The organism is Culturomica massiliensis (genome assembly GCF_900091655.1).
In the GTDB taxonomy this organism is placed as follows: Bacteria; Bacteroidota; Bacteroidia; order Bacteroidales; family Marinifilaceae; genus Culturomica; species Culturomica massiliensis.
In genome coordinates this window covers 634,388-749,730 of the sequence record NZ_LT594621.1, presented here as the reverse complement: position 1 = coordinate 749,730, position 115,343 = coordinate 634,388, and the positions used below count along the sequence as shown (strand labels likewise).

Below are 115,343 nucleotides of genomic sequence, written 5' to 3'. Positions count from 1 at the left end.
CCTGTTTATTTTTCCATCTTTCAGGTCTTGTACATCATTCTTTGGGTCAGCAAATTTGAACTTTTGTGTAACATTACCATCACCATCCACAATACGCCCTGTACGCCCGAAAAATGTATTATGAAACCAATTATCTTTTGTTGTTCTTAAATAATTTCCATTTTCATCAAATTCCGAATGGCTTAACCCTGTGGGGTCTACGTATCTTATCGGATTATTCCCACAATACACATACGGACTCAAACCGTAATACTTTTCAGACAAAGGGTCCGTCGTAAACCACCGCCCTAAGGACTGGTCGTACAGGCGGGCGCCGTAGTCCAGATAACCCAGGCCGCCGACCGTCTGTAATTCCTTGCCGTTGTATTTAAAGCGGTTTGCGGAAGACTGCGCGTGTTCGCTGCGGGGATGCCGGTGACCGAACGCATAATAATCGTTCTCTTCCAGTAAACGGCCGCTGCCGTCGACAATTGCGCGGATACTGCCCAGATGATCTTTCAGATGATAACAGATACCGCTGCCACTCACCACCCCCTCACCGAAAAGACCGCTTTCAAAAACAAAAGAACGACCCGTAACCCGGTAAACCAGGTTTCCCACATAAGCATAACCGGTGCCGTCACTGTCCCATACCTTTAGCTTAATTCCGCCGTAACTATATTCATAACCAGCCATAATTATACACTACCTTCCCTGACATTGTGTAACAAATTTAAAAGATTGTATTCAACAATTCAAATTTATTTGAAAAGACCCCCAAAATATATAGATTAAAAAATCCCGGCAGAAATTCTGCCGGGAATAGATTAAAAATGACCTATTGCTTATCATGCAATATCCCTTTACGAAGAGGAACTATATGTATCCATTCCCCATCTGCATTTGGACGACCCAGAAAATTAATATTCAAATCGGGAGAAGGTTCCAATTTACGAACGTAACGTTCATTTATAACAAAATAAAAATGACTGTTACGAAAAAGCGTTTCCATAAAATTAGGAATCGTAGAGTAATTGCCCCTGTTATAGAGATACTCCAGCCAATCGTTTCCATACATAAACTGACGCGTTTCAAAACTATGGGGAGGAATATTTAAAATACGATGAGCTTCCATTTCAAGCGTATCACCCTGATATATACCATAAGCTCCGTTCAAGCGGGAAGGATGCCTGCTAGGAATGTTAGGATCTTCCGGATATTCACGCATAAAAATACGCACAACACTATCACTATGATTCTCTATGGTGATATCCAAAAAAAGAAATCCCATAAAACTCTCTCCCAATGGATAATATTTATCCGGATATTGATTCGAATAGACTCGATCTATACGGATATTGATCTTATCAACCAAAGACTCCGGCTTACGACATCCGTGGAAACCAAAAAGCATTCCAAAAATTATAAAAAAAAGAAATCTGTTCATTTATACCAATATTTTAAAATAAAAGGACGCATCTGACGATAACGTTCCGGGTTCTCCTTTTTTACTATACCATAATATCTAGACAACATTCCTCCACGAAACAGAGGGGTACAATGTTTCCACGAAGCGTGTTTGAATTGCAATTCATAAGCCATATAATGAGTTTTTTTCTTTTCACTGAATCTCCTTATTCCATGTCCGGTATATTCGTGTACACCCAAAACATTTTCAATATGCTCGACTGTATTTAAATCACGTTGTACTCCGTCATTCATCTGGTCTACAGATATGCGAAAATTTTTATTCCCGACTATATATGTCGTTATAGCATATTCAACACTAGAAGAAGGATCATTATATGTGTCATCCCCATTTTTTACGGCAACCTCGCCGCCATCCAACAGTGATACATCATAGCCCAATTGTTTCAATATATCCGTATATATACGGGAATAGGATTTAGCCGAAAGAGAAACCTTTTCCAAAGGCTTACTATTCTGAGGACTAAGTCGTTCCTTACTCTTAGAAGCGGCTGTTCGGCCTGTGACAATACGTACTGTTCCACGAAATCCTTCCTCATCTGTCCCTAAAAAAAATCCATCACTATCATAATACGGACTTGCCGCTCTCCCATCCGGATCAACATATCTCAACGGATTATTCCCACAATATACATACGGACTCAAACCGTAATACTTTTCAGACAAGGGGTCCGTCGTAAACCACCGGCCTAAGGACTGGTCGTACATACGGGCGCCGTAGTCCAGATAGCCCAGGCCGCCGACCGTCTGTAATTCCTTGCCGTTGTATTTAAAACGGTTTGCGGAAGACTGTGCCTGTTCGCTGCGGGGATACCGGTGACCGAAGGCATAATAATCGTTTTCTTCCAGTAAACGACCGTTGCCGTCTACAATCGCACGGATGCTGCCCAGATGATCTTTCAGATGATAACAGATACTGCTGCCGCTCACCACTCCCTCACTGAAAAGACCGCATTCAAAAACAAAAGAACTACCCGTAAACCAGACTTCCCCACATAAGCATAACCGTTGCCGTCACTGCCCCATACCTTTAACTTAACTCCGCCGTAACTGTATTCATAACCAGCTATAATCGTACCACCTTCCCTGACATTGTGTAACAAATGTAGAAGATTATATTCAAAATTCAAATTTATTTGAAAAGACCCCCAAAATATATAGATTAAAAAATCCCGGCAGAAATTCTGCCGGGAATAGATTAAAAATGACCTATTGTTTATCATGCAATATCCCTTTACGACGAGGAGCTATATGTATCCATTCCCCATCTTCATTTGGACGACCCAGAAAATCAATATTCAAATCGGGAGAAGGTTCCAATTTACGAACGTAACGTTCATTTATAACAAAATAAAAATGACTGTTACGAAAAAGCGTTTCCATAAAATTAGGAATCGTAGAGTAATTGCCCCTGTTATAGAGATACTCCAGCCAATCGTTTCCATACATAAACTGACGCGTTTCAAAACTATGGGGAGGAATATTTAAAATACGATGAGCTTCCATTTCAAGCGTATCACCCTGATATATACCATAAGCTCCGTTCAAGCGGGAAGGATGCCTGCTAGGAATGTTAGGATCTTCCGGATATTCACGCATAAAAATACGCACAACACTATCACTATGATTCTCTATGGTGATATCCAAAAAAAGAAATCCCATAAAACTCTCTCCCAATGGATAATATTTATCCGGATATTGATTCGAATAGACTCGATCTATACGGATATTGATCTTATCAACCAAAGACTCCGGCTTACGACATCCGTGGAAACCAAAAAGCATTCCAAAAATTATAAAAAAAAGAAATCTGTTCATTTATACCAATATTTTAAAATAAAAGGACGCATCTGACGATAACGGTCCGGGTTCTCCTTATTTACTATACCATAATATCTAGACAGCATTTCTCTCCGAAACAAAAGTGTACAATGTTTCCACGAAGCATGTTTGAATTGCAATTCATAAGCCATATAATGAGTTCTTTTCGTTTCACTGAATCTCCTTATTCCATGTCCGGTATATTCGTGTACACCCAAAACATTTTCAATATGCTCGACTGTATTTAAATCACGTTGTACTCCGTCATTCATCTGGTCTACAGATATGCGAAAATTTTTATTCCCGACTATATATGTCGTTATTGCATATTCAACACTAGAAAAAGGATCATTATATGTGTCATCCCCATTTTTTACGGCAACCTCGCCGCCATCCAACAGTGATACATCATAGCCCAATTGTTTCAATATATCCGTATATATACGGGAATAGGATTTAGCCGAAAGAGAAACCTTTTCCAAAGGCTTACTATTCTGAGGACTAAGTCGTTCCTTACTCTTAGAAGCGGCTGTTCGGCCTGTGACAATACGTACTGTTCCACTAAATCCTTCCTCATCTGTCCCTAAAAAAAATCCATCACTATCATAATACGGACTTGCCGCTCTCCCATCCGGGTCAATCATATTTAACGGATTATTCCCACAATACACATACGGACTCAAACCGTAATACTTTTCAGACAAGGGGTCCGTCGTAAACCACCGCCCTAAGGATTGGTCGTACATGCGGGCGCCGTAGTCCAGATAACCCAGGCCACCGACCGTCTGTAATTCCTTGCCGTTGTATTTAAAACGGTTTGCGGAAGACTGTGCGTGTTCGCTGCGGGGATGCCGGTGACCGAAGGCATAATAATCGTTCTCTTCCAGTAAACGGCCGCTGCCGTCGACAATTGCGCGGATACTGCCCAGATGATCTTTCAGATGATAACAGATACTGCTGCCGCTCACCACTCCCTCACCGAAAAGACCGCTTTCAAAAACAAAAGAACTACCCGTAACCCGGTAAACCAGGTTTCCCACATAAGCATAACCGTTGCAGTCACTACTCCATACCTTTAACTTACCCCCTCGGTAACCGTATTTATAACCAGCTATAGTCGTACTACCTTTCCTGACATTGTGTAACAAATTTAAAAGATTGTATTCAACAATTCAAATTTTTTCGACTGTCTTTTGACAGGTTACCATAAATGTCGTAGTCATAGCTGCCGCCGGATACATTCTTACGCTCGTAAATATCGCCCGAAGCGACCACGGCCGATTCCGTCAGACCGGACAAGCTGTTACCGTTGTAGCTATAGACCAGATTGTCTACCAGAACACCGTTGCTGTAACGCTTCAATGATAATATATTGCCGTTTTTATCATAACCGATCCCCTGCTCCACATATTTATTTACCAAAACACCGTTTTCGTAATGGTTACCTCCGGTAAATCGGCCGGCTCCGTCATAAGAAAACGTATACAACTGTTCCGCTTTGCTACCGTAACGGCAACTCCATTCCGAAATATCTCCCCCATAAAGTCCCGGCCCTTTCTGTGCATTCTCATACCGCAATCCCAAACGGAAAAAAGAAGAACCCTGTTCCGTCAAACGCCCGCGTATATCGTATGACAGGGTTTCCGTCGCCGCATTCTCCCCGTAACGGCGGACAGACAATCGACCCAATGCGTCGTATTCATAATCCACCTTGCCTTTATATACTCCGTTCAGGTATACCTTGCAACAAAGCAAACGACTTACATGGTCATAGTTATTGACTTTCTCCAAATTTGTGGTAACACCTCCGACGGTATGAGTTTCACATTCCGAGGTCACATTACCCACAAAATCATAGGCATAATGATAACGGCTCACTCCGCCCAAATGGTTTTTCTCAACACGCTGTATCAAACGTCCTTTACTATCGTAATAAAAACAACGCTCGATATAACGTCCCGAAAGCCCCGGTTCCGAGACACTGTTACCGGCCAGTATCCGCTCTTTCTCATATGTCTGTAAACCCACCACACGACTGTCATAAGCCGAAGCATAGCCTGTAGCAGCCACAAACCCCAATCCATTCACCGGGGGATAACTGTCGTAACAACGCTCCGTCAGTACAATACTGCTACCGCTGCCGTAACGGTACGACTCTTGTAACAGACGGTTATGGTTATCATAACTCAGCATAAAATGCCGGTCTCCCTGATCACGGCTCACAGGAAGTCCGGCGGCATTATAACCGATCTTTTCCGTTACGACTCCGGGAAGCATACGCTCCGTAATATTTCCCCGCTTATCGTAATTATAGCGGTAACAATAGGCCGATAAAGAAGCAGAAGAGATTACGGCACTACCTCCGAGCATCGGCGGAATCACACAAACCAGACGATCCAGCACATCATAAACGTAATAGGTATCCAAAGCTTCCCCGGAAGAAGCATAACAGCGCTCCAGTACCGCATCGCCCCGAAAATTGGTAAATACGATGCGACGGCGGTTATCTTCTCCGGATATTTCCTGACGATACAATGTGCCGGCAGCAAAATACCCCGGGCTACTCACACTGCCGTTAGCATAAACATACCGGCGGACCTCATTTCCGCTGTTCAAGCTATAATTGTAACGAACCGTATGCCCGCCGGACAAGCGGTAGGGTGCTCCGGGCCGACTGCTTTCCAGCAAACGACCGGCACCCGATTCCTCGTAACGGCGCTCACTGTACGCGTAAGCATTACCGCCCGAAGAACCGTATAGTCCACCATAATAGTTGTTTTGCGCCAATTGTGCACCGATATTGTAAATCCCCTTATCCGTACCGCCTGCATAAGGAAGATAGGATTTTACCTCTTCACGCCCGTAGAAATCAGGTGAAACGGGTGTAATCAAATCCTGACGGCCCGGATTCGCTCCGGATTCCACCACCTGCACACAACGCCCCAACCCGTCGAAATAGCTGATCGTCGCTTCCGATCCCGACAAACCCAAACGATGATTTACAAAAGTTACCCCAAAATGCGGACGATAACGGATCGTATAATTGCGATCGGCAGAAGGCGTTATCGTATGCAACGGAAGAGGCTCAAGATCGGTTTGAGCCAGCACCCAAAAGCCCCGAAACAAAAAAAACAGAAAAAAAACGATTTTCATAACGACAAAATTTTAAATGAAAAAAATTCCGATAATCTCAAAAAAGTTCTCCCCTGTGAAGGCAATCCCCTATTCTTTTAAATGGTATTCATATTGTTCCACAATATTCCCGTCCTCGTCTTTCACCGATAACAAACGTCCGCAGGAATCATAACCATACATCTGTTTCCGGCCCGAAGGATCGGTAACCGACGTCAGACCGATAAAAGGAAGATAAGTATACAAGGTGACCAAAGCTCCCGGTAAAGCCGCACGCAAGCCTTCCAAACGATTCTGATCGCCAGCCGTCGGTTCGGCAGCCACCGCCATCGCATTTACAACGGCAGCCCCTCCCATAGCTGAAACCACCGCCGGATAAGACGCATTCTTAATTTCGGCTACGGGATAAAGCCCGTTATAACTCCACAGATAACAGGTCACAGGCTCTCCCGTCCTGGTCATACTGGCAGGACAACCGTTCACGTCATAAGCAGTGACGGTTTTACGGTCGGTTTCGACGTCTTCCACCTGACGATAGACCGTAGACGGCACGGTTATTGTCTTACCACCGCAGGTCACTTGTGTATAAGTATAGTTAACAGCCGCTTTTTTCACGCCGTCGATAGAAAACTTCTCTTCTTTCAAAGCCGACAAATTATGAGCACCGATCAGATAAAAATCGGTTGCATACGTATATTCCCGTTTGTATGTCTTGCCGTTACAGGTATAAGACTCACTCCGCAACAATGCCGAATTACCGATATCGGCAAGCTGTATTGTATCGGGAATAAGCGGTCTGTCGATCGAACCGGCGCTCCGGACCGACATCAATAGGGACGTTCCCGGATCGCCGGGATCGGTCGGATCTTTCGGATCTTTCGGATCTTTCGGACGCTCAGGATTAACCGGATGTAAGGGACGGTCTATTCCGGGTTCCTCCGGCTCTTCCGGTACAAAAGGCGTATAATTGGCAAAAGGATCCGTTTCGGCAATCGGAATTCCCGGATTTTCCTGCGGTGAACCGGAATAATATGCATAGTCCCAACGTTCCCGCAACGTATCGCTCCCGAAAATCTGCTTTTTCGTCGTCGATTTCAACTTACAATACCCGTTGTAAAGATTTACATCGAAATAAAAGAAATCATTTACGCTTTTGAAATCTTCCGAATACTGCCCATTGGTCCGGTCCTGTATCGTGTAAACGATACCTTGTACATAAAGTCCTACCTGCAGTTCTTTCAAATCGAATTTCTCGTATTCATGGGTTTCTATCTCCACCGGTTTGAAAATTCCGTTTTCTTTTTTATACATTGTACGCCGGATAAGTTTATCGTAAGCCCAATTCGATTCCAGAAAATATCCCGGTATAAATTGCAACTTATAAGGAGCACACTGAGAAGCCAGGGAACAACCGAAACCATTTCCCAGATAGCGCTGGGCTTCCTCACCTCCCAGCGGATAAGAAGGTACATATGGCCATCCGGCATAAACGAAATGGTTGCGTCCGTAACGCGGGTTGTATTCGTAATCCGTCCGGATCGTATCCCCGCTTCCGGCTCCGGTGGTCAATTCCGATACCCGCCCGTAATATACCCGGGCATTTTCCAGGGACAAGCCGGGCAGAACACTGCCCGAAGAATAAGAATTCGATTGCGACACCATAACCCGTTCAAAAATGGTACCGACACTTTTTATCCCGCTTTGAGTCAGAAAGCAACTGGCATTAACTTTTGTAAAATCTATCGACGTGAAACTGTCGTAATAATTGAAACTCCGTTTGCGTAATAAGGTTCCGTCCGATTCATACTGACCGATTTCCTTGATCCGGACACCGATAGATACCGGACCGATGACCGGTTCATCATGCTGATTCGCTTCATAGACAAACTCCGTATACCCGCCCGTCGCATTCGTAATACGTTTCAAAGAATACCTTTCCGCATCGGAAAAAGAATAATCGTATTTCCCGGGTATCCGCACACTGCCGGTATTCAGAAAAGTCAGATTCTGGGTCTTGGAAGCTGTGTAATACCCAAAAAAATCCTGGGCAAAACGGGAAGAGATAGTTACACTTTCATCTATATATTTAAAACCGTAACGATCGGCAACACTACCGTCCGAACCGTAAACCGTCACACCCGCCAGACGCAAACGCCCGTCTCCGAAATAACTGTTCTGATTCTGAAACACGGCATACTGCCGTAAAACCGAACCGGCATATACATCCATACGGCTTAACCGGGCTTTCAGGCCGTTATCCGTGCGGTCCTGCATATGTGTAAATACAACCTTCCCTCCTTTATAGCGTATTTCCGATAACACCTTACAATCGAAATATTCCACGGAACTCCAACCCAATATGTCCGGGGAATAATCCCCCACCGGGACATCCCCTAAAGCGGCGCTTGCCGAACCGGATATCGTATTGACCGGTAAACTACGCGACCACTGGCCTACATTCCGGTAAACGAATTCGATGGTCTCCGTTTTATTAAACGTTTCGATTTTTGTCAGATACCAGCTCGAAGTAGTCCTGTAATCCGTATTCACATATAAATTGGTCATTGAAGTCGCTACCGGATTTCGTTTCCCGATCCCTTCCGTTTCCGTAAAATAATACGCCGTACCGTCCGGTGTCGTTATTTTAAAATTGAATTTGGAATAGACCGCCGAAGGTACCGATAATACTTCTATTTTATTATCGGTAACCGGAATCTCGGTAATCTGTTTCGTATTGACATCATAGATAAACGAACCGCTTCCTCCCGGAAAATTGTAATAATACCGGTCGTAACCAGCCTCTTTTTCATGTCGCAACACCTGTTTCAGGTATGTATGCTCCTGCCGGTTTATAATACCGATCTGATCCCGCAAATCGAAAGAACGGGTATCATCAGGCTGGTTGTTGACCACACGACTGATCACACCTCCCGCCACCAGACTCCACCCCAATCCCGTATTACCTGAAACATCCTCCACTTTAATACCTCCCGCATGATAAGACAAACTCAGCGGCAATGACAGTTCCCGTAATTTTACAGTATAAAGCGGAACCGATATTTCCGGTATACCCGTACTGTAAGACACCGGATAGTCCACATAACGGATCAATTGAGCCGGCTCCGGAGTCGGTAACGAAAGATTATCCTGCTGGATTTTCGGCAGATCGTACAATTGGTTTAACTGCTGTCCATACCCCCGGCAGAACAATAACATAGCACACGTAAAAAGTCCCAAAGTTTTCATAATTGAAAAGATTTAATAAATAATACAAAAAATAAATCAAGCATTGTCAGACAATTCGAACAATAAGGCAAATAACCTATCTTATTTCGTTTATCACGCGACACATCCGTTATTCAACCGGAACAACACAAAAGCTGCATAATTCATGATAACCGGTTTTTCTGTACTAAATTTAAAGTACAAAGGCCAAAAAAATTCAGACAGGCAAAAACAAAAACCTTATCACTGCACTTATAACAATCTGATTATCAGATGCATTTTTAACAAAAACCTTATCAATATAAATCCGGCCCTTTTTTCTTAAGAAAAAAGGGCCGGAAATTCACAATTTCAGGTTTCGACCTGTTTAAAAATAATACCCGAGATTAAAATAGAAACCCAGCTTATCGGTATAATCGGACATATTGAAACTGCAACCGATGGGCCCGACAGCCGTATCATAAGAATAACCCACACTTCCGCCCCAGATCCCCCGGTCACCGAGGATATCGAAAAAATTATCGTTCTGTAAAGCAAAATTTCCGGTCACAAACAGATAATGGCGGCTTCCCATACGCTGACGGAATTGCAATCTGGCCACCATCAATGATTTTTCAAAGACTTCGATATGGCTGATACCTTCGAACGGAAGCTGCTGTGCCATATAACGGCCTTCTACCTGCCCTCCCATGTAATTCAGATAAGGATAAGGCACGTAATTACCGATCAACACACGCCCGTATACAGAAGGCAACATCTTAAAACGGTTGGAAAGCGATACGACACCCGTGAATCCGGCACTCAAAGCCGAACAGGGAGCATGTCCGTCCAGCCGGACAAAATTATCGGTATGCAACGAATAAGCAGCCTCAAAAGACAATCCCCGGGTCGGATAATATTTTCTGTCATACGTTTCCAAATGAGCCAAGGCAAAATAGCTAATGTATCCTTTCGATATGGCATCCGTACCCTGACTATCCTCCTTATATAAAAAGGGATCATAATCGAAATATTCATAGCGCACCCCCACCTGGAATTTGAAATTCCGGAAATAAAGATCGGACAAACTGGCTTCTCCCAAATGATAGCGGTAAGTAATGCTGTTACTTTTACTTCCTTTGTCATACAGATTAAAATCATTGTACCGAAACATATAAGCCAGATTCAAACGCCGTAAAAAAGGATTTTCCAAAGCATAGTCCAATCGGATATAAGGATTTTTATTCAAACGGGCAGTCAGAGAAAACTTGGACCCTCCCAAAGCTTTATAATTGAATTTGGTATTCAATAAAATAGCAGCCATTTCTTCCGTATCGAAACGGAAACCGAGATTCACAACATCCATATGCTTTTCCGTCAGCAACAATTCCAGAACGTATTCCGGCCCCCCGAGCAAACGATAGGTTACTCCGGAAAAAGCTTTTGTCCCATACAGAGAAGCGATAGCTCTATGCAACCCGGTCAGGGTAATCCCTTCATTTTCCTGTATCCGGATATTCCGGCGCAATCGTTTGGCCTCGTCTTCGGATACCCCTTTCAGCACGATCGAACGTATAAAAAAGGTATCTTCCTGTATCTGCCTGGGTTTCCGTACTACCTCCTCCGTTATTCCGATTTCCTTCTTCAAAGCCATCAGCTTTTCCCACTGCGCCTCGGCAGCCCTCTTGCCTCTGACAATCAGCGTATCAACGGCCTGCGGATTAAAGCTGGCAGCCGAATATTCATTAATATCCGGCTTTATATACAAATCCGTCAATGCATAATTTTCTTCGAACTTATTTAAACACATCAGATTAATCAACTGTCCCATCACCTCCGGAAAAGTATTCAACTTATCGCTCTTCCGCAAGTCAGCCTGTACATCCACTCCGATAATGATATCTGCTCCCATAGCCTTGGCTACATCTGCCGGAAAATTGTTGACAATACCACCGTCCACCAATACCATACTATCCAGATGTACCGGAGTAAAAAAGCCCGGAATCGCCATACTGGCCCGCATCGCCTGCACCAGATTCCCCTTATTCAATACCACCTCCTGTCCGTCTACGATATTTGCTGCAATACAGGCAAAAGGAATGGGCAACCGGTTAAAATCCAACGAATCATGATATCCCAATGTCAAATCTGTAAAAAGATTGTAAACGTTCTGCCCGGCAACAAACCCGGCCGGAACACGCCTTTCCTTCCCTTTACCGAAAGAAAAAGAAAAAACATATTTTTCTGTAGCTTCCTTTTCCATAAAAGGCAGATAATCCCGCTTCACCTTATCGCTCAACAAAAAAGTCCAGTCCTGTTGCCGCACCAGCGTATCCAGTTCCTCTCCGGTATAACCGATGGCATACAATCCGCCAACAATAGATCCCATACTGGTACCGACCACATAATCAATAGGGATTCCGGCCTTTTCCAACACTTCGATTACTCCGATATGGGCTATTCCTTTCGCCCCGCCTCCACTCAACACCAGTCCCACTTTTTTCCGCCCGGCAAAAGAGTCCGAAAATACAATCGACAAACCGATCATAAGGATGATCGACAGATACTGCTTTTTCATGATTTACAATTTATTTGCTCTAAAAAACAAATATAGAATAAAATCAGTAAAGACACAGAAGTAATCCTCTGTGTCTTTACTATTGAATAATCCGTTTCCCGATTTACACGACATCCAGCGCCGGTATCAATGACTGATAGCTTTGTTATAATCTGCCAGGGAAACTTTCTGTTGCAGCCAGGTTTGAATCAAACTGCTATATGATTGAATCCAGGTCACCTGTGCCGAAAGCACATCGATAATCGGCAATTTTCCTTCCGTATAGCTGAACGTATTCAACTCCAGGTTTTCTTCCGCTATCCGGCAGGCTTCTTCAGCCACCGCTATCTGTTTTGTATTTTCGGTCAGGTTTGTCCAGGCATTACTGACTTCCAGGGTAATCTGATCCTTTGTAATTTGCAGGTCATACTCCTTGCTATGCAACATGGCCCGCTGTACATTCACCTCTTTACGATGAGCCCCCCACTGGAAAACCGGAATACTCACCGAAGCAAAAGCAACCGTATTCCACATTGTCGAACCGTCGATATTCAGCATCTGTGTGCCCCAGTTTTCCTTTAATCCAACCGCCAGGGAGGGCAAATATTTGCTACGGGTCAGATTAACCTGCCGCTTCTGATATTCAATATTCAACCCGGCAATCGTATATTCGGGCCGGTTTTCAAAAGCGGCTTCCGCTCCGATTTGAGGAGGCAGTGCCAGCAACATACTGATACTGTCGGTAATATAAACCTCATTCATCGGTAACTCCCCCATCAATACATTCAGATTCTGCAAGGCCACCTGAAATTGTTTAAAAGCATTACTTCTCTGCAACTCAGCATCCTTTAAACGGGCCTGTACCTGCAAAAGATCGGTTTTGCTGATATATCCGTCATTAAAACGGTCCGTCAGCACCTTCTCCAGTTCTCCGATAATCTTCACATACTGATTCATAACCCGGTACAGGTCTTTCTTGGCCACCGTCGACCAATAATTAACATCGGCGGCATACAGGATATTATCGACGGTCAGTTCTTCCGCTTTCTCGGCTATATTTTTCTGTACCTCGGCAGCCTTATAGCTGTTCCGGACAGCCCCGCCGCCATATAAGGTCTGTGTCAATCCGGCTTCGACACTGTAAGTTTCGTTCGCCATCGGAACCTTGACTCCGCCGAAATCCATATCGTAGTCATTGATACGGTATTGTACATTCCCAGAAACATTCACCTGTGGCAGATAAGCCGTTTTAGCCGTCTTCATCGCTTCCTGCATAGCTATGCGCTGTTCGGCACTCTGCTTGATCTGCTGGCTGTAATTCAGTACCTTTTGCCTGTACTCACCAACTGTCAGCGAAGTTGTCTGTGCAGCCAGCGGTAAACCGCCCAGCCAGCAACAACTGTATATGATCCATTTTTTCATACGTTACATTTATTATATTTCTAATTTTCAATTTACGATCAACAACCTATTATCAGCCACTTCTACAGCCAACTGCCAAAAATCGCAAATCAACAATCTAAAATCAATTACCGGTCAATACGTATCTTATAAAAAATACAATAGGTTACCGGCAAAACAAACAAAGTCAGCATTGTCGCCACAAACAGCCCCCCCATAATCGTCGCAGCCATCCCGGCAAACATAGCATCCCACAACAAGGGCAACATACCCAGAATCGTCGTACCCGACGCCATCGTCACCGGCACAATACGGGTTTTCGTTGCCTGTACCACAGCCTGTACCGGTTCTTTACCCGATTCGAGTTCTATTCCGATCTGATCCACCAGTACAATCGCATTCTTGATATTCATACCGATCAACCCCAATAATCCCAGCATGGCAAAAAAGTCCATCGATTTGCCGAATCCGATCAATCCCCACACCACGCCGATAAAAATCAGAGGCAACATCAGCATAATCACAACCGGACTCCGGTAATTTTTAGGAAACAGTAATAATAAGGTAAGATAAATCAACAAAAACATCAACGGAATATTTTTTCCCAAAGCAGCCATCGAAGTATCCTGTTGTTCCTGATCTCCGAAATATTTCATCTTATACCCCTCAGGCATCTGTACCTGACTTTGTACACTGGTCAGCACCTGCTGAAAAGCAGCCATCGCATTCGCTCCCCGTTTCGGATCACATTGCATCATCAAGCAACGTTCCCGGTTGTACCGTTTGATAACACTATAATCGTATTCCAATTTAAAATTATCGGTCACCTGTTCCACTTTTATCGACTTCCCTTTTGAACTGAACACAGGTAACGTACGTATATCCTGCGGATTTATGGAATCCTGATCGGATATTTTCATCAGAATCGGCATAAATACATCGCCTTCCCGGTATTCGCCCAAAGGAACTCCATTGGTAGCCGCTTTCAAGGAATACGCCACCTGCTGACGGGTAATCCCCAAACGCAACCCCTTTTCCTGCGAGAACATTGGTTTCCATACAGGTACAGGTGTTCCCCAGCTACTCCTCACTTCCATCACCTCGTCGCATTCACGGGCGATAGCTTTCGCCCTCTCACACAAGGCCACCAGGGTATCGATATTTTCTCCGATAAATCCGATTTCAATCGTCGCCTCCGGCACGGGCGACAACATGAATAAAGACGAACGGGTCAGTACATTCGGATAATTGCGGAGCATATAATCGTAAAACTCCTGCTCCATAGCAGGGGAATCTTTCGGATCGTGTGTTTCTATCAGCACATTGGCAAAATTGGGAATAGGTCCGAAAGAAGAACTGGCCAGGTAGTAACGCAAAGGCGAACTCCCCATCGTCACGGAAAAGGACTTCACCTTCGGATCCTGTTTCAGGTATTCTTCTATCTGAAACACATTCTGTTCCACATCCCGTATACCGTAGCCATTCGGAAATATCAGATCGGCGCGCATATACGGTTTATTCATCAAAGGGAAGAAACTCTGCGGCATCAAAGCCATAACAACCAAAGAAAATATCAACACTGCAATAACCGTAAACAAAGTTATAAAGCGATGATGAATCAATTTATGCAATACTCCTTCGAACCTGTGATAAAATTTCGTATCATAGGGATCGGACTTTACTTCAGAGGTATTCTCTTTCAATATGAAATTCCCGAAAGTCGGTGTCTGGGTCAATGCCAATATCCAGCTAAGTCCGAGAGATACAGCCAACACGATAAATAAAGGCTTTACGATTTCAGCCACGGAATCGGGAGCCAGAAACATCGGTAAAAAAGAACAAACTGCAATAAAAGTCGCACCGAGCAGTCCCCATTGAGGTCCCGTAGCCCCTGCGATCAAAGCTCTGTATCTGGACATGCCCCGTTTGATTCCGATCTGGGCATTGTCGGTCACCACAATGGCATTGTCAACCAGCATACCCATGGCTATGATAAACGCAGCCAGAGAAGTACGGTTCAGGCCTACTCCCAGAAACAACATAATCAACAAGGTGCCCGTCACTGAAAACAACAGAGAACTCCCGATCAGCATACCGGCCCGGGCTCCCATCACGATAAATATAATAGCAACAACAATCAATAAAGATTCGATCAGATTCAGGATAAACCCGTTATTCGCTTCCCGGGCGATTACATTCTCCGGATAAATCGACACCACATCCATGCCGACGGGTATTAATTTCTCTAACAAATGCAAACGTCCGGCTACCAAATCCCCGACAGCAACTACGTTATCCTCAGCCCCGGAAGCGACCCCGATGCCGATAGCCCGTTTACCGTCCACCCGCATCAGATTGGAAGGCGGATCGAGGTACCCCCTTTCAACGGTAGCTATATCCCCCAACCGCACCTCATTACCTTCCTTTGTAATAATCAACTGATTGCGAATATCGTCCAGATCTTTATAAGTACCGTCGGCCACAATCTTTAACTGGAAGCTCCCGGCATTGATTTCCCCCGTATTTACCTGCAAATTCTGTGTCTGTAAAGTCTGGGCGATCAGGTTGGGATCGAGCCCGAGAGCAGACAATTTGGGTACGGAAAACCGTACATACACAACCTCTGTCTGTTCCCCGAACAACTGAACCTTTTGTACCCCTTCAATCGGGGTCAATTCCGTCTTTATTCTCTGCGCCCAGTCCCGCAACTCTTTATACGAAAAGCCCTCATCGATGGTAAGCGCATAATAAATACCGTACACATCCCCGAAATCGTCGCTGACGGTAATATCCGAAGCCCCCTGGGGTAATTTCGGACGGATATTCAACACCTTACGCCTCAACTCATCCCATTTCACAGGCATACGCTCCGGTTTAATGGTCGGTTTCAACTCGATGCTGATTTTAGAAATTCCGTAATACGATTCGGATTTGATCTGTTTTACTTCCGACATCGACTGGATTTCCCGTTCGATGGGTTCGGTTATCAATTTTTCCACTTCCGAAGCCGTAGCTCCCGGATACTGGGTGATCAGCACCGCCTGTTTGATAACAAAAGGTGCGTCCTCTTTTTTAGGCAATTTAAAAAACGAAATGGTACCTCCGATCAGCATGATAATCAGAAAAAAATACACTACTTTCGTATGCTCTAGTGAATATTTTGGAAGATTCATATGCTGCTCTTATTCTGTTAACACATTTACCGGCTGTCCGTCTATCAAACGGGTCGTCCCCGCAATCACCACTTTTTCATCCGGATTCAGTCCTTCTGTAATAATAATCATATCTTTATCCACCAATCCGCCTTCCTTCACTACACGCTGCTCCACTTTACCGGCCGCATCGTTATATACGAACACCCGTTTCTCTTTCGTCCGGGGATCCATAAAAACGGATGTCAAAGGCACCTGCACATAATTTGCATATCCCTCCCGGGATATTTTCAACACCACACGGCAAGAAAAACCGGTAGCGACTTTGTAATCATTCAGATTGAAATCCGGATCGTCTACATAGAGAGATACGGGAACTCCCGAACCGTCGGGAGAAGCTTCGATATACTCTTTCACTTTCGCCTTAAAGAATCTTCCGCGGTAATTTTCGAATTCCACGGCAATTTGGGGCGAAGCGAGCAAATACTGCATATTATTTTCCGGCAATGTGAATTTAACCAATAACTTATTCGGATTGATCAAACATACGATTCCCTGGCCTGCCTGCACTTTCTGATAATTTTCCACATATTTTTTCTGAATAAAACCGTCGAAAGGTGCCAGCAGTTTTGTCTCGTCCAATATGTTCTTTGCATTTTCATAAGCCGCCTTCGCATTGGCATAGCTGGCCTGTGTCGACTCATAATCCTGGTGCGAGATCGCCTGCTTTTTAATCAGTTTTTCCGACCGCTCCATCTGAGATTTAGCCGTCATATATGAAGACTTTTTAGCTTCATACTGTAGACGGAAGTCCAAAGGATCCAACACGGCAACAACCTGTCCTTTCTTCACCCGCTGCCCTTCTTCGACATTCAGGGCAATCAACGGTCCCGACATCTTAAAAGCCAGATCACTGAACTGATCCGGAGAAACGACACCACTGAAAGATTTTTCCACCACATTCAAAGGAAGTGCTTTCGTCACTTTTACCGGACGAGGACCGCTTTCCTTCACTTCCGGCTGTTTACACGACACAATACAAGCCGCACACATCAACCCAAATACTAATTTACCACGCATAATTTTTAAATTATTTCAAACATTTATTCATTCTTCTTACTCAAATAATTGTCAACCAGCTCCAAACCTTTCTGAGTCGCCATACCCCTGGCAAAATTTATAACAATTGTTTCAAACACCTCCGAAAACGAAAAGTTGTATTCTTCGATTTTTTCGAAATTCATCAGGATTTCGAATTGCGCTTGCAAAATCAATGCCAACAAACGACCGTTCAGTTCCGGACGTACATACCCTTCCCGAATCCCCTCCTCCGTCAAACGTATCAACCCCTCCGTATTCGATTTCCGGTTAGCTTCCAGATAAGGAAGTACCTTCGGATGATATTTCTGTAAATCACGCATATAATTCCGGTTTACCCGCCGTATCGCTTGCGATATCCGGGCAAATTCCTTCAATCCCAATTCAAACGGATTCGTACAGGTAAGCGCCAGTTTATCCCGCTCTTCCCTGCTTTTCTCCTCCTGATATGCCAAAGTTTTCAACAGCAAGGCATCTTTATCCCTAAAAACTTCATACAATGTACGTTTAGAAATTCCAATATCCCCCGCAATAAAATCCATCGTTATCGATTTAATCCCGTGCATCAGAAAAAGTTCAGAAGCACGCTTTACAATCCTTTGTTCCAGTTCTGCATCCATATACCTTATTTTTTGAACCGCACAAAGGTAGTCTGAAAACTTTAAAAACCAAAAAAGTTTTCAAATTTTATTTATTGTTTTCAGCCCGAAACAAGTCAAAATATAAAAGAATTACTATCGGCAAAAAGCAGGTCTAAACTTTAAATTTTTAATTATTCAGGGAGAGATCAACATCTGAATTACCAATATCGGTTATCATTTATCGATTTTTTATAACCGTAAATCAAAAATTGGGTCATTTATTAAAACTTATCTGAAAAAATCCCGTAACTCTTTTGAATTCGGGTTCTTTGACATTTTACAACAAGAACAGACCTTTAGAATAGTCATACATTTCAAAAATTTAAAGAACTAAATTCAAGGTATTTACGAAAAAGGGAAATAAGTCAACGGATTTAAAACAATAAAACAGGAAACAGATCACAAAGAAAAATTAGTTAAAGAAAGAAACCCTTGAAATTACCGTAACGTTATAACTGAAAACTAAACTAACGAAAAAAGATGAAAAAGAAACTAGTAATGTTATTAATCGCGTGGGTACCATTGTTGTCATTCGCGCAGGAAAGTACTGAAATAGTGGTACAGGAGAGGAACACTTCCTGGAGTGGCTATGTAACCAATGGTTTCTGGGACAATTGGTTTATATCCATCGGTGCAGGAGGTCAGGTTTATTTCGGACAAAATGACTCCCAGGGTAAATTCGGGAAACGTATTGCTCCGTCTTTCGATTTTTCCATAGGTAAATGGCTCGTACCTACCATCGGCTTACGTGCCCAGGTAAGTGGTTTTACATTAAAAGGATTCACCTATGATCCCAATAACATGTATGTAACAGGCAGTCCCGACAAAGACGGTTTGTACAAACAAAACTGGAAACAGTTCAATGTTCACGGAGACGTGCTTTTGAACCTTTCTAACTGGATCGGCGGCTATCGTACGGATCGTTTTTACGAAGCCGTTCCTTATTTAGGATTCGGTATCATGCATGCTTGTCGCTCTGCCAGTAACAATGTATTCACGGCAAATGCAGGTTTGATCAACAAAATGCGTCTTTCCGATGCTTTTGACCTGAACGTAGAAATCCGCGGTTCGGTATTTGAAAAGAAATTTGCCGGTGAGCCGGGAGGTAAGAGAGCCAACGGTATCTTAAGCGTAACTGCAGGTTTTACCTACAAATTCAACGAACGTCACTTCCAACGCAGCATGCAACCGGTTGTTATGGCAGAAGACATAGCTCTGGCTGCTACAACACAACAACTGGAAGCAACACGTGCTCAGTTAGCCGAACAACAGGCGCACAACCGGAAATTACTGGAAGATCTCGACCGTACCAGAGCCATGAAACAAGACGTAAAAGTTGAAAAAGAAACAGTAATGGCTCCGTTAGCTATTTTCTTCACCATCAATCGTGCCAATATTACGGCCCGGGATAAAGTCAACCTGAAATATGTAGCAGAAACGATCAAGCAAAATCCGAACAAAGTCTATACCATTATCGGATATGCGGATAAAGCAACCGGAACACCTGAATTCAACATGCAACTCAGCCGTCAACGCGCCGAGAATGTATTCAAAATCCTGACCAAAGATTACGGTGTTAATCCGAATCAACTGAAAGTAGAAGCCAAAGGCGGTGTCGCCAATATGTTTGACAGCAACCCGCTTAACCGGGTAACCATCGTCGAATAAGACACAAATAAAAAAGAGGCTGTCTACAAGCTTGTTAGACAGTCCCTTTAATTATTTTAAAAATACTGTTTTTTATATAGACATAAAAACTTATTAAAATCCTCCGGAAATACATTTTTCCGGGGGATTTTTATATCTATAGGACACTATAATTACTAAAATAATTTCGATAAATAGTTGTCATGATTACTAATCATTCGTCAAATTACAAAAAATAATTTGAGGGCTTCAAAAACATTGCAACTCCTTTTTCTTCATCATCATAACTAACACTTATCCAATGTCGTTTAATCCCTGATTCATTATACTTTATCAATCCTTCTTTGGGATCTGCCATATAATATCTCTTCCACCTAATTTTATAAAGTACAATAAAATGGTTCTGATTCCACTACAAGATACAAGGCAATGTGATTTTACTTAATTGGGCTATGGATGAATACCCAATAATCGTATGCATTCCGAGTCGTTCAGCTATATCTGAAATGCCAAGTAATGAAACGCCTTCATTGGCAGTATTACAGATTTCAGTCAGTGTATCCAACGAATAATTCTTACCATAATAAGGGCATACCATCGCTAAGCAAGCAATACCACACTGCATTGCATCATGTTGTTTTATGAAATGGAATCGAGACATAACCTACTACCTAATATCTTTAATCTCCTTGTAATTCTGGGAACCATTCTCTACAGTATTAACACTTACACTCTTGCCACCTGAGAGTCGCCATATAAGTGATAAACCTATATTCTGCACTGGTGTAGTATAATTATAAGTTATCTTGCTGCCATTGGTATATCGGTCATACTTGCGACGGTCTCCAAGAGCATTAAAGGTAAGGGTTAATTGCAATTTGTCTTTGTACATATTCTTATAAATCTGACCGCCTACATTATAAACCATATGATATGTTCTGTCGTATGTCTTGTAAGTTGGTTCAAACATGAGATTTAACATTCCACCCCAACCATGCTTAAAGCTGAAAGTATTATACATCACATAATATTGACGAAGTCTTGTCTCTCCATAATAGATACCACCTAATGTTAAATCTTCAGGATGTATTTCAAGACGACCTGATAATTTCATAGTCCACGGCTTTACGGGACTCCAATTAATTTCAGCTCCAACTCCATACATATTTTCAGCTCGTAGATTGACAGGTGTTGTATAAAACACATCTGATGCAGTCGGGCTCTGCATAGTCTCCCAATAAATGACATCTTTCGAGTGAGCATAAACTGCTGTTAGGTTCAAGATATTACGAAACAAAGATACACCAGCAATAACCATATCTGCTGTAGGCGATTTCAAATTAGGATTGCCAACTGTGTAGTTATATGGATCACTCCAACGGATTGTTGATGAAATTGCAGCATAGGGAATATCATCAAGGGTACGTTTGTAGTTAAGCATTAAAGCATGGTTGCCTTTCTTGTCAAGTGGCATCATCAACTGAACTATTGGGTTTATTCCCCACTGAATATCTGAAGACTTTGAATTATTGTCTAATGTTTCATACTGAATCTTATTCAATTGAACATTTAGCCCCGCACTATATCTTATCTTCCAAATCTGACCCATTGCCGAAACATATGCAAGTGGAATCAAACCACTTGTACGTGTTGCTATTTGACTTGTTTGGAAACGGTTTGAGTTTTCAATGGTATTAATCATTGGGGTATAATCTGATGATATATATTGCACTGAGACACCATATTTCCACACCAACTTCTGGCTGCGGGGATCTGTTAAATCCATTGAAAACTTGTACATATTCAATGAAGATTTATCTCCAGAAACACTATATGTATTGTCGCTATATAAATAATCGGATTTGCTATCTGATTGGCGGTTGAAATAATCTCCAATGATTTCAAGTGTTGTTCCACGTTTGCTTAGTATAGATGTATATTTCAATGTGGCTTCCTGATCAAGATAGCTATTTTTGCTATCAATTATAGACTGAATAGCATTTACATCTCTGCCAATAGTATTAGAGAATGTGTTGAGTTTATTTGTGGAGATATAATAACTACCTCCGATAGTATTCTTTTCATTAATCTGTTGTGTAAGACTCAAACGATTGTTTATTGTATGTCCTTTATAGCGAGTCTCTTCATCTATTTCAGTACGCAAATTGGAAGTTTGGTCCCAGATTATTTGCTCAGCAGTCTCCTCTGGTTGATTGAAATTCAATGACAAGTTATCGTAAATGCTTAAGTTTTTATGACGATAGTACATAATACCACCAAGATTTTCATTACTAAAACCGTACGAAGGATAGAAAGTTAATCCACCTGTCAATGCTCCGTAATATCCACCTTTAAGTGGTTGTTTCAAGGAGATTTCAACTGTACCGCCAGTCATTGCTGCATTCTGATTACTACCTGCCAAATACTTTACACTCACTTTGTCAATCATATCTGCTGGTAGATTTTTTAGTTCGTTAGCAGATGAGAGCTTTACTCCATCTATGTATATCTCACTTACAGGTAATCCATTAATTTTATAATTACCATCCTCATTAGTTACACCAGGAAGAAAAGCCAATGCATCTGAAGACTGTTTGCCTTTAACTATTCCTGATGACCGAAGATTGACAGTGTAGCCATTTGCATCGTGTTGAGTTCTCGAGGCAACAACACTGATTTCTTTAAGCATCATTACATCTTCTTTTAATATGATAGAACCAACATCTCCAGCCTTACAGATTTTATTGATAGTTTGATACCCAATATAAGATACAATCAATACATACTCTCTATTTGCCTTTGCTGGCAAAGCGAATAAACCTTCAGTATTCGTGGCGACTCCACCTACATATGATGAATCCTGAACACTTTGAAGAATAACACTAACATAAGGCAGTGGATTATTTTCCTCATCCACTACTTTTCCCGAAATGTTCTGAGCCATCAATTGGCCCATAGAACAAATACACAACGTAACTATTAATAAATAATGCTTCATAATAAAACTAATTTTTGATTGTTTTTCTGGTGCAAAATTATCGGAAGATAGTTTCATCCCAAAATATAAAGTTTCAGGTTTTTGCTTTTAAATATCTGATAATCAATAATAATTGAAAATATTTTGGAACAACATCTATTAAACTTTCAGGTTATTGTATATTGTTCTATTTTGATAGGAAGACAAGAGGTTTGAGCTTTTACAAAGATGAGCATATACTCATATATAGCAATAAAAAAGAGCAGAGCATTTCGAGGCTCTACTCATTCTAAAAAAGTCATCTATAATATTCAACCAACAGGTTATATACTATTTTATCTGTAGTATTGGCGATAGTTCGCCTATGAACAATTAATTGTTAGATTCCGAACATTCCTGAGTTAAACGAAGATACCTAACCCCATATCCACCACCAATGGTAAATTCCAACATGCGTTTTGTATTACCATTTTGATTGAAACTTCCCCAATCCCCACTTAGTGATGTTATTGGCATAGATGGGTCATTCTGTACCTAGCCATCTATTGTTACATCATTTACACAAATCCTATCGGCGTATTCCCCGATACCCGTAATGGAAAAGTTAATACCTTCACTTGGAATTTCTGCCGACAGTGTAAGTCGATCAACCTTAATAAACTCAATACCTTCTGTCGATAATTCAATAGGATAGAATTCTTGATCAGGGGTACATGATATTATTGGCAGCACTCCCATAGAACAAATACACAATGTAACGATTAACAAACAATGCTTCATAAAACTAATTTTTGATTGTTTTTATGGGGCAAAAATACCAATAGATAGTTTCATTCCCAAATATAAAGTTTCAGATTTTGATTTACAATAAACTGATAATCAATTATAATTGAAAATATTTTGGAACAACATCTATTAAACTTTCAGTTTATTGCATATTGTTCTATTCCAAACTTTTTAGCAATTTCCTGATATATATACCTAAGTTAGTTTCATGTTCATTAATTTCCAATTTTTTCCGAATCTCAATACTATTATTATAATGAGAACGCATCTTTATATAAGAACCGACCTCCTTTCCTTTGAGCCCTAATGCATACAAGCAACAATAATTTATCTCCCATTCCGTCAAATTTCTTTCTTCCAAATATTTAATAAAATTAGGATGGCTTCCAGAGAAAGCCAATCTAGTAGAAATCATAAAGGCATCTTTATTAGCTAACAATTCCTCTAATTCCATGTTGGCTTTACGGTCAATTTCATTGTTATTGGTGATATAAGCGGTAAAAAACTTATTAAGCAATTCCAAGCGTTGAGCGACTGACTTCTGCACATTTGTAGGCAAATCACAATTTTGTGACAGCAACTCTGTCAAATTATCACGTTCCTGCTCCATTTGCAAGTACAATAATTTGTATGTCTCCATTTCTTGTTCCACCAATCTCCTCTGAATTTTATTTTTCTTATAAATAGTACGAAATAATAATAAGACAACAAGCAAAAGTAAAATGGCAATATAAACAACCGTTTCCCTATTTGCTAAATGTTTTAAAAATATACCTGTGTTACTTACGATTGTTTCTACAATTTTGGTGTCTTGACTAATGATAGAAGAATAGATACCATTGATGGTGTGTTTATATTGCTCAATCTCATATAGAGCTTTATCATAATCACCTTTATTCTTATATAATTCCGATACAATAAGATGATATGTGGCCTTTTCTTCATTAGTAGCGGAATGTCCTTTATAATTAGAAATGGCGCTTTGCGCCTTATCAAAATCTTTTATTCGACAATACGTCTCAGCAATTAACAGCCAATTGTATCTTGACATAGGAACGTGTAGAAAGTATTCGTCAAGATATTCTTTAATCATGGCTGCATTATCGTAGTTTAAAATACATTTTAATTGTGCCACATAAAAGTCACTTTGTAGATCCGCATTGATTATAGGAAGCAATTCTTTACACCGTTCTATATATTTTTCCGCATTTATACTATCTTTTTTATGACCGAAGTATATAATAGAATTAATGAGACATCGTGCATAATCATTTGTCCTGTTTAACTCTCTGAATAGTTGGGCTGCTTTTTGATTGCAAACTATCGACCTATCCCACTCATGGATATAGCTGTAAATTTCACCTTGAGAATAATGTATGCGAGCTTTTGTCAGTATATCATCGGAATCTACACCTTTATATAAAGCATTACAATAGTACTGCATAGCAGCCAAAGTATCATTCTTTACTTGATGAATACGGCCTGCATAATAACGACCTCTCATCTTCTCCGTTGAAGAACTAGTCTTTTCTCCTTCAGTACTGTTAGTATAAAAATCAAGCGCAGGCTGAAAGATGTCAAAATTGACCTGTCTTTCTCCTGCTTCTTCCAAAGCCATTGTTAAATAAAGAGAATAGGCGGCTATTTCATGTTTATCTATCAAATCTTTTGTATTAATTTGATTTAAAACTGCCATAGCACTGTCTGGTTTTTCATAAATCAATGACTCCGCTAAAACAATTCTGTCCCAATACTCTGAGTGCCTATTACAGGATAATAAGGATACTGTAAAGAGAATAATAGATATATAATATTTCATTTTTAATTTCTGTTTTGCTATTTATTTGCAAAGTTACGGAAAAGCCGTGATAATTTGTTTTAGGTGCAAATTATTACCGCTTTTTATCAATTCAAAGTTTCATTCCTCTGTTCTGCTTTGGTGGCTGCATCGGGCGATGGATAGCCTGTCGGAGTTTCTCCCATTGCTCCATAAACCATTCTTTGATAGGTTTATGATTGATATGCAATTTCAGACGGTTGTCAGTATCTCGCACAATCTGAATAGGCGTATTGTTAAGTTCGAACTTTCTTCTGTGTTCGGGAGAGAATAAATTTCCGTTAAATTTGTGTTCCTTGTAATCAAGCAAGGTGCTAAAGTTCGATGAGTTTATGCCTATTTCTGAACATTCCTTTTCAATTTTAAGTAGGTCTGCCAAATCGGGAAACCATCTTCGGGCTTTCATATAAAGCAAGTTAAGGAAGTTGAGTTCCTCATTGTGCTTTGCTTCCTTTGCCTCAAGAACCTTGCGATGTTCATTCTCCTTGTTCATCATAGCCTGTCTGTGTTCATTCTGCATAGTTCCTATTTTGGCTTGCAACTGCTCTATTGTTTCTTCGTGGGTTGCTATCTCATCCCTTAAATCCTCGTTCTCCCTTTCCAAAGACTTCATCTTTCCGCTGCCGAAAAGAGAACCCACACTGCTTGCGAGTGCGGTTGCCGTATCGGTGGCTACGCTCTTGAGCTTGTCGGTACGGATTTCCGATTTGACCTGTTTTAGTTCTTGCTCTGCAAGATCCACCTGTTCATCATTATTTGGAAACAAGCTGAATCTTACAGCGTTATTTACTCACATCAACAATAATATATATTGGGAGACAATGCAAAGTCCGGCTGATCCGAATGTCTTTAAATGCGCTGGATGCAAAAAATGAGCGCAGCATTGTAAAGAAATTGAATGAGTTTTATAAAGGTCGCACCGTGATTGTAGTTGCCCATCGATTAAGTACAGTGAAAAATGCCGATCAAATCATCGTATTGGATGGAGGACATATAGTAGAAACAGGAAATCATACTACCCTTATTAAAAAACGAGGTACATATTATAGTCTTGTGAAAAATCAATTAGAGTTGGGAAATTAACATAAAATAGCATGAGTGAATTGGAAAAAATTGAACTTAGGAGTGAAAAAGTTCGCAATATTATAGGAAAGCTACCCAATAAAATTATTCGGTACGGAATGACCATCATGTCTATAATACTTATAGGATTATTTTTTGCAATTTATTATATACCATATCCTGAAAATCTAAAGGCTGATGCCACAGCGGTTAATTCAAATGAAATAAAAATTATGATTCCATATAATTACATTAATGTTATACATGTCGGTACAAATGTAGAAATTGAATTTGAAGGCTATCAGGCCAATCAATATGGTTACAAACATGGTATAATAAACTCCGTCTTTGAGGATATCGTTGACACTAACGGCATGAACTATTTTATTGCAACCATATCTACCTCTGAAAAGAATTACGCTATAAAAAAAGGTATGAAAGGAACTGCGTCGATCCTTATCTCAGATAAAACCATATTACAACATTTGTTGGGCAGCATAAATAACTAAAGTTTACTTATAAAAATACCCCAAAAGTTTTGGTTGACTTTTGGGGTACATTTTATGAAAATCTGCTCTTTTTATTTTATTCCCGAGTCTGTTATTTCATAGCATCTTTGATCTGTTTCGCCAAATCTTTTACATCCGTACTTTCGGGAGAAAGTTTGAGGGCCTGATTGACATAATCCAACGCTTTCTTGAAATTTCCTAAAGCTTTTTCTTTTTCTGATGCATATTTTTCTTTCTCTGTATTGGCAATCGGAGAAGCTTTCTGCAAAATAGCAGCACCGTTATTAAAATACAAAGAAGCCAAAGCCATAAATGCTTTTGATTTCAGGTCTACATTGGTAAGATTGGTAATTTTCACATAATCGGCAGCAGCAGCTTCCAGATTATTGTTTTTTTGAGCTTCCACTCCTTTTTTCAGATAATAAGAACCGTACATACTTTCCAATTTCACATTTCCCGGAACAGCTTTCAATCCCTCTTCCAATGTAGCCAGCATCTCGCCTTCTTTTTTCAGGTCCTCTTCAGCCTGAGCCTTACCCAAATAAGAATTGGCCACTTTATAATTCTTTTTTATGGCCATCTCAAAATATTTCTCGGCAGCAGCATAATTATTCATTTTGCTTGCAGCAACAGCCGCATTATAAATATAAGCCTTATCGCTAAAATTTACGATCTGCAGATACTTCTCGAAATTCGTAAAAGCCTCTGCATAATTTTTAGCCTTCCAGGCAGCGTTTCCTGCATTCTTTTCAGTAGCACCGGGATCCTGGGCAAAAGCTCCTAAAGCCATAAAACTCATCAAAAGTAACAATACTGTTTTTCTCATAATTTTTCTCTTTTGTATTTAACGAATTTGTATTTTTCCTTTGTGGCAACTAAGGTAATAATGTCAATAAAAAATTCAAAGCAGCATTAATTTTTTTTAACACAAAATTAATTACTATACAATAAAGACAGGATTTTACACAATCCCTGCTCATCCTCTTTATCGAAAGCATCCGGCCGGTCGCTGTCGACGTCCAGACACCCGAATACTTTACCTTCCCTGTCCCGTAACGGAATGACAATCTCGCTTTTCGAAGCCGAATTGCAGGCTATATGTCCCGGAAATTCTTCCACATTGGGAACAATAACTGTTTTCCCGGAACTCACGGCTGCCCAGCATACCCCCGTATGATGGCGCAATTTCTGACAGGCTACAGGTCCCTGATAAGAACGTACAAGCAATTCGTCATCCACCAATACATAAACACCGGTCCAGAAAAAAGTCTGCATTTTATGATGCAACACGGCTTCCATCGTCGCCAAACGGGCCCAGATATCTTCGGTCGTTACGATATATTGCTTGATCTGCTCGTATAGCCGATCGTATTTTTCCAATTTTTTCGACATGTCCTTACCCTCAATTTTCTCCGATATGTTCCAGAATATCGATCAAATGCCGCCACCACATCTCCACCGTTGCAATATTTACTTTCTCATCCGGAGAATGAACACCTCTCAATGTAGGACCGAACGAAATCATATCCATATCCGGATATTTTTCCAAAAACAAGCCACATTCCAAACCGGCATGAATGGAACGAACGATCGGTTCTTTTCCGAACAATTTCCGGTATGATGCGACGGCAATCTTCAACAAAGCCGAATCCGGATTGGGAGCCCAGCCCGGATACCCTTCTCCATGGGTTACTTTCGCATGGGCCAGACTGAATACAGAAGCAACCATATGGGCGATATTCATTTTTTCCGAATCGACATCACTTCGTTGAGAAGTTGTAATAAGCACGTTGTCATCCAGCATCTTTACAGACGCCAGATTCGTGGAAGTCTCCACCATTCCGGGCATACGGTAACTCATGCTGAAAACCCCGTGCGGACAGGCATACAAAGCATTCAACAACCGGGCAGTATAAATCGGGACCAACACCTGCTCCGGCAAATCCGTCGATTCCAGTTCCATCTTTAATCCGGGTTCGGTAAGCTTCCATACCGACTCCATCTCTGCCTGATACACATTGAAATCCACCCGTACCTGCTCTTTACACTTTTCGGAAAAGACAATGACCGCACTGGCTTCCCGGGCAATGGCATTTCTAAGGTTACCTCCCGAAAAATCAGCAATGCGAATACCGTATTTATGATTTAAATCCCATAAAAAGCGGTTCAATATCTTGATTGCATTCCCTCTCCCTTTATTGATATCATCCCCGGAATGTCCGCCCTGCAAACCTTTCACCGTTATTTTTACGGCAAATACACTTCCTATCGGAGCGTCCTTTTCCACCGGCATTTCGATAACGGTATCTATACCTCCGGCACACCCGATAAACAATTCCCCCTCATCCTCCGAATCCAGATTCAACAACATTCTTCCTTCAAAAAATCCCGGTTTTAAAGCAAAAGCGCCGGTTAAACCGGTCTCTTCATCCACGGTAAAAAGGCATTCCAACGGTCCGTGCTTTATGGTATCCGAAGCCAATATCGCCAACTGGGCAGCCATCCCGATCCCATCGTCCGCCCCCAAAGTCGTCCCTTTGGCTTTTACCCATTCCCCATCTATATAAGGCTGAATCGGATCTTTATCGAAATCGTGAACCGTATCCGCATTTTTCTCACACACCATATCCATATGCGCCTGCAATACAACGGTAGGCGTCTGTTCCATACCTGCCGAAGCCGGCTTTATAATCAACACATTTCCTGCTTCGTCTTTTTTAGCTTCCAATCCCTGCTCTTTCGCAAAATTCAGTAAATAGGCAGCGATCTTCTCTTCTTTTTTCGAAGGGCGTGGAATCTGGCATATCTCCTCAAAATAATGCCATAAATCTTTCGGTTGTAATTCTCCAAATTTCATAAGTAAGTAGTTATTAATCTTAATTCATCAAATCGGTCAATTTCCGTAAAACCCATACACAGGATTTTATTTCCTGCGGAGCAATTGTAAAAGTAAGGTCGGCATGCACCTGCTCTTCCACGCCAATCAAAGCCTTACGGGCTTCCTGTCCCTTCTCCGTTAACACCACAAAGTTATTCCGACGATCCTCCTGGCTCATCTTACGCTGTACAAAACCTCTTTTTGTCAAGGTATTCAGTAACTTGGTCACATTATACTTATCCTTCTGCAACCGTCTGGAAATCGTCTGCTGGTTGACATTGTCTTCTTCCCACAACACCTGAAGCAATTCAAACTGCTCCCGACTAAGATCATAACCTGCTTTCTGAAAAGCCCTGTTTAAAACTTTGGTATAGCCTCTTTCGGCCCTACTCAAATAGGATACCAATTCTCTGACGTCGTTCATTATCTATGTTGCATTTTATACTATACGCAAACATAACGATTTTTTTTAACACTTTTGTCTATTCAAAAGATTTTTTTCTCTTTTCTTTGCTTCCCGTCCCTATTATTCCCGGGTCTAAAAGACTTTCAGACTGGTTAATTCAAATTATCTGATCAAAAAAATTACACACTGGGACGGACTCATTTGTGTAATTTTTGATTTATGATTTTAAAAACCTCCTTTTTGGTTAAATCTACACCCCAATCGTAAATCAGAAATCTTAAATAATTTTTCTCTTTCCCCGTCTTACTTCAAAATCATCTCCCTGAAAAAAGTAAAAGTTTCCTCTTCAACTTCCCGGAAAGAACCGGAGGTTAGTTCACAGGCAATCACATGGGCGCCGGCATTGGGAAATGCAATTTTTACCTTCCTGTCTTCGGGGGTACCCAGGGCATCATACATCCACAAAGCCGCTTTCACGTCTATTGTCGGATCCTGGTGCTTTTTATCTTTATAATAATACCCTAAAAATACGGGCGCCTGCACTTTGGCAAATTCAGCTTCCGTCATACGGGCGTCCAGCAACTGTTGCAAGTAAACCGTTGCTTCCAGCCGGTAACTGCAATTCCAATACTGACATATTTTACTGTCGGGAGCATCCTCACTCTGTCTGTATTTTCCTCCATAAGCCAAGCGGGCGATTTGCAAGCCCCAGGGCCCCGACAAGAGAGGCGCAAACAGATTATTAATGCGTATATTCGGAGAATACAATATCAGTCCCTCCACTTTAGCCGGGAAATCGGCCGCCAACATCAAAGCCAAGGTACATCCGGTAGACGTCCCCATTATAACCACTTTATTTCCCAGATTGTGAGCTATTGCCAAAGCTTCGCGGGCAGAAGCATACAAACGTTCGGGAGTCATATTCAAAAGGGCATCGTCCCCCTGCAACCCGTGCTCCGCCAGACGGGGCAAATATGCATTTACATGAAATTCACGGACGAAATCGTGAGTCACAGGATAAGCTTCATACCGACTGGCGGAAAAACCATGTAAATACAAAAGGACATATTCTGTCTTTTTACCAACACCATCTCCCCATAAAACAAGGCTTTGATTGTCCGGTTTCACGGCATAGGCAGCCTCCTGTTCTTCGATATAATCTACAATACGATCGGCAGCAATTTCGATACGAGGAAAATCCGTATTTAAAACAGGTTCCGGAAAACGAGGCCCGGCTAACCAGACAACTACCAGCAGAAGTAAAATACTCCCGCCCCATATCAGCTTTTTCATAATCCCATGATTCCTTTTTTAGCTATCATCTCCAGAATGATCGGATTGTATTCCGGAAGACAGTATTCTTTTTCATTGACATTCACTTTTCCGTCGGATATATCCACAATTACAGCATCTCCGGAACGATATGCCTCTATGATTTCCGGAGCGACGATAATCAACAACCCGTGATTTAAAGCCATCCGGAAAAAATTACGATTAACGGATTTCACGATCACGGCTTTTACCCCGGCTTCCACTAAACCGATGGCGGCATGTTTGATCAATTTACCGCAGCCGAAATCTTCACCTGCCAGAATAATATCACCCGATTCCACCCGTGTTGCAAACGAAGCATCCAAGCCGGCGAGCAAATGCGGGACCATCGCACGCGAATCCTCGATCGAAATCCGGTAAGACTGCTTTTCTTCAAACAACTGACCGGAAGAAATATGATTCACATCCGTATAATTCCAAACATATCCCCGTCTGCGGTCGTCACATTCATCAATCCGTACCGCTACAACGGGAGTCGCCCAATAACCGTATACCTCTCCCGAATATTCTACCTCTGCACTTAGCTTTCCGGTCAATGCAGTCGCGGCAACTGTTGCAGGCGACGCAATGTATTTCTCCACACCGACTTCCGACATCCGCTGCATGGAATTACTATTGGTGGTCGTAATAAAACGTTTGGTATCGGCATTCAGCATATGACTGCTTCCCAGACAAGGTCCGCAACTGGCACCCAACACGGAAGCACCGGCCTTCGTTATTTTATCTACAAGTCCTTCCTCCCGGGCCTGTATATAAATATCATAGGAAGCCGGTATAACGGAAAGCTGAAAACCGGAAGCCAACCGTTTTCCCTCCAGAATACGGGCCACTACCCGCAAATCTTCAATACGTCCGTTAGAACATGCCCCGATCAAACCCTGCTGAATTTCCAGCATTTCCGCTTCGGCAACACTCTTCACATCATTCAACTGATGAGTAACCATAACCAGCGGCATCACCTGTCCTAAATCCAGTGTAAACTCTTTGTGATAAACGGCATTCTCATCCGCCCATACCCCTTGTACGGCATAATCCCCGAAATAATCCGCCAATCTGTCGTCAGGCGGAAACACAGAGGTCTTCAATCCTGCTTCTGCCGATATATTGGCAATTGTCATCCGGTCGGAAATCGACAATTCTTTCACACCTTCACCATGATATTCGACAAGGGTATAATCCACATCCTCATCCCTCAGCATGCCCAGAATATGCAAGGCTAAATCTTTGGCATACACCCCTTCCCTGAACTTACCGGATAACGTAATTTTTACCGTCTCAGGTACCCGGAACCACATCTTTCCGGTCTTCCACAAATAAGCCGTCTCGGTTTTATTCAATCCGACGGCAAAACAGTCTAACGCACCTGCCGTACAAGTATGGCTGTCGCTTCCGACAACAACAAGCCCCTGGTGCAGAAAACCGGCTAAAACCTGATGACAGATCCCTTTATCACAATCGAAAAAATGCTCTACACACTGTTCTTCCATAAAATCATGGATGGAATTGTAATCCTGGATCATATTGTTTACCGTCCCGGTCATCTTACGGTCGAGAACAACCACCAAACGGTCCGGATGCAATACATTTTCTCCTCCCATCTTCTGAAACAGTTTCCGTACCCGGGCGGAATTATCGTGACTGAGTACGATATCAGGCTCGATATATACAATGCTTCCTGCGGGAGCATTCAATATTTTTTCAGCAAAAGTACTTCTTCTCGTCATACACACTACTTTTTAACAGCTTTATCCGTAAACAAAATCCCTTTCAGATGATCTATTTCATGCTGGAAAACAACTGCGGTAAAACCCTTCACCGTATCCCGGCACACATTATGATTCACCTCATCAATATAACTGACAACAATTCGTTCGGAGCGCATCACGCTATCCCGGGCTCCGGGTAGCGACAGACAACCTTCAGGACCACATTGTTTCTCTTCCGAATACTGTATTATTTCCGGATTGATATAAAACTCAAAAGGTTCTCCCGCCTTATCAAACCGCTGCACAGCGATCAATTGTCTCGACACACCGACTTGCGGTGCTGCAATGCCAACCCCGGTATTAGCCGTATCCCTCACTGTCGCCAGCATACCTGCTTTCAACAGCCTGTATTCCTCTGTCTGCAACATTTCCGGAGTCAAAGCCAAAGCCCGGCTTCTAAGCAACAAAGAATCCTCCCCGTTATCTACCGTATACAACCGCATCATCTTTCCTTCCCGGGACCAGATGATCTGCTTTTCTCCAGGCGTAAAACCTTCCCGGCAACATCCGCCTGCTCCAATCAGATATACCATACTCCCGATAATCCATATATAGCGGGATATACGGGGAAAAACACAACTTGTTGTGTCCGGTTTTCTTTTCATTCGGTATCTTATATCAAAAATTTTGCAATATACTTTTTACATTCCGGATTTTTTCCACATCGCTATAGGCAATATTGTATTCCGGTATTCCCGGTACGCCACCCATAAAAACAGCCGGATTCCGGAACGACATTTTACTGTCCCTGCTGCTTTTACCGCTCATATGCAATGCATTGACTCCCAAAGCAGCAATCGTAGCCGCATTAGCGGCACAAACACCGCTGCCGGCCATAATGTGAATACGCCCCTCCGCCGACTTTACAATCTCCCTGAGGGTATCGTATCCTTCCATAACCGTATTCCGGAGTCCCGATGTCAGTATCCGGTAACAACCGGCTTCAATAACAGCCTCCAACGCCTCTTTATAATCGTCCGTCATATCGAAAGCCCGATGAAAAGTCACCTGCATAGGCAAAGCCAGCCTCACCAATTCTGCCGTACGCACTTTATCAACCTTCCCGGCCCGGTCCAATATCCCCAACACAACGCCATCCGCTCCCGTCTCTTTGGCAAAGAGAATATCCTCCCGCATCTGCCTGTACTCCAAATCAGAATATAGAAAATCTCCTCCCCGGGGACGGATCATGACAAACAACTGCATATTCCCGGTAATTTCACGGGCCATCCGAATCGTTGCAGCAGAAGGCGTTGTTCCTCCGTCATACATTCCGGCACACAGTTCCACCCGGTCTGCACCGCCCTCTTTGGCTGCCAGACAAGATTCCAGGGAATATGCACATATTTCCAATTCTGTTTTCATAGATCATAAACTCAATATGAGGATTCCGTTTTATCTCTCAATTTTTGACCGCAGCATTCCGGTCTGTCACTTTCAGACTCCTGATCTTCCCGGTAAATCCGTCCTCTGTATCCCCGATTTGTTCCAACGGGAAGACAAGAGTTTGTTGGATATACATTGTACTTTCACGGCCGTTCTTATCTTTTACAACCCGCTTTTTCCCCTCCAAACGCTGTTCCTGCTTCCCATCAACATACAATGTAGTACCTTTAGCATCCCCTTCTATCTTTATCTTCTGCCATTCGGCGGGTTTCAGCTGATAATCGAAAGTATAAAAATAACCGTCACGCCGGAACCCCAATTGTCCGCCGGCAGTATATACGACAACCGCATCGGGGGAACGGAACAGGACAGACTCCGTTAAATTTCCACTGGCAGGCGCAATCTCAAACTCAACCGCATAGTCATATCCGATTTCCTTTACCGGAGTACAAACCATTGTTTTACCGTTCAGCTTTAATCCTTCTGAATTTACAGCCTTTACGGGAATCATGCAATCATACCCATTCCCGGATAAATCTTTACCTTCCGTCGTTGCAAAACGATATTCCAAAACTGTAGCCCCGGCAGATTTTACCTTACCCATCAAATTTACTCCCGGTGCCTCACTCAAATTTCCCGCTAAAGCGGCAAAAGCTTCATACGGAACTTCTGTACGTCCGGCCCACATTTTCTGTGCCAACACCTGCATCGCGGGAAAAGTCCGGTGATGCACATCTTTTTCGGAAATGCCGTTTCCGCAATGGTCGTTCCACACGGCAAACGTTCCGCCCAGAATTTGCGGGTGACCGGCAGGAAACAACTGATTCCCGATTTGTATGGGTTCCCATTTATCATACACCACACCTAAATTGAGGTAATCATGATAATATCCCGCAGCAGGCACGATATACAACCACCCGTCGGGCGTACTGATCAGCTCATATCCCTCTTTTATCATCTCCTTCGGATCGGCATAACCGTTGTACCAGACATTCATAATTACGTTTTCAGAAGTAACGGGAGTTTTGCCCTGCGCATGTGTCAATGCCCCCCAAAGCCGGGCCCGTTTGCCGAACCCCTGCACATATTTCAGATAATGGTCGGTAAATTTCCGGAAACCCTCCGCCTCTTCTTTAGCATATTCATCCGTACCGATATGTACTTCGGGACCGACAAACACCGGTTCGCTACCCCCGAGATATTCCCTGAACAAACTGTCCAGAAAGGGATATATTTCCGGATTCGACAAATCCAAATGATCCATACCGTATTTCCGGCTCCCCAACGATTTCCGGTAATGTGAAAATGCCAGTGAATGAGCAGGAACATCAATTTCCGGCACTACATTCACGCCATAATCCATTCCCTGTAATTGCAAATCCGTAAACTGACGTTTTGTATAAAAACCATCCTTAGCTGTCAGACCGGGAAACGTTTCACACTCCAGACGGAAAGCCGCATAAGTTTTGTCCCAATCGTTATCGAAAAATTGTATAAACCCATTATCGTTCAAATGCACATGAAATTCATTCATCTTGTAATAGGCCATAATTCTGACATAAGCCTGCAAAAATTCCAGCCGGAAAAATTTACGGGCCACATCCAGCATAAATCCCCGGCGCGCATACTTCGGATAATCCCGGATTTTCCCGACGGGCAAACTCAAACGGCCATGTTCAGCAAGTTGTAACAAAGTACGTGTTCCCCAAAATACACCTTTAGCAGCAACTCCTTCTATATCCACCCGCTTTCCTATCGTCATGCGGTATCCCTCTTCCCCCAGACTACGATCGTCTGTTTTCAATGTAAGGTAGATATCTCCTTCACCGGGATTTCCCGTTTTCACCTCGTATTTAAGTCCGCATAAAGTATTCATATCTTCAACCAGTATCTCCGCCGTTTTTTGTAATTCGCGGACATAGGCCGGATCAATAACGATAGTTTTCCCTTTTTCCAACAGGAAAACACCTTTTCCTCCACACCATTCCCGTATGGATGGTATCACTTCCGGACAAGCATTGGCATCAGCCAAAGGCGTACACTCTCCCGGAACAAGGGCGTCCAGATGAGTCACTTCCAGTGTCTCTCCCGTACTCTGATCGGTAAGCGTAAAATAAAACCGTACATAAGCATCTGTCAAAGGCTTCCCGATATGTCCCTGGGCATCCACTACCGGCAAACGGTCCGTTCCTTTCAATTCCAAAACATACCCCTCCGGTACCGCCGGGAAAACCACCTGTTTATCACCGGCCTGAATACCGGGCATTTTCAATCCGTCGGCAATCCGCTGTATATTACTTACTGTCAAAGTATCAACAGCAAACACATTCATTATATACAATACACAAATCGCTAAAAATATTCCTTTCTTCATACAATTGTTTTAAAATGCCCTATAAAAGCCGACAATTCATGTTTTACAAATTTTTATAGAGCAGATTGCAAAATATAATATCCGTCAACGGATTTATCGATTCAATACACTCATATGATCTCCATGCCCATCACCTCCCGGAAACAGCGGAGAACAACCTGTTTTACCTCTTCCATGCTTACTTTATGCCCTAACTCTTTTTCCAGCGAAGTGACCCCTTTGTCGATAAAACCACAGGGATGAATATAATTAAAATAACTCAAATCCGTATTCACATTCAAAGCAAAACCGTGCATGGTAATATAACGGGAACATTTCACCCCGATCGCACAAATTTTCCGTTCCCTGCTGCTACCGGCCTCTAACCATACACCTGTAGCACCTTCCACCCGGCAACCTTCTATCCCATACTCCCGGATACTCCGTATCACCACTTCCTCCAGCTCATGAACGTATTCCTTTACTCCCCAGCCGAAATTTTCCAGGTCGATAACCGGATAGGCCACCAATTGCCCCGGACCGTGAAAAGTAATATCTCCTCCCCGGTCGACTTTTATAAACTCGGCATGCCTGGCCCGAAGTTGTATGGTATCGATCAGCATATTACCCTCTTTTCCGCTTTTACCCAAGGTATATACAGGCAAATGTTCCACAAAGAAAAGGTAATTGGAAGTTACTTTTCCTTGCAGCTTCCGTTCCCTCGTTTCCTCCAGCACCTTCTCCTGCATTTCCCACACTTCCCGGTAACGCCTCGATCCTAAATCCTCATATATCGTATGTCTCTTTTCCATATTGAACTGATAAATTCAAACCTACCGTTTTTCATTCAAAAATGACATTATGAATCATCAAGCGAAAATTCAAACGCCTGATGCCTGTCCTTTGTCCGCATGCAGGACCATCGTTCTCACCAGCTTCTCTTCCGCGATTCTTACAAATCACCTTTCTGACTTATCTGACATGTTTCTCTGCATGATAGCTGGAACGCACCAATGGTCCGCTTTCGACATGTGTAAACCCTTTTTCCAAACCGATACGACGATATTCATCAAACACTTCAGGGGTAACATATTCCTTCACTTCCACATTAGATGCCGTCGGCTGCAAATATTGCCCGATGGTCATGACACGGCAACCGACACTTCTCAAATCATCCATCGTCTGCAAAATCTCTGCTCTTGTCTCACCTAATCCCAGCATAATTCCGGATTTCGAAACAACACCCGATTCCGATACCTGCCGTACAACCTCCAGCGACATATCATAGGTAGCCCGGCTACGAATAGCATTCGTCAAACGCCGTACAGTTTCCAGATTATGCGAAATAACTTCCGGACGGGCAGCAATAACTCGGCCGATTAACTCTTTCCTACCCTGAAAATCAGGTATCAACACTTCCATCGTAACCTCCGGATTCTCTTTTTTTACCGCTTCTATCACTTTCACCCAATGAGCAGCCCCCAAATCATCCAGATCATCCCGGTCAACCGAAGTAATCACTGCATGTTTCAGTTTCAGTAACTTTACTGAATTCGCAATATTATAAGGCTCTGAGGGATCCAGAGGAGCCGGTTTTCCAGTTTTCACATTACAAAACTTACATCCGCGGGTACAGACATCCCCGCAGATCATAAATGTCGCCGTACCGCATCCCCAGCACTCTCCCTGATTAGGACACATTCCACTCGTACATATCGTATGTAAATGATGCTCCCGAACAATATTCAGTACATCTACCGAAAGCTGTCCCTTCGGTAATTTAATTTTTAACCATTCCGGCTTTCGCCTGCTATTACATGCCATATTATCTGTTTTATATTCTCCACTTTCCAAATTACAATATCTTACAAAAATAGAAAAAAGAATTTGTGAAATCTGAAAATTTAAAGATTAGCTGATGAACTATTTATTTTTATAATACAACGACACTGAAAACAAGCCTCGTATACAAAAAAACGGTACATCCGTTAAGATGTACCGTCTAACTAACCCCATAAACAACAATAATTATTCCCGTAATTATTACTCAGTTGCTATATGAAAAAAACTTTTAGTTGTTTGTAACTAAGATGCACAATTACGGGAATGGTTGCGTTCCGGTATAAAAAAAAATTTATTTTTTTTCAAAATAGCGGCAATAAGCCTTGATACCACACTCTTCACACTTGGGTTTCCGGGCCGTACAGGTATAACGCCCGTGCAATATCAGCCAATGGTGGGCCGTAGAAAGAATATCGGGAGAAATATTTTTAACCAGTTGTTTCTCGGTTTCCAAAGGAGTCTTAGCACCAGTTACCAAACCGATACGGTCTGCCACCCGAAATACATGAGTATCTACAGGCATAGCAGGACGATGAAAAGCCACCGCTTCGACCACATTAGCCGTTTTACGCCCCACTCCCGGTAAGGTCTGAAGCAACTCCATATCATCCGGTACGACACCGTTAAAATCCTCTACCAGCTTCTTCGACATAGCGGAAAGATGCTTGGATTTATTGTTGGGATATGAAATCGACTTTATCAGATCATAGATTTCTTCTACCGTTCCCTCTGCCATAGCAAAAACATCCGGGAAACGCGCAAATAAGGCAGGCGTAGTCATATTTACCCGCTTATCGGTGCATTGGGCAGACAATATCACGGCCACCAAAAGTTCAAAAGGAGTCTGATATTGCAATTCACTTTCCGCCACCGGCATATGCTCACTAAACCAGGCTATAAAACCTTTATATCTTTCTTTCGTTGTCATTTTCTTTTGTATTAAAATTATTAAACACGTTACCTCACCATTTACAATCAAACCTGCACACCCAATCGTAAATCAGAAATGGAAAGAATTTCTCCGTTTACCTCTCCTCCACCCTTGTATTTCAAATTTAAAATCGTAAATCATAAATCAAAGATCGTAAATCATAAATAACCAATATCTCCCCTTCCTAAAAACACAAATTCAGGAAACACCGCACCGATTATAAATCTAAAATCGTAAATCATAAATCGTAAATCAAAGATCGTAAATCGTAAATCATAAATCCCCTTCTCCTATCCTTTTCAAAAACCGCTCTTTCTTCGAGTCCGGACAAAGTGTAATCGTATACAACAACTGCTTGTCTTTATCCCGGATATCCTTCTTATCAGCCTTTTCATTCTTAATGATCTCATTATATTCGGCACTGGAAGATAAGGCATACAAAGACTTATCGGAATATTCGAAATAATACCACATATTGTCATCGTAAAGATACATATAAATCTCATTTCCTGTTCTCCGCCGTATCAATTCCATCTTTATTTTCATCTCTTTTCCGACCGGTTTCTTCATAAACGACAACACCATAACTTTTCCGTTCGCTACATAACTTCTTTTCCTGGCATCCCAACTCAAAGACAACGAATCAAGGACAAACGTCTGATTCAGTGAATCCGGAATATTGTTACCGCTTCTATCCAATTGCTTATTCAACAACGCCATTTCTTTACGCCCGAATACAGCCGTCAGTTTGGAACGCAAAGCCGGCGATATCTGTATCCCCTTCAACTTTTTATCAGTCAAATCCCGTTGCAGCACGGCCTCCATCTTTCCCAACATCGGGAAATTAATGATATACAAAGCATTGTCTATATTCAATTGTTCTTCTCTCAGATTATACCGAATCTGTCCGGCAGTATTCTGATAGATTCCCGGAGCTTCCAAAGCTATATTCAAACGGCCGAAAGCCGATACGGTAGCCGTGGCGGGATCGTAGCACATCCGGTAATCTTTACCGATAAAGGTATCCCGGATAATGTATTTCTTGTCGTGCTTAGACCACACCATCTCCCCTTGTCCTCCGATAATTAATTCGTCATTATAAAAAATCCGGTTACTCTGGAAAGCGGCATAAGGTTTGACAACCTTATCGACATTCAGGAAGATTCCGTTGTAAATCCGCGCATCCTTATCGTTACGGTTCTCCACCTGTACAGGTATACGGATATCATTGGCCGCAAAATAAGTTTTCACCTTCAGCCAATTGTGTTTCAAAAATGAATCATCGGTAATCAAACCGACATAACCGTTGAAAAATAAATGCTTTTCCCTGGAAAACATCGTGATATTGCCTTTATAAACAATACCTTCATTCAGATCAAAAAAAGCATTGTCAGGAATATTTACTTTCGCATAAATAAAACCGGACGTATCTGCCTTAATCTCCGTAAAGCGGATTACATTCCGTTTCCGGTCCTGATTGATATAATCGAAATCACCGCTACCGTCAAAAGTATACCTGCCCTTTAACTTTAAATCCACATTCGTCAAGGTTTTCGTCCGGTCGGTCAATTCACACAAAAACCGTCCTTGCTTGAATTCCTGAATATCCCCCAAACTACCGATAAATATTTTTCCTTCATCGGGGAAAAAACGGCCGTTGGCCAAATCGATATGATTGACCCAGAAACATTGTATTTCACCGGTTGCCAGATTATATTTTGCAAGCGGAGCAATAAAAGTAAGCGAATCACAAGCCTTGTCTGTCGAAACGAATATATTCTTCCCCTGGTCGGGTATCCGTTTCTCATCGTCGATCTGCCAGATCCGGTGCAACTCTTTCTCATCCTCAATACCGATATTCAAATAAGCCTCATCCATATACCACACAAAACTCCTGAAAGAACATTCGTATTTGTTGGACGGGAAATCGGCCTTATTGGCATCCTCATTATTCATAAACTTACCCTTATTCAATGCCAGATCGATATTGGCCTTTACATTGGCTGTATTCAACTGTATGTTCTTATTGCCCAGCGAGCTCAACTGCAAATCGGTATGTTCGGAAAGGATATTATGATCCTGTAAATGAAATAGCGTTGAAGAAAGACTGGCATCTTTCATCTCAATCGTTCCGGAAGCATTCATCCGGTCTTGATACACAAAAAGCGTTCCGGCATGTTTAATCCGGTCATTATACACACTGAAAGGTAAGGTTGTCGACGTCGCCATCAGATTCTTATCTTTTCGAAGGTATTTAATCTGTACCTCTTTCCCCACAGCCCCCGGACGCCGGTCTGCGACAGAATCTACTGTAATCTGCTTCGTCGCTGTCATCATCGAATCCGGAGTCATCAATATATCGGAAGATTTAAAATCAGTACCGTTCATGGTAACAGCTCCATCTGCCCGGAATCCGTTCTGACTCATCGTAATGCGGCTTTTCAGATTTCCTTCTCCGTACAGCTTCAATCCGTTTCCCGGTGTCTCGTATTCCATTCCCAAAGCATTCCCCTTCATCAACACCAATGTATCGTTGATATCCGGTACGATATGAGACACCATCGTACCGCTGAAAGCATAACGGAACTTACCGGCATCATTGATATTTTTCAATGTATAAGGGCGGATCACAAAATAAAAACTATCCTGCTTATAAACTCCGTTTTGTATCTCCGGATCGTCGAAATACACATAAGAATCTTTCGTCGAGTTGAAAACCGGGAAATCGGGATTTTCTTTCCTTCCGGATTTGTTATCCGGTTTGTCGATGACGATATCGCCGGTTACATCCCGTATCAACGAGTTGATCCTTTCCCCTCTTTTTCTCGTCATGCGGTCCGTAAGATACATGCCGGTAGAATCGACATGTGTCAAATCCACCGTATAACGGTCGTATGAAAAGAAAAGATTCGTCCCGTACATATCGAACATTCCGGCTTTCAGCTTACCGCTGAATTCCATATCGCGGTTCTTCATCATCACGACCGTTTTATCCGAAGGTTCCACATAGATATCTTTGGTCTCACTGATCGTAAATTTCTCCACACCGTAAATCTTCAGATTATAATTCCTTAAATCGAGTACGGCATTGATACGTCCGTTCTTCGGATGCGAATCAAAACGGATATTATCGTAATCCCGTTTCCCGACACGGGCCTCCGTATAAGCAAACAAACGGGGCTTTAGCGTCACTTCGTCCTTCTTTTCATTATAGTCCAGAAAATCCCGGTACGACAAAGAAATCAACTCCTTGCGCAACTGGTCTTCCGGTTTTTTCATAATCCCGGCATATTCTCGTATCGAAAATGTATTGGTTTCCAACTCGATTGCCGCTTTATGCAGACCGTTTAGAGGATGCACTTCATCCAGCCCCTGCAGGTTATCGTAAATACGATCATTGAAAAAATTCAGGGATTCGACCTGTGCCTTGAAAAGTCCGGAGCGGCTGTTCATACTCATTTCCATATAACTGCTGTCTATCGGCCATATGATCTGCTCTACACTGAACAATATTTTATGAAAATCGTCCCTGAACGGCACATGAAGACTTTGTTCCGTAAGCCGCTTGACCGTTACCGTACGATTCTTATCCATATAGACAAAATTGACATTCGGATGAAACAACTGTCCGGAATCCATATCCAGAACGATCCGTGAAGTCGCAGCCAGCACACGGCTCGTATCGATCGTAAAACGTTCCGAATAAACATACATATTCAAGGTATCGTTAGGCTGGATATGTACATAAGCCGGATTCTCTCCCGGTCCATACCCGGAAAACTTTTCCCCGGCATAAATAATCCCTCCCCGGTAACTGGCATACGGGAATAAAGAATCGATCACAATATCGGTTGCATACGACATAAAATAAGGATATTCCGCTTTTTTATTCCGGGCATATTTGGAGGCATTATCCTTTAATTTTCCCAAAATCGGCCGGCCATATTTGGCTTCGCAATGAAAAAGCACCGAATCCGCAGCATATTCGGACATATTCAAATCGATCGTGTACCTGGCCAGATCGGCCTTCAAAGAATCCACATCCGACCAATATACGCATCCGCCCCGGCCGCCCCATTTATTACTCTCCAAAAAATAAACCCCTTCTGTAGAAACGATACATATCGAATCTTTAGCCGTCTTACAGACAACCTCCGCCTCTGTATAGTCTATCCGTAGAGGAGTACCCCAAACCCAGCGGGCCTGTCCTTTGATATACCATCTGTGGGATGTCCCGGCAAACAGAAGATCGTCACACGCCAGCTTGCGGGTCGACTCCAGATATCTTTTTACCACGGTCCGTTTTTTATCCGGAGCGTTCAGAGCCTTCTTTATACCGGTCAGCCACACGTCTAAATTTTCCTTTTCCTGTTTTTTGCAAAATGCATTCACACACTCCGCAAAATCCCGGAGTTCAGCAACCGGAGACAAACGCAGTGCCTGCATATCCTGAAAGATAACACGGATACTGTCCTTCTCGTTTTCAGGCAAAAAAGAAGAAGTCCACGTCGCGATACAATCATCGATCAAAACTTTCTTTTCTCCGGAACGGACATCCTTAAATATTGTTTCCAACGACTGGGTTAAAGTCTTGGTATCCTGGGAAAAAACAGAAGAGCAGATACAGCAGCACCAAAGCAAGGAAAGGCAATATAAAGCGACACGCATACAAATTCTTTGTTTTAATTATTTTCAATAAAACTTTACAAAAATAGAATTTCTTACCCAATATTCTTAAAAAGAAATGTCTATTTTTGTCAGTGACACACTAACATGACTAACTATAAGGAATCGTGATGAGGGAATTACTATCCAACTACAATCCGCTGATCGGCGAAAAACTCGGGACATTACAGAAATCATGCCGTAACCTGTTGTCAGAAGAAGACATCCGGCTGGTAGAAAAAGCTTTTACTATTGCCATTCAAAACGGTACACCGCCCGAGACATCATCTGACGTTACACCTGTATTATTACCGGAACAGGAAGTTACTCGTATACTCGACATTGCCTACATTGTCACATCGGAAATCGGCTTGGGACGCACCTCTTTGATTTGTGCCCTATTGCATCAGTCTGTTGAAAAAGAACAAATCCGGCTCGACACCGTCACAGATATATTCGGTCAGAAAGTAGCACAAATCCTCGAAGGCCTCAAAAATATCAGTCATATCTATGCGACACAAAAAATTGTAGACTCGGAAAATTTCCGGAAACTATTATTGAGTTTTGCACAGGACATCCGTGTACAACTGATCTTTCTGGCAGAAAAACTTTATGCCCTCCGGGAAGCCGAACACATGCCTTCCGGACAACAAAAAGCTCTGGCACAGGAAACAGACTACATTTACATTCCCTTTGCACACCGTCTGGGCTTGTATAACATCAAATCGGAAATGGAAGACCGCTCCCTGCGCTACTCCAATCCGGATATTTATGCCGAAATATCACGTAAACTGGCAGAATCGAAAGACGCCCGCGAAAAATACATTGCCGAATTCATCGCTCCCATCGTCGAAGAGCTGAACAAACGCAACATCCGTTTCAAAGTTAAATACCGGACGAAAACCATCGCTTCCATCCTGAATAAAATGCGTAAAAGCCAGGTGGAATTCGAAGAGATATACGATATTTTCGCCGTACGATTCATCATCGACAGCACAGGTGAAAATGAAAAACCGGATTGCTGGCGGGTATATTCCATCGTAACGGATAAATATACCCCTAATCCGCAGCGGCTGCGCGACTGGATCTCCGTACCGAAATCCAACGGTTATGAATCCTTACAAACCACCGTTTTAGGACCGGGTAAACGCTGGGTAGAGGTACAAATCCGCACCGAACGTATGGACGAAATCGCGGAAAAAGGTTTTGCCGCCCACTGGAAATACAAAGGAGGAAGCTCGGATTCCATCATCGAAAACTGGCTGAACGAATTGCGCGAAATCCTGGAAAGTCCGGAAGAGAATGCCATCGAATTACTGGACGACCTGAAACTGGATTTACAAGACAAAGAAGTCCATGTATTCACTCCCAAAGGAGACCTGATCACTCTTCCGGCAGGAGCCACATTGCTCGATTTTGCCTACGCCATACACACCAATATCGGAGGAAAATGCGTCGGAGGCAAAGTAAACCAACGCAATGAACCCCTGCGCTATCAACTCCGCAACGGCGATCAGATATCGGTATTGACCTCTTCCAACCAGCAGCCGAAAGCCGACTGGCTGAACTTTGCCGTAACCTCCAAAGCCCGCAACAAAATCCGGCAATACCTGAACGAAGAAATCAATCACCAGGCCAATATCGGAAAAGAATTGCTGGAACGAAGACTGAAAAACTGGAAGATCGATTTTACGGACGACGTCATCCGTAAACTGATGCAGTATTACAAATACAAATTTGCCCTCGATTTATACCAGGGAATCGCCATCGGCAAACACGATCCCACAGAGATCAAAGAGATTTTACTGCAGACAAAAGAGGAAGAAAAACCGGCAACCGCCGCAATTCCCAAAGATATACGCATCCATCCGAAAAAAATCAGCGAGGATGTATTGGTTATCGATAAAAACGTAAACAACGTAGATTATAAATTTGCGCGTTGTTGTAATCCGGTATACGGAGATCAGATCATCGGATTCGTATCCATCGGAGAAGGTATCAAAGTACACCGCCAACAATGTAAAAATGCCCTTGATCTGCAAAAACGCTATCCTTACCGTATCGTACAAGCCCAATGGACCAACGAGGGAGCAGCTTCCTACCAAACCGTTCTGGACCTTATGGGAAAAGATGAAATCGGTATTGTCAACCAGATCACGGAATTGATCAGCAAAGATCCCCGGGTAACCATGCGGGCCATTGCCATCAATTCAGGCGAAGGTCTGTTCGAAGGACACATCACTCTGCTGATCGACACCGCAGAACACTTGTCCCAACTGATTACCCGCCTGAAACACCTTCCCGGCGTCCTGAAAGTCCACCGCCAGGATTCCATGCTGGAACAATAAAAAAATCGTCTGACAAATTCAGACGATTTTTATTTCACTACCCGAATATACCCGTCTTAATTATAGCCCCGGACAAAGCAATCGATCCCCTTCTTTTTAAGGGCAGCGGCGGCGGCAGCGGCTTCTTCGCGGGTATCGTAAATGCCGGTGCAATAACGCACGCCCCCGTTGTTCACTTTTTCCGTGAATACAACCGGGAAATTATAGATAAGCTGGGGAACCGTTTTGAAAACCCCCAACTGAAGGGTAAAAAACGCTCCTTTCACACTCTTCAGATCCTTCAACCGGGTCTCGCCCACTTTCTGCACCTCTTCCGCCGTCCGGGCCACCAGATAAGGATTGTGCCGGGAATCGGGACCGGGCTTATAATTGGTACGTGTAACCTTAAACTCGATACGCCGGTTCAATTGCAAGGCATCTTCCCGCTGCTGTCCCCTCAACCGGTTTACAAAACGCTCTGTCAATACATCCCCCACTTTCAGAAAAGAATATGCCTTTGCCGTTTTCTCATCAATCTGCCTCGGCTGGGTCTCACCATAGCCTTTAGCTTCCAGCCGGTCCCAATATACGCCCTTGGAAATCAGATAATCCACGACCGATTGAGCCCGCTTTTCCGAAAGTTCGAGATTGGCCTTATCATTACCGATCATATCGGTATGGGCTGACAATTCTATCGCTATATTGGGATTGTCTTTCAGAATCGTCAACAACTCCTTTAAATTATCCATCGCATCCTGACGCAACTCCCATTTGCCGAGATCGAAATAAATATTCGGGATAACAATCGGTTTTTCGATCGGCTGCATTTCGATAAGCACCTCGAACACCCGGTCTCCCTTTTCCCGATAAGTCGATACCATCCCCTTTCCTTTCAGGAAACGGGGGTTTTCCGCCGCAAACACATATTCCTGTTGAGGCAAAACCTCCATCTGAGCCATACCCGTCGAATCGGTTTCAAGATATACGACACTACCATCGTCGCAGGTTACCGTCACCGCAACCTTAGGAATAGGCAACTCGGTCGTATTGTTACGGGCCAGCAATTTCACCTTCAATTGTTGGGGAATATAAGCAAAACTATAAATTTTATCATTCCGCCCCACCCGGGAAGAAGTGAAAAAACCCTCCTCCTTACCCGATCTGAACGTGATACCGAAATCATCGGCAAAAGAATTGATCGGAGCCGGCAAATGTTCCAGTTGCTGTTCTCCTTCCACCTCCTTTAAACAATAAATATCGAGTCCTCCGTAACCGTTATGGCCGTTGGAGGCAAAATACAACTCTCCGTTATCACGCACATAGGGATACATCTCATCCTTTTCCGTATTGATCAAATCTCCGGCATTCTGCGGTTCTCCCCATTTTCCATCCAGCCATTCGGCAAACCAGATATCTTTTCCGCCTTTACCGCCGGGTAAAAGATCGGTAGCAAAATATATCCGCGAACCGTCAGGCGTAACAGCGGGATGACCGACAGAAACCGAATCCCCGCATATCCCGGATTTCGACAACTTACCCCATATCTTCTTTCCGGTTTTCTCGTCTTCCGTGCGTTGAGCCTTGTAAATCCGGGTCCCCCGGTTTCTTCCTTCCACAACGCGGGAAGAAGTAAAATAAAGATCATTCCCGTCGGCAGAAAAACACAAGCCGCCCTCTCCTTTGGGTGACCAGAGTGAATCCTTGAGAACAGCCGGTTTCAGCCAGCGGGGTTCCGGGAAACGCTTTACTTTTACCTTACCTTGTTTATCGACCGTCTTAATTTCCTGTGTATATTCCGTCACATATATATGACAAAAAGCATCCCCGGTAACCGGGTCCGTTCTCTTCCCTTTCCGCTTCTCCTGCGGACGGCTGGAGGCAAAATACACGATATTATTGTCTTCCGGATAGAATACCGGGCCGAAATCTCCGTAACGCGAATTGAAATCTTTCTGTAATTCCACCGTATAACGGGTCTCTTGAGACAAATCCTTCATCAGCAACTCCACATAATATCTACCGTCTTTTGCCCGTTCGTCCTCCGGAAACAACTCTGCAAAACGCTCGTAATTTTCAAAAGCGGCATCGAAATCCCCCCTGCGTACATTCATCTCCGCCATTTTAAGATACGGATCAGGCAATTCCTTATTGGCCTGTACTGCCTTCCGATACCAATTGTGCGCATCGGCAATCTTGTTTACATCTTCCGTACAACGGGCGGCCAACATCGCGGCACGGGCCCGCAATTCAGGATTCCGGGCTTTATTAAACGCCTTGTCGTATTTGGTTTCTGCCTTATAATAACGTCCGGTTTCATAAATCACATTTCCCCTTCTTATATAATAGCGGGAAGAACAGGACGCACACACCAATACAATTAAAGTCAGTAAGAATGATAATTTTCCGATCATATCTTATAAAGCTGCTATCAATAGATTTATATCTCTGGAAATCAAACCGAATTTATCGGCAATGACTTCTTTCGTCAAAATTCCGTTATAAATATAGACTCCGTTCCGCAAACCGATATCCTGCCGGATGGCATTGGACAATCCGCCCTGGAGTGCTATTTTCTCCAACAAAGGCAAAAATACATTGCTGTAAGCGATCGAAGCCGTCCGGGCTACCCGGGAAAGCACATTCGGCACACAATAATGAACCACTCCCTCATACATATAAACGGGATGCTCATGCGTAGTAGGACCACACGTACCGATACAACTACCGTGATCGATGGAGAGATCGACAATGACAGCCCCCCTTTTCATCAACCGCACCTGTTCCTCGTTAACCACCATATCGTCATCATTATCGAAGCAACGCACTGCACCGATAAGCACGTCTGCCGTCTTCAAAGCCTTTTCCAAAACAGGACGATGCATCACCGACGTATAAACACGCTGCCCGAGGTGCTCGGTTAATTGTTGCAACCTGTTGACCGAACGATCGAATACTTTCACCGTAGCTCCGAGTCCCAACGCATTCCGGGCCGCATACTCTCCCAAAGTTCCCGCCCCGAGAATAACCACCTCCGTAGGTGTAATCCCACTGACCCCTCCTAAAATAATACCTTTCCCGCCTCCGGAATTACTCAGATATTCACTGGCAATCATAATGGCACAATTCCCGGCGATCTCGCTCATAATACGTACTACCGGATAAAAGCCGTCTGCATCCTTGATAATATCGAAACCGACTGCCGTCACTTTTTTCTGCATCATCTCGACAATCGCATCTTTACGCAAATCCACCAATTTCAAAGGAGAAAGAATAACCTGCTTGTCATGCATCAAACGGGCCTCGGACAAAGACACAGAAGTCGCTTTCATAACAATATCCGCAGTATAAACCTCTTCTGCACTCTCAACAATATAAGCTCCTGCGTCACAATATTCCGTATCCGAATAATGGGCATTCCCCCCCGCTCCCCGCTGTACAAACAGAGTATGCCCCATGGATACCAAAATCTGCACAGATTCCGGCGTCAGACAAACCCGGTTTTCACCTTTTTCCAATTCGTTGGGAATACCGATAACTAACTTTTTCTGTTTTCTCCCCAGAAAAACAGCTTTCTCCTGGCAAAACAACCATTCTTGCCCGACAGTACTGCATCTTTTATCTGTATCTCCCATAATTCTAAGGTATTATATTACATATCAACCTCTAACTCCCGGCTACCGTCAGCCAGTTCCCTAAAATAACAAGCCACCGTATCTTCCGGCAACAATTCGGCTATTTTCTCCGGCCATTCGATATAGCAAGGATTCCCGCTGAAAAAATATTCTTCATAACCGAAATCCAAAGCCTCCGATATATCTTTTATACGATAAAAATCAAAATGGTATATCACTTTTTCATTTTCTGTCTGATATTCGTTCACAATAGCAAAAGTAGGCGAACTCACATCATCGACGACACCGCTGCAACCGGCTATGGCTTTTACAAAAGTTGTTTTTCCGACACCCATAGCACCATATAAAGCAAATATCTTCCGGTCACCGACATAGTCCAGAAATTTCCGGGCTGTCTCATTGATCTCTTCCAAACTACCGATAGTCCATTTCATAACTTTATCTCTGTATTTTTACATCTCCGCCCCGGTCGTCCCACATTCAAATCATTTAAAACACTGCTTATCATTTACGATTTTTTGACCTTCTTTTAATCTAAAACCGGAACACCTCCATCTCCTTACAAATGCTTACCTGTAGCTCAATCGCAAATTAATAATTACACAACAAGTCCGTCCCAGTGTGTAATTTTTTACCATCAACTCCAAACAACACCTCCATCTGCTCCAACCCTGTATTTCAATCAATCTGAAATCGTAAATCTAAAATCTAAAATCGTAAATCATAAATCATAAATCGTAAATTATCCCCCTTTTCCCAAAAGCCAGCACAAATCCTCCCTCACCCCAATCGTAAATCTAAAATCGTAAATCTAAAATTCATAAGTTATTCCAAATAATATTTTTTGAAAAACTGTAAATACTGTTCTATTTCTTTTTTCTCACACATGGTATCGAAATTACTGTCGGAAATAATAAAATTCCGGTAATCGACATTCCTCAAAGACCGGAACAACTTGCGATTATCGACCGCAGTCTGAAAATAACGCATAGCTTCTTCCTTATTCCGGAATCCGGACACCACCATACAATCGTGCTCATCGTCATACTTCACGTTATTTACCATCAATCCGGCAAAATTAAACTCTTCAAAAGTCGTCTTCAATTTAAAAGGATCGATCGTATTCGGATAAAACAATACGAATTTATGGGCAACACTCTTCGCATATACGAAATCGCCGTCTCCGACACCGACTTCCCCGCTTTGATTCCGTTGATAATTATCATCGAAAAATTTCATATACTCTTCGATATTCTGATTCTCCAGTAAAATACCCAAATTGCTCTGCGTAATCGTAAACATATACGAAGATGTACCGGAAAGCCGGTCGAAAATCTCCTTATTGCGCGAAACCAATTGCAGATATTCCATAGACTGCACCTGCGTACCGACATTCTTCACCACAACCATCTCATACCGGTCATCATAAGTCTCTTTTTCCAAGGCAAAAGCAGGTTCTATACCATGCAATAATTCTGCCATTTTTTTCACATTCACCTGACGGTAAGGTACCATTAAGACAAAATCATGCTTTTCATCGGCCCCGTATTTAAACAAATGGGCAGCAGCCCCCTGGCGGCCTGTTATGATCTCTCCCTGACCCCGGTCGTCAAAATAATTCGTTACAAAGAAATCGACATATTGCTCTGCATTCTTCAACCGCTTCAATACGGAAAAATTCGTTTTACTGATTGCAAAAATACGATACCTGGCTCCTTTGAAATTTTTCAATAATGTTTTATCTACGGCAACCCGGTTTAAATACACGGCAGCCTCCCCGTAATTTGCAAAAGGCTCGATCTGTAATGCCGTCGTTTTATACCACAGATCCTCTTTCTTTACCTGATAATCCCCCTTTTCATCTTTCTGTTCCGCTTTCAAAGCCGCATTCAGGAAAGTAAGACGGGTTTGTAAATGCAACACCTGCATCGTCTTCATATCCTCGGGCAGAAGGATAACCACGCAATATTCCTCTTCTTTATTTAGTTTATACGGATTTTCCCGGTCCTCTTCCGTATTCTCCGCATTCTTTTCCTCATCGAACGTCCAGTTACGCACCGACTTCAAATAGCGGGCATCATACATCTCGGCATCGGCATACAAAACGGGTTTATCCCCGACATCCATCGAAGCCAGTATCCCGTTGACAACAGTCTGAATACGCTTTGTCGGTTTGGCTGCCAAAACTTCATTCAAAGCAATCCGGGCCTCGTCAGCCGGTTGAAGATTCACGATACACATCGCCCGCAAAAACAACACATAACTGCTCATCTTACTCCCGGGAAACTGCTGTAAAATATCTTCACAACGGGCCAACGCCTCTTTGTAATATACATTCTGATACAACTCGTAAGCTTCCGCATACATCCGGTCGACGGTCCTTAAATCACTGTCCACCTTCTTAAAATATTCGGGATCTTGCAAGCCTTTGGCATAATCGCTGTCGGGAAATTTCCGGATCAGCTCGTCCTTCAACGTCTCCGCCTGGGAGGCTTTGCCGGCTTTTCCCGCCGCCTCATACGCCAGATAATAAACCAACGTGATATTGCCGCTCTCCGGGAAACGGGAGATAAAAGCAGTAAAGCAATCCAATGCTTTTTCCGGATCATTGAATTTATAAAGATACACTTCTCCCGCCTTATAATAGGCATCCTCTATTTTCTTATTGGAAGCGGTCATCTGCTCTTCCGTCAAAGGAATATCTTCGAGATAATAATCACGGCTGGTAATATCCGCCTTCTTTACTGTACCTTCTCCTTCCTCTGCCAATACTTCCGATTCTTCCGTAAAATCGACCATGGCTTTGTTCTGCCGTCTCCAGTTATCTTCCAGTTTACGGCGTCCCCACTTCCGCTTAAAGTCATTTTTCCCCAATGAAATCGTCATCGGATTATAAAAATACCAGTCGCCTCCGCTTCCGGAAGAAGATTGGTTATAAGTATTTCCCCGGCTCAACATATCGTTGCGCTGGAAAAAATTACGCTCGAGCATAGCCTGCTGCTCTATTTCTTTTTGCCGTTTTTCCTCATCCTTAATATCCTGGATAATCCCGTCGATTATATTATTCCGTTCCGCATCCGACAAGGCAGCCAGACGTTGTAAACTATCCTGCCGCTGAATGGTATTCAAATTCGTTACCAGTTCCGTCAAATCGCCCACCAGCGTCTTCAACTGCTCATAACCTTCAATCCGGGAATCCATAAAATACATACAGGAATCGTAACAGCTTTGAGCCGGTACATACTGCCGTTCTTTGTAATAATAACCGCCCAACTTTAAAAACGACAAAGACTTCTGGTTATCGTTGTCTATACTGGATTTTACAGACTTCCAATACAAATCGATAGCAGCCTCCTCATTTCCTTTCTTTTCTTCTATATTGGCCAAAGCATAGTATATACGGTCCTGGTATTCCTCATTCCGGGAATCTTTCAACATCTTATTCAATTTCTTCTTCACACTTTCATCTCCAGCCTGGTATGCCAATGCCATATTGATCTTGGCATTGAAAACCATTTCGTAATTGAAGTTAAACCGAACCGCTTTCTTTAAGGCAGCCATCGCCTGCGCATCCTGATTCTCTTTGAGATATAGCTGGGAAAGCATAAAATTGTAACGGGGCTTACGCTTCATACTCTTACACACACCGAGCAAATTCTCCGCCTCCCGGATGGCCTGCGGATACTGTGCCTGCCTGACATAAAAATCGGTACGGGCAGCCGCATACATCTCTCTTTGCCGACGTTTCAATTTAGCCCCCTCGAGAGAGGCGAGGTATTGTACCGCTTCATCGTAACGTCCCATCTCGGTCAGGTTCCGGAACATCCACAGATCTACCTCTGTCATCAAAGCCTTATCTTCCGGATACTGCCGCTGAATATAACGGAACGTATTGCCCGCCATGTTATATTTCTCTTTGTAAAAATAGGCTTTACCTAATAGCAAATAACATTTGGCAATCTGATCGTTAAACTCTTTCTTTTTACGGAAAGTCTCGTAATTCTTTGAATTCTTATTCCGCCGTCTCTTCGGTTTTGCTGTGATCGAATGCTTATCGATAGCCTTTACGGCTTTTTCAATCGCATAATCCATATCACTGCCGCCGATAGCCCTGGTCTGTTCATTATTGGAAACAAATACCGGCAATAAATTAGTATAATCCTCCTTGTGGTTTTGTTCCATCTTTTTCACACCGCCCTTCAACGCCTCATCTCCGTTAAAATATACATTATAACGAGTTGTCAACCGGTGATATTGCCGGGTAAAAAAGTTATTCTTTTTAGTAGAGCAGCCCGTCAGTGCAAACACCAAAACAGCTAATGATATATAAAAAATAGACTTCATTGAATATCGGTATCCGGAAATATGCTGTGTCAATGTTTTTGTATTCTTACCCTGCGTGCCTGAGTCGTATTTTCATTAACTGCCCCGGCAACCTGTTCCGCCAATTGCATAAAAGCATTCCCTGTAACCGAATCGGGATTTAAAGCCACCGGTTCTCCGGCATCCCCGCCCTCACAAATACGTTGTACGACAGGAATTTGTCCCAACAAACGCAATCCCTTCTCCTCGGCCAACTGCTTACAGCCTTCCTTACCGAACAGGTAATATTTATTTTCCGGTAATTCTGCCGGAGTAAACCAAGCCATATTCTCGACCAATCCTAAAACAGGAACGGCAATACCGGGAGATTCAAACATCTGGATCCCTTTCACGGCATCGGCCAAAGCCACCTGTTGGGGAGTACTCACCACAATTGCACCGCTCAAAGCCACCGTCTGAACCAATGTCAGGTGAATATCGCTCGTTCCCGGCGGCAAGTCGATCAGCATAAAATCCAACTCATCCCAAAATCCTTGCTCCACCATTTGTTTCAACGCATTGGAAGCCATCGGCCCACGCCACACCGTAGCCGAACCCGGATCGACAAAAAAACCGATAGACAATAATTTCACTCCGTATTTCTCCACCGGAACAATATATTCTTTCCCGTCTATTTCAGACATATACGGACGGGCATCTTCACAACCGAACATCTTAGGGATAGACGGGCCGAAAATATCGGCATCCACCAGCCCCACCTTATACCCCTGTTGCGCCAAAGCCACGGCAAGATTAGCCGCAACGGTAGATTTTCCGACACCTCCCTTACCGGAAGATACGGCTACAATATGCTTCACTTTTTCCAATGAAAACGGACGCTCCATCTCCTGCACAAACACGGTCTCAATACCGACCTCCTTATAAGCCGTCTTCTCCTTAATCAAAGCATCGCATTTTTTACGCAAAGCCGCTACAAAAGGATCATTTGCTTTTTGAAACACCAAACGAAAAGAAACTTTGTCTCCCTCTATCTTTATCTGTTGCACCATATCCAATGCAACAATATCCTTCGAAGTTCCGGGATATTTTATTTCCGTCAGTAAATCCCGGACGTCTTTTAAATTATTTTGTAACATATCGTTTATGATTTTTTACATACAAAGACCTGCCTTCTGCAAGCCCGTTTATTCTAAAGAAACAAAGATAGAATTTTTACCTCGTATTTTTAGTTAAAAGCAGAGATTTATCCAACCACTTCCATTTTTACACGTAGAAAAAAACGAAAAAACAGAACCCGGTCGATCTCTTCGGTAACCGTTCAGATTCCGGAGTTCCTTAAACTGTACAATATGAAAAAACACCTGCTTTACCTTTGTCTTTTGTTATCCGGTCTGTTCGTAGCATGCGGAGAAGACGACAACGATAATAAAATCTACCAATTACAAGGCACCTGGACCGTCCAGAACAAAGCGGTAAAAGTATGGCCGCGGGAAGGCGGACAAACAGAAGCCCTTGCCCTGGAAGACTCTCTGTTGCAATACACCTTTCTGGAAGAAAATTCAGAAATCATCTTTCACAACGACAGTATCAGTCTTACCATCAGTTATATGGGTTTTACCCAACCGGGCACTTACGCCTGTAGCCTCAGAAAAAACATATTGAACATCGTTCCTCCCGACAATTTACCTCTGATACTGGAAGGAACGGTTAACCTCAACTCCCCGATTCTGGAATTTACCTTTACCACCGAATCCTATATGACGATATTACAACTGCTCCACCCATCGTTCTACGACCGGATACTGTCGGCCAACGTAAGCTACATCCTCCAACGCAACGAATAATTTTGGACATATAGATTTACGATTTTAGATTGGGTCCTACAGACCTACTGTTGCAAAAATAAGAATCGTAAATCTGAAATCAATTACAAACGTGTATTGTAATTGCGCAGTGCACGGCGGTAAGACTCAAATCCGGGACACACCTTCTTCACCAACGCCCAGAAATCAGCGGAATGATTTTTCTCTATCGTATGACAAAGCTCATGCAAAATAACGTAATCGATAACCTCATCCGGCAACTTCATCAATTTGATATTCAAACTGATATGATTATCGTAAGAACAACTGCCCCAATTCGATATATTATTCCGGAAAGTCAGACGAGTATATCGGAACCCATATTTTTCAGCCAGCAGCTTTACCCGGCCCGGAAGAATCTTCCGGGCTTCCATCCGGTAAATCTCAAGTAAAAATTTCTTTACGATCTCTTCAATCGCCCCGTAATCCGTTCCTTTAGGAATAAACAAGGTGATCAGCTCCTGCTCAATCCTGTAAGCAGGCTTCTCAATCACTGCCTCTGCTATTTTCAGGGTATGCAATTTCGTCTTTACTTCCGCCCCGACAGCCAGACCGACCCCGGTATCCTTTTCGTACACCTTCATCCGGGATATATGCTGTATGATCCATTCCCTTTTTTCCAAAAGAAACTTCTCGGCCTGACGTCCGCTGACACCGTAAGGAATATTGATCCATACACCTCTTCCCGGAGCGAGACGTACCGACATCGTACGGATATGCCTGCCCCTTCGTATCTTAACGCTTCCAATTCCCGGTATCTCAAAACTTTCCATACACCGTTCTTATAGAAACAAAAAGAGAATGCCTGACGACATTCTCTTCTCTATCATCAGCTATATTCTCAGTCTTCTTTTTTAATAGCTTCACTCAGCTCCGTAAAAGCTTTATCTACGCTTACCAACAAATCTCCGAAAATCCTGTTGAAATGTTTTTTCACTTCTTTTTTATTTTCCAGTTTACCGGCAGCACCGATACGGTCACGCAAATCATTACGGGTAGCAATTATATTTTTTACGATCTCACTTACCTGCGGATTATTTTTACCTGTCACAATTGCATAATTGAAGCAATCGCCTACAACTGAAAATGTCAGGTAATCAATGTCTTTCTTTAATCTTCTGATACTTGCCATAGCTTATTTCATTTAATTTCCATCAAAAGTATAAAAACCATTCCTCCTTTACAAATTTTTCGCCGAAAAGCTTCAAAAATCACCCCGTCACTTCCCCTGATAACAAAATTCCGCTCCTGCCTGAAAATCGTAAATCAAAACCCTGAAATTCATCCCCCTATTCACCCAATCTAAAATCCTAAATCGTAAATAACAAAACAAGTCCCTCCCTCTATGTAATTCCTTACCAATCCACGACTCCAATTTAAAATCTAAAATCTAAAATTTAAAATCCTAAACTACGCCCTCCAAAACCCGCTACAATCCAGCAACCTCCTCAATCATAAATCGTAAATCAAACCCCCTCATAATTCCTATACCCTAAAACAATAATTCCAATCCAAAAATCTAAATCCACCTTCTCCAACCACCCAATCGTAAATCAAAAATCGTAAATCTAAAATCCTAAATCCCCCTCTCTTCCGGCCTTAGCCTCGAACAGCATATCCACAACCGTCATAGCTGCCATAGCCTCAACCACGGGTACGGCACGGGGCACGACACAAGGATCATGACGGCCGTGAGCCTCCAGAAGAATTTCCTTCCCTTCCCGGTCCACCGTATTCTGTTTCTGCATAATCGTAGCCACCGGCTTAAAAGCCACACGGAAATAAATATCTTCCCCATTGCTGACCCCGCCTTGCAGTCCACCGGAACGGTTACTCTCCGTATGCACCTTTCCTTCTTTCATAACAAAAGGATCGTTATGCTCGCTTCCGCGCATTGCAGCCGCAGCAAAACCGGTTCCGTATTCAAAACCTTTAACCGCATTAATACTCAGCATTGCCTGCGCAAGACGCGCCTGAAACCGGTCGAACACCGGTTCCCCCAAACCGGGCATAACACCCCGGATCACACAACTGACCACCCCACCGACACTGTCTCCGGCCTCCTTTACCTCCCGGATCAACGCAATCATACTTTCTGCAATCACCGGGTCGGGACAACGAACGATATTCGCCTCGGTCATACTCAGATCGATTTCCCGGTATGAATGGGGTAAAACAACCGTTCCGACTTGAGAAGTATACCCTTGTACACAAATCCCGTAAGCAGCCAGTATCTGTTTCGCAACCGCTCCGCCGACAACCCGGGCAATATGTTCCCGGGCCGAAGAACGTCCCCCGCCCCTGTAATCGCGTACACCGTATTTTTGCTGCCAGGAATAATCGGCATGAGAAGGACGGTACAAATCCTTTAAATGACCGTAATCCTTACTGTTCTGATTCGTATTGTGTACAATAAAACCGATCGGCATGCCGGTGGTTTTACCCTCAAAAATTCCGGAAAGTATTTCCACCCGGTCCGCTTCTTCCCTCGGTGTTGATATCTCCGACTGTCCCGGACGACGACGGTTCAACTCCTGCTGAATCATCTCCGCCGACAATGCGATACCGGCCGGACAACCGTCTATCATTCCTCCGACAGCCACTCCGTGCGACTCTCCGAACGAGCTCAACTTATATATCTTTCCGAACGTATTCCCTGCCATATTTCAAATTTAATCCTGTCATCATTTGCAAACGATAGACCGTAATACCTCAGCAACATCCGGGTTCATTTAAAAATTACCTTCGGCTTACACGATCTCAGGACAAAGATAAGGATAAAAAACGAGAGTAAAAGCAGGATAAAACAAGAAAGCCGAACACTCCCCCCTGAAATAAAATTAAAGACCGCCGGATATCCGATCCGGCGGTCTTTAACTATTCTAACTATTCGTGTGTATCAATACAATCCATAACCGGGATTTTGTTGTGTGGCCCGGTCCTCTGCACTCATCAATTCCAGTTCGCGCACAGCGATCGGTAAAAGAATGCGGTGATCATCAAAAGCGATCTCATCCAATTCCCTGGGACACCAATGAAAAGTGCGGCTGCCGTCATAGCGAACCACCGGCCGCTGATTACGCCAAAGGTCGAAAGCCCTGTGTCCCTCTCCCAGCAATTCCAGCCGTCTTTCATATAGCACATCGTCCAAATCATAGCCGGCATCATACTTATCCGGGTCCGTAGTCGTACGGTTGCGCCGCAATTCGGAAAGATAATAACTTCCCGTTCTCACTCCTTCCGATCCCCTCAGTGCGGCTTCGGCAGCAATCAGGTAAGCTTCCGACAAACGGAAAATTTTCGGATTACATACAAGCGGATTACCGTCCCGACCCGGATATTTTCCGGAAATGAAATAACACTCATCCCAATCGTTGTCTTCCCAAGGCAACCAATCCCACCAACCATATTGCACTACGCCGAAACGTACATCCTTGGGGTCGGAATTCCTCAACTGCATAAATTCCAGCGATGCCATCACAGACCAGTAACCGTTAGGTGAAACGAAATAACTCAATCCGTCCCAACTACCGTTATCCGATTCCGTCGTCGGCATCTCGAATATGGATTCGGAAGTATAGGTCTGCTGCCAGGCTTTTACATACTGTTCCTGAGAATATAAAGAATAACCGCCGTCATCGATAACCTCTTTCGCACACTGAAAGGCCTTATCCCATTGTTCCGTATACAGGTACAGACGTGCCATAAACATCCGGCCTGCCCAATAGTTGAGGTATCCATTCCGGTGTTCTGCAGGAAGTTTATCGACACACTCCTCCATTTCACGGATCATAAAAGCAAACACATCACTCACTTTATCCCGGTAATACATCCCCTGGATATCCTCCGGCAACTTGTCCGTAATCATAACTCCGAGTGCGTCCTCCTTTATTTTTCCCTTTCCCAGATTAGAAGGCAGAGGCCCGTAGCGCAAAGAAGCATCCCAATGCACCAAAGCCCTTATAAATCTCAGTTCGGCTACCATAGCTTCCGTCTCTGCATTCTGATTTTCGATATACTGCACCTGATTAAGTACGGTATTGATATCGTAAGCCGTAGAATACAGCCGGCTCCACAGGGTCATATTCGTATAATTTACCGAACGTTGCGTCAAATCGTAAAAAAGCTCCATCCGGTAATTTCCATAACAACTTTGCAAATCATCCCCCATCACATCTCCGTCCAGCATACTGCTATAACGGTAATATTCCAGATACGTATACGCTCCGTTTACAGCACTCCGTAATTGCGCATTCGTCCTGATCATATCTTTGTCTACAGGTACCGATCCCGTAGGTTTGATATCCAGAAAATTGTTTCCGCAACCGGCGGCAAACAGCCCTCCTATCACCAAAAGTCCTATTTTTTTGAAGAATTTCATAACTTTTTCATTTAAAATTGAACATTAATACCTACCCGCCAGGATTTCAGCATCGGCCAACCGTCGATACCCCTGGACATTCCGTTCATACCCACCTCCGGATCGATATACTTGCTCTTGGAAAAGGTAAGCACATCGTTTCCGTTTACATATACTTTCGCTCCTGCCAACCCGATCCGGTTTATCCAGGTTTTCGGGAAATTATAAGCCAGCGTAATGTTTTTCACCCGCAGATGATCGGAAGAAAGCAAACGGCGCGTAGAAGTACTTTCCGAAGATTTAAAAGGATTATTATAAATGACAATCGGATTTTTGGCACGGTCGCCCGGTTTCCGCCAGTAATCTTTTCCGGCATCCTTACGGAAATTCTGCCACCCGATATTCCTACCGTCCGTCACTACATCGTAATGCGTATTGTCCCACATATCTCCTCCCAGGGTAAACGTCAGCAAGAAAGAAAGTTCTACCCCTTTATACGTAAATGTATTGGTCAAACCGCCGAACCAATCCGGATATCCTTTACCGACAATAACACGGTCGGCCTCATTCACATTCGTAGTGATACTTTCCCGGTCGATCACATTTCCATTTGCATCCTTCGTATTCATTTTCCAGGTACCCAAACCCGTTTCCGGATCCACTCCGGCCCATTCCCGGGTATAGAACGAATACACATCTTTGCCTTCCTGGGTAATATAAGGATGATTGATACGGGCTCCTCCCTTCAAATCTTCTACCTTGGAACGCATATAGGAAATATTGAAATCAGTCATCCACTTAAATTCCCGGTCTATATTGCGACTGCTGAGGGTGATTTCCACACCGGTATTGCGGAGTTTCCCGTCATTGACGATATAACTGCTCCAACCCGTCATATAAGAAACATTCGTCCAGTCGATCAAATCCGTTGTCAACCGGTTATAATATTCCACCGTTCCCCTTAAAGCTCCCTTCAGCACGGAAAAATCAAGGCCGGCATTCCAGGTATACGATTTTTCCCAGGTCAGGGAAGGATTTCCGTAAGAAGAAGCAACGGTAGCCGCCTGCTGATTATGCTTGGCTGTCACCGAGAATAAAGTCATCGAATTGAAATAATTGGAAGGCTGATTACCATTAGTTCCGTAAGATACTTTCAGCCGCAAATTATCAAGCCAGTTTTCAACCGGGGCCATAAAAGCTTCCCGGGTAATATTCCAGGCACCTGAAACAGACCAGAAATTACCCCAACGGTTTTCCCGGATAAAACGGGAGGTACCGTCCCGCCGGAAGCTACCGGACAAATAATATTTATTTCCGTAATTATAATCCAGTTTACTGATAACAGACACCATACGGTCTTTTCCCAAAGCTCCGCCAACACCTGAAGGCACAGCCGCATTTCCCAGATACATCAGATCGCCATATGCAAACTGCTGTCCTTCCCCCGAAAAATTATCGTACAGATATTTCATCGCTTCATACCCGACCAAGGCAGAAACATTGTGCTTTCCGAAATCTTTATTGAAATTCAACGTATTGGAAGTGGTCAGTGTTTGATACATACTACCGTACTGCCATACATAACCGTTAGTAGCGGCACCGTCATTCGATTCCGGTGTCCACACCTGCTTCTGCTGGGTATAATTGATATCCACTCCGTTAACGGTCCGGAAATTCAACCAATCGGTAAATTTCAGCGTAAACACCAGATTGGAAATACTGGACAACTGCTTCGTACCGAACTGCACCTGACTCAGATTAGCTACATAATTGGGGATATTGTTGGCAAACCCCGGCTTCGGATTAAGCGTATGCTCATCCAACCATACCGGTTGGGAAGGGTTGATCTGGCCCAGGCCGTAAACAGCGTTGCTGTAATAATAGCCTCCTTCTTCCGTTTGCTCGTCCTTAATAGAATAACCTATATTTTCTCCAATGGAAAAGTCCACCAGCCTTCCGATTTTACCCGTTACGGACAAACGTCCCGTAAAACGCTCGAATTCACTTCCTATCACGATTCCTTTCTGATCGACATACCCCAAAGAAGCGTAAAAATTCAGATTTTCCCTTCCTCCGGTTGCTGATACATTGATTTTATTTTCCTCTCCCGTACGAAAAATAACATCTTCCCAATTGTATTCCCGCGGATGGGTCAGATATTTTTCCAGGTCAGCAGTCGAATAATCGAACGTACCGTCCAGGGGATCGTCAGGGTGAATTAATTTAGCCGTACCTTTCAGATTTTGCATGGCATATGCCCTCGCAGCTTCCTGAATATTCGTATTATTAGGATCATAGTTCGATTGCCAGGGCAAAGCATTGTTGTTATATAAATATCTGTTCTTCAATGCCTCGATCGAATATTCCGTCAATTCTTTCGTATTCATATAAAACCCTTTCAGAGCCCGCGGCATCGCCTGTGAAGACCAGGCCCGTTCATAGGTAACCGAAACCTTTATTTTTCCCTGTTTCCCGGATTTGGTCGTAATGATCACGACACCGTTGGAAGCCCGGTTTCCGTATAAAGAAGTAGCCGCCGCATCCTTCAATACCGTCATCGTTTCTATATCTTCCGGATTCAACATATTCAATCCGGAACTGATCGTCACTCCGTCAATGATATATAAAGGAGCCGTCGACTCGTTCAAAGAACCGATTCCCCGGATCTGTATCGAAGAAAGATCACCCGGCTGACCGGAAGTACGCGAAAACCGCACACCGGCAACATTCCCTTGCAATGCCTGCACGGCCGATGTACGCGAAGCCGCAGCCTGTGTCAGCTTATCCCCCTGCACACTGACAGCCGAACCGGTAAACGATTCCTTCTTCACCGTTCCGTACGCGACAACCATCACTTCTTCCAACTCCGTATGCTGGGCTACCATCGTTATCCGGATATGCAACCTGTTGCCGACCCGGACTTCCTGCGGTTTCATTCCGATAAACGAAAATTCCAGCACCGCATCGGGATTTTCTCCTATTACCAGTTCAAAAACACCGTTGACATCCGTCGCCGTTCCTTTTTGCTCCCCCTTCACCTTTACCGCTACTCCCGGTAAAGGTACACCGGATTCATCGACCACAACTCCCTGTATCTTTTTCGTATCCTGCAGGGAACCATTCTCCGCTCCCCCCGCATACAAAAAAGATGGAAGAAAAACCAGAAGTAATAAAAACACTTGAAACACATTGTGACGGACAAAGCACAACCTGTACCTCGTCCTCTCCGGAAGATTTATTTGCTTCATAATTTCAATTTTTAACCCTTTAACGGACTATTGTCCTCAAGGCTGGTTAGTAATCAATATTGAAACACACTCTTTTTCCACACCAAAAAACGTAATCTTCTGACATACCCTAAAAAATTGACATCTAAGGAGAACAGACTTCCCTAAAACGTCCGTTTTTATTGGACGAAAAAATTTTTTTTCAAAAAAAAACCAATTCTTTGAGACTAAAGACGATAAATTTTTATTTTTGTAAAAAAAGTTTAAAATTCTCTTCCTAAAAAAACGGACGTTTTCCTGGAGAATAGCACCCGGGGACGGGGCTAAAGTGCTACCCGGAAAAATTCACCAACCACAATAATCCACTAATGTTAGCTTGGTGTATGAAAAATTAAAAAATCCAATATGTAGCACCCGGGGACGGGGCTAAAGTGCTACCCAGAAAAATTCACCAACCACAATAATCCACTAATGTTAGCTTGGTGTATGAAAAATTAAAAAATCCAATATGTAGTACCCGGGGACGGGGCTAAAGTGCTATCCGAAAAGATTCACCAACCACAATAATCCACTAATTGTTAGCGTGGTGTATGAAAAATTAAAAAATCCAATATGTAGCACCCGGGGACGGGGCTAAAGTGCTATCCGAAAAGATTCACCAACCACAATAATCCACTAATTGTTAGCGTGGTGTATGAAATATAAAAAAATCCAATATGTAGCACTTTAGCCCCGTCCCCGGGTGCTAAAAAAAAAATGCCGGCTCCCAAATTTAAGTAGGTAAATATGTGCATGTATTGTATAAATATGTGCAATCCGGACGGATTACGAAGGAAAAGATTGGGAAACCGGCATTATGGATATAAATTTATTGTTCAGTGTATTTTTTCTCATTCGGTGCAAACGGCGGGTATCCGGTCTACAGGAAAATCCGGCGTCGCACCTGTAAGCAAAGGATTAGCGGAAACCACCGTCTTGCAATTGCCGTTGAACGCTCCGCCTTCTTCAATTCGGATGCCCCCAACCGCCACATCACCGGAAACAACACCCCGTTGGCGGATATACAACAACTCGTTGATGTAAAAAATTCCGTCGGCTTCTCCCGATATATCGGCGATACGGCATTCGATGCCTTCCGAATGGACCCGGCCGCCGGGACGTATGATCAAACGACCGCCGATTCGGATCGTTCCCGAAAACTCGCCTTCCACCACCACATCGGCATTACCCGACAAATGCCCCCTGCAATGAACAGACCCGCTGATCAGGGTCGGCGCCAGAGAAACGGAGACCTCCTCCTGCCCTTCTCTGGACTTATTGAAATTCAACATAGCATTTTTTTAATTTCTCATTTTTTACGACAGTCAAAACGTGCCGCATAATAACTGCTCCACCGACCGATACCGGAAAGTACACTGTCGGCTTCCGCCAGTACCCCCGCAAGGCCCTGAAGCCGGGCAAACAACAACTGCAAGGCTGCCTCCAGGCTTCTGCGGGCATGGATATAAAACCGGCTCCGGAAAGCATCCGGTACAGCGGCATCCTCCTCTGTGCAAATGGCTGTAGAAGACCGGGAAATACAGTCACCATACAGCTGTAAGGTATTCCGGAACACGATTGTTTCCGGCAAAATATCCGGCATCCCGGTCTCTGCAAGCAACGACTCCACCCTGCGGCAAAAACCCAGAAAATCCGAAGGCCCCAGGGCGCCACAATCCAGCGGTCCGATACGGTTTATCATACATTCAGCTTTCGGTATATACACCGTACAAAATCATCACTTCTCTTTCAGCCACTTTCCACATAACCAAAACGGAAATGCTACAAAAAAAGCAACTCCCAGAGACAACGCACAGGGCAACAGCAGCAACATACGAAGCAGATCACCCGGAAAACGCTTCAGCCACACAACAACAATACCCCTGTTTATCGAATCAGAAAACATGATCTTGTAATCAAATCAAACACGATTTTAAATCAACATTCATCCGGACAACCATCCCTTAATACAACGGCACTTCCGGCAATCGGAACCAATCCACGGAATCCAAAATATCCGGAGACCCAATCATAAATCATAAATCATAAATCATAAATCCCGCCTACCCAGCCTCCCTTCCCGTCCAGCCACTCCTCTATCTTCCCGACCGGGGCATCTTTCAGAATCACACGCTTGTCCTTATCCAGCAGATAAAGCGTAGGCATAGCCTTCAGATCGTACAACCGGGCTTCTGAAAGCGCAGGATTACTACCGTTGATCCAGGCCGGAGGATAGGTCGTCTTTTTCCAAAGCGAAAGATCACCGTCCGGATAAACCGCTACAACAGTAAGCCGTTTCGCTAAAACCAGTTTTCTGAACAAAGCCGAACCGACGATAAACGCTTTGGTAGAGATACAATCCGCACAATCGGGATTGTTAAAAAACAACACCGTATATTCCGACTTTATCCCTGACAGTCGTCCGCTTTTACCGTTAGACAGCGTATAGGTAAAATCCGTCGCCACATCCCCGGGACGGTTCTTCAGAGCCAGTTCCAGCCGATAGCGCGGACGGATTTTATACAATTCCGCCAAATCAGGTAAAGAGACGATATATTCCAATACCGGTATATAAAACTCCTCATTGCGGAACGGGGAATTCGGATCGTAAAGATACTTTCCCGCCAGCTCGGTGAAATACATCAGCATTGTATGATCCACAGAAGCGGAAGCCATCAATCCACGCAAAGCCTTCACCGACTCATCCGGCGATACGTGCGGCAGAATATCCAGAAAATCCGCAAAAGCCTGTTCCGTAATCTCCGGACGGGCAATCAGCGTCGTATCCGAAAAATCGAAGCCGTCCCAATAATGGGCAACCAAATAGGAAGCCCGGTCTCCCGGAGAAATCAGTACAGGCGGAATCTGCGGAAGGGTGAAAACCTTTTCCGGAAGTACTGCTGCCGGCTTTTTTCCTGACTGAGCCTGCGAACAGCCGGCCGTTGCCGTAAACAACATCAACCATAAAACACTATATATATAAAATCTGATCATCGCTTAAAATCTATTTCGGAGAGGGCAAACCAAAAACCGCTGACCGGCCCGTACATACTGCTCAAAAACACAGCTGTCCTTATCTACCTATAAACCGTTAATAATCACTTACACAACGTACATACCCAGATCCGGTTTTATCAGAAGGATGTGAACGAGGGAAAGTGGCCGAAAAGTCGAAAATCCAGGCGTTGTACACTGTACTCACCGGCGGTTCCTCTGTGGAACTCCAGTATCTGTGAGTTCCCATCGGCGAAGCGCCGGACACGCCCACGTATGCATATTTGATTCCGTCACGCAACACCCACATCAGCTGCAACTCCCGCTGGGTGGGAACACGCCACTTGCGCCCGCCGTGGTTGTATGCCGCACAACCGGTCGCCACAAGGCCGGAAAAAGCCACCTTCGGCACTATATCCAGACTGCCGCCATCCGATCCGCAGGCCTGGAGCCAGGTCATCATCTTAGTAGCATCCGCCGCGCTCACTGGAGCATCCTCCGGAGCTACAATAAAACGAAAGGCAACACGGCTGTTGATGTTCAGGTTGTCGCCATAGCCCCCGGACACTCCGTGGCGGACGGTCCTGTCGTCAAGGGTCAGCCGTTTGCCGAGCGGCCAGCAGGCCATCTCGGGCATTCCCTCGCCGAAAATTACGGCATATGTGCTCGTAACCGACAGGTCTCCCACATTCTCCAGGGTTATCTTCTTTACACATTGTCCGTACAATCCCGCAGGAAAGATGAAAACCGACAAAAGAAAAAATAGTAAATAATTTACAGTATTCATAGTTTTATATTTTATATCAGGGATTAGGGAGATTACGCACAGCACGGGCATGATAAATATCTGTTTCAAGATTCGCTTTCATCACCTCCCCTTTCAGTGTCATCAGATAAGCCTGATTACCGGTATTGTCAAGAGTCGACGACCAGAAACCTTCAACGCCGCTCATCGTACTGATAATTCCCGAACCGGCAATCCAGATGCCGAGTAATTGCCCGATAGCAGGAGCATACCACCAGGCATCCTGATATATTAGACTGGCACTTGCACTTAGTTGGTTTTCCAGTCTGTATCCCAGGGAAGCCGTAACCATACAAAACGGCCCGTATACCACTTCTTGCGCTACCGCAACCGAATTTGTCTTACCGTTCATAAGTTCCATCATACATTTTGGAAAGTAGGTATTAAAAATCGCCCCTTTTCTTCTCCATCTCATCGTTTCAGAACCAAAATATTTGTTATCCTCAAGATAAGCATCCCGTTCCTTCATCAGACATCTGTTGTTCTGCGGGTAAACCTCCAGTTTCCTTCCGAATCTCCACTGTACGGCTGCCGGATTATCAGGCTTATCCAATACCGTCCCGTTTTTATCCAGCCCAACCAATATTCCCCCGAAATAACCGGGTACAAACCGGGTCTCTCCTGCGCTCCCCTCTCCTGCCGCCGGAGCTTTCAGCCTGATCTTATACGTCAGGTCATGGTTCGGGGGAATACTGAAATTGTCCGTAAAATTAGTACCCAGGGGTATCCGGAAAATGACAGAACGTTTTATAATCGGAACCTGCTGAAGTGTATCAAACCGGTGATATTCGATCTTGTACCCCATCACCTGAAGATGAGTGGAACCGTTGGGAGCCTTTGCCTGACGCTCATAGAGCGTCAGGCCGGCTACCGACGGAAAAAGGTTGACGGGTACATCAAACGTTTTCTGAGGGATCGTATAGCTTTCCGCAACGGGCACTGGCGGCCACTGATGGCCGGTATATCCGGCTCCGGTGCCCGGGAAAAGGCTGCCCCGGCCCATAGGCAACAGGTAAGAGGAGGCCGGAATATTCACCAGAGAAGCCTGCCACAGGGGATAGTCCCCCGTTTTGAGCGAGGCATCCAGTTCAACCGGAAGGATTGTGATTTTAGACACATTACGCCGCAAAGAAATATAGAGCGCAGACATACCGGCGGTGATCCTCGCATCCGCGACACCGCACATAACCCGCAATGCGCGCCAGACGAGGTTATTCGTTGCATCCGGATATCTATCCCTATACAGCGGATAGGCGGTCTGATCTGTTTTATCAGGAAAATAATGCAGGCTCAGCAGATCGTTATAGGTAGACACGTTCACTGTCAGGTCTATCCTTATCGGTGAGATACTATTCGAATTATTACTGCCTGCATTGGCGATCACCACAATCCGCTGCTGTCCGGTCCCGGCGTTCAGCGTAACTGTGCTGGCGCTCAAAGTGCCGGACGGACAGTTGTAGTATTGCTTCCGGGTCATGACCGAAGTGGCCGCCGTGCCATTGAACTGCAACACCCAGAAACCGTAAACCCGGTCTTCTTCCCCGGAACGGGTCAGGGGGACGGGCATCTCCACAAGTTCCGCTTCCACCCCATCCGGAGAAACAGCAAAGGTACGGGGACCGGCAGAAAAGGGACTCTCGAAGGAGAGACTGTTGAAACCGAGTGTCACCCGGACCGAATCGGCCGCCAATACAGGTCTTGCGGGACCATCCAGCAGTTCATCCGAACAAGAGCACAGACACCACAGGAGCAACAGCAAATACACTATCTTTTTCATATTCATCTTTATCTTTCTTTATAAGTATCGGTATTCCGGATTAAGGGGCTCTGTCGCGGACACAGCGGACGTATGCCTTCTGAAATTTAAAAGTACTCTCGAAACGCCAGGAACGGAGAGCATTATCCGTTCCGGAAACCACCGCATAAGATATCAGCCAGGCCTTATCTGCCTGGGATTCCGTCCCCGTCCAGTAAGGACGGTCGGGGGAAAGGCCCAGAAACTGTCCCGGATTATTTTTAGCCTCGAGAAGCATCATCCGGAATTCCGAAGCACGGGGAAGACGCCATTTTCCATCCCCGTAGGCGCGGCAAAATTCCCTGGCCACAAGCGAACCGTCGGCAACAGACCACTCCACGGGCAATGAAACGGCATCCCTTTTGCTCACCCAAAGCATTGAGGCCACCTCCTCCATCCTGGACGGACGGGTATCACCGGGAGCTACTGTAACATAGTTTCCGTTATCCTTCAGAGCCACCGTGCCGAGCCAGTCGTTATACATGTACCTCCTGTCGGCAGCAAGCGTATCGTGAGTATAGTGGTTGCTACCAAAGTTCCACCCTCCCGCCTTATACGTCACTCTGGCCGTTTGGATTGCCGGAATCTCAAAGCTGTAATCCATCCGCAAAGAGGTCCAGTCTGTCAGTGAAAGGCTCATTGCGGTATTGTCATACACCAGGTTGTAGGTGTTCCTGTATCCCTGACGGAAACCGTAGCGGGTGGTATCGCCCGTACCTTCACTGTTGAGGTGGGCACGCCTGAGCGGAAACACCAGCCGGCTTCCCGAACCGGCAGCGCCCGTTTTCAGAAACAGGACCACACTCCCGCTCTTCACATCCCGGGACATAAACGAGGGTACGAAAAAGTGATAGGTTTTATTTTCCGTTAGCGACAGGGTCTCGTTGCGATTGCCCCCGATCGCTCCGGCAGTGGCGGCATCCGTATCAGCGTCCGCCTCTGCCACCCGCAATCCGGTAGAGGGATCGATCCGGCCCCGGTTTCTGATCCAGAAACCGCCCTGGTTATCGACACCGGCACCGCGGATAGTGACAGCAGCGCCTGCCGCCTTTTTTACGTTGATGACGATGTGTGTCCAGGCATGACTGAAAGAAAGGGCTACCTTCCCGTCCCCGCCCACGGTTTTCAACTGATCACCGGGAGCCACAACGAGCAGTTCCTTCTGGGCCGTCGTCTCCATATCGCCGCTGAAATCGAAGGCTATCGTCCCGTCGTCCCTGCGCGTCCAGTCGGCCAGGGGGTACCACGACTGCACGCGGACACGGGCTCCGGGAAGGACCATCGCCCTGCCGGTCAGATCTACCGAACCGTCGGGAGTGTGCAGGCTGCTTTGCCACGCACCGCCCGTTTTCCGGAGATCCATCCGTACATGCCCGGAACCCGTGAAAAGGGGAGTCGTGCCGTCCTCTTTCGTCAGCGACATGCCGAACGTGCTCGTCGTGCCATCCTCCGGAAAACCCGTGATCAGTTCACCGACAGCCCTCGTTCCCGGAGTACCCCCCGGCAAAGAGGCCGAAGCACTGAAACGAAGGGGCACCGCATCGCCGGGCGAAGGAAGATCCGGACCGTCAGGCGTATCGCAAGACACCGACAGCAGGACATACCAAAACAAACAGGACAACGCCATTAAATATTTTTTCCTATTTACACTCATATCATTTAATCTTTATCCAGGTCACTACCGATTTGTCTCACACAACGCACTTTGCGCTTTTCCGACTTCGAAGGCCACGGGCCCTTTTCAAACACAGCGCCGGCATTAGCTGTCGGAAGGACATCAAAATCAAAGGCCCAGGCCTGATCAGCTGATTTCACCCCTTTTTCATAATTGTAAGAAGCGCCACTTCCCGTACCCGTCACCAGCCCCGCAGGCCGGAGGGCATATTCGTTCCCGCTCCAGTATTTCCCCGTGGGATACCTGAAAACAGCGGCAGGATATTCCCGTGTCAGCTCCTCTTTATTCACGAACATCAGCGCCAGCTCCGAAAGACGCGGCAGGCGCCAGTCGGTATATCCCCCGCCCTCGTAAGCACGGCAGGCGTCGAAAGCAGTCAGGCTGCCGTCCGTGTCGCGCCACGGGAACAGGCCGTCAGGGTGGTCGGTGTCCGTAAGATCATCGGGGGCAATCATCAGGGCAGGATAAGCACCCTCTACCCAGAGGGCGGCAAATCTGAGGTTATGATTCTCGGTTTCTGCTTCTGCCACCGTTCCGTAGTGATAGATATCGCCGTTATTGCTCCCCACCCCTTCATAAGGGTAATAGAAATTGGAGCCCTCGCCGTAAAAATCATTGTAATCAAATGGCTGGCTATTTCCGTACTGATAATCGAGACGCCCGCGCCAGAAAGCGGCCTTTTCATACACCTGCCCGGTAGCCCGGCTCTGTGGCCTGCTGCCGTCCGTCCTCAGTTTGTACAACATGCGGACACCCGACACAGGAACAGGAGCCCCATCGGTGATCCCCGTTAGCCAGGGTTTCACTCCCGCGGTAAAGCCCAGTCCCAGCGGTTTCTTTTCGTAAGCCTCCTCGGCGGAGGTATAGCCTGCTGCTCCTACCTTCTTAATCGTAAAGCGGTAGAGATGATTACGGAGTATGTCCAGGTCTAGCGAAGCTGTCGAAGAGTTTACGGAGGAAGTCGTAAAATCAATACGGTACCAGCTTTTAATGCCGGAACCAGAGGGATAATGCCCTCCCACAATGATAGCAGGGCGCTCCGTATGGGCATCATCGAAAACACTCCCACCCAAATTCGTTTCCGGAAGAAATATCGCATCCTTACAATAAAGCCCGCTGACAATGTCACTGCTATCGTAAATCCAGGGTAAAGCCGAAAGTCCTCCCGCGGGAGAAGCCGCTGTCACAGAAGGATCGCCGCCGGTGTAAACATAGTTTCCCGGCACAGGCATCCACGCATAACGCTCTCCGGCCTTCCAAACCTGGATATCCGTCATTCTGAAATCCACGCCGCTTCCATCCCACACCCCGGTGGTTTTATCATAGCGACCGATCCCAACGTCCACACGGGCAATGCTGCGAAGCAAGCGGACCTCTCCGATATCCGTACCGCTACCCACTTCGAAAGGCGTATCGTTACGGGCAACGCCGAACATCGGAATACTCGCAGCAGAGGTAAAAGACAATGGCCCTCCGGAAATCGTTCCGCTAAGGCAAAGCTGCTGTATTTCAGCATAAGTCTTGCCGTAAAGCGTATAAAGAATACCGCCGTTGATATTCGCCAGAATAACCACCCGGTATAAATCACTGTTACCGGTACTTTTCAAAAGCGTGGCCTCGTATTTCTTTTTACTCCCGTTCCATACCCCTTCTGCCACATAAAGCAACTTTCCGTCTGCAACACTGCTGCCGGACGTAAACTGAAGGACATAAACCGAATTGATCTTATCCTGATCTCCCGAAGGCAGCAACGCCTGCACCGAAGAACCTGCCCGGGCTGAAGAAACAGACAATGTCACCAAAGCAGGAGACTCCGGAACATCATACACAGGATCATCCGAACGGCAGGAACTCCAAAATACAATCAACACTACCGGTATGCATAGCTTTACCAACTTCAAATATGAACAACTCATCATTGTATCCTTATTATTGTAAAAAATCATCATTAAAAAACGGCGCAAAATACTGAAACGGCAATCCATCAATAAAATCACTGGCCCTCTAAAAATCGTAAATCCCCTTCACTCCTTTCAATCTAAAATTTACCCTCCTCCAAAACACCCGACACATCACCCAGCACCCCAATCGTAAATCATAAATCAAAAATCGTAAATCCCAAATCCCTTCAATCATACTCCTTCCAAATATGTACAACATTCCATTTCGTCACAGCCACCGACACCGACACATGCCCCTCGAAATTCAGAAGCACATTCAGCGTCGTCCCCACCTCTGGAACTATAGGACTACCGTCGTCTTCCAGTGTCACACTGCGCAACAGACTACCGTCACGGTAAATGTCGATAATCAGGCCCTCCCCCTCGAATACAGGGAAAAGACGGAAGCTCGGCACCACATACTCCTTCCTCCCATTCATACTACCCCTGACAGAATAAGACGCACGATCGCCGCCGTAAATCCCGCCGAAATCAATGCTACCCGTCGTTTCACGCACCACAAGCGAATAATCGCCGCCGCTACTGCCGCTAAGCCCCTGCAAACCGCGGATCGTCACATTCATGGAAGCCACCATCCGGCCCACATACAACCGGTAACTGCCCTCACCCCCCGAAGATGCACCGACTGCGAGCTTCAACCTTCCGGAAAACAAATCGGAAGGTGAACGGTAAAGCGTACCGCCGCTGCGCACATCCGTCAACCGCTTTAATGAAACCATGCCCTGCGAAAAAGTATCGCCTTTCTCTAAGGGACTCATAGTTACCTCCCCGCCCCCGACGTTACACCAGGCCACACAATGCAATCCCGTGACTCCCGGGTAATTCAGCTCCACCGGCTCCGAAACATCCACCGCAAGGATATCCAGCAGCAAATCGTTCTCATCGAATACGTACAGACTGATATCCTGAAGAGCACTCCCGGGTATATCCCCGGGCAGGGTCACGTTTAAGGACAACACACGCCCTCTGAAACACTTGCTCAGGTCGTCGTAAATACACCCCGATAATAGCAGCAGCATAAGCAGCAGGAAAAGCTGACACGTTATGATTCTGTATTTGCTGTTGAACTCCATAATGAATTTTCTTGCTTGTATTACTTCTTCCTCAGGGGAAGGTATATGCCGCCGATTCCGAAGCGACACATACCACGCACCTGTCGATTATCACTAAAGCACACCACGTAATGCCGGAGAAAAACGGATTAATTCCACTCCTTGTCTATCGTTTTAACCACCCAGGGCTTCACATCTACGGTAATATCAACAGCACTGTTGACCGTCGGCTTGCTCGGATCGTCGGTACCACCGCCACCGTCGCCACCATCTTCGGTTGGCTTAAAGCTGCCGTTCAGTTTCAGCTTAACCTGATAGTCGTTGCCGGCTGCAATAGCCTCCTGATCGCCACCGCCGAAGTAAACCGTAAAATAACGGGTCTTTAAGTCGTCCGAATTCGTCGAATTGGCCACACTTCTCCACTTGGTTACAACCACAAGGACAGTCGGGTGGTCTGTCGTCGCAGTGACAGCGGTGTTGTTGGTAAACACATACCAATACCCCGGAGACTCCAGCTTATTTCCTGTTGCATCCACTACCGGCATCGAATTAAGTAAATATTCAGCATTTTGTACAAAGCCTGTAGGTGCCGCGCCCGTCCACATACCAGACCAACTCATACCACCGGCAAAACTTCTGTCAGTTTTCTTGATATAATCCGTCCCAAAAGTAGGAGGAGAATCCGTCCAGCCTATCGTATTCGGTAAAAACTGCGTCTTCGTCTGCACATTCATCAGATAAATCCGTTCGATCGTAAAATCGGCATTCACTGTGGCTGTAAAAGCAGCCTTATCAGCGTATTGATTACTTGTTTCGGTTCCGCCGTTCCACTCGATAGCCATAATCTGAATACGGGCACTGACAAAATTCAGCGTCACGGTTGCCGTCGCCTTCTGTGTGGTTCCATCTAAAGTAAAAGCAGACAGGACGCCAACACCGCTCATATATACATCACCACTGTTCTGAGTCGGTGCAGTGCCGGAGATCAGATCACCCAGCTTCCCTTGAATTTGAGACAGAGTTTTTACACCATGAAACAAACCGCCCGTAGCGGTCGGATCCGTCCCCAGGTTAGCAATGACGACCACCCTACGGGCATCCGTCGTCGTTGTCAAATTGGTGGTCGGAGTTCCGGTTCCATCGATCCACAACGGAGTACCGATAACCCCATCCGAGGCGTTAAGGAAAAACACCGTCAGTGTATTGATAGACTCATCATCGCCGACAACAGGACCCGCCACCCGGGAAGAAGGACTTCCGTTGCCTTTCAGCCGGAGGGTTACTTTGGCTTCGGAAGCATCCCCATCCTCCCCGGCTCCCAGGCCATTATCCTTTGCACAACTTGCCAACACCGCTATCGCAAGTACCGACAATAAAATTGATCTCATTTTCATCTTCAATTTGTTTTTAATTTAAAAAAATGGTTGATATTTGGTTTATTTTGTATTTCCGGTCAGTACCGGTTCAAAAGTTCTTCCAACTGACGAAGGTTATCCGCCCCCGCCACACAGCCCGACCGGGCGGAACGCTCAAAAAAACGCCGGGCCTTGTCCGCATCGCCTGTCATCATATAACAAACGCCTTTCAGATTATCTGCACGCGGGTCCGGAATAGCAACCACCGCCTCAAGCGCTTCGGCATATTTACCTGCCCGCGCCAGAAAAACGGACCGGTTCAGAACGACAGCCGTCGTATCCGCTATTCTCTCGTAATAAACTCTCACACAGCCCGCCATCCGCAACTGAGGAAAAAAATGTTCCCTCAAATAACGGTAAGCCTTTCCATCGTATAACGCCTGCAAATGTCCCAGACGGCCCGCCTTTTTCTGTACATCCCAAACCGGCGTATAGTCAATCACATCCAGCACTTCCTGCCTGTAAACCATATCACTGGCAGCTATCAGTTGACGCAGTTCATACCAGGCTTCCTTACCGTTATATTGTACGAAACAGGAAGCATCCAGCCCGGTACGAACCGTCAGGTAATCCACCAGCGAACGGGCACGGGCATTGGCAACCTGTTCGTTCCAGAACGAAGGACCGTCAGGAGAAGACAGGCCCATCACCAGTATTTTAACGATACGGGAATCTTTAGAAGAGGCTATCCGATCGACGAGCAAAAGCATGTGTTCCAGCTCCCGGAGGTTATTTCTGTATCCCGGAACGATCTTCGTCTCCCCCACGGGAAAGTAAATTACAGGACTACTTGCTTCTACCCGGCGTACAACGGCAATTGTATCCGAAATACCCCCCGGCCAGCGTTCTATAAAACGGTCCTGCTCCGAAAGTTTATCCCCGGCAGACAGGGCAGGAACAATATCCGCAAGCACAGGACGAAACTCCTCTGCAGGTGTAAAAAGAACGATATCCGAAGCCAAAAGTAAAGGATCGGGATGCATCGTGCGGCAGCAGGTGCGCAACTCCGCATCCAGGCGAAGCCCCGAACCGTTCATCCAATGCTCGTAACGAAAGGTATCCCGGTAAAAAACCGTATCCCCCGAATTATGACAGACCGGCACAGCGGACTTGTCCTTCGCCTTTTTCCACAGGCGAAGCTGGGCACGGCGACTGCCGTACAACACGGGCGGCAGGCTACGGACACCGCCAGCGCCCTTGTATAAAACAGGCGTAAGTGTCACCAAATTATCCGAACCGATATCCGTCACACGAAGACGCAGAGAAACATAAACAGAATCCCCGGCACGGCGGACGGAAACCTCCCCCGGCTCTATAAATTCCGTATTCTGAGCCGAAAGCCCGAAGGAATACAACAGTCCAAAACACAATAAAATAATATATTTCATACCTCTTTTTTATTTATAACCTACCTACCGGCAACAAGGGCACACACTCTAGTAATAATAAATCAGGTTGACAGCGGCCTTCGTCGGGCCTATATAATGCTGTACACCGCTGCCCAGTTTTTCTCCACAATTCTCACAGCGGTATTTGTCGTATTTCAAATAGGCATACCCCAGCCCCAGTGTCGCTTCTAAACTCCAATGCTTACCCAGAATCCAGTTGTAACCGTAACTAACGCCGGCACCGGCCAACCAACCTTCGTAACGGTTTTTCTCAATATGCTTGTTACGGACAGCCCCGAACCCCCAAGGAAGCATTCCCCCCAGATTGAACTGCCCTGCATGCGCATGAATCCCGAAAAAATGCCCCGAAAAAGGCTCACACCCCCACCAACGCAGTTCGGGCTGTAAAAGCCAGTGCTTCATCTTACGTGTCAGCGAAAAATTCCACGCATTATAATTCGCAGATACGTCCAGCGTCCACTCATAGTCCAGACTGAATTCCATCCCGAAATTCAGCGTACCCGTCACATCATAAAGCAGATTGCTCTTCACTCCCCCCTCTTGAGCCGACACCCGTGCTCCCAGAAAACAGAAAACAACAACAATGAATATGTTTACTTTTAATCCCATATAATTATACTTTCATTTCTTCATTCTATTCCAAACTCCTCCAACTTACAACCCTGCAAACCGAAAAAACACCACCCCAAAACCCATCTCCGAAAAACTCTATTTAGTGATAGAGTATGCAGAAAAATAAAAAGCAATAAACACCTGATTATTAACACATAATCTATTGAAAAGTAAAAAAAATTGTTTCAGCAAATATTACACGAAAATCAGAAGTACATTTATACTATATAAATATCTGTTTTTTAAATATTTATATAAATATATACTGCAACTTTGCTGAAACACGATTAACCGAATTAAAACAAAAACATCAATATTTAAGAACATGCATAAAATTTTATTAAATAAACTGCTCTACGTAAACGAACACCAGAGTTGCAAAAATTACCAAATAGAAATCGACACCGGATTCAAATACATCGAAGTGCAGGAAGGAACACACGTATACGAACCCAAACTGCATTACAATAATGTAGTTATACTCATTGAGGGTGAATGTGTTATCAGTTGTAACCAATATAACAACCGTAAAGTATCTTCTTCTGAAATGGTACTTTTACCCAGAGGAGCTCTCGTAGACGCTCACACCCAAAAAGACTGTAAATTACTGTTATTCAGCTTCGGAAGGGTCAGAAACGTATGCGACGTAAATATGCTCGAAACTTATTACAATTTACACAGGGATATCCGGTACGATTTCGTCCCTCTCAAAGTCAGGCATCCGCTAAACGAATATATAGAACTACTGGTATTCTGTCTCAAAAATGGAATGAACTGCGCTCATTTACATGAAATTAAGCACAAAGAATTCTTTCTCTACCTCCGTGGTTTCTACACCAAAAAAGAGGTCGTCCAACTGTTTTATCCCATCATGGGAAATAAAATAAAGTTCAGAGATATGATCCAGGAAAATTATATCAAAGCCGGAAGTGTAGAAGAAATGATACGGCTTTTGAGGATGAGCAAAAACGCATTTTATACAAAATTCACAAAAGAATTCGGAATGTCACCCAAGCAATGGATGCTGAAACAAATCAGACACCAGGTTTTTGTAAAAGCAGCCGTACCCGGAATCACAATAAAGGAGCTGATAGATTTATTTAATTTCGATTCGCCGGTCCAGTTCAACCGCTTTTGTATACGCGAATTCGGTTGTCCCCCCGGAGAGTTAATCAAACAGCAGCAACAAGTTAGCAATGAATCGTAAAAATAACGCCACAAAACGAAATGATAAAAGATTAGTACGTTTTGTTAATAAATATCAGAAACAAGCCCCTATCTTTGTCCTGTCAAAAGATGTTAATCTTTTATAAGTTTAAAGGTGTATCTCTATCACTAAATAGAGCGATTTTACAAATATATAAAAAATGTAATTTTATCAAAAAAAATTTACATTTTTTACATTTCTACAAGTTGGGCTACCAATTGGTCGCATTCATCCAAAACCTTCTGATCGAACTCTTTCAGATAAATCCGTGTTGTTTTTTCAGAAGTATGTCCGAGCCCTTCGCTGATCACCGAAACAGGAATGCCGCATTCCTTAGCCTGGGTTGCCCAGCTATGTCGGGCGACATAGGTGGTCAGTTCGACCTCATACCCCAGCCGCTGCCCCAACTGCTTGAGCCTCCGTTCCGCCTTTCCCAACGCCAGACGGTATTGGCGGTAAGGCGAAAGACCGGAAGAATCGTCAATAACCGGAAAAATATAATCCGTATCATTCCGGTAACGCGAAATGATGTCTTTCAATTGATCCGTCAGACTGACCCGGATAAGCTGCTGCGTCTTGTGACGGTAATACTCGATAAAATTACACTTTATATTCTCCTTCTTTAAAAAAACCATATCCACAAAAGACATTCCCCGGGCATAAAAACTAAACATAAACAGATTACGGACAAAATCGAGTTCGGGAGCGTCCTCCAGCGAAAGCTGCATCAGCCGACGGATATGGTCGCGGCTCATTGCTCGCTTCACGGTTTTGGCCGGACGGGTCTGTGCATGTTGAAAAGGATTTGCGGATGACTCCATTTTCCCGTCCAGAATAGCCTGGTTATAAACCGCACGCAGATTGCGCATATAAAAACTCACCGTATTACGGCATACCCCGCTTTTTAAAAGGTATTTCTCATAGGCCCTCACAAAAGCGGCATTCACTTCGGAAACAGCCACCTTCTCTTTCCCGGTAAAATGCAGCAAGGACGAACGGGTACTACGGTAGGCCGCCGCTGTCCCCAACCGGTTCAGTTCCTCTTTCTGGCGAATACAACCGTCTATAAAAGCAAACAGTCCCTCGCCTTTTACAGGCCCCTCGTAATGTCCGGTAATATCAGACACGGTAAAATCAGGCATACTCTCCTTCAATTCACCGATCAAACTGTTCAGTTTTTTCCGTTCCTTTGTGATCCAACAGTTGATAATGCGAACCTCACGATGAGTCAGCCCGTCTTTCCGGTATACCACTTTCTCTTGCCCGGCATCATAGTCCGGCTCGGCAACTTTAAATCGGCTATAAATCAATTTTTTACGTCTGCGATGGATGACCTGGAACACCAAAGGATAAGTTCCGTTCAGTAAAATACGGTCTTTGTTCAGTTTCAGTTTAACAGATGTCATATCTCTACTATTAACAAGTATTATAAAACACTAGATACGGACATACGGCTTTATGGTAAACAAAAATCCGGAAATAATCCGTATTATCCCCTGAATAACATCGCCGGAAAACCGATCCACGACTTTCAGGTGTCACGATTCCATCCGTAAACCACACTTTAAAAGTATAAGTCAAATAAAGTTTTTACTTTATCTGATTTTTTCAATTAAAAAATTTTACAAAGTTGCATTTTTTACTACCTTTACGCCGTCAAAAAATAGGTGCCAAAGACAACGTTTGCGTAGCTTACTGACAATCAGTTACAAAATCGGGTTTTCGAAACAATCTGTCTATATATAAAATAATATATAAATAATAATTAAAATAGCATGGAAAACAGACTGAGTAAAATTTGCAGCCAATTCCAACTGGAAGGCTCTATTCTATCGGTAAAACCCCTGGGACAAGGTTTTATCAATGACACATTGTTGATCACAACAGCAGAAGCTACAACCCCCAACTATATTTTACAACGTAAAAACAAAAATATTTTCAAGGATGTTCCGGCCATGATGGACAATATCTACCGGGTAACAAACCACCTGAAAAAGAAAATCGTAGCAGCGGGAGGTGATCCGATGCGGGAAGCGATGACCATTATTCCGACTAAAGACGGAAAATTATATTACCAGGACGAAGACGGTGAATTCTGGGCCGTATGTGTGTTTGTCAGCGATACGATCGATTATCAGAAAGCGGATACACCGGAACTGGCTTATCAGGGAGGCAAAGGCATCGGTAAATTCCAGGCCATGCTGTCGGATTTCAAAGAACCGCTCGCCGATATTCTGCCGGGTTTTCATAACATCCGTTACCGCTTCAAACAATGGGATGAGGTATTGGCCAAGGACCCGGTAGGGCGTAAAGCCACTGTCCCCAGTGAAATCCAATGGATTGAACGCCGCCGGGAAGAAATGCTGCACTTCTGGGAATTGGTTGAAAACGGAACCATCCCGACCCGTGTCACCCACAACGATACAAAAATCAACAATATTCTGTTCGATAAAGCAGGCAATGTACTTTGCGTCATCGATCTCGACACCGTATTAAGCAGTACTTGCCTCAACGACTACGGAGATGCCATGCGGTCGTATACAAACACCGGTCTGGAAGACGACGAAAATCTGGACAACGTATCCATGAACATTGATATCTTCCGGGGATACACACAGGGCTATCTGTCAGAGACAGCCAAATTCTTAAATCAAAGCGAAATCGACTACCTGGCTTTCTCCGCCAAATACATCACCTATGAGCAGGTATTACGCTTCCTGATGGATTACATCGACGGAGACAAATATTACAAAGTAAAAAATCAGGTACATAACCTGATCCGTGCCCGTGCACAGCACAAGCTTTTACAAAGCATGGAAGATCAATACACAAAAATGTGCGATATTGTAAAAGAAGAAATAAATAAGCTGAAATAATCGCTATACGTTTTTTTTGATTTGTGATTCGGTGTATATTTGCACACGAATCACAAATCAAAATCATTCATTCAAGGTGAGTCTCATGTTTCAGGTAAAAAAAATTGCAGCTTTGCAAGCGGACCGTCTGAACGAAGCCGCCGGGCTTCTGGCGCAGCAACCCGCCTTCCCCATCCGGTGCAACAACTGGTCTGAACAATATCCCTATTCCCCCCAGGTCGCCTTCAACATCGCCCACAACGACAAGGCTATTTTCATCCGTTTCGAAGTATCCGAAAATTATACGATGGCCCGTGTGCAGGAAGACAACGGACAGGTGTGGACCGATTCCTGTGTCGAATTTTTCCTCTCTCCCGATGATAACGGCTACTACAACTTTGAATTCAACTGCATCGGCAAAGCGTTGTCTGGATTCCGGCAAACCCGTGAAAATGCAGAACATGCAAACCCGGAAACAATGCAAAGCATCCGACGGCTTTCTTCACTGGGGAACGAAAACTTCGAAGAACGGGAAGGTGACAACCACTGGTGGCTCATCGTCGCTATTCCGGCTACAGCCCTTTTCAAACACAGTTTCAAAAACCTGTCCGGCATAAAAGTAAAAGCCAATCTGTACAAATGCGGAGACCACTTATCTAAACCCCACTTTTTGTCCTGGCAACCGATCGATACCCCCGAACCGAATTTCCACGTACCGCAATTCTTTACCGAACTGGAATTTCAATAATACATCCGGAATTTAACTTTGTAAAAACAGATGAAAGACAAATTGTATATCGGTTTACTGGCCGGGCTTACCGCCCCGTTTATCATTGTCGCACTGATCTACTTACTGCGCTTCAATTATCTCTCTGTCACTGCATTTATCGAACAGGCATTCGTATTGAAAGTACATTTGAAAATTGTTGCTATCGGCGTATTTTTTGCCAATCTGGGATTGTTTTACCTGTTTCTGCGCTTTAATAAAAACAACGCCTCGAAAGGCGTTATCTTATCCGTTTTCCTCTATTTCTTCATCATGCTGTTCGCATCCCTCTGAAATCCGTCACTTCACTTCTTCATAATCGGTGTCTTCGATATCCCGGTCTCCGTCCAGTTTCTTTTTCTGCTCCTCTTCTTCCCAATGTTTCCGCATCTTATGAATACCGTACTGACTGATCAGATCGGTGATTCCATAAAACATGGAAGTGATTCCCAATATGATGACAACATATTCAGCACTTCCCCAAGGTCTGAAAACCACCACCAATCCCGCCAACATAATCAGGATAGGGAAAAAATAGTTCATAGGGGAAATGTAGCCGAGCTGACGGGCTGCCGACAAAGTCACCAATTGTGCAATTGCCGCCAAAAGCAAGACACATCCCAATATAACCATCAATATCGTTGTGAAAAACAAAGGTATGGAAATAAGCAAAATACCCAGCACCATACTTCCGATTCCATTCAGGGACAACAAGCCGTCAGCCCGTTGTTCGGCCTGCTGGCGACGGTAAGAAGCAACGAAAGCCATTATTCCGGTAAGCAGGAACAAAGCCCCGATAAACATAACGATAGACTTTAGGGCGACATCAGGCCAAGCAATCAAAACAACCCCGATGATAACCGAGATCAATGCCCGGTATACGGCATTCCGGAAAGTCGTCTTACTATAAACAATTCTCATATCCGATATTTTAAGTATTTTATAAAAACTGACAATCTATTGAAAAATACAATAACCTGCAACTCAAAAAAACGACAAAAGAAAAACCGGAACGTAAAATTGAAGTCCGTAAATCCAGGCCGTTTTCTCTTTCCCTTGATTTAACGAAAGTAATCAATTTTTGTTAGAATCCTATAATTATCCGGCATCTGTTTTTTCAAACAGGCAACGAATATAAAAAATATCCGGAAAGCCAACGTTATGACGACGACTTTCCGGACGATACTTATTTTATGAGCCTTCCCGGAATATTACCGGATCAAATCGACACTCCTCTTCACAAACCTATTCAAAGCTTCTCCTTTCAGTAAACCGTTTGCCAGTAAAGCCAAATCAATCAACTGCCCTACGATCTTATTCTCCTTGCCGTATTCCTCCAACAAGGTTTCTTTCTGCTTTTTCAGTTTATCGATCTGCTCGGAATACTCCTTCAGGCGATCTTTATCGACTTGTGGTACTTCCTCGTCTTTTTTACCCTTATTCAATTCGTCCAGTTCCGTTTTCTTCCCTTCATTCTCCTTAATTTCGAAATTAATCGGAGCCAGTTTGGCATCCATCGATTTTTTCTCATCCTCCAAAACGGTTTTCACCAGCTTATGATCGGTATTTACAACCAAAGTATACTGGTCGCCCATTGCCCCGTAAAAATTCATTCCCGGATTCATGGCAGCCATTTCTTTCATACGGCGCATAAACTCCGAACGGGTCACGACAACCGGATCGCTGCCCTCTCCCAAAGCCTCGAAGCTGACCATAAACATGCCGTTATCCTTGGGTAATTGTGAAGAAAATACCGGACGCAACTCATCCTGTTCCGCTTCAGAAAGATCGCTCTTACGGGTTTCTTCCTTCTGAATCAGTTTCTCTACAACATCCGAATCCACCCTAAAATATTTGTGGTCGGCATGTTTCTGCTCCAGATGATTGATAAAGTGGGTATCCAACTGTCCGTCCATCAACAACACATCGTATCCTTTGGCTTTTGCCTTCTCGATATAACTGAACTGCTCGGTAGCATCTGTAGCATAGAGGGAAACGATATTCTTATCCTTATCCGTCTGATTTTCTTTTATCAGAGTATCATACTCTTCAAAAGTAAAATATTTTCCGTCGGTGTTTTTGAACAAATAAATTTCCTGGGCTCTCTCCGCAAATTTTTCATCGGTCAGCATTCCATACTGAATGAATATTTTCAGGTCGTCCCATTTCTTTTCGTAATCTTCCCGGTTGTTTTTGAAAATATCGCTCAGGCTGTCTGCCACCTTCTTCGTTATGTGGTTGGATATCTTCTTCACATTGCGGTCGCTCTGCAAATACGAACGGGAAACATTCAACGGAATATCCGGCGAATCGATCACCCCATGCAATAAAGTCAGGTATTCGGGTACAATCCCTTCTACGGAATCCGTAACATACACCTGATTGCTGTATAGCTGAATCTTATTTTTCTGAATCTCAAACTTATTACTGATTTTCGGGAAATACAGTATACCGGTCAGATTAAAAGGATAATCCACATTCAAATGGATGTGAAACAGAGGATCTTCTGCCATCGGATACAACTGACGGTAAAACTTCTGATAATCTTCTTCCGTCAGTTCGGAAGGTTTACGTGTCCAGGCCGGATTAACATCATTGATCACATTGTCGGCATCAGTCTCTTCATATTTCCCGTCCTTCCATTCCTTCTTCTTCCCGAAAACAATTTCTACAGGTAAAAACTTACAGTACTTATTCAACAATTCGCTGATTTTACCTTCTTCCAGAAATTCTTTATCATCGTCGTTGATGTGCATAATGATATCCGTTCCCCGCTCAGCCTTTTCCGTATCGTCCAGGGTATATTCCGGATCCCCTTTACAGGTCCATCTGACTGCCTGCGCACCTTCCCGATAAGATTTCGTTACGATCTCCACTTCATCGCTAACCATAAACGAAGAATAAAATCCCAAACCGAAATGCCCGATAATGGTTGCCGCATCGTCCTTGTGTTTTTCCAGAAATTCTTCGGCACCCGAAAAAGCAATCTGATTGATGTATTTTTCCACTTCTTCACGGGTCATACCGATCCCGTTGTCCGAAATCGTCAGCGTGCCTGCCTCTTTGTCAGCCCTCACCCGTACCTTCAATTCTCCCAGCTCGCCTTTAAACTCACCCGAGGAAGCCAGAACCTTCAGCTTTTGAGTAGCGTCTACGGCATTCGAAACGATCTCACGTAAAAAAATATCATGATCCGAATAAAGAAACTTTTTGATAATCGGAAACAAATCAGTTGTTGAAACACCAATTTTGCCTGTTGTCATAGCGTATATATTTTAATGATTAGTTATTTTTCTGATTTACGCTATTCAACAGGCAATTGTTGTGCCATTCGGAAAATACTGACAGGATGACAGTCGCACTGATTTATTTTTCAGGCTTCCTCCTGCACGGCCTCTGCAATCAACTCCAGTGCTTTTACCGCAGTCTTGGCAATATTGCGCTCCCGGGTAAAAGAAAATACAAACTTCCGGGCAAACGTTTTACAAGGAGTAGCCACGCCGATCCAAACCGTACCTACCGGTTTCTCCGGTGTTCCCCCGGCAGGCCCGGCAACTCCGGAGGTCGCAACGGCATAGTCCGTACCCATCACCCGCTTTACTCCCTCCGCCATCTGTTTCACAACTTCCCCGCTTACGGCCCCATATCGCTCTATATCGTTCATATCCACCCCTAACACTTTATTTTTCACCTCATTGGCATACGCAACTACGCTCCCTTTGAAATAATCCGAACTCCCCGCTACGGAAGTAATCAGATGAGCTATATATCCCCCCGTACAGCTCTCTGCCGTAGCAATCGTCAGATTCCTTTTGCGCAGACACTCCCCGAACTGCTTTTCCACAGAATCCGCTTCCCCCTCGGTATAGTACAAACCGGTAAGACTTTCCTTCAACGTTTCATAATACGCTTCCAGCTTTTCGACCGCTTTCCCCTTAGCCGTAATCCGCAGCTTAACCAAACCGGGAGAAGGCAGGTAAGCCAATCCCAGACCTTCCGGCAAAGCCTCCTCCCAACCGCTCAGCCGTTCGGCCAATTCCGATTCCGGAATATCGTACACCTGCAACATCCGGTAAGCCAACTGCAAATGCGGATATCTCCTTTTCAACTCCGGAAGTACATACGTTTCCATCAGATGCTCCATTTCAAAAGGGACACCGGGCAAAGAAATCAAAGACTTCCATCCCCGTTCGAACCACATACCGGAAGCGGTTCCCTTAAAATTCCGCAGAACCCGGCAATTGTCCGGCAATACCGCCTGACTTTTATTGTTCTCATTCAAAGCAATTCCCCGGCCCTGTAACAATTCCTCCAACCACACCATAACTTCCGGATTTAACGTCAGCTTAGAACCGAAATACTCCGCCAGCACCTTTTTCGTTACATCATCCTTCGTCGGTCCCAACCCTCCGGTCACAATCACCAGCTCCGCCTCATTCATGGCATAGTCCACGGCTTCGTAAATCTCGTCCCGCCTATCGGCGACAGAACGCATCTCTGTAACCTCGATCCCGGCCAATGTCAGATGTCCCGCAATAAACCTGGAATTCGTATCCAGAATCTGACCCAGTAAAATTTCATCACCGATGGTAATAATAATCGCTTTCATAACTACTTCGTCTTAGCTGTTCCGTAAATCCGTATCCGCAAAAGGACCGGAAATTCACAAATCTGTTTTTAACCGAAACAAAACTACAACATTTTTCCCTCCGTTATCCATCTGCCAATCCCAAAATTCAAAACTTTTCTTTACCTCTATTTTCCGGCTTTTATTACCTTTGCAATGCCTTTGTTGCAAAAACAATACCGACAATGCATTTTAAATTTATGATTTACAATTGCTCAAAATTACACACTGGGACGGACTCATTGTGTAATTTTGAGGTATAGTCAAATAAATCCGACAACGAATTATTTTATCGGCTAATCTACAGTCTGAAATCATAAATTTAAAATTTACAACGAACCTATGAATAGTGAAACAATATATATCATCATCCTGCTGTTTTTATGTGCAGACTTTATCTTCGAAAGATTTTTGGAAGGATTGAATATACGGGCGATGTCACCCGTCCTGCCGGAGAAATTAAAAGGTATTTACGACGAAAAAGAATACAAACGGTTTCAATCCTATAAAAAAGAAAACAACCGGTTCGGCCTGATCAGTTCCGCTTTTTCTTTTACCGTAACCGTCCTGTTTCTGGCGGCCGGAGGTTTCGGCCTGTACAACGACTGGATTGTAAGCCGCACCGACAGCATCCTCTGGCAAACCCTGTTCTTTATGCTGGGCTTGTCTGTGATATCCACCCTGTTGGAAATGCCGTTCAGTTGGTATGCCACATTCCGGATAGAAGAAAAATACGGTTTTAATAAATCGACGCTCAACACCTGGATAACGGATGCGGTAAAAGGGGTATTTCTCTCATTGATCATCGGCGGACTCATTTTATCCGCCGTCGTCGGCTTTTATTTATGGACAGGAAGCCGGTTCTGGATATATGCCTGGGTATTGATCAGCTTATTCTCAATATTCATGGCCATGTTCTATTCCCGCCTGATTGTTCCTTTATTCAACAAACAATCCCCGCTGCAAGCCGGCAGTCTGCGGGATAAGATCGAGGCATTCGCATCCCGGACCGGTTTCCGGTTGAAAAATATCTATGTAATCGACGGATCGAAGCGATCGACAAAAGCCAATGCCTATTTTACCGGATTTGGAGCGGAAAAACGGATCGTCCTCTACGACACCCTGTTACAAGATCTGACAGAAGAAGAAATTGTAGCGGTACTGGCACACGAAATCGGACATTACCGCAAAAAACACACCCTGAAATTCATGTCCGCCTCCATTCTGCAAACCGGTTTCATGTTGTGGCTATTCTCCTTACTGGTTAATATACAGGCTTTTTCAGAAGCATTGGGGAGCGATCGGGCCTATTTCCAGCTGGGTCTGGTTACCTTCGCTATCCTGTACAGTCCGGTCAGTATGTTATTGGGAATATGCATGAACATCTGGTCCCGGAAAAATGAATACGAAGCAGACGCATTCGCAACCCGGCATAACGAAGGAGAAGCACTCGTCAGCGGATTGAAAAAAATATCGGTAAAATCCCTGAGCAACCTCACTCCTCATCCCTGGTATGAATTCGTATATTATTCCCACCCCTCGCTGCTGAAAAGGATAAAAGCTATCGAACAGACTGATCGTTGAGCCATTCCTCTACCTTCCGGGGTGTACCGGAATATACATTTCCGAAACGGTCGGTCGCCTCCACCCTGATCGCTGCTCCGGCAGAACGGGGTATCGCAAAAAACAGATGTTCCGTCGGTTCAGCCCCGATATAATCGTATTTAAAACTCTTCCGGTGAGACACAACATAGCTGTCGATAACCGGATCAATACCGGTATAACGTTCCATCTCCCCCATTCTCTCCCCGTCCTCATACCAATATATCTTCCAGGACGGGTCATAATTCCACACATTTACAGTCAATGCTTCCGGTTTCAAATCATTTTCTCCGGCGGCATATGCCCTGAACTGATAAGAACGGTCATCTCCAACCGGCTTGAAATACCAGGAAATGCTGTCTCCGTCCATTTCATACACCGTATAACCGATGGGGGTACCGTCACCACACCACGGTGCCTGCCAAAACAGACCGCAGAGAGAGGCATGTACATGCTCGTACAAATTATCCGCTATCACATAATTTTCATGATAATGGGTATGTCCCGATAATATCTGTACCCGATAAGACTTCAACAAATCGTACAAATGAGCACGATTGTTAATCACCTGTGAAGTCCGTTCTTTCGCATAATTTCCACTCCGGGCCTCCCGGGAATAAGTCGGAATATGGGTCAATACCACCACCGGCGAACCTTCCGGAACCAATGCCAGATCCTGTTCCAACCATTCCAATTGCCTTTCAGCCAGATAACCGGTATATAAATAATCCTTTCCCAAAGCAAACACCCCGTCCAAAACAATATAATGTACTCTGCCCCGGTTAAAAGAATAGTAGGCCGGACCGAAATGAGCGGCATACATCGTCCTGGAACGCTCATTTGAACGTCCTCCCCTGTCCAGATCGTGATTACCGGCAGCATAGAAAAAAGGAATCTGCGTATGATACAGAATATGTTTCACCGCCCCGAAACATCCCGGATTCCGCTGTATATCCCCGATCACATCCCCCGCTACCATCCCATAAACCGGTATTTCCCCGTATTTACCGGCCACCCAACTCTGCATATCATCTGCAATCTTTTGCAAAGCCGGAAGCTCTTCATCGAAATACACCTGCGGGTCGGCAGCCACCACCACAACATGCCTATCATCGTTCCTACCGCTTTTTTGCAGGTAAAAATCAAACTTCTGTTTCTTTGCAGCCTTGTTAATCCGCCGGAAAAAACAGGGTACCTCATCCTGCAACGGTACTTCATAACCGGCAGGCAAAGTGATATATACAAACTCTGCCGCTGTATTCCCCGGCAGCCGGTATCTCCCCCGGGCATCCGTCCTCACCACCGTATAACCGTCGGTTACAGCCACGCCCTCCACGCCGCGCCCTTCGGAAATAACACGGCCGGACAATTCCGGAAAAAACGCGGCCGGACAAACAGTACCCCAGCCCATCCATAAACACAAAAAAACAAACTTCTTAAAACACCACATGTCAGAATGTATATAGAGAGATTGTAGATTTTAAATTGTAGATTTTAAATTGTAGATTGTAGATTACACGATTATAGATTTCAGATTATCTGATAAAACGGTTGCCGATTTATTGAATCACAATTCAAAATTACACACTGGGACGGACTCATTGTGTAATTTTTACCTCAAAAACCTTCCAACTTCCATGCAAAAACACGAAAACAAAAACCTATACAAAGCACCCCAAACACTAATCGTAATCAAACTTATAGGTCAATCTAAAAATCAAGTTGCGGAATCTGCATAACCTACGGGCCCAATCTAAAATCAAAGTCTCTTTCATATTTTCTTGTAAAAATACAAAAGATTTAATATTAATAGCCACATTTATTAAAAAAATTAGTAACACTACTCGGTGATAAAATTTTTGGAAATCTCGGAGCGGGTCGTTTTGGAAGGTACGATAAGAATCAAAACTGAGCCCAGCAAAATAATACCGCCGATAAAAAAATCTTTTGTGCTCAATTCCGGTTTCATCGCAGCGTAAAAAAGAGCCGCCAACAACTCCAAAGTATAAGTCAGGATAGGTTGAAATACACGAAATGCCATAAAGGTTTCTGACTTTGTCCACTTTAATGCAGCATAAAACCAATAAACCGAAGCGGAGTTCAGAAAAAAACCGGCTAAACAACCGCTGATTACGGTTTCAGGATTCAGCATTTCCGTCATTTGAGGCAAATAATTCAAAAAAAAGAACAGTTTCGGTAAACTCTCTCCGAACAAAAAAGTGATACCTGCGATCCCGAAAAAGAAAACAATAAGAACCGTACCCCCGACAAACATCGTATATCCGGAAATACCGCATTTTTGACGAACGGTGGTTTCCGGACTTTTACGGGAAGTCTGTTCCACAACGATAGAACGGATACAACTCGCAGTGGCTGCAAGCAATATCAATACAGCCGTCGGGATTCTCACAGCTGTCGGTAAAGAATAAATCAACAGTAAAAAACCGATAAGAATTACAGCAATCCCCCAATATTCCCGTTTGTGAGGAACCCGTTTAAAAAACAGATAAGCCATCAGATAAGTAAGCACAACCTCTATATTAATCAACAAACTCGTTTCCGTCGTCGTGATGTATAAATAGGTCGAAATCATAAAAAAACTCTTGGTCATCTGCATCGTTGTATAGAGCCAGGAATAATGCACTCCGCTCTTCCAATTTTCCGGATTTACCCGTTCCCGGATCAAGAGCAAAGCCACACCTCCCGAAAAAATAAGAAAAGACGTAAACACAAGCACATTAATACCGTACTTCGATACGCAATAGCGATTGACCACCCCCATCAGTGCCCATGTCAATACTGTAGCTAATGCAAATAAAGCGCCTTTCATTATCCGGTACGATTCGACGATGTGTTGTTCTATATGCGCATATGTACGGAAAGGGACTGATTTTGTTCCGGCATCAGCCCGTTACAGAAGGAATAAATTCACTCACGGACAAAAATCCGATACTCCTGAATAAAAAAGAGCCTGACTAGATATATAGCCAGGCCCTCTTATTCAATTAAGCTTCGATTAATGTGCCCATTCGGCAAAAAAATCGTTGCCTTTATCGTCGACGATAATAAAAGCCGGGAAATTTTCCACCCGGATCTTACGTACGGCTTCCATACCCAATTCTTCGAAATCAACCACCTCTACAGACTTAATGCTGTTTTTAGCCAAAATAGCTGCCGGGCCACCGATAGAACCCAGATAGAAACCTCCGTGCTTCTGACAGGCATCGGTAACGGCTTTCGAACGGTTGCCTTTGGCTACCATAATCATAGAACCGCCCATAGACTGGAACAGATCTACATAAGGATCCATTCGCCCGGCTGTCGTCGGTCCGAAACTACCGGAAGGCATCCCTTGCGGCGTTTTAGCCGGTCCTGCATAATATACCGGATGTTTCTTAAAATACTCGGGCATCGGCTTGCCTTCATCTATCATCTGTTTGATACGTGCATGAGCGATATCCCGGGCAACGATCAACGTACCCGACAAATTCAGACGGGTCTTAACCGGATATTTAGTCAGTTCTTTCAACACATTTTCCATCGGCTGATCCAAATCGATATTTACTGCAGGCGCCAAAGCCGGCGTTTCAGCCGGTAAAAACCGGGCCGGATTCTTCTCCAATTGTTCCAGGAAAATACCGTCTTCTGTAACCTTCGCCTTGATATTCCGGTCTGCACTACAACTTACCCCAATACCGACCGGACAGGATGCAGCATGACGCGGCAAACGGATCACCCGGACATCGTGTACCCAATATTTACCTCCGAATTGAGCGCCGATCCCTTTTTGCTGGCATATTTTCTGAATTCTTGCTTCCCATTCTAAATCCCGGAATGCACGTCCGCCCTCATTACCGGAAGTGGGCAAATGATCGTAATATCCGGCAGATGCCTTTTTCACCGTAGCCAGACAAGCTTCAGCGGATGTACCGCCGATAACCACTGCCAAATGATAAGGAGGACATGCGGATGTACCGAGATCAAGTACTTTCTCCGCAATAAACTTCGTCAATGTCTCTTCATTCAATAAGGCTTTGGTCTGCTGATACAAAAAAGTTTTATTGGCAGAACCTCCCCCTTTTGTCATAAATAAAAATTTATAGGCATTCCCCTGGGTAGCATACAAATCGATTTGTGCCGGTAAATTCGTCCCGGTATTCTTCTCTTCCGTCATCGTAAAAGGCACTACCTGGGAATAACGCAAATTACGGTCGCGGTAAGTTTCAAAAACCCCTTTACTGATAGCCTCTGCATCATTATATCCGGTATATACGTCCTGACCCTTCATACCGATACAAATTGCCGTGCCCGTATCCTGACAAGTAGGAAGCTGACCTTCCGCAGAAACGACCTGATTCAATAACAACGTATGAGCGACAAATTTATCATTATCGCTGGCTTCCGGGTCTTTTAAAATATCGGCCAGCTTCTGCAAATGAGAAGCACGCAGATAAAAGGAAACATCCGCATACGCCTCACGGGCTAATAATTCCAGTCCTTCTTTTTCAATTTTCAAAATTTTCCGCCCGTCACAATCCACGGTTTTCACATAATCTTTCGTCAACAAACGATACTCGGTCGTATCCTTTTCGATCGGAAACGGCTCCTGATACTTGAACTCTGCCATCTTATATAAGTTTTAAATTACAACTACTCGGTCACTACCGCTATTCGGCAACGAAATTAAGATTAATAAGTGAAAATATCTAACGTTTTTAAAGAAAAAATTCTGTAATTACACAACGAAAAGAAAACACCGGATTTTCCCCGCCCGCCCTTTCTGAATCCAGAACTACAAATCCTTATAAACCTTACATCCCGACAATTAATCACCGATCAAAAATTACACAATGAGTCCGTCCCAGTGTGTAATTTTACTTTCGACAAATGTCAGTATCTGCTCTTTTTCTTCCGGATAAAACCAGGAAATATCTGCGTCCCTTCGGAACCAGGAAAGTTGTTTTTTGGCATACCGCCGCGAATTGCGTTTAATCAGACGTACCGCTTCGTCATAGTCTGTTTTCCCTTCAAAATAATCGAAAAATTCCTTATATCCGACCGTATTCAAAGGATTCAGATTCCGGTACGGCAAAAGGGCCCGGGCTTCTTCTTCCAGGCCTTCCGCCAGCATCATGTCCACCCGTTTATCAATCCGATCGTACAATTCCTGTTTATCCCGGTTCAAGCCGATCCTGATGATCCGGAATCCCCGGTCTTTAGGGGTGTTGGTACGCAGCGAAGAATAGGGTTTTCCCGCCATCAGACATACTTCCACGGCATGCAGCACCCGTTTGGCATTATTCAAATCGACAACCTCATAAAACACCGGATCCAGGCTTTTCAACATCGTCTGTATAGCAGCCAATCCTTCCTCTGCATACCGTTGCATCAAATCCTCCCGGAGTTTCGGGTCTATCGTCGGTATATCGTCTATGCCTTTACACACGGCATCGATATACATCATCGAACCGCCGACCATCAGGACGACATCCCTTGTCCGGTGTAATTCATGGATTTTTGCCAAAGCCTGTTGCTCAAATTGCCAGGAATTATAATAGTCGTGCACAGACAGCGTATGTATAAAAAAATGAGGTACGGCTGTCAGCTGTTTTTTCTCCGGAACCGCAGTACCGATCCGCATTTCCCTGTACATCTGCCTGGAATCACAGGACAGAATCGAAGTCCCGAAATGCCGGGCCAAATCAATACTCAAATCCGTTTTTCCGACCCCGGTCGGCCCCAGCAATACGATCAGTGTTTTTTCCATACCAGCTTATTAAACGAAAAAGGCCGGAAGACCAAAGCAAACCGTCCGGTCTCCTCTGGCCTTTCGACCTCTCCGTGTTTTTCCGAATTACAATTTATCGATATAATCGTCTATACTTTCATACCGGTCGTCGTATCTCCCTTCATCTTCAAACTCATCATCATCACGACCGAATTCATCATCCTCGTCGCGATAATCGTCCGAATCGTTGGAAAACTCTTCCATAAAACTATCGTCATACTCTTCTTCCGGTTTGTCGAATCCCCATTTTTCATCACCTTCAAACTCCATCTGTTCCGGAATATCACCATCACAATAGATACATACCGGCAACACATCGGCAGAATCCGCGATATATTCCCCGGCGTATTCTACCCGGAAATAACGATTATTGAAAAAATCGAAAACATACTCCAATTCAATACAGTTGGCATTGACAATCTCCTGTATCTCCGTCACGTCCATAACCAACGTATCCGTTTCCTCATCTTCGGTAGACATATCCATAAGGGCAATTTCCTTCACCCGGTTGCCCATTCTGTCCAAGGTGTAAAACGAAGCCATTTGCGACCCGTCATACCCCAACACTTCTATAATTTTATCGTGAAATTGCTGAAAAGTCTGCTTTCCACCCATAGCAATCTCACATCTGAAATCCGAACTGTTCGGTAAACTGATTTCAAACCTGTAGTTCATAATGAGTCAATATTTATAGTCCGCAGCTTGCACCAATTCCAGCCGCAATAATTCCACACACCACTAAAATAACGACAAGGAAAACAAGCACAGCAATACAGATACCGATAATACCACATATCCGTCCTGCATTGACATTCTTGTATGAAGCCGGAGTATAGGCCTCCGGATCAGCCTGATACAAGCGGCGAGGCGTTCCGGATAATGCCACGGCAATAATTCCTAAAATCAATCCGACAATTCCGTAGCACCAGCAGAAAACCAATGAAAGTATTCCCAATACCAATACGGCTGTGGAATTCGGTAAATCTTTTTTATTCTGATCAATAATTTCCATAAGATTAAGTTATTTATGATTTAAATTCAAAAACGATCAAACTGTGAATCAATCATTTCCCTTTCAAACATCCAAATATCTCAATTGATTGTTAATTTTAGCAAATATGAAATTAAAATTATTCCCAAACAAACAAATCCGCTAGTTTTTATCCATCCGGAAGTAATTTTTTTCACTCCCGTTACTTTCAATAAAGCCAATATTAAAAACAACATCAACGGCAATAATGCCGGATAGGCGGTAATCGAAGCCCATAATTCTCCTTTCAGCAAAAGGATCAAAGCCCTCTGCATACCGCATCCCGGACATTCTATTCCGGTCAGTGATTTAATCCAGCAGGACAATTGATGTGCCTCCAACCATTCGAGCATACAATACGTCAATACAATTAGAACTGTTACATTCAAAATACCACAACCACACCCTTTTTACGTTCGGTAAAAACTAAAATTCCAAATTCCGGAAACGTGCTTCCCCAAACCACTGTAGATCTGTTCCCTCCCAAGCGTAAATCAAAAATCCAAAACAGTTTTCTCCAAAACATCCATCGCCTCCTTTACCAGCTGCATATCAGCCTGGGCACCCATATGTCCGATCCGGAATACTTTTCCTGCCAGACAACCGTAGTTTCCTCCCACAACAAGTCCTTCCTCTCTTAAAGCTGCATCCAGTTTTTTCCAGGACACACCTTTCGGAACATATAAAGCCGTTACTGTGGGCGACAGGATGGCATCCGCAGCAGGAAACAACGTCAATCCCATCTGCAAAGCCCGTTCCCGGCAATAAGCCGCCACTTTTTCGTGCCGGTTGATAACCCTGGTCAATCCTTCATCCAATATCAGGCAGCACGCGGCATACAACTGTGCCGTTCCATGCCAGTAGGGCGTATAAGGAAAATACCGGTTTCGTACAGCCTCCCGGAAAGGCATAAGTGCATCGTAACCGACATAGCCGGTCTCCTCTATAATCTCCCAAGCCCGCTCACTGACGGATAAAAATGCCATATTCGCCGGCGCCGACAAACATTTCTGGGAAGCTCCCAAACACAAATCGACATGCCATTTATCTGTTTCAACCACACTCCCACCGAGTCCGGATACCGCATCCACATACAACAGCGGGACATTGTACTTTTCTTTCAAATCCCCGATACGTCCGACCGGATTCAGCGTACCGCTAGGAGTCTCGCTTTGTACCATCGTAATCATTTTCGGGCAGAACTCCCGGATAGCCCTTTCTACCGTTTCAAAATCAGTAATCGATTCATCGAAGGAAAAACCGACAGTACGCACCTCACATCCCAGTGACTCCGCCATTTCTCCGATTCCATAACCGAACAGCCCGGTCGATAAAGCCAATACTTTATCTCCCGGTTGTAAACAACTCTTCAATGCACCCCATAAAGCAAGCATTCCTTCTCCCGTCTGTATCACAACCGAATTCCGGGTACGCATAATCTTTTGCAATGCTTTTTCGGTTGCTTTATATAAATCGATATATTCTTTTTCTAAATCTGCCGATCCGTAATTAACGACTGCGGCATCCAATATCTGCTGTGGTACCGACACGGGGCCGGGAACCATCGGAAGTCTGTATTTTTCCATATCATCATTTATTTTAGATACACAAATTTAGATTTTCTTTTGCAATATAGTCGCAAAAGCCCTGAAAAGTTATTGTCTGTCCCTAAAAAACAAGCGAAGTTTATGCGATCTTTACTTTATCCCCCGGATAGAGGCAACCGACAAAAAAATATTCCGTAATAATCTGTCTAAAGGATAGTCTGAAGGCAGAGACTTTATAGATATCCCACTTTTTGCCGCTTTGTTTTTACTTTTAAGTATAAAAAATTATATATTTGTAACCTTAAAAACGGGACGTTTACTATATGAATAAACCGGAAGAATTAGTAAATAAAATAATAGAAAGTCTGGACGAAAACAAAGGACATCAAATTGTAAAAATTGATTTAAGAAAGATTGAAAACTGTTTTTGTAGTTTCTTCGTAATATGTCATGGAACCTCCAATACCCATGTATCCGCATTAGCAGACGGCGTAGAGGATAAAGTTCAGGAAGATTTGCATGAGAAACCTTTCCACACGGAAGGCCGGGAGCAAGCACAATGGATCATTGTCGATTACGGGGATGTCATTGTACATGTTTTCCAGAAAGAACAACGGGATTATTATCAACTGGAAGACTTTTGGGGAGACGGCATAAAAGAAGAAATCAACAACTCGGAACAATAATAAAAACAAAAAAGTAATAAAACAGGCCGGGTATTCCGGCCGTTTGTGAAGCGACTGAAACATATGGCAGAGAACAAAAAAAACAATAAAGAGAACTTCAATTTTCCCCCTGTCGGTGGCGGCGGAAAAAATATAAAAGCTCCGAAAGTCGGAGGATATTGGTTATATCTCATCATAGCACTTATCATTGTCGGGTTTAATTTCCTCAACCTGCAAACCGAACCGGTGAAAACCAACTGGCAGGAAGTAAAAACCAAAATGCTGGAAAAGGGGGACATCGAAAAATTCGTTGTCATCACCAATAAGGGACAGGTGAACGTATTCCTAAAACCGAATAAAATCGAGGATTATTCCCAACTGAAATCCAAAGGATTCAAAAACTCGAGTCCCGGTCCCCAATTCACATTTGCGATCGGTTCACTGGAAGGATTCGAGAAAAATGTAGCCGAAGCCCAGAAAGATATTCCGGGAGCGGCTAACACCACCATAGAATATGAAAAAGAATACGACGGTTGGGGAGATATTTTATCCTTCCTTTTCCCGTTGGCTCTATTGGTATTCATTTGGATGTTTTTCTTCCGGCGGATGAGCAAAGGCAGCGGTGGCCCCGGCGGAGGCATATTTAATGTCGGCAAGTCCCAGGCCAAACTATTCGATAAAGAATCGAATATCAAAGTTACCTTTAAAGATGTTGCCGGATTGGCAGAGGCCAAGCAGGAAGTGGAAGAAATCGTATCCTTCCTGAAAAGTCCGGACAAATATACCAAGTTAGGAGGAAAAATTCCGAAGGGAGCCTTACTGGTAGGTCCTCCGGGAACCGGAAAGACATTGATGGCCAAAGCAATGGCAGGAGAGGCAAACGTACCTTTCTTCTCCATGTCAGGTTCTGACTTTGTGGAAATGTTCGTCGGTGTAGGAGCTTCCCGTGTACGCGACCTTTTCAAACAAGCCAAAGAAAAAGCACCGTGTATCATTTTCATCGACGAAATTGATGCCATCGGCCGGGCCCGCGGTAAAAACCCCAATATGGGTTCCAACGACGAACGGGAAAACACGCTGAACCAATTGCTTACCGAAATGGACGGCTTCGAAACCAATTCAGGGGTTATCATTCTGGCAGCAACCAACCGGGCAGACATTCTGGACAGCGCATTGCTGCGTGCCGGACGGTTCGACCGCCAGATTTATGTTGACCTGCCCGAATTAAAAGACCGCGAAGCGATATTTAAAGTACATCTGAAACCGCTGAAACTGGCAGAAGATGTGGACGTCGATTTTCTGGCCAAGCAAACGCCGGGCTTCTCGGGTGCCGACATTGCCAATGTAGCCAATGAAGCCGCTCTGATTGCCGCCCGTAAAAACAAAAATGCCGTTGAAAAACAAGATTTTCTGGATGCCATCGACCGTATTGTCGGAGGTTTGGAAAACCGCAGCAAAGTAATTAAATCCAGCGAAAGAAAGGCCATTGCCTACCACGAAGCCGGCCACGCAACGGTATCCTGGTTATTGGAACATGCTCATCCCCTGCTCAAAGTGACAATTGTTCCGAGAGGGAAAGCCTTGGGAGCTGCCTGGTATTTACCGCAGGAAAGGCAAATCACCACCAAAACCCAATTACTCGACCAAATGTGTTCTGTATTGGGAGGACGGGCTGCCGAAGAACTGGTATTCGGACAAATCTCTACCGGAGCGCAAAACGATCTGGAAAAAGCAACGAAACAAGCTTACGCCATGGTAAGCATCTTCGGTATGAGCGATAAAATCGGCAACCTGAGCTATTACGATTCGTCAGGACAGAGTGATTTCAGTTTCACCAAGCCCTATTCGGAAAAAACAGCCGAATTGATCGACGCCGAAGTCAAAGAAATGGTAGAAGCAGCCTATGTCCGTGCCAAACAACTCTTATCCGACCATCTGGAACAGCACAGGGAGGTGGCCGAGTTACTCATTGAAAGAGAAGTTATTTTCAGCGACGACCTCGAGCGTATACTCGGTAAACGTCCCTGGAAAGACGAAGAAGATGAAAAAGACGGTTCCGGCGAAGAAGCAACGGAACAGCCACAGGGAGAACAATAACACATAACCGGTGACTTTATGCCGCCGGTTATACAAATACCCGACCGTATGAACAATTGGATATCCATTTTCGAAACGGATCAGCTTTACAAAGCAGAATTAGTAAAAAGTGTATTGTGCGATAATGGTGTAGAAGCGGTTATACTGAATCAGAAAGATTCTTCTTATAACACATTCGGAACCATACAGGTTATGGTAAGCTGCGATCATAAAGATCAGGCCGAAGAAATCATAAAATCCATTCATTGTGAGTAATTTCGTCAAACGCGCTATCAGCGGTTTATTTTTTGTTGTCATTCTGACCGGTTGCATCTTTCTGCACCCGCTTTGTTTTTTTGTTTTGTTTTTTATCATCAACATACTGGGATTACGCGAGTTTTCCATGATGGCCAGACGAATGAATGTCGATATCAATCTACCGATGCTTTTAATCTGCGGCAGCATTCTGTTTACAGCCGGATTCTTACACAAATACCTGGGCAACAGAGACGGTTATCTTTATTTCTTCATAGCCACCTTTGTATTGAGTATCTGGGAATTATACCGTAAAAAAGGCAACTCTTTTCAGAATCTTTCTTTCTCCTATTACGGCTTGCTTTATTTGAGCCTGCCTTTTACCCTGTTGATCTACCTGCCTTATATGACCAACGACGAATGGCGTCCGGAGATCATCTTCTTTCCCTTTCTGCTCGTCTGGTTCAACGATACTTTCGCATTCCTGCTCGGCTCACAATTCGGACGACACAAACTATTTCCGAGGATATCTCCCAAAAAATCCTGGGAAGGAGCGATAGGCGGCGGAATATGTACGATTCTGGCAGCCCTGTTCATCGCGCCCTATATCGAAGGACTAACCATATACAACAATATGGTCATAGCTGCTATTGTCGTTGTATTCGGTATTTTCGGAGACTTACTCGAATCCATGTTCAAAAGAAGTATCGAAATCAAAGATTCCGGAAACATCATGCCCGGTCACGGCGGCATACTCGACCGTTTTGACGCAGTTCTGTTTGTCATACCGGCCATATTCGTATACCTGGAATTCGTATATTAAATAACCGGAACCGAAGTTTCTTTTTGCCCCGGCTTTTTGACTTTTGACTTTTTATAGTACCTTTGTCAGCCGTATATTAATCACTTAAATAGAAAAAAATGACACTTCATAAAGCAGGTTACTCTTTATTACTGAAGATATTGGCTTTTCTGGTGATCTTGAATTGCATTACCTTCTATTTTATCGACAACACAATTGTCACCTATATCATATTGGGAATATCCTGCATACTCTACCTTTGGGCGATCAACTTTTTCCGGTTTCCGAACAGGCATATCATTATTGACGACAACACGATACTGGCCCCTGCCGACGGTAAAATCGTAGTGATCGAAGAAACCGAAGAACCGGAATATTTCAAAGACCGCCGGTTACAGGTATCCATTTTTATGAATATCTTCAATGTACATATCAACTGGTTTCCCGTTAACGGAATCGTAAAATATTTCAAATACCACAAAGGTAACTTTGCAGCGGCCTACCTGCCGAAGTCTTCCACTGAAAACGAGCGGACGAGCATTGTCATCGAAACCGGTGACGGACAGGAAATCTTAATGCGTCAGATAGCCGGAGCTATGGCCCGGCGGATTGTATCCTATGCACCTGTAGGTGAAATTTCCCGACAGGATAAACACGCCGGATTTATCAAATTCGGATCCCGCGTCGACCTCTTCCTACCCCTCGGCACACAAATCGAGGTCAGACTCGGACAGAAAACAGTCGGTTCACAAACGATCATCGGAAGATTTAGTAAAACAAATCAAAAGTAAGACCGGAGAAATCATCCGATCGTTAAACAATTTCAGCTATGTCAGTAGAATCTAAAGCAAAAATTGTAACTACCCACGTTTTATACGAAATGAAACAAAGGGGAGAAAAAATAAGTATGCTCACCGCCTATGATTATTCTATGGCACGCATTGTCGATGCTGCCGGAATAGATGTCATTCTGGTAGGCGACTCGGCTTCCAATGTAATGGCCGGTAACGAAACGACCCTGCCCATTACCCTCGACCAGATGATTTACCACGGTGCCTCTGTAGTAAAAGGTGTAAAAAGGGCCCTGGTCGTCGTCGACATGCCTTTCGGCAGCTACCAGGGCAACAGCAAAGAAGCCCTTTGTTCTGCCATCCGGATCATGAAAGAAACGGCAGCCGATGCCGTAAAGCTCGAAGGCGGTATTGAAGTTGTCGAATCCATCAAACGCATACTTTCAGCCGGCATACCGGTTATGGGACACCTGGGACTGACCCCACAAAGTATCCATAAATTCGGTACCTATTCCGTTCGGGCCAAAGAACAGGCCGAAGCCCAGAAGCTGATCGAAGACGCTCATTTACTGGAAGAAGCAGGCTGCTTCGGTATTGTGCTTGAAAAAATACCGGCAGCCCTGGCCGAACAGGTGGCCCGCGAATTATCCATTCCGATAATCGGTATCGGTGCCGGTAACGGAGTAGACGGACAGGTACTGGTCATCCACGACATGCTCGGTATCAACAAAGAATTTTCGCCCCGTTTTTTACGCCGTTACCTCAATCTTTTTGACGAAATGACCGAAGCCGTCGGACGTTATGCTGCCGATGTGAAAAGCGGTGATTTCCCGAATGAAAAAGAACAATACTAGCGTTGCGACCCTTTAAATATTTTCAGGGCTGTTGCCCTCTTTATTTACGATCGATACACAATTGGAACGAAAATTGCTGTCATCTATCGTAAATCAAAAACTTAAATAAAGCCTCCGGATCCGTAAAATCTTATGGATATCAACGACTTTATATACGAAGTTAGTATATACACAATTTAAAATTACTATATATTCCGGTGCCCCGTTAACCGGTCGGCAGCAAAACCTGTATCCTCACCGGAAAGATAAATGTATCGTAACTCATAATATGGACAGAGCGGTAAAAAACATAAAAGAAATGGAAGAAATGGGCATACGTCGCCTGTTGTGGAAATATTTTCTTCCGGCTTTTACAGGAGTACTCGTCAACGCATTGTACAACATCGTCGACCGTATATTTATCGGTCGCGGCGTCGATGCTCTGGCTCTTTCCGGACTCAGTGCCGTCTTTCCCCTGATGCTGATTATCTTTGCCTTCGCTATGCTCGTCGCCATCGGAGCCAATGTCCGCATTTCCATCAATATGGGAAAAAGAGACTACAAACGCGCCGAATGGGTTCTGGGAAATGCCGTCACATTGGGTATAATCATTTCCATTCTGCTGACCCTATTCGGATACATATACCGGTATCCCCTGCTGAAAATTTTCGGAGAAGGAGAAGGAGCCATGCCCTATGCACTGGAATATTTCGAATACATCCTATTCGCCAATATCTTCGCCAACATCGGATTTATCCTGAACAATGCCTGCCGGGCCGAAGGCAATCCGAAAACCGCGATGTATTCCCTCTTTATTTCTGCCGGTACCAACACGGTACTCGACCCGATTTTCATTTTCGGTTTCGGTATGGGGGTAAAAGGTGCCGCCATCGCCACCATCATTTCCCAATTCGTACTCTGTATATGGGTAGTAGCCCATTTCTACAGCAAACGCTCTACCCTTAAACTGCATTTCAGTAACCTGCGTCTGAACAGCCACATCATATACAACATCATCACCATCGGCTTCGCGCCCTTCTCCATGCAAATGGCGGCCAGTGCCGTGCAAGCCGTGCTAAACACCCAATTGATCCGCTACGGAGGAGAACTGGCTGTCGGAGCAATGGGCATCATCAACAGTGTAGGTCAATTACTGGTTATGAGCATCATAGCCATCAATATGGCATCACAACCCATCATCGGATTTAACTTCGGAGCCGAGCAGTACAAACGGGTCAAAGAAACCCTGCTCATCTGTATCTATGCCGCCACATTCATTTCCTTCGGCGGATTTGCACTCACACAGCTATTGCCCGGAGAGATTGTCCGGATTTTCAATACCAATAACCCGGAACTATTCGAACTCGGACGGAAAGGCTTGCGGATATTTACGCTCTTTTTTCCGGTCGTTGGTTTTCAAATCATTATCGGCAGCTACTATCAATCCATCGGTAAGGCAGGCATCGCCGCTTTTCTCTCCCTGCTTCGCCAGGTGATTATCCTGATACCGATCCTATACCTGCTTCCCCGATTTTATCACCTCGACGGAGTATGGTTTGCCAATCCTATCTCCGACCTGCTGGCCGGAGCCATCAGTTCCATATTCCTGATAAAAGCATTGAAAAAACTCAACAAAGCCTGATTTTCAAAAATAAAACGGCTGCCTGGAAATTTCAGACAGCCGTTCAAATCATTAATACATTGCGGACTACCAGATAACAGCCCGTTTTTCCGGAGCCAGATACAACGGATCACCTTCCTGAATACCGAAAGCTTCATACCAGGCATTGATATGCGGAAGCGCACCGTTCACCCGCCAGCGTCCCAATGAATGAGGATCGGATTTCGTCTGTACCCGGATTTGCTCATCCCGGATATTCCCTGCCCATACATTGGCATAAGCCAGGAAGAAACGTTGTTCGGGCGTAAATCCGTCGATAACCGGCAACTCTTTACCGGCAGTAGCTTCCTTAAATGCCGTATAAGCCACCTGTAAACCTCCGTGGTCAGCTATATTCTCTCCCAAAGTCAACTTACCGTTGGCAAACAATCCCGGTAACACCTCAATACTATCGAAGTGATTTACCAGTTTTTGGGTACCGGCCCCGAAATTAACGGCATCGGTCTCCGTCCACCAGTCGGCCAGATTCCCTTCCTTATCGTACTGCCGTCCCTGGTCGTCGAATCCGTGGGTCATCTCGTGTCCGATCACAACACCGATAGCCCCGTAATTAAAGGCATCATCTGCATTCATATCGAAAAACGGATATTGCAAAATACCGGCAGGGAAACAGATTTCATTCGTCGTCGGATTATAATAGGCGTTTACCGTCTGCGGGGTCATAAACCAGCGATCCCGGTCAACCGGTTTACCGGCGTCAGCGATCATATAATTATAATCGAATTCATTCGAACGCATGATATTTCCCCAGTAGGAATCATCCTTAATTTCCAATCCTGAATAGTCACGCCATTTGTTGGGATATCCCACCTTCACATAAATAGTCGAGAGTTTTTCCAGAGCCTTCGCCTTGGTTTCCTCGCTCATCCAGGTCAAATTTTTAATGCGCTCTCCCAAAGCCGACTGTAAATTAGCCACCAATGCGGTCATGCGCTCCTTAGCAGCAGCCGGGAAATATTTCTCCACATACATTTGTCCGACAGCTTCACCGAGTACACCGTTCACCGTCCCGACAGCTCTCTTCCAACGCGGCTTGATCTGCTGCTGTCCCGACAAGGTTTTACCGTAAAAATCGAAACTCTCGGCAGCAAAGGCATCGCTCAGATAAGAACCGGCTTCATCAAGCACCTTCCATTGCAGATACGCTTTCTGTTCGTTTAAAGGCAATTTGTTCCAGATATCGGCAACAGCCTTTAAAACTTCCGGCTGTCCGACATTCAGTTCTTCTATGCCTCCCAACCCGGCAGCAGCCAGATATACATCCCAGTCGATACCGGGAACTTCCCGCTTCAGATCGGTCACCTTCATCTTGTGGTAATTCGCCTGAGGATCACGTAACTTTACGTTATCGTAAGCCGCTTCAGCCAACATCGTTTCCACCTTCAAAACAGCATCGGCATCCTTCCGGGCTTCCTCGTCCGTAAACCCGGCCAGACGGAACATATTGGCGACATGTTCCCGGTATTTCTCCCGAATCTCTCTGGTATGATCGTCGTTATCCAGATAATACTCCCGCTCGCCCAGACTCATCCCGCTTTGGTAAGCATATACAATATTCATCGCACTGTTCTTTTCATCTGCCCCGACACCAAGTACAAAATAGGCATCGAATCCTTTACGGCGCATCTCCGCCACAATCTCCGACATCTCTTTTACATCCGTTATCGCAGCGATCTTTTCCAGTTCTCCCCGGATCGGTTCCACCCCGTCGGCATTCAATTTCACCGAATCCATAGCTACATTATAAAGGTCTCCGATCTTCTGGGCTACGCTCCCCGGGGCTTCCGGTTTGGCAGCCAACTCCCCGATCAACGATTTCAATTGCTCCCGATTGTTCTCTGCTAACAGGTCGAACGATCCGAAACGGGCATATTCAGCCGTCAACGGATGAGCTTTCATCCATCCGCCACAGGCATATTGGTAAAAATCGGTACCCGGCATAACCGTAGTATCCAAATTCGCCGGATCAATACCGGCAACATCTTTTTTTCCGCCTCCACAGGCAACCGTAGTCAAAGCCAATGCAAGCACAGGTAAATACAATTTTGTGTTCATATCATTTAGAAATTTAACGTATCTTTTTCTGAATAATTCCACTATTCAGGAGTTTGCCAAAAGTAATCCGGATTTGAAGTCATGTATCCGGAAGCATATTTATGTCTGAAATCTTTAGGTAACAAGCTCACATATTCCGAAGGCCTACCATCCACCGACTCCACATCTCTCCGGCTGTCTTTCGTACATTCGAACCAATACAGATTTTTTGCCATATACCGGTCCAGATAGCTTTCCTTCGTTTGCCGGGTACGGTTATTCCAATTGGCATCCTCATTCAGCACCAAAGGTTTTCCCATCACCAGTCTTTCCCGGACTTCCGCAATCCCCAGTAACATCCCGTCTTCATCCGATACGTAAGCCTTAAAAGTAGGGTCCATCCAAATCCATTTGTGCAGCATGCGCGAATATACGATGGTAATGACATGACAATCAGTATCGGTCTCTGATTTCGGCAAACAGGTTACAAAACGGGAAGGAAATCCCATAGCCAGATAACATTCGTTCAGGATAATAGCCATCATCCGGCAATTGATCCCCCGGTTTTCCGTCCGGCAAATCCGGATCAAATCAATGGCATTCCGCTGTTCCGGACTATACGAATTCCCATCATGCCTTACGGCATTATGCACCCATGCCAATAAATTCTTTATCCGGCTGATCTCATCTCCCTCCCCGGCAATACTATCCAGATTAAAATATTTCCGGATCTCTGCCAACTCCGGATCATCCTCCGGCTGATAAGTAAAACGCAACGTATCAGAAAACGATACGCCCGTATAGAAAGCCTTTTGCAACATAGTCACATAATCCCGGCTCTGACGCAATCCCTGCAATAATTTTTTAAATTCAGCCTCTTCGCGGATGGGATTCAAGTCCGTATCCGTCATGATGTGTTCATAATCGTCGAAACCGTTTTCCAGTGATTCACCCAAAACCTCTGCGGCCTTCTTTCTTTCTCCGGCCAACGCATAGGCACAAGCCAAATTATAATATACCCGGCTTTTCAATTGCTTTTTAATATAGGGTTTAAAAGCCGGCTCATCTTCGATTTGTCCCAGTAATTGATACGACAACTCCACCGCTTTCGGATAATCGGAAAGTCCCATCACCCGTACCACATCATCAAAAACACCTCTCACCTGCTTCAAAGCCGTTTGTAAACGATCCTGCTGAGTCTGAGCCATTCCGCTTTGCCAGTGGCAAACCATAAAGCCTCCCAGCAAAAAACAGAGGCCAAAACAACACAGAAAGAAAAATCGTTTTTTCATATAGCCGTAGTTAAGCTCATTTCTTTATAAAAGAAGAAAGAAAATAGCTTTCGAAGTTATACAATAATTTTTTAAAATTATCGTTCTCACCCTTTCCATTTTGGATATTTTATTTTTTCAATCTATTTTTACGGAAAATAAACCGACATGAGAAATTCCTATATACTTTTATGCTGCCTGTTCGTTTTGCTAAGCGCATGCCGGGAAGAGCAGCCCCGTAAGCTTACCCCCAAAGAACAGTTAGGTAAACTGATCTTTTTCGACACGGCCTTATCAAACCCGCCGGGACAATCCTGTGCCACCTGCCATACCCCCGCCAACGGGTTTGCCGACACCCTTTCCCGTCCTATTTCGGAAGGAGCCGTCAAAGGTCTGTTCAGCAACCGCAATTCCATGACAATCTGTTATTCGTCATTTGTCCCTGCACTATCTTACGACCAGGAAGAAGAAACCTATATAGGCGGTCTGTTCTGGGACGGGCGCGTCAACGACCTGCAGGCACAAGCCGGCCAGCCTTTTGTCAATCCGCTGGAAATGGGCAACACCGACCACCTTATGATTACCCGAAAAATAAGACAAGCTCCTTATTACCCGGAACTGACGGCCATATACGGCGAAACGGATAACAGTGACACCCTCTACGCCCACATCACCGATGCTCTGGCAGCCTATCAAAGTTCGGCGGAAGTAAATCCGTTTTCTTCCAAATACGACGCTTATCTGGCCGGAAAATACCACCTGACAAAGCAAGAAAAAGAAGGATTGGAACTATTCGAGAAAAAAGCATTATGCGCCGAATGCCATATACTGACTCCCGATCCGAAAGCCGGAAAAGTACTATTTACCGATCATACGTACGACAACCTGGGCATCCCGCGTAATCCGGAAAACCCTTATTTCACCCTGCCGGCCGAATACAACATCCAGGGTGAGTCCTATATCGACCTGGGCCTGGGAGCCATCGTCAACGACAGCACCGAAAACGGAAAATTCCGGGTACCGACATTACGTAATATCGCCCTTACCGCACCTTACGGCCACAACGGTTACTTCAAAACGTTGGAAGAGATCGTACATTTCTACAACGTACGCGATGTAAGCAATGAATTTCCACCGGCCGAATACCCTGCAACCGTTAACTATGACGAATTGGGTAATCTCGGCCTCAGCCCCGAAGAAGAAGCGGCTATCGTAACTTTCCTGCTGCTACTCACCGATGAATAACCGGAATATAACCTGCAGATTTCGCCGATATACTCCTAATGAATAACCCGTACATACCGGCGAAATCCGCAGACCTATCAAAATCGTAAATCAAAAATCTGAAATCGCAATCGCAAATCAAAAATCGTAAATCGTAAATCGTAAATCAAAAATCAAAAATCCCCCTTCCCACTTATTTCATCTTCTTCCGCGTCAACAAAAACCTGGGCGAAAGGCTGATAATTGCCATATCTTTCTCATCGATACAGATTTCCCCAAAAATAACCCGCAGCCTGCCGATATCGTACGTACACAAAAATTCGTGAAACTCCCCGACCTGTTCCTGCGACAAACCGCCGGTCGTATCTACCCCTACTTCTGCCAGCTTTTCTTTCAGCAAAAAATGAATATCTACATCTACCAACGTATCCGATCGGCTGATAAGCCGGAATCTGTTGTCCTCAAATTCATAATACACACCTCCCCCGACTGCATTATTGAGAATCTGCCGCAAACTGTCGAACCCGCTGATATCAAACGTCGCACCGTAAGGATACACCAGATATAACATTTCATCGTCAACACCATTCCATCCCCAATCGTCTTTCACCTTTTCGGGAATATTCTCTTCCAGATACTCGCAATCGAATCCGAAACGCTCCCGCATATATTCAGCACTTTTGCGACTTTGAACATACCTGGAAGAATTATACAACATCATATACCGGGCCGAAACCACCGAGTCGGTACCGTCATTCCATCTTTCTCCCGTTTCCGGATACAATACCGTCCTGATCCGGTTCTCCTGAGAACGCAAACCCAAATCACCCGCATTTATTCCCGGAATATAGGTAAATACGGCAAGCGTCGCCAAAACCCCCAATACCACCCATTTGTAGTTACTCCAGCGGGGAATCATAAATAACACCGCCGTAAAGGTAGCCATACACGCAGACAGCATCAGATAAACCCTCCATTCCGTCCAGCCATACTCACCTACCCGGAACAGTACACTGATCCACAACATCGCCAGAGGCAACACCACCCACAAACTGAAAAAACGATAATACCAATCGTAATACCGGCGGCGTAACACAGGCTGTATGGACTTTACCGCCAGCAATAAAAGTATAAAGGCCAGAACCATATAGGCAACTCCCCCTTTCGGCAACGACCACACCACGGCAATTTTTACAAAATACAGATACAAAATCAAATTGTAGATCATCAATGCCGGAGTAACGATAAAATTCAACAAAACGTCCAAAAAGGAATTGGCTATGAATTCCTGGTTCTGACGTATACCGAACATTAAAAACAATATCGGCGCCACCATAAACCAGACACCCTGACTGATGTACACCATTATACGATAATTCGCAGACAAATCGAAAATATACGTCACCGAAGCATAAATCGCCCAGGCCAGCAACCAGCCCACCAGAGCCAATACCGTCGCCGCCACCATATTCCGGACATAACACAAGCCATTCCGGACAAAAGCATCATTATCCGCAGCTCGCGCACTCAATAATACCAACAATTGACTGACAATCAGAGTTATCCAGTATATCGAATCCGTCAGTCGTAAATTCCAGGCCCAAAATCCCCCGATACTCAAAACCGATATATAATACAGCCAACGCCATCCGGTTCCCCTGCTAAACCTGTTCACAGCATAAATCAGGCAAAAGCAGATGGGAAAAGATCCCAGAAAATCATCATAACCGATATGCTGATAATAACTGACAACGGCTGTAAGAAAATACACCGACGAAACAACGGCTTCCACCGGCGAAAATACGACAGCCTTCCGGAACCTTTCCCGGATTTTTTTAAACTTTATAAACATAATGCAATATTTTAGACGGGCCCAAAGGTATAAAATTCCCGACGGTCTGACGAAAAGAAATACCCGATTAATTCACCGGAAAACGATTCACACAATCCAGCAACATCACAATGCCTGTGCGCATAGCTTCTTCATCCGGAGAAAAACCGGGATTATGCAAGGGAGGCATCGCATCCTGTATCGGCGGACACACCCCCAACACCCACATCACACCGGGTATCGATTGCAGATAAATAGCGAAATCTTCTCCCAAAGTCAAAGGTTCCATCAGACGGACATGTTCCTGTCCCAAAAGATATCCGGCTCTCCCGACAAATTGTTCTGTCAGCAGCCGGTCATTCATCAGCACAGGCAGACCGTTCATCGTTTTATCCCGTTTAAACCGACATCCGTAAAGTCCGCAGATCGCTTCCGACTTCTCATCTATCAACTCAAAAATCCGGTCCCGTAATTCATTATCGTGTGTACGTACCGTTCCTTTGACATCCACCCGGTCAGGAATTACGTTGTTAGCAGTGCCTCCGTGTACGGAAGTCACAGAAACTACGGCAGGTGTAAGCGGATTACGGAATTTCGTCACCAACGTCTGGTAAAACTGAATCAGACAGGCCGTTGCCAAAATCGGGTCCGAACCGTTCTGGGGCATCGCCGCATGGGTTCCTTTTCCCTCTACTGAGAAAATAATATTATCCGAAGAAGCGAAAAAAGCACCGGAACGCACTCCCACGTACCCCGTCGGTAAACCGGGATAAACATGCTGCGCAAAAATCGCCCGGGGCACCGGATCTTTCAATAATTCAGGCAACAACAGACGGGCACCGCCGGGACGCTTTTCCTCACTCGGTTGAAAAACGATTTTCACGGTTTTTTGTAACAGCGGTTCCTGTTGCTTTAAAGCTATCGTCACCGCCAACACCATCGCCAAATGCATATCATGCCCACAGGCATGCATCACCCCTTCGTTTTCAGAAGCAAAAGGCAAACCGGTCGCTTCCTTCACCCGTAAAGCATCCATCTCTCCCCGTAAAGCGACACAAAGTGCCCCTTGCCCCACACGGGCAATAATTCCCGTACCGACAGTTGTATACGCAATCCCATAACGTTGCAACACATCGGTAATATAAGCCTGTGTTTCGTATTCCTGTTCTGCTACTTCCGGTTTCCGGTGAAAATAACGGCGAAAATCCACAGCCAAACGGTATATTTCTTCCAAATCCATACCCAATACTCAAAATTCAAAGCAAAAATACCGAAAAATCAATACACCAATCTGACATTATCGACCCAAAACTTACTGTCCAGACTTCCGATATAAGGACCGCCGTTACTGGACGAAAATTGCAGCACGATATGAGTAATCTCTTCATCCGGACTTCCCCAGCCTATTTCCTGAATCGGCACAATCTTTCCCTTGCTGTTACGGGTATAATAAGCATGCTCTCCGTTTATCAACCCCATATAATTTTCATAATAGGGCTCGGAAGTAATATCACCGTAATACACCGGCAGACGATAATCGGTTTGCCAATCGGTTTCCGATTGCTCGTAATGCTTCCAGGCCGTAGCCACCCGGCGGGCATAAACATTTCCGGCGGCATCTTCCCAACGATGCTGCAACAACATGGAAGTTTCGGCCATATCCCTGTCCTTCCGAGGCTCAGGTTTTCCGAAACCGGAAGCATAGGTGCGCAGTCCTCCCGTTATGACCTTATAATCGTACATCAGGGCTATCGGCCGTCCCGTAAAAGGAATACCCGATATCAGCTTACTCTGCGGATTTTTAGTATCCGTAATGGGTTCCACCATTTGTCCTAAAAATACCGTACCACTCGCCACAACCCGTATATTAAACAATCCCAACACCTTGCAAGTCTCCATCCGGGTTTCCAAACGGGCACAATAACCGTCTCCCCGCTTTTCCGGAAAAACCGTAAGACTTGTCTTTACCACTCCGCTTACCTTGGCCATTACCGAAGAAGTCGCCCAGGGCGAATCCGTATTTTTATAAGGCGTATTATGCAGTAAAGTATCCCCACTGGCAATCTCATACAAATATTTGGTATTTCCCCCTATCACAAAAGACTCCTCGACCTTCCGTACCATCCATTTATCCATATCTCCATATCCGATTAACTCCACTCTTTCCTTCTGGGCATACACCGGTACGACATAAAACAGCAAAAAGCACCGGACAACCGACCGCATGTTCAATAAGCATTTCATCTCTCAAGCATTTTTCTCTATAGAACGAAAACTAATAAGTATAGGTTTCCAAAATAAAACCCATGCACATAATTTTATTAAAAATGCTTTATATATGCAAAAACAATGCCAAACCGTCCCCCGTCGGTATCCGAAATCAGCGTCTTACTTGTCGATTTTAGTCAGGATCAAAGTCAAAGCACCGTCACCGGTAATATTACATGCCGTGCCGAAACTGTCCTGCAAAGCGAATATGGTCAGCAGCAAGGCAGTACCCGCCTCGTCGAATCCCAAAATCGAAACAACGATACCCAGAGAAGCAATAACAGTCCCTCCGGGCACACCCGGAGCACCGATAGCAAAAATTCCGAGCAATAAAATAAACAAAACCATCACGGAAACGGCAGGTAAAGTACCGTATAACATCAAAGACACCGTCATGACAAAAAAAACCTCTGTCAGAATAGAACCGCAAAGGTGAATATTGGAAAACAGAGGAACGGCAAAATCTACCACCTCATCTTTTAAAACCGGACTTTTCTTGGCACATTTCAAGGCCACAGCCAATGTTGCCGCCGACGACATCGTCCCGACAGCCGTCAGGTAGGCCGGACCATAATATTTCAACACCAGCCAGGGATTCTTACGGCTGACAAGTCCGGCCGAAAGATACAGAAACGTCAGCCAGATAAAATGAGCGACCAATACAATACCCATGACCCCGATAAAAACAGGCAGTTGCCGCGTAATCGAGCCTTCATAACTCAAGGCACAAAAGTTTGCCGCAATAAAAAACGGGAGCACCGGAATGAGAATACGGTTAATCAGCAACAACACCATCTTCTGAAAATTATCGAGTATATTGCCGAAAACTTCCGATTTTGTCCACACCGTAGCCAAACCGATCATAATCGAAAGTACCAAAGCACTCATAACGCTCATAACAGGAGGTATATCCAGCCGGAACACCAGCGGCGGAATCTCCTTCAACCCTTCGGTAGCGGGCTCCACAGACAAAAGAGGAATCAGCCAATACCCGAGCACCAGGGCAAAAAAAGCAGCTCCTACAGAAGAAAAATAAGCCAACCCCAATGCACTGCCCAACATACGGGAAGCATTACCCTTCATCCGGGCAATCGAAGAAGATATAAAACCGAGAATAATCAAAGGCACCATAAAAAAGATCAATTGCCCCAGAATATATTTTACAGTCACCACTACATTCATAAAACCTTCATTTACGAAAAAGCCGGCTACAATACCGATGGCAACTGCCAGTAAAAGTTTGAATATCGTACTCTTAAAAATTAGTTTCCACATATCTTCTGTTTTTTCAGTTTCTACAAAATTAAGCCTTTATTCCTTTCCCCCCTATATCGTCCGGAAGAAAAACCGATAAACACCCATTCAATATATTTTCAAAAAAATAAGGCAAATCCTTATTCAGATCTGCCTTACTCCTTTTACGGTCATATACTTTCCGGGATTTAAACACCCGCTTAAAACCAATCGGATGCCCATGCCGGGCAATCTCTTCTTCCCGGCTGATCTTCCGGTTCATCCGGATATAATCCTCCGTAGTAATTTTCATCTTCTTTTTCATCTCACCTCTTATTCAATAGCGAAAAAACAAAGCCATACACATGCCGGGTCTACACTCGTTTTTTCCACCCTGTGTCTGCAATTTTTCGGTAAAAATAAATAATCTCCCGCTTTCAATTCTACCAGCTTGTCCTCAATTTCCAGCACAGCCTTCCCCTGAATCAGCATAATCCACTCGTCGTCTTCCTGATCATACCAAAACCCCTGGGGCGAACTATGCCCCGAAGAAACAATCCGGTCTATGCGGTAATGTTTTCCTTTTATCAATAAATCAAATTGCTCTTCTTCCCCGACC

General features: G+C 44.4%; 89 protein-coding genes and 2 pseudogenes (2 of these 91 running past the window's edge). 18 read left to right on the top strand and 73 right to left on the bottom strand.

The window, feature by feature from the left end:
* The 13 genes from BN8908_RS04260 to BN8908_RS04200 all read right to left on the bottom strand — a co-directional run.
* Positions 1–675, bottom strand: partial view of an RHS repeat-associated core domain-containing protein gene (locus BN8908_RS04260; protein WP_068689328.1) — the 5' portion only. It extends 459 nt beyond the left edge of the window; the window shows 675 of its 1,134 coding nt (coding positions 1–675); it begins with the start codon at positions 673–675; the stop codon falls past the left edge of the window.
* Between the two features lie 142 nt (positions 676–817).
* Positions 818–1,426, bottom strand: coding sequence for a hypothetical protein (locus tag BN8908_RS04255; RefSeq protein WP_021987698.1), 609 nt, complete (start codon positions 1,424–1,426; stop codon positions 818–820).
* Complete coding sequence (locus BN8908_RS04250; protein WP_068689326.1) at positions 1,423–2,397, bottom strand: RHS repeat domain-containing protein; 975 nt, start codon at positions 2,395–2,397, stop codon at positions 1,423–1,425. Before BN8908_RS04250 ends, BN8908_RS04255 begins: the two co-directional genes overlap by 4 nt.
* Complete coding sequence (locus BN8908_RS18425; protein WP_154670127.1) at positions 2,394–2,570, bottom strand: hypothetical protein; 177 nt, start codon at positions 2,568–2,570, stop codon at positions 2,394–2,396. Before BN8908_RS18425 ends, BN8908_RS04250 begins: the two co-directional genes overlap by 4 nt.
* A gap of 106 nt (positions 2,571–2,676) precedes the next feature.
* Positions 2,677–3,285: a hypothetical protein gene (locus tag BN8908_RS04240; RefSeq protein WP_068689324.1), complete on the bottom strand. Its 609-nt coding sequence runs from the start codon at positions 3,283–3,285 to the stop codon at positions 2,677–2,679.
* The gene (locus BN8908_RS04235; protein ID WP_068689322.1) at positions 3,282–4,436 is read right to left on the bottom strand and encodes an RHS repeat domain-containing protein; all 1,155 of its coding nucleotides are present in this window, start codon (positions 4,434–4,436) and stop codon (positions 3,282–3,284) included. The genes BN8908_RS04240 and BN8908_RS04235 overlap by 4 nt, the downstream gene beginning before the upstream one ends.
* Positions 4,437–4,452: 16 nt before the next feature.
* The gene (locus BN8908_RS04230) at positions 4,453–6,441 is read right to left on the bottom strand and encodes a DUF6443 domain-containing protein (RefSeq protein WP_068689320.1); all 1,989 of its coding nucleotides are present in this window, start codon (positions 6,439–6,441) and stop codon (positions 4,453–4,455) included.
* 69 nt (positions 6,442–6,510) lie between these two features.
* Positions 6,511–9,666: an RHS repeat protein gene (locus BN8908_RS04225; RefSeq protein WP_068689318.1), complete on the bottom strand. Its 3,156-nt coding sequence runs from the start codon at positions 9,664–9,666 to the stop codon at positions 6,511–6,513.
* A 346-nt stretch (positions 9,667–10,012) separates the two neighbouring features.
* Complete coding sequence (locus BN8908_RS04220) at positions 10,013–12,202, bottom strand: patatin-like phospholipase family protein (protein WP_068689316.1); 2,190 nt, start codon at positions 12,200–12,202, stop codon at positions 10,013–10,015.
* A 126-nt stretch (positions 12,203–12,328) separates the two neighbouring features.
* Positions 12,329–13,603: a TolC family protein gene (locus BN8908_RS04215; protein ID WP_068689315.1), complete on the bottom strand. Its 1,275-nt coding sequence runs from the start codon at positions 13,601–13,603 to the stop codon at positions 12,329–12,331.
* Positions 13,604–13,710: 107 nt separating this feature from the next.
* Positions 13,711–16,755: an efflux RND transporter permease subunit gene (locus BN8908_RS04210; protein WP_068689314.1), complete on the bottom strand. Its 3,045-nt coding sequence runs from the start codon at positions 16,753–16,755 to the stop codon at positions 13,711–13,713.
* Between the two features lie 9 nt (positions 16,756–16,764).
* On the bottom strand, positions 16,765–17,814 hold the full coding sequence (locus BN8908_RS04205; protein WP_068689312.1) for an efflux RND transporter periplasmic adaptor subunit: 1,050 nt from the start codon (positions 17,812–17,814) through the stop codon (positions 16,765–16,767).
* A 23-nt stretch (positions 17,815–17,837) separates the two neighbouring features.
* Positions 17,838–18,452: a TetR/AcrR family transcriptional regulator gene (locus BN8908_RS04200; RefSeq protein ID WP_021988636.1), complete on the bottom strand. Its 615-nt coding sequence runs from the start codon at positions 18,450–18,452 to the stop codon at positions 17,838–17,840.
* A 501-nt stretch (positions 18,453–18,953) separates the two neighbouring features.
* Here BN8908_RS04200 and BN8908_RS04195 point away from each other — a divergent pair.
* A complete protein-coding gene (locus tag BN8908_RS04195; RefSeq protein ID WP_021988635.1) occupies positions 18,954–20,141 on the top strand; it encodes an OmpA family protein in 1,188 nt (395 codons plus the stop codon).
* A 205-nt stretch (positions 20,142–20,346) separates the two neighbouring features.
* Here the strand turns inward: BN8908_RS04195 and BN8908_RS18885 are convergent.
* The 5 genes and pseudogenes from BN8908_RS18885 to BN8908_RS04175 form a co-directional block, all read right to left on the bottom strand.
* A pseudogene (locus BN8908_RS18885) lies at positions 20,347–20,781 on the bottom strand (cysteine peptidase family C39 domain-containing protein).
* Positions 20,782–20,787: 6 nt separating this feature from the next.
* Positions 20,788–23,175, bottom strand: coding sequence for an outer membrane beta-barrel protein (locus tag BN8908_RS04190; RefSeq protein ID WP_068689310.1), 2,388 nt, complete (start codon positions 23,173–23,175; stop codon positions 20,788–20,790).
* A 456-nt stretch (positions 23,176–23,631) separates the two neighbouring features.
* On the bottom strand, positions 23,632–23,877 hold the full coding sequence (locus BN8908_RS04185; RefSeq protein WP_021988633.1) for a hypothetical protein: 246 nt from the start codon (positions 23,875–23,877) through the stop codon (positions 23,632–23,634).
* Between the two features lie 163 nt (positions 23,878–24,040).
* Entirely contained in the window at positions 24,041–25,702 is a 1,662-nt protein-coding gene (locus tag BN8908_RS04180; RefSeq protein WP_021988632.1) for a tetratricopeptide repeat protein, read from the bottom strand.
* 91 nt (positions 25,703–25,793) lie between these two features.
* Positions 25,794–26,462, bottom strand: coding sequence for a hypothetical protein (locus BN8908_RS04175; protein WP_021988631.1), 669 nt, complete (start codon positions 26,460–26,462; stop codon positions 25,794–25,796).
* Between the two features lie 110 nt (positions 26,463–26,572).
* Between BN8908_RS04175 and BN8908_RS04170 the strand changes: the two are divergent.
* Both BN8908_RS04170 and BN8908_RS04165 read left to right on the top strand, forming a co-directional pair.
* A pseudogene (locus tag BN8908_RS04170) lies at positions 26,573–26,803 on the top strand (peptidase domain-containing ABC transporter); the annotation flags it as partial.
* An 11-nt stretch (positions 26,804–26,814) separates the two neighbouring features.
* Positions 26,815–27,291, top strand: coding sequence for a beta-barrel domain-containing protein (locus tag BN8908_RS04165; RefSeq protein WP_021988629.1), 477 nt, complete (start codon positions 26,815–26,817; stop codon positions 27,289–27,291).
* Positions 27,292–27,382: 91 nt separating this feature from the next.
* On the opposite strand, the gene BN8908_RS04160 is transcribed toward BN8908_RS04165, so the two are convergent.
* From BN8908_RS04160 to BN8908_RS04100, 13 genes are all read right to left on the bottom strand, one after another.
* Entirely contained in the window at positions 27,383–28,117 is a 735-nt protein-coding gene (locus BN8908_RS04160; RefSeq protein WP_021988628.1) for a tetratricopeptide repeat protein, read from the bottom strand.
* A gap of 107 nt (positions 28,118–28,224) precedes the next feature.
* Positions 28,225–28,683: a GAF domain-containing protein gene (locus BN8908_RS04155; protein WP_082989214.1), complete on the bottom strand. Its 459-nt coding sequence runs from the start codon at positions 28,681–28,683 to the stop codon at positions 28,225–28,227.
* A 10-nt stretch (positions 28,684–28,693) separates the two neighbouring features.
* Positions 28,694–30,148: an aminoacyl-histidine dipeptidase gene (locus BN8908_RS04150; protein WP_021988626.1), complete on the bottom strand. Its 1,455-nt coding sequence runs from the start codon at positions 30,146–30,148 to the stop codon at positions 28,694–28,696.
* 19 nt (positions 30,149–30,167) lie between these two features.
* Positions 30,168–30,593 (bottom strand): MarR family winged helix-turn-helix transcriptional regulator, encoded by a 426-nt coding sequence (locus tag BN8908_RS04145; RefSeq protein ID WP_021988625.1) that lies wholly within the window; start codon positions 30,591–30,593, stop codon positions 30,168–30,170.
* Positions 30,594–30,878: 285 nt separating this feature from the next.
* Positions 30,879–31,868: an alpha/beta hydrolase gene (locus tag BN8908_RS04140; RefSeq protein WP_068689303.1), complete on the bottom strand. Its 990-nt coding sequence runs from the start codon at positions 31,866–31,868 to the stop codon at positions 30,879–30,881.
* Positions 31,865–33,631, bottom strand: coding sequence for an aconitase family protein (locus BN8908_RS04135; protein WP_068689301.1), 1,767 nt, complete (start codon positions 33,629–33,631; stop codon positions 31,865–31,867). Before BN8908_RS04135 ends, BN8908_RS04140 begins: the two co-directional genes overlap by 4 nt.
* Before the next feature lie 5 nt (positions 33,632–33,636).
* Complete coding sequence (gene def, locus BN8908_RS04130; protein WP_021988622.1) at positions 33,637–34,278, bottom strand: peptide deformylase; 642 nt, start codon at positions 34,276–34,278, stop codon at positions 33,637–33,639.
* 13 nt (positions 34,279–34,291) lie between these two features.
* The gene (locus BN8908_RS04125) at positions 34,292–35,038 is read right to left on the bottom strand and encodes a copper homeostasis protein CutC (protein WP_068689297.1); all 747 of its coding nucleotides are present in this window, start codon (positions 35,036–35,038) and stop codon (positions 34,292–34,294) included.
* A gap of 37 nt (positions 35,039–35,075) precedes the next feature.
* Positions 35,076–37,433: a family 20 glycosylhydrolase gene (locus BN8908_RS04120; RefSeq protein ID WP_235837405.1), complete on the bottom strand. Its 2,358-nt coding sequence runs from the start codon at positions 37,431–37,433 to the stop codon at positions 35,076–35,078.
* Between the two features lie 110 nt (positions 37,434–37,543).
* Complete coding sequence (lipB, locus tag BN8908_RS04115; RefSeq protein WP_021988619.1) at positions 37,544–38,224, bottom strand: lipoyl(octanoyl) transferase LipB; 681 nt, start codon at positions 38,222–38,224, stop codon at positions 37,544–37,546.
* A gap of 160 nt (positions 38,225–38,384) precedes the next feature.
* Positions 38,385–39,236 carry a lipoyl synthase gene (gene lipA / locus BN8908_RS04110; RefSeq protein WP_021988618.1) on the bottom strand — a complete coding sequence of 284 codons (852 nt, stop codon included), beginning with the start codon at positions 39,234–39,236 and terminating at the stop codon, positions 38,385–38,387.
* Positions 39,237–39,546: 310 nt separating this feature from the next.
* Positions 39,547–40,182: an endonuclease III gene (gene nth / locus BN8908_RS04105; RefSeq protein WP_021988617.1), complete on the bottom strand. Its 636-nt coding sequence runs from the start codon at positions 40,180–40,182 to the stop codon at positions 39,547–39,549.
* A 276-nt stretch (positions 40,183–40,458) separates the two neighbouring features.
* Positions 40,459–44,853: a hypothetical protein gene (locus tag BN8908_RS04100; RefSeq protein ID WP_068689295.1), complete on the bottom strand. Its 4,395-nt coding sequence runs from the start codon at positions 44,851–44,853 to the stop codon at positions 40,459–40,461.
* Positions 44,854–44,981: 128 nt separating this feature from the next.
* On the opposite strand from BN8908_RS04100, the gene BN8908_RS04095 reads away from it, so the two are divergent.
* Positions 44,982–47,198 (top strand): RelA/SpoT family protein, encoded by a 2,217-nt coding sequence (locus BN8908_RS04095; protein ID WP_068689288.1) that lies wholly within the window; start codon positions 44,982–44,984, stop codon positions 47,196–47,198.
* 56 nt (positions 47,199–47,254) lie between these two features.
* Here BN8908_RS04095 and BN8908_RS19065 read toward each other — a convergent pair whose 3' ends face one another.
* The 5 genes from BN8908_RS19065 to BN8908_RS04070 all read right to left on the bottom strand — a co-directional run bounded on the left by BN8908_RS19065 (position 47,255) and on the right by BN8908_RS04070 (position 56,268).
* Positions 47,255–49,588, bottom strand: coding sequence for an OmpA family protein (locus BN8908_RS19065; RefSeq protein ID WP_068689279.1), 2,334 nt, complete (start codon positions 49,586–49,588; stop codon positions 47,255–47,257).
* Positions 49,589–49,591: 3 nt separating this feature from the next.
* Positions 49,592–50,809 carry an alanine dehydrogenase gene (locus BN8908_RS04085; RefSeq protein WP_021988613.1) on the bottom strand — a complete coding sequence of 406 codons (1,218 nt, stop codon included), beginning with the start codon at positions 50,807–50,809 and terminating at the stop codon, positions 49,592–49,594.
* A gap of 17 nt (positions 50,810–50,826) precedes the next feature.
* Positions 50,827–51,243 carry a tRNA (adenosine(37)-N6)-threonylcarbamoyltransferase complex ATPase subunit type 1 TsaE gene (tsaE, locus tag BN8908_RS04080; RefSeq protein WP_021988612.1) on the bottom strand — a complete coding sequence of 139 codons (417 nt, stop codon included), beginning with the start codon at positions 51,241–51,243 and terminating at the stop codon, positions 50,827–50,829.
* A gap of 391 nt (positions 51,244–51,634) precedes the next feature.
* Entirely contained in the window at positions 51,635–55,153 is a 3,519-nt protein-coding gene (gene porW, locus BN8908_RS04075) for a type IX secretion system periplasmic lipoprotein PorW/SprE (RefSeq protein ID WP_148453176.1), read from the bottom strand.
* 29 nt (positions 55,154–55,182) lie between these two features.
* Entirely contained in the window at positions 55,183–56,268 is a 1,086-nt protein-coding gene (locus tag BN8908_RS04070) for an Mrp/NBP35 family ATP-binding protein (RefSeq protein ID WP_068689265.1), read from the bottom strand.
* Positions 56,269–56,481: 213 nt separating this feature from the next.
* Here BN8908_RS04070 and BN8908_RS04065 point away from each other — a divergent pair, with 213 nt between their 5' ends.
* The gene (locus BN8908_RS04065; RefSeq protein ID WP_068689261.1) at positions 56,482–56,976 is read left to right on the top strand and encodes a hypothetical protein; all 495 of its coding nucleotides are present in this window, start codon (positions 56,482–56,484) and stop codon (positions 56,974–56,976) included.
* An 83-nt stretch (positions 56,977–57,059) separates the two neighbouring features.
* Here BN8908_RS04065 and BN8908_RS04060 read toward each other — a convergent pair whose 3' ends face one another.
* The 17 genes from BN8908_RS04060 to BN8908_RS03985 all read right to left on the bottom strand — a co-directional run bounded on the left by BN8908_RS04060 (position 57,060) and on the right by BN8908_RS03985 (position 78,335).
* A complete protein-coding gene (locus tag BN8908_RS04060) occupies positions 57,060–57,767 on the bottom strand; it encodes a M48 family metallopeptidase (protein WP_068689259.1) in 708 nt (235 codons plus the stop codon).
* 68 nt (positions 57,768–57,835) lie between these two features.
* A complete protein-coding gene (locus BN8908_RS04055) occupies positions 57,836–58,126 on the bottom strand; it encodes a hypothetical protein (protein WP_021988607.1) in 291 nt (96 codons plus the stop codon).
* Positions 58,127–58,562: 436 nt separating this feature from the next.
* Positions 58,563–59,657 carry a chorismate synthase gene (gene aroC, locus BN8908_RS04050; RefSeq protein WP_068689257.1) on the bottom strand — a complete coding sequence of 365 codons (1,095 nt, stop codon included), beginning with the start codon at positions 59,655–59,657 and terminating at the stop codon, positions 58,563–58,565.
* 236 nt (positions 59,658–59,893) lie between these two features.
* Positions 59,894–61,375, bottom strand: coding sequence for a RagB/SusD family nutrient uptake outer membrane protein (locus BN8908_RS04045; protein ID WP_021988605.1), 1,482 nt, complete (start codon positions 61,373–61,375; stop codon positions 59,894–59,896).
* Between the two features lie 11 nt (positions 61,376–61,386).
* Positions 61,387–64,602 carry a SusC/RagA family TonB-linked outer membrane protein gene (locus BN8908_RS04040; protein WP_068689255.1) on the bottom strand — a complete coding sequence of 1,072 codons (3,216 nt, stop codon included), beginning with the start codon at positions 64,600–64,602 and terminating at the stop codon, positions 61,387–61,389.
* Positions 64,603–65,471: 869 nt separating this feature from the next.
* Positions 65,472–65,912 carry a bactofilin family protein gene (locus BN8908_RS04035; protein ID WP_068689253.1) on the bottom strand — a complete coding sequence of 147 codons (441 nt, stop codon included), beginning with the start codon at positions 65,910–65,912 and terminating at the stop codon, positions 65,472–65,474.
* A 17-nt stretch (positions 65,913–65,929) separates the two neighbouring features.
* Positions 65,930–66,322 (bottom strand): hypothetical protein, encoded by a 393-nt coding sequence (locus BN8908_RS04030; protein WP_021988603.1) that lies wholly within the window; start codon positions 66,320–66,322, stop codon positions 65,930–65,932.
* Positions 66,323–66,358: 36 nt separating this feature from the next.
* A complete protein-coding gene (locus BN8908_RS18420; protein WP_154670129.1) occupies positions 66,359–66,526 on the bottom strand; it encodes a hypothetical protein in 168 nt (55 codons plus the stop codon).
* 137 nt (positions 66,527–66,663) lie between these two features.
* Positions 66,664–67,614, bottom strand: a complete 951-nt coding sequence (locus BN8908_RS04025; protein ID WP_021988602.1) for a DUF5106 domain-containing protein — start codon at positions 67,612–67,614, stop codon at positions 66,664–66,666.
* 97 nt (positions 67,615–67,711) lie between these two features.
* Complete coding sequence (locus tag BN8908_RS04020) at positions 67,712–68,401, bottom strand: Lcl domain-containing protein (protein ID WP_068689251.1); 690 nt, start codon at positions 68,399–68,401, stop codon at positions 67,712–67,714.
* A 16-nt stretch (positions 68,402–68,417) separates the two neighbouring features.
* Entirely contained in the window at positions 68,418–70,196 is a 1,779-nt protein-coding gene (locus BN8908_RS04015; protein WP_148453173.1) for a hypothetical protein, read from the bottom strand.
* A gap of 40 nt (positions 70,197–70,236) precedes the next feature.
* Positions 70,237–71,868 (bottom strand): Lcl C-terminal domain-containing protein, encoded by a 1,632-nt coding sequence (locus BN8908_RS04010; protein WP_082989212.1) that lies wholly within the window; start codon positions 71,866–71,868, stop codon positions 70,237–70,239.
* Between the two features lie 5 nt (positions 71,869–71,873).
* On the bottom strand, positions 71,874–73,808 hold the full coding sequence (locus BN8908_RS04005) for an Lcl C-terminal domain-containing protein (protein WP_068692093.1): 1,935 nt from the start codon (positions 73,806–73,808) through the stop codon (positions 71,874–71,876).
* Positions 73,809–74,017: 209 nt separating this feature from the next.
* Complete coding sequence (locus tag BN8908_RS04000; RefSeq protein ID WP_068689244.1) at positions 74,018–74,923, bottom strand: FimB/Mfa2 family fimbrial subunit; 906 nt, start codon at positions 74,921–74,923, stop codon at positions 74,018–74,020.
* A gap of 128 nt (positions 74,924–75,051) precedes the next feature.
* A complete protein-coding gene (locus tag BN8908_RS03995; protein WP_068689240.1) occupies positions 75,052–76,296 on the bottom strand; it encodes a fimbrial protein in 1,245 nt (414 codons plus the stop codon).
* 59 nt (positions 76,297–76,355) lie between these two features.
* The gene (locus BN8908_RS03990) at positions 76,356–77,705 is read right to left on the bottom strand and encodes an OmpA family protein (protein ID WP_082989210.1); all 1,350 of its coding nucleotides are present in this window, start codon (positions 77,703–77,705) and stop codon (positions 76,356–76,358) included.
* A gap of 48 nt (positions 77,706–77,753) precedes the next feature.
* Positions 77,754–78,335 carry a DUF3575 domain-containing protein gene (locus tag BN8908_RS03985; RefSeq protein WP_068689238.1) on the bottom strand — a complete coding sequence of 194 codons (582 nt, stop codon included), beginning with the start codon at positions 78,333–78,335 and terminating at the stop codon, positions 77,754–77,756.
* Positions 78,336–78,663: 328 nt separating this feature from the next.
* Here BN8908_RS03985 and BN8908_RS03980 point away from each other — a divergent pair, with 328 nt between their 5' ends.
* Entirely contained in the window at positions 78,664–79,545 is an 882-nt protein-coding gene (locus tag BN8908_RS03980; RefSeq protein WP_068689236.1) for a helix-turn-helix domain-containing protein, read from the top strand.
* 191 nt (positions 79,546–79,736) lie between these two features.
* Here BN8908_RS03980 and BN8908_RS03975 read toward each other — a convergent pair whose 3' ends face one another.
* Positions 79,737–80,951: a site-specific integrase gene (locus BN8908_RS03975; RefSeq protein WP_068689234.1), complete on the bottom strand. Its 1,215-nt coding sequence runs from the start codon at positions 80,949–80,951 to the stop codon at positions 79,737–79,739.
* A gap of 369 nt (positions 80,952–81,320) precedes the next feature.
* Between BN8908_RS03975 and BN8908_RS03970 the strand changes: the two genes are divergently transcribed.
* The 3 genes from BN8908_RS03970 (at position 81,321) to BN8908_RS03960 (ending at position 83,460) form a co-directional block, all read left to right on the top strand.
* Positions 81,321–82,421 carry a phosphotransferase enzyme family protein gene (locus BN8908_RS03970; protein ID WP_021988591.1) on the top strand — a complete coding sequence of 367 codons (1,101 nt, stop codon included), beginning with the start codon at positions 81,321–81,323 and terminating at the stop codon, positions 82,419–82,421.
* Between the two features lie 85 nt (positions 82,422–82,506).
* The gene (locus BN8908_RS03965; RefSeq protein ID WP_021988590.1) at positions 82,507–83,148 is read left to right on the top strand and encodes a carbohydrate-binding family 9-like protein; all 642 of its coding nucleotides are present in this window, start codon (positions 82,507–82,509) and stop codon (positions 83,146–83,148) included.
* A 30-nt stretch (positions 83,149–83,178) separates the two neighbouring features.
* On the top strand, positions 83,179–83,460 hold the full coding sequence (locus BN8908_RS03960; RefSeq protein ID WP_021988589.1) for a hypothetical protein: 282 nt from the start codon (positions 83,179–83,181) through the stop codon (positions 83,458–83,460).
* A gap of 6 nt (positions 83,461–83,466) precedes the next feature.
* On the opposite strand, the gene BN8908_RS03955 is transcribed toward BN8908_RS03960, so the two are convergent.
* From BN8908_RS03955 to BN8908_RS03945, 3 genes are all read right to left on the bottom strand, one after another.
* Positions 83,467–84,087 (bottom strand): HdeD family acid-resistance protein, encoded by a 621-nt coding sequence (locus BN8908_RS03955; RefSeq protein ID WP_021988588.1) that lies wholly within the window; start codon positions 84,085–84,087, stop codon positions 83,467–83,469.
* Between the two features lie 290 nt (positions 84,088–84,377).
* On the bottom strand, positions 84,378–86,429 hold the full coding sequence (gene htpG, locus BN8908_RS03950; RefSeq protein ID WP_068689232.1) for a molecular chaperone HtpG: 2,052 nt from the start codon (positions 86,427–86,429) through the stop codon (positions 84,378–84,380).
* Between the two features lie 110 nt (positions 86,430–86,539).
* Positions 86,540–87,775: a competence/damage-inducible protein A gene (locus BN8908_RS03945; RefSeq protein ID WP_068689230.1), complete on the bottom strand. Its 1,236-nt coding sequence runs from the start codon at positions 87,773–87,775 to the stop codon at positions 86,540–86,542.
* 360 nt (positions 87,776–88,135) lie between these two features.
* Between BN8908_RS03945 and BN8908_RS03940 the strand changes: the two genes are divergently transcribed.
* On the top strand, positions 88,136–89,377 hold the full coding sequence (locus BN8908_RS03940) for a M48 family metallopeptidase (protein ID WP_068689228.1): 1,242 nt from the start codon (positions 88,136–88,138) through the stop codon (positions 89,375–89,377).
* Here BN8908_RS03940 and BN8908_RS03935 read toward each other — a convergent pair.
* The 8 genes from BN8908_RS03935 to BN8908_RS03900 all read right to left on the bottom strand — a co-directional run bounded on the left by BN8908_RS03935 (position 89,355) and on the right by BN8908_RS03900 (position 97,799).
* Complete coding sequence (locus tag BN8908_RS03935) at positions 89,355–90,845, bottom strand: calcineurin-like phosphoesterase C-terminal domain-containing protein (RefSeq protein WP_082989209.1); 1,491 nt, start codon at positions 90,843–90,845, stop codon at positions 89,355–89,357. The two genes, BN8908_RS03940 and BN8908_RS03935, sit on opposite strands and share 23 nt — an antisense overlap.
* Before the next feature lie 390 nt (positions 90,846–91,235).
* Entirely contained in the window at positions 91,236–92,225 is a 990-nt protein-coding gene (locus tag BN8908_RS03930) for a DMT family transporter (protein ID WP_068689226.1), read from the bottom strand.
* A 186-nt stretch (positions 92,226–92,411) separates the two neighbouring features.
* Entirely contained in the window at positions 92,412–94,022 is a 1,611-nt protein-coding gene (locus BN8908_RS03925) for a fumarate hydratase (RefSeq protein WP_021988582.1), read from the bottom strand.
* 216 nt (positions 94,023–94,238) lie between these two features.
* Positions 94,239–95,162, bottom strand: coding sequence for a tRNA (adenosine(37)-N6)-dimethylallyltransferase MiaA (gene miaA / locus BN8908_RS03920; RefSeq protein ID WP_021988581.1), 924 nt, complete (start codon positions 95,160–95,162; stop codon positions 94,239–94,241).
* 87 nt (positions 95,163–95,249) lie between these two features.
* Positions 95,250–95,858, bottom strand: a complete 609-nt coding sequence (locus BN8908_RS03915; protein WP_021988580.1) for an IS1096 element passenger TnpR family protein — start codon at positions 95,856–95,858, stop codon at positions 95,250–95,252.
* A 13-nt stretch (positions 95,859–95,871) separates the two neighbouring features.
* Entirely contained in the window at positions 95,872–96,195 is a 324-nt protein-coding gene (locus BN8908_RS03910) for a CCC motif membrane protein (RefSeq protein ID WP_021988579.1), read from the bottom strand.
* Between the two features lie 80 nt (positions 96,196–96,275).
* Positions 96,276–96,566, bottom strand: a complete 291-nt coding sequence (locus BN8908_RS03905; RefSeq protein ID WP_068689224.1) for a DUF2752 domain-containing protein — start codon at positions 96,564–96,566, stop codon at positions 96,276–96,278.
* Positions 96,567–96,707: 141 nt separating this feature from the next.
* Positions 96,708–97,799 (bottom strand): pyridoxal-phosphate-dependent aminotransferase family protein, encoded by a 1,092-nt coding sequence (locus BN8908_RS03900; RefSeq protein WP_068689222.1) that lies wholly within the window; start codon positions 97,797–97,799, stop codon positions 96,708–96,710.
* A gap of 284 nt (positions 97,800–98,083) precedes the next feature.
* On the opposite strand from BN8908_RS03900, the gene rsfS reads away from it, so the two are divergent.
* The 7 genes from rsfS (at position 98,084) to BN8908_RS03865 (ending at position 104,824) form a co-directional block, all read left to right on the top strand.
* Positions 98,084–98,446, top strand: coding sequence for a ribosome silencing factor (gene rsfS, locus BN8908_RS03895; protein ID WP_021988576.1), 363 nt, complete (start codon positions 98,084–98,086; stop codon positions 98,444–98,446).
* A gap of 63 nt (positions 98,447–98,509) precedes the next feature.
* Positions 98,510–100,522, top strand: coding sequence for an ATP-dependent zinc metalloprotease FtsH (ftsH, locus tag BN8908_RS03890; RefSeq protein WP_068689220.1), 2,013 nt, complete (start codon positions 98,510–98,512; stop codon positions 100,520–100,522).
* A gap of 48 nt (positions 100,523–100,570) precedes the next feature.
* The gene (locus BN8908_RS03885) at positions 100,571–100,777 is read left to right on the top strand and encodes a putative signal transducing protein (RefSeq protein WP_068692090.1); all 207 of its coding nucleotides are present in this window, start codon (positions 100,571–100,573) and stop codon (positions 100,775–100,777) included.
* Complete coding sequence (locus BN8908_RS03880) at positions 100,770–101,579, top strand: phosphatidate cytidylyltransferase (protein WP_021988573.1); 810 nt, start codon at positions 100,770–100,772, stop codon at positions 101,577–101,579. Before BN8908_RS03885 ends, BN8908_RS03880 begins: the two co-directional genes overlap by 8 nt.
* Before the next feature lie 98 nt (positions 101,580–101,677).
* Complete coding sequence (locus BN8908_RS03875) at positions 101,678–102,349, top strand: phosphatidylserine decarboxylase family protein (RefSeq protein ID WP_021988572.1); 672 nt, start codon at positions 101,678–101,680, stop codon at positions 102,347–102,349.
* Between the two features lie 38 nt (positions 102,350–102,387).
* Entirely contained in the window at positions 102,388–103,203 is an 816-nt protein-coding gene (gene panB, locus BN8908_RS03870; protein ID WP_068689216.1) for a 3-methyl-2-oxobutanoate hydroxymethyltransferase, read from the top strand.
* Positions 103,204–103,471: 268 nt separating this feature from the next.
* A complete protein-coding gene (locus BN8908_RS03865) occupies positions 103,472–104,824 on the top strand; it encodes an MATE family efflux transporter (protein ID WP_068689214.1) in 1,353 nt (450 codons plus the stop codon).
* 66 nt (positions 104,825–104,890) lie between these two features.
* On the opposite strand, the gene BN8908_RS03860 is transcribed toward BN8908_RS03865, so the two are convergent.
* Together BN8908_RS03860 and BN8908_RS03855 are read right to left on the bottom strand one after the other, a co-directional pair.
* On the bottom strand, positions 104,891–106,918 hold the full coding sequence (locus BN8908_RS03860) for a M13 family metallopeptidase (RefSeq protein WP_068689212.1): 2,028 nt from the start codon (positions 106,916–106,918) through the stop codon (positions 104,891–104,893).
* Between the two features lie 41 nt (positions 106,919–106,959).
* Positions 106,960–108,189, bottom strand: coding sequence for a TPR end-of-group domain-containing protein (locus tag BN8908_RS03855; RefSeq protein WP_068689209.1), 1,230 nt, complete (start codon positions 108,187–108,189; stop codon positions 106,960–106,962).
* Between the two features lie 147 nt (positions 108,190–108,336).
* On the opposite strand from BN8908_RS03855, the gene BN8908_RS03850 reads away from it, so the two are divergent.
* Entirely contained in the window at positions 108,337–109,413 is a 1,077-nt protein-coding gene (locus BN8908_RS03850; protein ID WP_068689208.1) for a cytochrome-c peroxidase, read from the top strand.
* A 172-nt stretch (positions 109,414–109,585) separates the two neighbouring features.
* Here BN8908_RS03850 and BN8908_RS03845 read toward each other — a convergent pair whose 3' ends face one another.
* The 6 genes from BN8908_RS03845 to BN8908_RS03820 form a co-directional block, all read right to left on the bottom strand.
* A complete protein-coding gene (locus BN8908_RS03845; RefSeq protein ID WP_068689200.1) occupies positions 109,586–111,244 on the bottom strand; it encodes a DUF4153 domain-containing protein in 1,659 nt (552 codons plus the stop codon).
* Between the two features lie 67 nt (positions 111,245–111,311).
* On the bottom strand, positions 111,312–112,463 hold the full coding sequence (locus BN8908_RS03840; protein WP_068689194.1) for a M20 metallopeptidase family protein: 1,152 nt from the start codon (positions 112,461–112,463) through the stop codon (positions 111,312–111,314).
* A 38-nt stretch (positions 112,464–112,501) separates the two neighbouring features.
* Positions 112,502–113,467, bottom strand: coding sequence for a PCMD domain-containing protein (locus BN8908_RS03835; RefSeq protein WP_021988564.1), 966 nt, complete (start codon positions 113,465–113,467; stop codon positions 112,502–112,504).
* Between the two features lie 144 nt (positions 113,468–113,611).
* Complete coding sequence (locus tag BN8908_RS03830; protein WP_021988563.1) at positions 113,612–114,766, bottom strand: dicarboxylate/amino acid:cation symporter; 1,155 nt, start codon at positions 114,764–114,766, stop codon at positions 113,612–113,614.
* Positions 114,767–114,794: 28 nt separating this feature from the next.
* Positions 114,795–115,049 (bottom strand): hypothetical protein, encoded by a 255-nt coding sequence (locus BN8908_RS03825; protein ID WP_021988562.1) that lies wholly within the window; start codon positions 115,047–115,049, stop codon positions 114,795–114,797.
* 8 nt (positions 115,050–115,057) lie between these two features.
* Positions 115,058–115,343 carry the 3' portion of a cupin domain-containing protein gene (locus BN8908_RS03820; protein ID WP_021988561.1) on the bottom strand. The gene runs 41 nt beyond the window's last position, so the window shows 286 of its 327 coding nt (coding positions 42–327); its start codon lies beyond the right edge, outside the window — the gene reads right to left on this strand; it ends in the stop codon at positions 115,058–115,060.

Excerpts from the sequence above, each read along its gene's own strand:
- BN8908_RS04255 (WP_021987698.1), bottom strand. The coding sequence starts at position 1,426 with ATGAACAGATTTCTTTTTTTTATAATTTTTGGAATGCTTTTTGGTTTC.
- BN8908_RS04240 (WP_068689324.1), bottom strand. The coding sequence starts at position 3,285 with ATGAACAGATTTCTTTTTTTTATAATTTTTGGAATGCTTTTTGGTTTC.
- BN8908_RS04230 (WP_068689320.1), bottom strand. The coding sequence starts at position 6,441 with ATGAAAATCGTTTTTTTTCTGTTTTTTTTGTTTCGGGGCTTTTGGGTG.
- BN8908_RS04225 (WP_068689318.1), bottom strand. The coding sequence starts at position 9,666 with ATGAAAACTTTGGGACTTTTTACGTGTGCTATGTTATTGTTCTGCCGG.
- BN8908_RS04220 (WP_068689316.1), bottom strand. The coding sequence starts at position 12,202 with ATGAAAAAGCAGTATCTGTCGATCATCCTTATGATCGGTTTGTCGATT.
- BN8908_RS04215 (WP_068689315.1), bottom strand. The coding sequence starts at position 13,603 with ATGAAAAAATGGATCATATACAGTTGTTGCTGGCTGGGCGGTTTACCG.
- BN8908_RS04210 (WP_068689314.1), bottom strand. The coding sequence starts at position 16,755 with ATGAATCTTCCAAAATATTCACTAGAGCATACGAAAGTAGTGTATTTT.
- BN8908_RS04205 (WP_068689312.1), bottom strand. The coding sequence starts at position 17,814 with ATGCGTGGTAAATTAGTATTTGGGTTGATGTGTGCGGCTTGTATTGTG.
- BN8908_RS04200 (WP_021988636.1), bottom strand. The coding sequence starts at position 18,452 with ATGGATGCAGAACTGGAACAAAGGATTGTAAAGCGTGCTTCTGAACTT.
- BN8908_RS04195 (WP_021988635.1), top strand. The coding sequence starts at position 18,954 with ATGAAAAAGAAACTAGTAATGTTATTAATCGCGTGGGTACCATTGTTG.
- BN8908_RS04190 (WP_068689310.1), bottom strand. The coding sequence starts at position 23,175 with ATGAAACTATCTTCCGATAATTTTGCACCAGAAAAACAATCAAAAATT.
- BN8908_RS04185 (WP_021988633.1), bottom strand. The coding sequence starts at position 23,877 with ATGAAGCATTGTTTGTTAATCGTTACATTGTGTATTTGTTCTATGGGA.
- BN8908_RS04180 (WP_021988632.1), bottom strand. The coding sequence starts at position 25,702 with ATGAAATATTATATATCTATTATTCTCTTTACAGTATCCTTATTATCC.
- BN8908_RS04165 (WP_021988629.1), top strand. The coding sequence starts at position 26,815 with ATGAGTGAATTGGAAAAAATTGAACTTAGGAGTGAAAAAGTTCGCAAT.
- BN8908_RS04160 (WP_021988628.1), bottom strand. The coding sequence starts at position 28,117 with ATGAGAAAAACAGTATTGTTACTTTTGATGAGTTTTATGGCTTTAGGA.
- BN8908_RS04155 (WP_082989214.1), bottom strand. The coding sequence starts at position 28,683 with ATGTCGAAAAAATTGGAAAAATACGATCGGCTATACGAGCAGATCAAG.
- BN8908_RS04150 (WP_021988626.1), bottom strand. The coding sequence starts at position 30,148 with ATGAAATTTGGAGAATTACAACCGAAAGATTTATGGCATTATTTTGAG.
- BN8908_RS04145 (WP_021988625.1), bottom strand. The coding sequence starts at position 30,593 with ATGAACGACGTCAGAGAATTGGTATCCTATTTGAGTAGGGCCGAAAGA.
- BN8908_RS04140 (WP_068689303.1), bottom strand. The coding sequence starts at position 31,868 with ATGAAAAAGCTGATATGGGGCGGGAGTATTTTACTTCTGCTGGTAGTT.
- BN8908_RS04135 (WP_068689301.1), bottom strand. The coding sequence starts at position 33,631 with ATGACGAGAAGAAGTACTTTTGCTGAAAAAATATTGAATGCTCCCGCA.
- def (WP_021988622.1), bottom strand. The coding sequence starts at position 34,278 with ATGAAAAGAAAACCGGACACAACAAGTTGTGTTTTTCCCCGTATATCC.
- BN8908_RS04125 (WP_068689297.1), bottom strand. The coding sequence starts at position 35,038 with ATGAAAACAGAATTGGAAATATGTGCATATTCCCTGGAATCTTGTCTG.
- BN8908_RS04120 (WP_235837405.1), bottom strand. The coding sequence starts at position 37,433 with ATGAAGAAAGGAATATTTTTAGCGATTTGTGTATTGTATATAATGAAT.
- lipB (WP_021988619.1), bottom strand. The coding sequence starts at position 38,224 with ATGGAAAAGAGACATACGATATATGAGGATTTAGGATCGAGGCGTTAC.
- lipA (WP_021988618.1), bottom strand. The coding sequence starts at position 39,236 with ATGGCATGTAATAGCAGGCGAAAGCCGGAATGGTTAAAAATTAAATTA.
- nth (WP_021988617.1), bottom strand. The coding sequence starts at position 40,182 with ATGACAACGAAAGAAAGATATAAAGGTTTTATAGCCTGGTTTAGTGAG.
- BN8908_RS04100 (WP_068689295.1), bottom strand. The coding sequence starts at position 44,853 with ATGCGTGTCGCTTTATATTGCCTTTCCTTGCTTTGGTGCTGCTGTATC.
- BN8908_RS04095 (WP_068689288.1), top strand. The coding sequence starts at position 44,982 with ATGAGGGAATTACTATCCAACTACAATCCGCTGATCGGCGAAAAACTC.
- BN8908_RS19065 (WP_068689279.1), bottom strand. The coding sequence starts at position 49,588 with ATGATCGGAAAATTATCATTCTTACTGACTTTAATTGTATTGGTGTGT.
- BN8908_RS04085 (WP_021988613.1), bottom strand. The coding sequence starts at position 50,809 with ATGGGAGATACAGATAAAAGATGCAGTACTGTCGGGCAAGAATGGTTG.
- tsaE (WP_021988612.1), bottom strand. The coding sequence starts at position 51,243 with ATGAAATGGACTATCGGTAGTTTGGAAGAGATCAATGAGACAGCCCGG.
- porW (WP_148453176.1), bottom strand. The coding sequence starts at position 55,153 with ATGAAGTCTATTTTTTATATATCATTAGCTGTTTTGGTGTTTGCACTG.
- BN8908_RS04070 (WP_068689265.1), bottom strand. The coding sequence starts at position 56,268 with ATGTTACAAAATAATTTAAAAGACGTCCGGGATTTACTGACGGAAATA.
- BN8908_RS04065 (WP_068689261.1), top strand. The coding sequence starts at position 56,482 with ATGAAAAAACACCTGCTTTACCTTTGTCTTTTGTTATCCGGTCTGTTC.
- BN8908_RS04060 (WP_068689259.1), bottom strand. The coding sequence starts at position 57,767 with ATGGAAAGTTTTGAGATACCGGGAATTGGAAGCGTTAAGATACGAAGG.
- BN8908_RS04055 (WP_021988607.1), bottom strand. The coding sequence starts at position 58,126 with ATGGCAAGTATCAGAAGATTAAAGAAAGACATTGATTACCTGACATTT.
- aroC (WP_068689257.1), bottom strand. The coding sequence starts at position 59,657 with ATGGCAGGGAATACGTTCGGAAAGATATATAAGTTGAGCTCGTTCGGA.
- BN8908_RS04045 (WP_021988605.1), bottom strand. The coding sequence starts at position 61,375 with ATGAAATTCTTCAAAAAAATAGGACTTTTGGTGATAGGAGGGCTGTTT.
- BN8908_RS04040 (WP_068689255.1), bottom strand. The coding sequence starts at position 64,602 with ATGAAGCAAATAAATCTTCCGGAGAGGACGAGGTACAGGTTGTGCTTT.
- BN8908_RS04035 (WP_068689253.1), bottom strand. The coding sequence starts at position 65,912 with ATGTTGAATTTCAATAAGTCCAGAGAAGGGCAGGAGGAGGTCTCCGTT.
- BN8908_RS04030 (WP_021988603.1), bottom strand. The coding sequence starts at position 66,322 with ATGATAAACCGTATCGGACCGCTGGATTGTGGCGCCCTGGGGCCTTCG.
- BN8908_RS18420 (WP_154670129.1), bottom strand. The coding sequence starts at position 66,526 with ATGTTTTCTGATTCGATAAACAGGGGTATTGTTGTTGTGTGGCTGAAG.
- BN8908_RS04025 (WP_021988602.1), bottom strand. The coding sequence starts at position 67,614 with ATGATCAGATTTTATATATATAGTGTTTTATGGTTGATGTTGTTTACG.
- BN8908_RS04020 (WP_068689251.1), bottom strand. The coding sequence starts at position 68,401 with ATGAATACTGTAAATTATTTACTATTTTTTCTTTTGTCGGTTTTCATC.
- BN8908_RS04015 (WP_148453173.1), bottom strand. The coding sequence starts at position 70,196 with ATGAAAAAGATAGTGTATTTGCTGTTGCTCCTGTGGTGTCTGTGCTCT.
- BN8908_RS04010 (WP_082989212.1), bottom strand. The coding sequence starts at position 71,868 with ATGAGTGTAAATAGGAAAAAATATTTAATGGCGTTGTCCTGTTTGTTT.
- BN8908_RS04005 (WP_068692093.1), bottom strand. The coding sequence starts at position 73,808 with ATGATGAGTTGTTCATATTTGAAGTTGGTAAAGCTATGCATACCGGTA.
- BN8908_RS04000 (WP_068689244.1), bottom strand. The coding sequence starts at position 74,923 with ATGGAGTTCAACAGCAAATACAGAATCATAACGTGTCAGCTTTTCCTG.
- BN8908_RS03995 (WP_068689240.1), bottom strand. The coding sequence starts at position 76,296 with ATGAAAATGAGATCAATTTTATTGTCGGTACTTGCGATAGCGGTGTTG.
- BN8908_RS03990 (WP_082989210.1), bottom strand. The coding sequence starts at position 77,705 with ATGAAATATATTATTTTATTGTGTTTTGGACTGTTGTATTCCTTCGGG.
- BN8908_RS03985 (WP_068689238.1), bottom strand. The coding sequence starts at position 78,335 with ATGGGATTAAAAGTAAACATATTCATTGTTGTTGTTTTCTGTTTTCTG.
- BN8908_RS03980 (WP_068689236.1), top strand. The coding sequence starts at position 78,664 with ATGCATAAAATTTTATTAAATAAACTGCTCTACGTAAACGAACACCAG.
- BN8908_RS03975 (WP_068689234.1), bottom strand. The coding sequence starts at position 80,951 with ATGACATCTGTTAAACTGAAACTGAACAAAGACCGTATTTTACTGAAC.
- BN8908_RS03970 (WP_021988591.1), top strand. The coding sequence starts at position 81,321 with ATGGAAAACAGACTGAGTAAAATTTGCAGCCAATTCCAACTGGAAGGC.
- BN8908_RS03965 (WP_021988590.1), top strand. The coding sequence starts at position 82,507 with ATGTTTCAGGTAAAAAAAATTGCAGCTTTGCAAGCGGACCGTCTGAAC.
- BN8908_RS03960 (WP_021988589.1), top strand. The coding sequence starts at position 83,179 with ATGAAAGACAAATTGTATATCGGTTTACTGGCCGGGCTTACCGCCCCG.
- BN8908_RS03955 (WP_021988588.1), bottom strand. The coding sequence starts at position 84,087 with ATGAGAATTGTTTATAGTAAGACGACTTTCCGGAATGCCGTATACCGG.
- htpG (WP_068689232.1), bottom strand. The coding sequence starts at position 86,429 with ATGACAACAGGCAAAATTGGTGTTTCAACAACTGATTTGTTTCCGATT.
- BN8908_RS03945 (WP_068689230.1), bottom strand. The coding sequence starts at position 87,775 with ATGAAAGCGATTATTATTACCATCGGTGATGAAATTTTACTGGGTCAG.
- BN8908_RS03940 (WP_068689228.1), top strand. The coding sequence starts at position 88,136 with ATGAATAGTGAAACAATATATATCATCATCCTGCTGTTTTTATGTGCA.
- BN8908_RS03935 (WP_082989209.1), bottom strand. The coding sequence starts at position 90,845 with ATGTGGTGTTTTAAGAAGTTTGTTTTTTTGTGTTTATGGATGGGCTGG.
- BN8908_RS03930 (WP_068689226.1), bottom strand. The coding sequence starts at position 92,225 with ATGAAAGGCGCTTTATTTGCATTAGCTACAGTATTGACATGGGCACTG.
- BN8908_RS03925 (WP_021988582.1), bottom strand. The coding sequence starts at position 94,022 with ATGGCAGAGTTCAAGTATCAGGAGCCGTTTCCGATCGAAAAGGATACG.
- miaA (WP_021988581.1), bottom strand. The coding sequence starts at position 95,162 with ATGGAAAAAACACTGATCGTATTGCTGGGGCCGACCGGGGTCGGAAAA.
- BN8908_RS03915 (WP_021988580.1), bottom strand. The coding sequence starts at position 95,858 with ATGAACTACAGGTTTGAAATCAGTTTACCGAACAGTTCGGATTTCAGA.
- BN8908_RS03910 (WP_021988579.1), bottom strand. The coding sequence starts at position 96,195 with ATGGAAATTATTGATCAGAATAAAAAAGATTTACCGAATTCCACAGCC.
- BN8908_RS03905 (WP_068689224.1), bottom strand. The coding sequence starts at position 96,566 with ATGCTCGAATGGTTGGAGGCACATCAATTGTCCTGCTGGATTAAATCA.
- BN8908_RS03900 (WP_068689222.1), bottom strand. The coding sequence starts at position 97,799 with ATGGAAAAATACAGACTTCCGATGGTTCCCGGCCCCGTGTCGGTACCA.
- rsfS (WP_021988576.1), top strand. The coding sequence starts at position 98,084 with ATGAATAAACCGGAAGAATTAGTAAATAAAATAATAGAAAGTCTGGAC.
- ftsH (WP_068689220.1), top strand. The coding sequence starts at position 98,510 with ATGGCAGAGAACAAAAAAAACAATAAAGAGAACTTCAATTTTCCCCCT.
- BN8908_RS03885 (WP_068692090.1), top strand. The coding sequence starts at position 100,571 with ATGAACAATTGGATATCCATTTTCGAAACGGATCAGCTTTACAAAGCA.
- BN8908_RS03875 (WP_021988572.1), top strand. The coding sequence starts at position 101,678 with ATGACACTTCATAAAGCAGGTTACTCTTTATTACTGAAGATATTGGCT.
- panB (WP_068689216.1), top strand. The coding sequence starts at position 102,388 with ATGTCAGTAGAATCTAAAGCAAAAATTGTAACTACCCACGTTTTATAC.
- BN8908_RS03865 (WP_068689214.1), top strand. The coding sequence starts at position 103,472 with ATGGACAGAGCGGTAAAAAACATAAAAGAAATGGAAGAAATGGGCATA.
- BN8908_RS03860 (WP_068689212.1), bottom strand. The coding sequence starts at position 106,918 with ATGAACACAAAATTGTATTTACCTGTGCTTGCATTGGCTTTGACTACG.
- BN8908_RS03855 (WP_068689209.1), bottom strand. The coding sequence starts at position 108,189 with ATGAAAAAACGATTTTTCTTTCTGTGTTGTTTTGGCCTCTGTTTTTTG.
- BN8908_RS03850 (WP_068689208.1), top strand. The coding sequence starts at position 108,337 with ATGAGAAATTCCTATATACTTTTATGCTGCCTGTTCGTTTTGCTAAGC.
- BN8908_RS03845 (WP_068689200.1), bottom strand. The coding sequence starts at position 111,244 with ATGTTTATAAAGTTTAAAAAAATCCGGGAAAGGTTCCGGAAGGCTGTC.
- BN8908_RS03840 (WP_068689194.1), bottom strand. The coding sequence starts at position 112,463 with ATGGATTTGGAAGAAATATACCGTTTGGCTGTGGATTTTCGCCGTTAT.
- BN8908_RS03835 (WP_021988564.1), bottom strand. The coding sequence starts at position 113,467 with ATGAAATGCTTATTGAACATGCGGTCGGTTGTCCGGTGCTTTTTGCTG.
- BN8908_RS03830 (WP_021988563.1), bottom strand. The coding sequence starts at position 114,766 with ATGTGGAAACTAATTTTTAAGAGTACGATATTCAAACTTTTACTGGCA.
- BN8908_RS03825 (WP_021988562.1), bottom strand. The coding sequence starts at position 115,049 with ATGAAAAAGAAGATGAAAATTACTACGGAGGATTATATCCGGATGAAC.